The sequence below is a fragment of the Microbacterium sp. NPDC055910 genome, assembly GCF_042271185.1.
Lineage (GTDB): Bacteria > Actinomycetota > Actinomycetes > Actinomycetales > Microbacteriaceae > Microbacterium.
The window spans coordinates 113,002-225,118 of record NZ_JBHJZS010000001.1 but is presented as its reverse complement, the minus strand read 5'-3'; the positions used below and the strand labels follow the sequence as shown (position 1 = coordinate 225,118).

112 protein-coding genes and 1 tRNA gene (2 of these 113 running past the window's edge) are annotated in these 112,117 nt (G+C 69.4%); 45 read left to right on the top strand and 68 right to left on the bottom strand.

Annotation, left to right across the window (positions count from 1 at the left end; all coding sequences use genetic code 11):
• Nucleotides 1-156 carry the final stretch of a Zn-dependent alcohol dehydrogenase gene (locus tag ACFC3F_RS01120; protein WP_376125487.1) on the top strand. The gene continues 930 nt to the left of window position 1, outside the view, so only the last 156 of its 1,086 coding nucleotides appear in the window; the start codon falls outside the window, past its left edge; the stop codon is at nt 154-156.
• A gap of 55 nt (nt 157-211) precedes the next feature.
• Here ACFC3F_RS01120 and ACFC3F_RS01115 read toward each other — a convergent pair whose 3' ends face one another.
• Together ACFC3F_RS01115 and prpB are read right to left on the bottom strand one after the other, a co-directional pair.
• The gene (locus ACFC3F_RS01115) at nt 212-985 is read right to left on the bottom strand and encodes an IclR family transcriptional regulator (protein WP_376125485.1); all 774 of its coding nucleotides are present in this window, start codon (nt 983-985) and stop codon (nt 212-214) included.
• A gap of 57 nt (nt 986-1,042) precedes the next feature.
• Nucleotides 1,043-1,933 carry a methylisocitrate lyase gene (gene prpB, locus ACFC3F_RS01110; RefSeq protein WP_376125483.1) on the bottom strand — a complete coding sequence of 297 codons (891 nt, stop codon included), beginning with the start codon at nt 1,931-1,933 and terminating at the stop codon, nt 1,043-1,045.
• A 56-nt stretch (nt 1,934-1,989) separates the two neighbouring features.
• On the opposite strand from prpB, the gene ACFC3F_RS01105 reads away from it, so the two are divergent.
• Nucleotides 1,990-2,781, top strand: a complete 792-nt coding sequence (locus ACFC3F_RS01105) for an IclR family transcriptional regulator (RefSeq protein ID WP_376125480.1) — start codon at nt 1,990-1,992, stop codon at nt 2,779-2,781.
• 24 nt (nt 2,782-2,805) lie between these two features.
• Here the strand turns inward: ACFC3F_RS01105 and ACFC3F_RS01100 are convergent, their stop codons facing one another.
• From ACFC3F_RS01100 to ACFC3F_RS01020, 17 genes are all read right to left on the bottom strand, one after another.
• Nucleotides 2,806-3,507, bottom strand: a complete 702-nt coding sequence (locus tag ACFC3F_RS01100; RefSeq protein ID WP_376125477.1) for an SDR family NAD(P)-dependent oxidoreductase — start codon at nt 3,505-3,507, stop codon at nt 2,806-2,808.
• Nucleotides 3,504-4,136: an isochorismatase family protein gene (locus ACFC3F_RS01095; RefSeq protein ID WP_376125474.1), complete on the bottom strand. Its 633-nt coding sequence runs from the start codon at nt 4,134-4,136 to the stop codon at nt 3,504-3,506. The genes ACFC3F_RS01100 and ACFC3F_RS01095 overlap by 4 nt, the downstream gene beginning before the upstream one ends.
• Nucleotides 4,133-4,444 carry a Dabb family protein gene (locus tag ACFC3F_RS01090; RefSeq protein WP_376125472.1) on the bottom strand — a complete coding sequence of 104 codons (312 nt, stop codon included), beginning with the start codon at nt 4,442-4,444 and terminating at the stop codon, nt 4,133-4,135. The genes ACFC3F_RS01095 and ACFC3F_RS01090 overlap by 4 nt, the downstream gene beginning before the upstream one ends.
• A gap of 19 nt (nt 4,445-4,463) precedes the next feature.
• Entirely contained in the window at nt 4,464-5,210 is a 747-nt protein-coding gene (locus tag ACFC3F_RS01085; protein WP_376125471.1) for an arylmalonate decarboxylase, read from the bottom strand.
• A gap of 42 nt (nt 5,211-5,252) precedes the next feature.
• On the bottom strand, nt 5,253-7,037 hold the full coding sequence (locus tag ACFC3F_RS01080; protein WP_376125468.1) for an FAD-dependent monooxygenase: 1,785 nt from the start codon (nt 7,035-7,037) through the stop codon (nt 5,253-5,255).
• A 32-nt stretch (nt 7,038-7,069) separates the two neighbouring features.
• Nucleotides 7,070-7,861, bottom strand: coding sequence for an SDR family NAD(P)-dependent oxidoreductase (locus tag ACFC3F_RS01075; RefSeq protein ID WP_376125466.1), 792 nt, complete (start codon nt 7,859-7,861; stop codon nt 7,070-7,072).
• Complete coding sequence (locus tag ACFC3F_RS01070; protein WP_376125463.1) at nt 7,858-8,673, bottom strand: SDR family NAD(P)-dependent oxidoreductase; 816 nt, start codon at nt 8,671-8,673, stop codon at nt 7,858-7,860. Before ACFC3F_RS01070 ends, ACFC3F_RS01075 begins: the two co-directional genes overlap by 4 nt.
• Nucleotides 8,670-9,830, bottom strand: a complete 1,161-nt coding sequence (locus tag ACFC3F_RS01065) for an ABC transporter substrate-binding protein (protein WP_376125461.1) — start codon at nt 9,828-9,830, stop codon at nt 8,670-8,672. The genes ACFC3F_RS01070 and ACFC3F_RS01065 overlap by 4 nt, the downstream gene beginning before the upstream one ends.
• A 67-nt stretch (nt 9,831-9,897) precedes the next feature.
• A complete protein-coding gene (locus ACFC3F_RS01060; protein WP_376125460.1) occupies nt 9,898-10,617 on the bottom strand; it encodes an ABC transporter ATP-binding protein in 720 nt (239 codons plus the stop codon).
• Nucleotides 10,614-11,387 carry an ABC transporter ATP-binding protein gene (locus ACFC3F_RS01055; protein WP_376125458.1) on the bottom strand — a complete coding sequence of 258 codons (774 nt, stop codon included), beginning with the start codon at nt 11,385-11,387 and terminating at the stop codon, nt 10,614-10,616. The genes ACFC3F_RS01060 and ACFC3F_RS01055 overlap by 4 nt, the downstream gene beginning before the upstream one ends.
• On the bottom strand, nt 11,384-12,412 hold the full coding sequence (locus tag ACFC3F_RS01050; RefSeq protein WP_376125456.1) for a branched-chain amino acid ABC transporter permease: 1,029 nt from the start codon (nt 12,410-12,412) through the stop codon (nt 11,384-11,386). Before ACFC3F_RS01050 ends, ACFC3F_RS01055 begins: the two co-directional genes overlap by 4 nt.
• Complete coding sequence (locus ACFC3F_RS01045) at nt 12,409-13,278, bottom strand: branched-chain amino acid ABC transporter permease (RefSeq protein ID WP_376125453.1); 870 nt, start codon at nt 13,276-13,278, stop codon at nt 12,409-12,411. The genes ACFC3F_RS01050 and ACFC3F_RS01045 overlap by 4 nt, the downstream gene beginning before the upstream one ends.
• Entirely contained in the window at nt 13,275-14,999 is a 1,725-nt protein-coding gene (locus ACFC3F_RS01040) for a nitrilase-related carbon-nitrogen hydrolase (protein ID WP_376125451.1), read from the bottom strand. Before ACFC3F_RS01040 ends, ACFC3F_RS01045 begins: the two co-directional genes overlap by 4 nt.
• Before the next feature lie 219 nt (nt 15,000-15,218).
• Nucleotides 15,219-16,895, bottom strand: a complete 1,677-nt coding sequence (locus ACFC3F_RS01035) for an ABC1 kinase family protein (RefSeq protein WP_376125449.1) — start codon at nt 16,893-16,895, stop codon at nt 15,219-15,221.
• Between the two features lie 38 nt (nt 16,896-16,933).
• Nucleotides 16,934-17,497, bottom strand: a complete 564-nt coding sequence (locus tag ACFC3F_RS01030) for a PadR family transcriptional regulator (RefSeq protein WP_376125446.1) — start codon at nt 17,495-17,497, stop codon at nt 16,934-16,936.
• A 103-nt stretch (nt 17,498-17,600) separates the two neighbouring features.
• Entirely contained in the window at nt 17,601-18,203 is a 603-nt protein-coding gene (locus tag ACFC3F_RS01025) for a GyrI-like domain-containing protein (protein ID WP_376125443.1), read from the bottom strand.
• A 172-nt stretch (nt 18,204-18,375) separates the two neighbouring features.
• Nucleotides 18,376-19,038, bottom strand: coding sequence for a DUF1345 domain-containing protein (locus ACFC3F_RS01020; RefSeq protein WP_376125441.1), 663 nt, complete (start codon nt 19,036-19,038; stop codon nt 18,376-18,378).
• A gap of 112 nt (nt 19,039-19,150) precedes the next feature.
• On the opposite strand from ACFC3F_RS01020, the gene ACFC3F_RS01015 reads away from it, so the two are divergent.
• Complete coding sequence (locus tag ACFC3F_RS01015; RefSeq protein ID WP_376125439.1) at nt 19,151-19,753, top strand: flavodoxin family protein; 603 nt, start codon at nt 19,151-19,153, stop codon at nt 19,751-19,753.
• Here the strand turns inward: ACFC3F_RS01015 and ACFC3F_RS01010 are convergent.
• Nucleotides 19,738-21,168 (bottom strand): dihydrolipoyl dehydrogenase family protein, encoded by a 1,431-nt coding sequence (locus ACFC3F_RS01010; protein WP_376125436.1) that lies wholly within the window; start codon nt 21,166-21,168, stop codon nt 19,738-19,740. The two genes, ACFC3F_RS01015 and ACFC3F_RS01010, sit on opposite strands and share 16 nt — an antisense overlap.
• Before the next feature lie 151 nt (nt 21,169-21,319).
• Between ACFC3F_RS01010 and ACFC3F_RS01005 the strand changes: the two genes are divergently transcribed.
• The 8 genes from ACFC3F_RS01005 (at nt 21,320) to ACFC3F_RS00970 (ending at nt 26,989) form a co-directional block, all read left to right on the top strand.
• Nucleotides 21,320-22,159 carry an ABC transporter ATP-binding protein gene (locus ACFC3F_RS01005; RefSeq protein ID WP_376125434.1) on the top strand — a complete coding sequence of 280 codons (840 nt, stop codon included), beginning with the start codon at nt 21,320-21,322 and terminating at the stop codon, nt 22,157-22,159.
• Nucleotides 22,156-22,830, top strand: a complete 675-nt coding sequence (locus ACFC3F_RS01000; protein ID WP_376125431.1) for an ABC transporter permease — start codon at nt 22,156-22,158, stop codon at nt 22,828-22,830. Before ACFC3F_RS01005 ends, ACFC3F_RS01000 begins: the two co-directional genes overlap by 4 nt.
• The gene (locus tag ACFC3F_RS00995) at nt 22,827-23,543 is read left to right on the top strand and encodes an ABC transporter permease (protein ID WP_376125618.1); all 717 of its coding nucleotides are present in this window, start codon (nt 22,827-22,829) and stop codon (nt 23,541-23,543) included. Before ACFC3F_RS01000 ends, ACFC3F_RS00995 begins: the two co-directional genes overlap by 4 nt.
• 22 nt (nt 23,544-23,565) lie before the next feature.
• Nucleotides 23,566-24,480, top strand: coding sequence for an ABC transporter substrate-binding protein (locus ACFC3F_RS00990; RefSeq protein WP_376125429.1), 915 nt, complete (start codon nt 23,566-23,568; stop codon nt 24,478-24,480).
• 131 nt (nt 24,481-24,611) lie between these two features.
• Nucleotides 24,612-24,770, top strand: a complete 159-nt coding sequence (locus tag ACFC3F_RS00985) for a hypothetical protein (RefSeq protein WP_376125427.1) — start codon at nt 24,612-24,614, stop codon at nt 24,768-24,770.
• 31 nt (nt 24,771-24,801) lie between these two features.
• Nucleotides 24,802-25,554 carry a glycosyltransferase family A protein gene (locus ACFC3F_RS00980; RefSeq protein WP_376125615.1) on the top strand — a complete coding sequence of 251 codons (753 nt, stop codon included), beginning with the start codon at nt 24,802-24,804 and terminating at the stop codon, nt 25,552-25,554.
• Nucleotides 25,551-26,378, top strand: a complete 828-nt coding sequence (locus ACFC3F_RS00975) for an endonuclease/exonuclease/phosphatase family protein (protein WP_376125425.1) — start codon at nt 25,551-25,553, stop codon at nt 26,376-26,378. The genes ACFC3F_RS00980 and ACFC3F_RS00975 overlap by 4 nt, the downstream gene beginning before the upstream one ends.
• Nucleotides 26,375-26,989, top strand: coding sequence for a hypothetical protein (locus tag ACFC3F_RS00970; protein WP_376125423.1), 615 nt, complete (start codon nt 26,375-26,377; stop codon nt 26,987-26,989). The genes ACFC3F_RS00975 and ACFC3F_RS00970 overlap by 4 nt, the downstream gene beginning before the upstream one ends.
• Here ACFC3F_RS00970 and ACFC3F_RS00965 read toward each other — a convergent pair.
• A complete protein-coding gene (locus ACFC3F_RS00965) occupies nt 26,946-27,692 on the bottom strand; it encodes a sulfurtransferase (protein WP_376125420.1) in 747 nt (248 codons plus the stop codon). The genes ACFC3F_RS00970 and ACFC3F_RS00965 overlap by 44 nt on opposite strands.
• A gap of 147 nt (nt 27,693-27,839) precedes the next feature.
• On the opposite strand from ACFC3F_RS00965, the gene ACFC3F_RS00960 reads away from it, so the two are divergent.
• From ACFC3F_RS00960 to ACFC3F_RS00940, 5 genes are all read left to right on the top strand, one after another.
• Nucleotides 27,840-28,139: a DUF6412 domain-containing protein gene (locus ACFC3F_RS00960; protein WP_376125418.1), complete on the top strand. Its 300-nt coding sequence runs from the start codon at nt 27,840-27,842 to the stop codon at nt 28,137-28,139.
• A gap of 130 nt (nt 28,140-28,269) precedes the next feature.
• Nucleotides 28,270-29,019 (top strand): YidC/Oxa1 family membrane protein insertase, encoded by a 750-nt coding sequence (locus tag ACFC3F_RS00955; RefSeq protein WP_376125417.1) that lies wholly within the window; start codon nt 28,270-28,272, stop codon nt 29,017-29,019.
• A 105-nt stretch (nt 29,020-29,124) separates the two neighbouring features.
• Nucleotides 29,125-30,720: a hypothetical protein gene (locus tag ACFC3F_RS00950; RefSeq protein ID WP_376125414.1), complete on the top strand. Its 1,596-nt coding sequence runs from the start codon at nt 29,125-29,127 to the stop codon at nt 30,718-30,720.
• 38 nt (nt 30,721-30,758) lie between these two features.
• Nucleotides 30,759-32,174, top strand: a complete 1,416-nt coding sequence (locus tag ACFC3F_RS00945; RefSeq protein ID WP_376125411.1) for a plasmid pRiA4b ORF-3 family protein — start codon at nt 30,759-30,761, stop codon at nt 32,172-32,174.
• 152 nt (nt 32,175-32,326) lie between these two features.
• Entirely contained in the window at nt 32,327-33,841 is a 1,515-nt protein-coding gene (locus tag ACFC3F_RS00940; RefSeq protein ID WP_376125408.1) for a DUF222 domain-containing protein, read from the top strand.
• A 399-nt stretch (nt 33,842-34,240) separates the two neighbouring features.
• Here the strand turns inward: ACFC3F_RS00940 and ACFC3F_RS00935 are convergent, their stop codons facing one another.
• Nucleotides 34,241-34,657, bottom strand: a complete 417-nt coding sequence (locus ACFC3F_RS00935) for a hypothetical protein (RefSeq protein ID WP_376125406.1) — start codon at nt 34,655-34,657, stop codon at nt 34,241-34,243.
• A gap of 131 nt (nt 34,658-34,788) precedes the next feature.
• Here ACFC3F_RS00935 and ACFC3F_RS00930 point away from each other — a divergent pair, with 131 nt between their 5' ends.
• Entirely contained in the window at nt 34,789-35,391 is a 603-nt protein-coding gene (locus tag ACFC3F_RS00930; protein WP_376125403.1) for a helix-turn-helix transcriptional regulator, read from the top strand.
• A gap of 15 nt (nt 35,392-35,406) precedes the next feature.
• Here the strand turns inward: ACFC3F_RS00930 and ACFC3F_RS00925 are convergent, their stop codons facing one another.
• The 3 genes from ACFC3F_RS00925 to moaA form a co-directional block, all read right to left on the bottom strand.
• Nucleotides 35,407-37,743, bottom strand: a complete 2,337-nt coding sequence (locus tag ACFC3F_RS00925) for an FdhF/YdeP family oxidoreductase (protein WP_376125401.1) — start codon at nt 37,741-37,743, stop codon at nt 35,407-35,409.
• The gene (gene fdhD, locus ACFC3F_RS00920; RefSeq protein WP_376125399.1) at nt 37,740-38,627 is read right to left on the bottom strand and encodes a formate dehydrogenase accessory sulfurtransferase FdhD; all 888 of its coding nucleotides are present in this window, start codon (nt 38,625-38,627) and stop codon (nt 37,740-37,742) included. The genes ACFC3F_RS00925 and fdhD overlap by 4 nt, the downstream gene beginning before the upstream one ends.
• Nucleotides 38,628-38,691: 64 nt before the next feature.
• Nucleotides 38,692-39,810 (bottom strand): GTP 3',8-cyclase MoaA, encoded by a 1,119-nt coding sequence (gene moaA, locus ACFC3F_RS00915; RefSeq protein ID WP_376125396.1) that lies wholly within the window; start codon nt 39,808-39,810, stop codon nt 38,692-38,694.
• Between the two features lie 232 nt (nt 39,811-40,042).
• Between moaA and ACFC3F_RS00910 the strand changes: the two genes are divergently transcribed.
• The 4 genes from ACFC3F_RS00910 to cydC all read left to right on the top strand — a co-directional run bounded on the left by ACFC3F_RS00910 (nt 40,043) and on the right by cydC (nt 45,978).
• Entirely contained in the window at nt 40,043-41,488 is a 1,446-nt protein-coding gene (locus tag ACFC3F_RS00910) for a cytochrome ubiquinol oxidase subunit I (protein WP_376125393.1), read from the top strand.
• Between the two features lie 8 nt (nt 41,489-41,496).
• Nucleotides 41,497-42,531, top strand: coding sequence for a cytochrome d ubiquinol oxidase subunit II (cydB, locus tag ACFC3F_RS00905; RefSeq protein WP_376125390.1), 1,035 nt, complete (start codon nt 41,497-41,499; stop codon nt 42,529-42,531).
• Between the two features lie 70 nt (nt 42,532-42,601).
• A complete protein-coding gene (gene cydD, locus ACFC3F_RS00900; protein ID WP_376125388.1) occupies nt 42,602-44,305 on the top strand; it encodes a thiol reductant ABC exporter subunit CydD in 1,704 nt (567 codons plus the stop codon).
• Nucleotides 44,302-45,978 carry a thiol reductant ABC exporter subunit CydC gene (cydC, locus tag ACFC3F_RS00895; RefSeq protein WP_376125385.1) on the top strand — a complete coding sequence of 559 codons (1,677 nt, stop codon included), beginning with the start codon at nt 44,302-44,304 and terminating at the stop codon, nt 45,976-45,978. Before cydD ends, cydC begins: the two co-directional genes overlap by 4 nt.
• 231 nt (nt 45,979-46,209) lie before the next feature.
• Here the strand turns inward: cydC and ACFC3F_RS00890 are convergent, their stop codons facing one another.
• The 6 genes from ACFC3F_RS00890 to glsA are packed head-to-tail and all read right to left on the bottom strand — an operon-like array spanning nt 46,210 to nt 51,991.
• The gene (locus ACFC3F_RS00890; RefSeq protein ID WP_376125383.1) at nt 46,210-47,262 is read right to left on the bottom strand and encodes a sulfate/molybdate ABC transporter ATP-binding protein; all 1,053 of its coding nucleotides are present in this window, start codon (nt 47,260-47,262) and stop codon (nt 46,210-46,212) included.
• Nucleotides 47,259-48,068, bottom strand: coding sequence for an ABC transporter permease (locus ACFC3F_RS00885; RefSeq protein ID WP_376125381.1), 810 nt, complete (start codon nt 48,066-48,068; stop codon nt 47,259-47,261). Before ACFC3F_RS00885 ends, ACFC3F_RS00890 begins: the two co-directional genes overlap by 4 nt.
• Complete coding sequence (gene modA, locus ACFC3F_RS00880) at nt 48,065-48,874, bottom strand: molybdate ABC transporter substrate-binding protein (protein ID WP_376125378.1); 810 nt, start codon at nt 48,872-48,874, stop codon at nt 48,065-48,067. The genes ACFC3F_RS00885 and modA overlap by 4 nt, the downstream gene beginning before the upstream one ends.
• Before the next feature lies 1 nt (nt 48,875).
• Nucleotides 48,876-49,268 (bottom strand): molybdopterin-binding protein, encoded by a 393-nt coding sequence (locus ACFC3F_RS00875; protein ID WP_376125376.1) that lies wholly within the window; start codon nt 49,266-49,268, stop codon nt 48,876-48,878.
• Nucleotides 49,269-49,328: 60 nt separating this feature from the next.
• Nucleotides 49,329-50,963 carry an MFS transporter gene (locus ACFC3F_RS00870; protein ID WP_376125374.1) on the bottom strand — a complete coding sequence of 545 codons (1,635 nt, stop codon included), beginning with the start codon at nt 50,961-50,963 and terminating at the stop codon, nt 49,329-49,331.
• Nucleotides 50,960-51,991, bottom strand: a complete 1,032-nt coding sequence (gene glsA / locus ACFC3F_RS00865; RefSeq protein ID WP_376125372.1) for a glutaminase A — start codon at nt 51,989-51,991, stop codon at nt 50,960-50,962. The genes ACFC3F_RS00870 and glsA overlap by 4 nt, the downstream gene beginning before the upstream one ends.
• A 75-nt stretch (nt 51,992-52,066) precedes the next feature.
• Between glsA and ACFC3F_RS00860 the strand changes: the two genes are divergently transcribed.
• Genes ACFC3F_RS00860 through ACFC3F_RS00835 form a run of 6 tightly spaced genes read left to right on the top strand, consistent with a single transcriptional unit; the run spans nt 52,067 to nt 56,047 of the window.
• Nucleotides 52,067-53,182 (top strand): ThiF family adenylyltransferase, encoded by a 1,116-nt coding sequence (locus ACFC3F_RS00860; protein ID WP_376125369.1) that lies wholly within the window; start codon nt 52,067-52,069, stop codon nt 53,180-53,182.
• Complete coding sequence (gene glp / locus ACFC3F_RS00855) at nt 53,179-54,411, top strand: gephyrin-like molybdotransferase Glp (protein WP_376125366.1); 1,233 nt, start codon at nt 53,179-53,181, stop codon at nt 54,409-54,411. The genes ACFC3F_RS00860 and glp overlap by 4 nt, the downstream gene beginning before the upstream one ends.
• Entirely contained in the window at nt 54,408-54,884 is a 477-nt protein-coding gene (gene moaC / locus ACFC3F_RS00850) for a cyclic pyranopterin monophosphate synthase MoaC (protein ID WP_376125363.1), read from the top strand. The genes glp and moaC overlap by 4 nt, the downstream gene beginning before the upstream one ends.
• Before the next feature lie 55 nt (nt 54,885-54,939).
• Nucleotides 54,940-55,551 carry a molybdenum cofactor guanylyltransferase gene (locus tag ACFC3F_RS00845; protein ID WP_376125360.1) on the top strand — a complete coding sequence of 204 codons (612 nt, stop codon included), beginning with the start codon at nt 54,940-54,942 and terminating at the stop codon, nt 55,549-55,551.
• Nucleotides 55,548-55,814, top strand: coding sequence for a DUF6457 domain-containing protein (locus tag ACFC3F_RS00840; protein ID WP_376125357.1), 267 nt, complete (start codon nt 55,548-55,550; stop codon nt 55,812-55,814). The genes ACFC3F_RS00845 and ACFC3F_RS00840 overlap by 4 nt, the downstream gene beginning before the upstream one ends.
• Complete coding sequence (locus tag ACFC3F_RS00835; protein ID WP_376125355.1) at nt 55,814-56,047, top strand: MoaD/ThiS family protein; 234 nt, start codon at nt 55,814-55,816, stop codon at nt 56,045-56,047. Before ACFC3F_RS00840 ends, ACFC3F_RS00835 begins: the two co-directional genes overlap by 1 nt.
• A gap of 267 nt (nt 56,048-56,314) precedes the next feature.
• On the opposite strand, the gene ACFC3F_RS00830 is transcribed toward ACFC3F_RS00835, so the two are convergent.
• From ACFC3F_RS00830 to ACFC3F_RS00810, 5 genes are all read right to left on the bottom strand, one after another.
• A complete protein-coding gene (locus ACFC3F_RS00830; RefSeq protein ID WP_376125352.1) occupies nt 56,315-56,743 on the bottom strand; it encodes a molybdenum cofactor biosynthesis protein MoaE in 429 nt (142 codons plus the stop codon).
• Nucleotides 56,740-57,219, bottom strand: a complete 480-nt coding sequence (locus tag ACFC3F_RS00825; protein WP_376125351.1) for a molybdenum cofactor biosynthesis protein B — start codon at nt 57,217-57,219, stop codon at nt 56,740-56,742. The genes ACFC3F_RS00830 and ACFC3F_RS00825 overlap by 4 nt, the downstream gene beginning before the upstream one ends.
• A 9-nt stretch (nt 57,220-57,228) precedes the next feature.
• Nucleotides 57,229-59,583, bottom strand: coding sequence for an FdhF/YdeP family oxidoreductase (locus ACFC3F_RS00820; RefSeq protein ID WP_376125348.1), 2,355 nt, complete (start codon nt 59,581-59,583; stop codon nt 57,229-57,231).
• Nucleotides 59,584-59,680: 97 nt separating this feature from the next.
• The gene (locus tag ACFC3F_RS00815; RefSeq protein ID WP_376125345.1) at nt 59,681-61,582 is read right to left on the bottom strand and encodes a helicase HerA-like domain-containing protein; all 1,902 of its coding nucleotides are present in this window, start codon (nt 61,580-61,582) and stop codon (nt 59,681-59,683) included.
• 38 nt (nt 61,583-61,620) lie between these two features.
• Nucleotides 61,621-62,280: a phosphatase PAP2 family protein gene (locus ACFC3F_RS00810; RefSeq protein WP_376125342.1), complete on the bottom strand. Its 660-nt coding sequence runs from the start codon at nt 62,278-62,280 to the stop codon at nt 61,621-61,623.
• 37 nt (nt 62,281-62,317) lie between these two features.
• On the opposite strand from ACFC3F_RS00810, the gene ACFC3F_RS00805 reads away from it, so the two are divergent.
• Nucleotides 62,318-62,806, top strand: coding sequence for a nitroreductase family deazaflavin-dependent oxidoreductase (locus tag ACFC3F_RS00805; RefSeq protein ID WP_376125340.1), 489 nt, complete (start codon nt 62,318-62,320; stop codon nt 62,804-62,806).
• Here ACFC3F_RS00805 and ACFC3F_RS00800 read toward each other — a convergent pair whose 3' ends face one another.
• On the bottom strand, nt 62,807-64,135 hold the full coding sequence (locus ACFC3F_RS00800) for a multidrug effflux MFS transporter (protein WP_376125338.1): 1,329 nt from the start codon (nt 64,133-64,135) through the stop codon (nt 62,807-62,809). It abuts the gene before it with no gap.
• Nucleotides 64,136-64,406: 271 nt separating this feature from the next.
• On the opposite strand from ACFC3F_RS00800, the gene ACFC3F_RS00795 reads away from it, so the two are divergent.
• Together ACFC3F_RS00795 and ACFC3F_RS00790 are read left to right on the top strand one after the other, a co-directional pair.
• Nucleotides 64,407-65,123: a DUF3105 domain-containing protein gene (locus ACFC3F_RS00795; RefSeq protein ID WP_376125335.1), complete on the top strand. Its 717-nt coding sequence runs from the start codon at nt 64,407-64,409 to the stop codon at nt 65,121-65,123.
• Between the two features lie 2 nt (nt 65,124-65,125).
• On the top strand, nt 65,126-65,794 hold the full coding sequence (locus ACFC3F_RS00790; RefSeq protein WP_376125332.1) for a DUF305 domain-containing protein: 669 nt from the start codon (nt 65,126-65,128) through the stop codon (nt 65,792-65,794).
• A gap of 177 nt (nt 65,795-65,971) precedes the next feature.
• Here the strand turns inward: ACFC3F_RS00790 and ACFC3F_RS00785 are convergent, their stop codons facing one another.
• The 5 genes from ACFC3F_RS00785 to rplJ all read right to left on the bottom strand — a co-directional run bounded on the left by ACFC3F_RS00785 (nt 65,972) and on the right by rplJ (nt 70,831).
• A complete protein-coding gene (locus tag ACFC3F_RS00785) occupies nt 65,972-66,862 on the bottom strand; it encodes a carbohydrate ABC transporter permease (protein WP_376125329.1) in 891 nt (296 codons plus the stop codon).
• Nucleotides 66,859-68,223 carry an ABC transporter permease subunit gene (locus ACFC3F_RS00780; protein WP_376125327.1) on the bottom strand — a complete coding sequence of 455 codons (1,365 nt, stop codon included), beginning with the start codon at nt 68,221-68,223 and terminating at the stop codon, nt 66,859-66,861. Before ACFC3F_RS00780 ends, ACFC3F_RS00785 begins: the two co-directional genes overlap by 4 nt.
• A 28-nt stretch (nt 68,224-68,251) precedes the next feature.
• A complete protein-coding gene (locus ACFC3F_RS00775; RefSeq protein ID WP_376125324.1) occupies nt 68,252-69,559 on the bottom strand; it encodes an ABC transporter substrate-binding protein in 1,308 nt (435 codons plus the stop codon).
• A gap of 253 nt (nt 69,560-69,812) precedes the next feature.
• On the bottom strand, nt 69,813-70,199 hold the full coding sequence (rplL, locus tag ACFC3F_RS00770; RefSeq protein ID WP_376125322.1) for a 50S ribosomal protein L7/L12: 387 nt from the start codon (nt 70,197-70,199) through the stop codon (nt 69,813-69,815).
• A 116-nt stretch (nt 70,200-70,315) separates the two neighbouring features.
• Nucleotides 70,316-70,831 (bottom strand): 50S ribosomal protein L10, encoded by a 516-nt coding sequence (gene rplJ, locus ACFC3F_RS00765; protein ID WP_376125320.1) that lies wholly within the window; start codon nt 70,829-70,831, stop codon nt 70,316-70,318.
• A 351-nt stretch (nt 70,832-71,182) separates the two neighbouring features.
• Here rplJ and ACFC3F_RS00760 point away from each other — a divergent pair, with 351 nt between their 5' ends.
• Nucleotides 71,183-71,485: a hypothetical protein gene (locus tag ACFC3F_RS00760; RefSeq protein ID WP_376125317.1), complete on the top strand. Its 303-nt coding sequence runs from the start codon at nt 71,183-71,185 to the stop codon at nt 71,483-71,485.
• On the opposite strand, the gene ACFC3F_RS00755 is transcribed toward ACFC3F_RS00760, so the two are convergent.
• The gene (locus tag ACFC3F_RS00755) at nt 71,486-71,794 is read right to left on the bottom strand and encodes a helix-turn-helix domain-containing protein (RefSeq protein WP_376125314.1); all 309 of its coding nucleotides are present in this window, start codon (nt 71,792-71,794) and stop codon (nt 71,486-71,488) included. It lies immediately after the preceding gene.
• Nucleotides 71,795-71,894: 100 nt separating this feature from the next.
• Nucleotides 71,895-73,175: a LuxR C-terminal-related transcriptional regulator gene (locus ACFC3F_RS00750; RefSeq protein ID WP_376125312.1), complete on the bottom strand. Its 1,281-nt coding sequence runs from the start codon at nt 73,173-73,175 to the stop codon at nt 71,895-71,897.
• 128 nt (nt 73,176-73,303) lie between these two features.
• Between ACFC3F_RS00750 and fdhA the strand changes: the two genes are divergently transcribed.
• The 6 genes from fdhA (at nt 73,304) to ACFC3F_RS00720 (ending at nt 79,119) form a co-directional block, all read left to right on the top strand.
• A complete protein-coding gene (fdhA, locus tag ACFC3F_RS00745; protein WP_376125311.1) occupies nt 73,304-74,524 on the top strand; it encodes a formaldehyde dehydrogenase, glutathione-independent in 1,221 nt (406 codons plus the stop codon).
• Nucleotides 74,525-74,550: 26 nt separating this feature from the next.
• On the top strand, nt 74,551-74,952 hold the full coding sequence (locus tag ACFC3F_RS00740; RefSeq protein WP_376125308.1) for a heme-binding protein: 402 nt from the start codon (nt 74,551-74,553) through the stop codon (nt 74,950-74,952).
• A 133-nt stretch (nt 74,953-75,085) separates the two neighbouring features.
• Nucleotides 75,086-75,745: a YqaJ viral recombinase family protein gene (locus ACFC3F_RS00735; protein WP_376125306.1), complete on the top strand. Its 660-nt coding sequence runs from the start codon at nt 75,086-75,088 to the stop codon at nt 75,743-75,745.
• Between the two features lie 136 nt (nt 75,746-75,881).
• Nucleotides 75,882-77,567 (top strand): MDR family MFS transporter, encoded by a 1,686-nt coding sequence (locus ACFC3F_RS00730; protein WP_376125304.1) that lies wholly within the window; start codon nt 75,882-75,884, stop codon nt 77,565-77,567.
• An 11-nt stretch (nt 77,568-77,578) separates the two neighbouring features.
• Complete coding sequence (locus ACFC3F_RS00725; RefSeq protein ID WP_376125301.1) at nt 77,579-78,043, top strand: MarR family winged helix-turn-helix transcriptional regulator; 465 nt, start codon at nt 77,579-77,581, stop codon at nt 78,041-78,043.
• Nucleotides 78,044-78,120: 77 nt separating this feature from the next.
• Nucleotides 78,121-79,119 (top strand): NADP-dependent oxidoreductase, encoded by a 999-nt coding sequence (locus tag ACFC3F_RS00720; protein ID WP_376125298.1) that lies wholly within the window; start codon nt 78,121-78,123, stop codon nt 79,117-79,119.
• Between the two features lie 7 nt (nt 79,120-79,126).
• Here the strand turns inward: ACFC3F_RS00720 and ACFC3F_RS00715 are convergent, their stop codons facing one another.
• The 9 genes from ACFC3F_RS00715 to ACFC3F_RS00675 form a co-directional block, all read right to left on the bottom strand.
• Complete coding sequence (locus ACFC3F_RS00715) at nt 79,127-80,158, bottom strand: fatty acid desaturase family protein (protein ID WP_376125295.1); 1,032 nt, start codon at nt 80,156-80,158, stop codon at nt 79,127-79,129.
• A gap of 189 nt (nt 80,159-80,347) precedes the next feature.
• Entirely contained in the window at nt 80,348-82,273 is a 1,926-nt protein-coding gene (locus ACFC3F_RS00710) for an SDR family NAD(P)-dependent oxidoreductase (protein WP_376125293.1), read from the bottom strand.
• Nucleotides 82,270-83,760, bottom strand: a complete 1,491-nt coding sequence (locus tag ACFC3F_RS00705; protein WP_376125290.1) for an FGGY-family carbohydrate kinase — start codon at nt 83,758-83,760, stop codon at nt 82,270-82,272. Before ACFC3F_RS00705 ends, ACFC3F_RS00710 begins: the two co-directional genes overlap by 4 nt.
• Nucleotides 83,761-83,783: 23 nt before the next feature.
• Nucleotides 83,784-85,436, bottom strand: coding sequence for an FAD-dependent oxidoreductase (locus ACFC3F_RS00700; RefSeq protein ID WP_376125288.1), 1,653 nt, complete (start codon nt 85,434-85,436; stop codon nt 83,784-83,786).
• Between the two features lie 49 nt (nt 85,437-85,485).
• Entirely contained in the window at nt 85,486-86,358 is an 873-nt protein-coding gene (gene lsrF / locus ACFC3F_RS00695; RefSeq protein WP_376125286.1) for a 3-hydroxy-5-phosphonooxypentane-2,4-dione thiolase, read from the bottom strand.
• On the bottom strand, nt 86,351-87,403 hold the full coding sequence (locus ACFC3F_RS00690) for an ABC transporter permease (RefSeq protein WP_376125284.1): 1,053 nt from the start codon (nt 87,401-87,403) through the stop codon (nt 86,351-86,353). The genes lsrF and ACFC3F_RS00690 overlap by 8 nt, the downstream gene beginning before the upstream one ends.
• Entirely contained in the window at nt 87,400-88,371 is a 972-nt protein-coding gene (locus ACFC3F_RS00685) for an ABC transporter permease (RefSeq protein ID WP_376125282.1), read from the bottom strand. Before ACFC3F_RS00685 ends, ACFC3F_RS00690 begins: the two co-directional genes overlap by 4 nt.
• Entirely contained in the window at nt 88,368-89,867 is a 1,500-nt protein-coding gene (locus ACFC3F_RS00680; RefSeq protein ID WP_376125280.1) for a sugar ABC transporter ATP-binding protein, read from the bottom strand. The genes ACFC3F_RS00685 and ACFC3F_RS00680 overlap by 4 nt, the downstream gene beginning before the upstream one ends.
• Before the next feature lie 33 nt (nt 89,868-89,900).
• A complete protein-coding gene (locus tag ACFC3F_RS00675; protein ID WP_376125278.1) occupies nt 89,901-90,992 on the bottom strand; it encodes a substrate-binding domain-containing protein in 1,092 nt (363 codons plus the stop codon).
• A 193-nt stretch (nt 90,993-91,185) separates the two neighbouring features.
• On the opposite strand from ACFC3F_RS00675, the gene ACFC3F_RS00670 reads away from it, so the two are divergent.
• On the top strand, nt 91,186-91,935 hold the full coding sequence (locus ACFC3F_RS00670) for a GntR family transcriptional regulator (RefSeq protein ID WP_376125276.1): 750 nt from the start codon (nt 91,186-91,188) through the stop codon (nt 91,933-91,935).
• A gap of 4 nt (nt 91,936-91,939) precedes the next feature.
• Here ACFC3F_RS00670 and ACFC3F_RS00665 read toward each other — a convergent pair whose 3' ends face one another.
• Complete coding sequence (locus ACFC3F_RS00665; protein ID WP_376125273.1) at nt 91,940-92,836, bottom strand: LysR family transcriptional regulator ArgP; 897 nt, start codon at nt 92,834-92,836, stop codon at nt 91,940-91,942.
• Between the two features lie 27 nt (nt 92,837-92,863).
• Between ACFC3F_RS00665 and ACFC3F_RS00660 the strand changes: the two genes are divergently transcribed.
• Both ACFC3F_RS00660 and ACFC3F_RS00655 read left to right on the top strand, forming a co-directional pair.
• Nucleotides 92,864-93,544, top strand: coding sequence for a LysE/ArgO family amino acid transporter (locus tag ACFC3F_RS00660; protein ID WP_376125270.1), 681 nt, complete (start codon nt 92,864-92,866; stop codon nt 93,542-93,544).
• 44 nt (nt 93,545-93,588) lie between these two features.
• A complete protein-coding gene (locus ACFC3F_RS00655; protein WP_376125269.1) occupies nt 93,589-93,864 on the top strand; it encodes an acylphosphatase in 276 nt (91 codons plus the stop codon).
• Nucleotides 93,865-93,871: 7 nt separating this feature from the next.
• On the opposite strand, the gene ACFC3F_RS00650 is transcribed toward ACFC3F_RS00655, so the two are convergent.
• From ACFC3F_RS00650 to gabT, 10 genes are all read right to left on the bottom strand, one after another.
• On the bottom strand, nt 93,872-94,918 hold the full coding sequence (locus ACFC3F_RS00650) for an NAD(P)H-dependent flavin oxidoreductase (protein WP_376125266.1): 1,047 nt from the start codon (nt 94,916-94,918) through the stop codon (nt 93,872-93,874).
• 104 nt (nt 94,919-95,022) lie between these two features.
• Entirely contained in the window at nt 95,023-95,712 is a 690-nt protein-coding gene (gene rplA / locus ACFC3F_RS00645) for a 50S ribosomal protein L1 (RefSeq protein WP_376125264.1), read from the bottom strand.
• Nucleotides 95,713-95,723: 11 nt separating this feature from the next.
• Nucleotides 95,724-96,155, bottom strand: coding sequence for a 50S ribosomal protein L11 (rplK, locus tag ACFC3F_RS00640; RefSeq protein ID WP_376125262.1), 432 nt, complete (start codon nt 96,153-96,155; stop codon nt 95,724-95,726).
• A gap of 164 nt (nt 96,156-96,319) precedes the next feature.
• Nucleotides 96,320-97,456, bottom strand: coding sequence for a transcription termination/antitermination protein NusG (gene nusG, locus ACFC3F_RS00635; protein ID WP_376125259.1), 1,137 nt, complete (start codon nt 97,454-97,456; stop codon nt 96,320-96,322).
• Nucleotides 97,457-97,514: 58 nt separating this feature from the next.
• Nucleotides 97,515-97,778, bottom strand: coding sequence for a preprotein translocase subunit SecE (gene secE / locus ACFC3F_RS00630; RefSeq protein WP_376125258.1), 264 nt, complete (start codon nt 97,776-97,778; stop codon nt 97,515-97,517).
• A 67-nt stretch (nt 97,779-97,845) separates the two neighbouring features.
• A tRNA-Trp gene (locus ACFC3F_RS00625) sits at nt 97,846-97,918 on the bottom strand.
• A 145-nt stretch (nt 97,919-98,063) separates the two neighbouring features.
• Complete coding sequence (locus ACFC3F_RS00620; protein WP_376125256.1) at nt 98,064-98,501, bottom strand: pyridoxamine 5'-phosphate oxidase family protein; 438 nt, start codon at nt 98,499-98,501, stop codon at nt 98,064-98,066.
• A 218-nt stretch (nt 98,502-98,719) separates the two neighbouring features.
• Entirely contained in the window at nt 98,720-100,084 is a 1,365-nt protein-coding gene (locus ACFC3F_RS00615) for an NAD-dependent succinate-semialdehyde dehydrogenase (RefSeq protein ID WP_376125253.1), read from the bottom strand.
• 25 nt (nt 100,085-100,109) lie between these two features.
• Nucleotides 100,110-100,982 (bottom strand): universal stress protein, encoded by an 873-nt coding sequence (locus tag ACFC3F_RS00610; protein WP_376125251.1) that lies wholly within the window; start codon nt 100,980-100,982, stop codon nt 100,110-100,112.
• Between the two features lie 23 nt (nt 100,983-101,005).
• Complete coding sequence (gene gabT, locus ACFC3F_RS00605) at nt 101,006-102,352, bottom strand: 4-aminobutyrate--2-oxoglutarate transaminase (protein ID WP_376125249.1); 1,347 nt, start codon at nt 102,350-102,352, stop codon at nt 101,006-101,008.
• 93 nt (nt 102,353-102,445) lie between these two features.
• Between gabT and ACFC3F_RS00600 the strand changes: the two genes are divergently transcribed.
• Nucleotides 102,446-103,966: a PucR family transcriptional regulator gene (locus tag ACFC3F_RS00600; protein ID WP_376125246.1), complete on the top strand. Its 1,521-nt coding sequence runs from the start codon at nt 102,446-102,448 to the stop codon at nt 103,964-103,966.
• Nucleotides 103,967-103,999: 33 nt separating this feature from the next.
• Here the strand turns inward: ACFC3F_RS00600 and ACFC3F_RS00595 are convergent, their stop codons facing one another.
• Nucleotides 104,000-105,454, bottom strand: a complete 1,455-nt coding sequence (locus tag ACFC3F_RS00595) for a helix-turn-helix domain-containing protein (protein WP_376125243.1) — start codon at nt 105,452-105,454, stop codon at nt 104,000-104,002.
• A gap of 221 nt (nt 105,455-105,675) precedes the next feature.
• Here ACFC3F_RS00595 and aceB point away from each other — a divergent pair, with 221 nt between their 5' ends.
• Together aceB and ACFC3F_RS00585 are read left to right on the top strand one after the other, a co-directional pair.
• Nucleotides 105,676-107,316 carry a malate synthase A gene (aceB, locus tag ACFC3F_RS00590; RefSeq protein ID WP_376125240.1) on the top strand — a complete coding sequence of 547 codons (1,641 nt, stop codon included), beginning with the start codon at nt 105,676-105,678 and terminating at the stop codon, nt 107,314-107,316.
• A 54-nt stretch (nt 107,317-107,370) separates the two neighbouring features.
• The gene (locus tag ACFC3F_RS00585) at nt 107,371-108,966 is read left to right on the top strand and encodes an isocitrate lyase (RefSeq protein WP_376125238.1); all 1,596 of its coding nucleotides are present in this window, start codon (nt 107,371-107,373) and stop codon (nt 108,964-108,966) included.
• A gap of 99 nt (nt 108,967-109,065) precedes the next feature.
• On the opposite strand, the gene ACFC3F_RS00580 is transcribed toward ACFC3F_RS00585, so the two are convergent.
• Entirely contained in the window at nt 109,066-109,512 is a 447-nt protein-coding gene (locus ACFC3F_RS00580) for a type II toxin-antitoxin system VapC family toxin (protein ID WP_376125235.1), read from the bottom strand.
• Entirely contained in the window at nt 109,509-109,763 is a 255-nt protein-coding gene (locus ACFC3F_RS00575) for an antitoxin (RefSeq protein WP_376125233.1), read from the bottom strand. Before ACFC3F_RS00575 ends, ACFC3F_RS00580 begins: the two co-directional genes overlap by 4 nt.
• A gap of 152 nt (nt 109,764-109,915) precedes the next feature.
• On the opposite strand from ACFC3F_RS00575, the gene ACFC3F_RS00570 reads away from it, so the two are divergent.
• Complete coding sequence (locus ACFC3F_RS00570) at nt 109,916-111,118, top strand: pyridoxal phosphate-dependent aminotransferase (protein WP_376125230.1); 1,203 nt, start codon at nt 109,916-109,918, stop codon at nt 111,116-111,118.
• Between the two features lie 59 nt (nt 111,119-111,177).
• Complete coding sequence (locus tag ACFC3F_RS00565; RefSeq protein ID WP_376125228.1) at nt 111,178-111,930, top strand: hypothetical protein; 753 nt, start codon at nt 111,178-111,180, stop codon at nt 111,928-111,930.
• Between the two features lie 54 nt (nt 111,931-111,984).
• Here the strand turns inward: ACFC3F_RS00565 and ACFC3F_RS00560 are convergent, their stop codons facing one another.
• Nucleotides 111,985-112,117 carry the 3' end of a trypsin-like peptidase domain-containing protein gene (locus tag ACFC3F_RS00560; RefSeq protein ID WP_376125225.1) on the bottom strand. 1,343 nt of this gene lie beyond the right edge of the window, so the window shows 133 of its 1,476 coding nt (coding positions 1,344-1,476); the start codon falls outside the window, past its right edge; the stop codon is at nt 111,985-111,987.

The following is a 112,117-nucleotide window of genomic DNA, read 5'->3' as shown; positions in this document are numbered from 1 at the left end:
GTTGACATCCCGCGCTACCTGCAGATGTACCGCGACGGACGCCTCCTGCTGGACGAGCTGATCACCGCTCGCATCTCTCTCGAGGAGGCCGACGACGCGCTAGTCGCCCTCGAAGCCGGAGACGGAATCACTCGTTCCGTCGTCGTCTTCGATTGACCCGAACAGTCGAAGCAACGGTCCGTCGCGCACTCGCGCGGCGGACCGTTCGTCATCAGCGTACGTGTGACCCGAAGGCGACGAGCTCGGAGATCTCACGGGCGCCATCACGCACCGCGGCGATGATCCGCTCGCGCTGGCGCGCGTCGAGCCGGTACATCGGTGCCGCGACACCGAGCGCGGCACCGGTCGCTCCGCCAATGGAGATCGCGGCGGCAACGCCCCAAATCCCATCGTCGATCTCGCCGAAGCTCTGGGTGTAGCCGTTGGCGACGACCTCGCGCAGCGCTTCCTCGGTCAGCTCGCCGGGGCGAGGCGCGTCGCCGAAGACGCTGTTCAGATAATCGGCGCGCTCGGCTGCCGGCATCGCAGCCAAGAGCACACGCGGCATCGACCCGAGATGGAGGGGCATGGCCTGGCCGATGTCGAACTGCATCCTCACCTGGTGTCGCGATTCCACGCGCTCGATCGAGAAGGCGTGGGTGCCTGCGCGGCGTGCAAGCAGGACGGTCTCGTCGACCTCGTCGCGGATGCGATTCATGATCGGCATCGCGATGTTCTCCATCGTCGAACGCGCCGCTTCGGCCGCGGCGGTAAACGCCTGCACGCGCATCGACATGCGGTACGAGCCGTTGCCGTCGTCGTCGAGGACCCCCACGTCGCGCAGCAGCGCGAGATAGCGGTACATCGTGGCGGCTGAGACGTCGATCCGGGAGGCGAGTTCGGGCGCAGACCACACCGGCCGCGAAGCAGTGAAGCAGAACAGCACGTCCAAGACCTTCCGCGCGCTGCCCGCGCCCGGGATCGCCTCGGCATTCGTCCGCGCCATGACTCCTCCGTCGGTGTGATGCGTGTTCTACGGTAGTGGCGGAATGCCGCCGCGCGCTCAGCGCGCGACGAACACCGCGTCGTCGAACGCGCGGTAGCGGTCGTAGCCGAGGAGGTCGTACAGCTCGTCCTTGGTCTGCATGTCGGGCAGAAGCTCGTGCTGCGACCCGTCGGCGAGGATCGCGTCGATACCGCGCAGCGCAGCGTTCATCGCGAGGCGCAGGAGCGTCACAGGGTAGATCGCGAGTTCGTAGCCGAGATCACGCACCTCGGCTTGAGCGAGCGGCGTGCCGCGGCCAAACTCGTTGAGATTGATCATGAGGGGCACATCGATCGCGCGCCGGAACGCGGCGTACTCGTCGGGGGTGCGCAGCGCCTCGGGGAAAATAACGTCCGCTCCGGCGTCGACGAACGCGCGCGCGCGGTCGATCACGGCATCGAGCCCCTGTACGGCGCGGGCATCGGTACGCGCGATGACGACGAAGTCAGGATCGCGCCGGGCATCCACGGCCGCGCGCACGCGACGCACCGCGACGTTGGAGTCGACGACGGCGATGCCCTCCGAGTGTCCGCACTGCTTGGGGTTGACCTGGTCTTCGATGTGGCACCCGGCGACGCCGGCCTCTTCGAGACTCTGGATGCTGCGCGCGGCATTGAGCGGTTCACCGAAGCCCGTGTCGGCGTCGATCAGAACGGGCACATCCACCATGCGCGCGATCTGGCGGCCGCGCTCAGCTACCTCGGTGATCGTCGTCAAGCCGAGATCGGGGAGGCCAAGATCCGCCGCGATCATGTGGCCGGAGACGTAGACCCCGGCCGCTCCGCGGCGCGCGATGAGCTGGGCAGACACAGCGCTGAAGGCGCCCGGCAGCACGGTGAGCTCCCCTGCGGTGAGCCGCCGCCGAAGCTGCCGTCGCTTCTCGGAGGGCGGTACGGCGGAGTAAAGCACGTGCAACCTCACACAATCTGGGAATCAGAATCCCAGCATATGCTAATCTCGCGCGCATGGCCCGTGCTCAGGACGCTACACCCCCCAGCGGACGCGTGCCTGGAGCAGAGAGCGGGCGTCGACTCCTCAGCGTCCTGTTGAGCTTCTCGGAGAGCCGTCCGCTGTGGACGGTCGCCCAGCTGGCCGAAACGCTCGGCATGGGCGCTTCGATGGTTTATCGCTACATCGGACTGCTGCGCGAAGTGGGGCTCGTGGACGCGGCGCCAGACAACAAATATCGCGTGACCGACCTGGCCGCATCGCTCGCGGCTGCCGCGACGGCGGGCCGTGCGCCGATCGGCGAGGTCGCCGTGCCGATCATCAGCCGCATCCGCGACGCGATCGATGAAACAGTCCTGATCGCACGTCGATCGGGATGGCGGGTATACACGGTCGACCGCGTCGAATCGCGTCGGCCGGTGCGCCTTCAGTTCGAACCTGGGCAGGCGATGACGCTGCACACCGGATCGCTGTCTCGCGTGCTCCTCGCTTCCATGCCCGCACACGAGCGTGCGAGCTACCTCGACCACCTCTCCGAGGAGGATCGTGACCGTCCGCTCCTACGCCCCGAAGCGCTGGATCGCGTGGCCGTGGACGGTTGGGCGGAGAGCTTCGAAGAGATCGATGAGGGCATCTGGGGCGTCGCCGCCCCCATCACCGCGCGAGGGGTCATGTACGGCGCCATCGGGTGCGCCGCGCCGCTTTTTCGCACCGACGGCGAGAAGCGCATGCTGATCCGAAAGCTCATCGTCGACGGTGCCACCGCCATCGCCGAGACCTTGGAATACCGACTGTCGCACGCCCCGTAGCGAGCGTGTCGCTGTCTCGGCGCGTCAGTGCATGACCGTGCCACCATCAACGACGAGCGTCTGGCCGGTCACGACACGAGCTGCCCGCGAGGCGAGAAAGCGTACGGCTTGGACGACGTCATCGATCTCGACGTCGACGGGCAGGGCACGCGTCGCACGGAACGCGGCCTGCTGCTCCGGCGTCCAGACGGCGCGATTGCGTGCCGTCGAGACCAGACCAGGCGCCACAGCGTTAACCCGCACGCCATCCGGACCCAGCGCCAGCGCCAACGACTTCGTCATCCCCAGTACCCCGGCCTTCGCGGCCGCGTAGTGGACCATGTCGGCGTGGCCTTTCATCGCGATCGCCGAAGACAGACTCACGACGGCACCCGAGGCGGCACGCAGCGCGTTTCGCAGGGTCCAAGTCACGCTGTACGCCGAGGTCAGATTGATTTCGACGTATCGGGCAAACTCGCCAGGAGTCAGCTCGTCCACGTGGGTGGGCGGCCAATAGCCGACGCCGTTCACGAGAACATCGAGACGCTCGATCTCGCCGAGCCGGGCGACCTCGTCGGCCTGTGACAGGTCGATGCGCCACGCGACACCGTCGACATCGGCGGCAGCCTCGACCACCGCATCCGCCACGTCGACCAGATGTACCGTCGTGTTCTCATCGGCGTAGCCCCGCGCCAGGGCACGCCCAATCTCCCCGGCGCCGCCGGTGATCAGCACAGTGCGCGTCACGTGCCGATTCCCATGATGGTGCGCGCCTCGGCCACCGAGACGACCTCGCCGATCTTGGCCTGGATGTCGAACAGGTTCGCTTCGTGTGGTCCTTCCAGCCTGTCCCCCACAGCATCCCGCACGACGATTGGGATGAAGCCCGACTGCATGGCGTCGGTCGCGGTCGCCCGCACGCACCCGCTCGTGGACAGACCGGTGATGACGAGGGTGTCCACCCCTATCGACGCGAGCGTAGCCGCGAGGTGAGTCCCCGCGAAGGCGCTCGGATACTGCTTGACGATCTCGATGTCGCCGTCCTGGGGTTCGAGACCCTCGATGTATGCCGAGAACGGGCTGTCCAGCGCGAACCATCTCGTCGCGGGGACCTTGCGAGCGAACACGCCGCCGTCGCGACGCGAATGATCATGCTCGACGCGCGTCACGAACGTCGGGATCCCGACGGTTCTGGCCTCGCGGAGCAGTGTCCGCATGACTTCGCAAGGCTGCTCGACACCCGCGTACAGCGGGCAGTCGGGGTCGATGTACGCCCGGGCGGGGTCGATCACCACGAGGGCGGGCCGGCTACCGGGCTGCAGGACACCCTGAAGCCCGGCACCGGCGTAGTCCTCGCGCGAGAGATCGCTGGTCACGCCCGCGCCTCGGCGAAGCCTGCCACCTGGACGAACGACTTGCTCTTCAGCACGGGGGCAATGGACTCCGCGATGACCGCCTTGTGGGCGGGGTGGGCGCCGTACGAGCGCCAGGCATCTTCAGAGTCGAACTCGAGCTGGAACAGCACGTCCGCATTTCCCTCGGTCAGCCCGAGGTCGATGCCGACCCGGACGGCGACCAGTCCGTCGATCAGACCGGCAAGACCGGTGAGTCCGTCGGAGATAGCCTGACGGTGCTCCGGTGTCGCATCATCCGCCAGCGTGAGCATCCCGATGTGGGTGAACATGTGCATCCTCTCTTCGGACTCAGTGCTCGGCGAGCAGCGAGCCGAACCCTTCGATCTTGTCGTCGATGCCGTTCGTCCGGTAAGCGTGCCATACCGTCGCAGTGTTGATCGCGATGACCGGCTTGCCCAACTCCGCCTCGAGTTCGGCAGCGAACTTCGCGCAGGCCATGTTGGTGCCCGCCTGAACGAGGACGTCGACGTCGTCACCGTCCACCTCGGCGAACGCGGCGCGCAGCTGTTCGGGCGTCACGTCGGCGATCGAGGTCGCCGAATCACACTTGAGGCCGTGCACGCCCGAGACCTCGTATCCGGTCTGCTCGAAGAACTCACGCACCTGCTGGTCGCCGATCGGCTGGTAGGGCGTGATCACACCGATCTTCTTGGCCCCATAGATCTTGAGCGCCTCGTCGACCGCCACAGCACCGGTCGTGACCCCGAGCCCGTCGGATAGCTCGGCCATGTGTGCGGCGAACTCCGCCGCTCCGTTCTTGCCACCCCAGAACGTCTCGGCGCTCATACCCATGACGAGGTAGTCCACCTTGGCGGTGATTACATCGCGAACGGCGCGGCCGATCTCGGTGCGCAGCCCCTCGAGGAAGGTCACGAACGAAGCGTCGTCGTTGAGTTCGGGTTCGGGAATGTAGATGCGCCCCGTGTGCCACGAGACCCCTTCCGTGCACATCCAGGCGAATTCCGCCTCGACGGTCGTGTTCGTCGAGGGGAGGATGAGGCCGAACTGGGCCCGAGGCGCCGTCAAACTGGTCATGCGTTGACTCCTGATTCTCTATATATCTCTAGGCGGACGTGCTCAGACGAGAGCCGGTTCGACTCCGGCGAGCACGAGACCGACTCCGACGAGGTACAGCTCGTCGAGCGAGGCCAGGTCCGTGCGACGAGCGACGGCCAGCGGCACCTCGGGGAGCGCGCGGTGCACGCGCTCGAGCGCGCCGGTCTCGGATACCGGCATCACGAGTACATCGGCGCCGGCGGCGATGTACGCCCGCCCTCGACGGATGATCTCCTGCTCGTCGGCAGCGGCGATCGCCGCGAAAACGAGCACGTCGCGTCGGGCGGCCACGGCATCTGCCACGGCTGCGGCGACGGTAGCGGCTTCCTCGGATGCCGTTTCCGCGATGTAGACCGCCGCGATCCCCGAACGCTCGAAGGCTTCGACCGCGGCAGCGGTCCCCGCCCGGTCGGCGGCTTCGACGATCACCGGGACCGTCGCGGAATCAGCCAGGGCGACCAGGCCATCGAGCGAGGTGGGTGCGTCACCGCCCGTCACGAGCCGCACGCGGTCGGCATCGAGCGTCGTGTCGCGGAGCAGGTCAGACAGCTGTGCACCGGCCGGCGTCTGGCAGCCTGACAGCAACGGCGTAAGTCCGCGGCGCATGCGGCGGCGGGAAACCTCGAAGGAGTTCAGCATTGAGGTGCCGCGCAGGTAGGTGCGCAGCCGCACCGGGTCGGCGGCGATCTCGGCCATCTCGGCGCGGCGTCCCTGACGCGCGGTGTCGTCTTGCTCGCGCATCTCGTCGTAGTTTCGCTGCGTGTTCTTCTGCACATCGACGGCGGCCGCGTCGCGTCGGACCTTCGCGTAGGTCTGCACCGCGCGCTCGGGGTCACCTCCGGCCAGCGCGTAGTTCACGGCCTGCACAGCAGCGTGTGCATCGTGAATGCCGCTGTTCATACCCATCCCGCCGAGGGGGTTGTTGATGTGCGCGGCGTCGCCCGCCAGCAGCACGCGGCCCTGCGCGAAGACGCGGGCAAGACGCTGATGCACGCGATAGATCGTGCTGTGCAGCACAGGGTACGGCTCATCGAGGGCGATCACACCCTGCAGACGCTCTTCGATGCGCTGGGGATCGCGAGCCTGTTCGTCTGTCTCGTCATCCTGGATGGGGAAGAGCACGCGCCAGTGCTCGGGCGTGCGCAACAGCACTCCCCAGTCATCGGGATCGTAGACGTAGCTCACGTATGCGAGGTCATCGAAGTCGTCGACGAAGTCGTGGGTCGTCGAAGCGACGAGGAAGCGTTCGGGGTAGGTGACCCCCTCGAACGCGATCCCCAGCGAACGGCGGGCGGCAGAGTTGGCGCCGTCTGCCGCGATCAGCCAGTCGGCGCGGTAGGAGGGGTCGAACTGGTCACCCTCGAGGTAGATCAGCGCGGCGTCGGTGCCGTGTTCTACGCGGTCGATGCGCGCGCCGAAGCGGAGCGTCACATTAGGCATCTGCTCGAGGTGCCGACGGATGATGCGGGTGAGCTTGCTCTGCTCGCACTGCACTCGGAACGGGAAACGTGTGTCGCCCGCGAGCGCGGACATGTCCAGGTGTGCGATGAGCTCACGGCTGTGGCCCCGGTACTGGAAGCCCGGCGCACGCAGGCCGACCTCAAGCAGCTCATCGACGACGCCAAGGTCATCCAGGATCTCCAGGCTCGGCGGGTGGAACGTCGAGGCACGAGACTCTGTTGCGAGGTCATCGCCGGCCTCGAGGACAGTCACCTGGTGGCCCTGGCGCGACAGGCTCAGGGCTGCCGTCATGCCGACCGGCCCCATGCCGGCGACGACGATGGTGGGCGAGGAAGAAGTGGTCACGCGAAATACCTTTCTTGAAAGCGTGCGGGGTGTCAGAGCACCCGGGAAACGCGGGGTGTGAGAGGGGCGGGAAAGCCGCCGAGCGGCTGTCCTGCGACGGCGAGCTGCCCGGCGTCGGCCGACAAGTTGTGACCGGTGATCATGGAGGCACCGGGCGAGAGGAGGAACGCGATGGCCTCAGCCACCTCCCCCGGTTCGGCGATGTGACGCAGCGGCACCGACGCGCTTAGAGCGTCTTCGCCGTGACGCTCGCGCATCATTGCGGTGAGCGGCGTGCGCACGAGGCCGGGGACTACGGAGTTGACCCGGATGCCGTGGACACCCAGTTCGCTCGCGAGCGAACGCGTGAGTGCCGCGATCGCTCCCTTCGACGCGTGGTAGTGCGCACTCAGGCCGTTGACGTAGCCGAACGCGGCGGTGGAGGACACCGTGACGATGCTTCCCCCCCGACCGCCACACACCATGGCCCGAGCCGCCGACTGACATGCCAGAGCCGTTCCGATGATGTTGACGGCGATGGTGTCCTGCCAGGCCCCGAGCGAGCTGTCGAGGAAGGGTTCTTTGAGCGACACGCCCGCGCAGGCGACGAGACCGGTGACGCCGTGCCCGACGAGGCGGTCCATCGCAGCCGACAGTGCGGTCGAATCCGCTGCATCCGCAGACTCCCAGCCTCCGCGCTGGGCGGGAGCGAGCTCATCCCACCAGCCGGCGGATTCGGAGCCGGAACGGTCCAGGACCGAGACCCGGACGCCACGTGACGCCAGCAGGAGGGCGGTCGCGGCACCGATACCCGATGCGCCGCCCGTGATGATGACGTGACTCATGCGTACACCTCGGTGTCGGACATCGGGTGGGAGAGGTCGCGTGTGTCGACCTCGGGCGCCGGATAGCCGCCCGAGAGCGGCACGGCGAGCGAGGTCTGGCCTCCGTCCACGGGCAGGACGTGACCGGTGATGAGGGATGCCGCGGGCGAGAGCAGCCACGCGATCGCCGAGGCGATCTCTTCGGGCTCGGCCAGGCGCCCCGCCGGAGCGCGAGCCGCCAGCAACTCCTCGCCGAGGCTGTCCCGCTCCCGGGCGGACATCGGCGTGCGCACGAGTCCCGGAGCGACGCACGAGACGCGGATGCCGTGCGGTGCGAGGTCTCCGGCCATCGACCGAGTGACTCCCACGAGTGCCGCCTTGGACGCGTGATAGGCAACGCCGAGCCCGGCGACATAGCCCAGACCCGCCGTCGAGGAGACCGTGACGATCGCGCCGGGTCGACCGGCGCTGCAGAGCACCCGGGCGAACGCCTGGGCGGTGCCGAGCGCGCCCCAGACGTTGATGTCGATGGCGTCGGTGAACGCCTCGCGGCTGACATCGAGCGCGCTGTCATTCGTGACGATGCCCGCGCACGTGGCCAGCCCCGTGAGGGGGGCGATGGCCTCTGCTTCGGCGATGCTCGCCGTGACGGCATCCGTGTCCGTGACGTCCGCCATGACCCATACACCGCGCGAATCGGCGGCCAGTGCGAGCCACCAATCCGGCCCGGTGAGACGGTCGAGCACCGACACGCGGTGTCCGAGCGCCGCCAGGCGGTGCGCCAGGGATCGACCGATCCCCGACGCACCCCCGGTGATGAGGACGTGTGTCACTCGACGTCCACGCTCAGCGTCTCGTCGGCCACGTACGTGTCGTTCTCGTAGTGTCCGATCGTCACACCGAAGGACAGCTGGCCGGACTCGCTGCCGGAGTGCGCCCCGCAGATGCCCTCGCTCGCGGGCAGGTTGGTCAGCGCGTCGCGCACGGCCTCGGGGTCGGTCGATCCCGCCGCAGCGAGCGCGTCGCCCAGGAGCATCATGCCGTCGTAGGCGATCGCGGCGTACTCGGTCGGGGCAGCCCCGAACTCGCTCTCGTACGCGGCGGCCCAGTCGGCCAGTGCACCCTCGGTGGCAGCCGACGGGACACACTGGTTGCGGTTGTAGATGGTCTCGAAGCCGTCGTAGTTCAGTTCGGCGTACGTACCGGGCTGCAGGCCCGCCAGGAGGGTCGGGACCTTCACGCCCGCCGTGGCGAGGGCGTTCGCGGCGACGATGAAGTCGGCCTGCTGGCCGTAGACGAAGAGCATCTCGGCGCCCGAGGAGCGCAGGTTGTTGGCCTGGGTCGACATGTCGACGTCGCCGGTCTGGAAGATCTGGTCGGTGACGACCTCGTACCCGAACTCGTCGGCCGCATCCTTGACGACCTCGGCCGCCCCCGTGCCCAGTTCGCCGCTCTCGCGCAGCAGCGCGACCTTCTTCACGCCGAGCGTCTGCGAGGCGAACTCCACGGCGGCCGTCGACGTGATGCCATCGTGCGACGTCATCGAGAACGCCCAGTCGCTCGCGTCGGCGAGCTTCGAGTTCGTGCCACCCACGATGACCGGGATGCCGGTGCGGTCGACCTGCGTCATGACGGCGAAGCCCTGCGTCGAGACCGGGAATCCGATCACGGCGGCGGGGTCGGACGAAGTGATCCGGTTGAAGGCGTTGAGGGCGGTCGCGTCGTCGGCGCCGGTGTCCTCATGAACGACCTTGATCATGGCCCCGTCGACACCGCCGGCGTCGTTGATCGCCTGGACGGCCATCTCGATGCCGTGCTTCATGGGCTCGCCGAGGACAGCAGATCCGCCCGTCGTGGGCAGCGCGACGCCGACGACGATCTCCTCGCCGGCGGCGCCGGAGCCCGCGTCATCCGAACCGGCGCAGCCGGACAGCGCCAGCCCGCTCACCGCGAGGGCGGCGACGGCGGCGAAGGTGAACTTTCGAGTCATGGTGTTCCTTTGTGTGAGTGTCAGTGAAAGACGAAACCGCGCTGTGCACTCCTGCGTGCCAACCGGTTCAGGAGCCGAGGTAGGCCTTGCGCACCTCGGGGTCATGGATCAGCGACGCCGAGGGGCCCTCGGTCGCGATGCGTCCGTGCTCGATGACATAGCCCCGATCAGACGAGCCGAGCGCGAGCTGCGCGTTCTGCTCGACGAGCAGGACCGACAGTCCGTGATCGCGGCTGTAGCCGCTGATGAGCTTCACGACCTCGACAGCGAGCTTGGGCGAAAGACCCAGCGACGGCTCGTCAAGGAGCAGGAGCTTGGGCTGCGCGAGGATCGCGCGACCCATCGCGAGCATCTGCTGCTCGCCGCCTGAGAGCGTCCAGGCCAGGCTCTTGCGCCGTTCTTCGAGTCGCGGGAAGACCGACATGACCTCATCGATCGCGTCACGGAGCGCGGCGCCGCGGAGCCGGCTCGCCGTCGCCGCCACATCGAGGTTCTCCTCGACCGTAAGCCCCGCGAACACGCGACGGCCCTCGGGAACGAGGCTGAGCCCGTTGCGCGCGAACCAGTCCGTCCGTCGACCCGTAACGTTCCGGCCCTGGAAGCGGATACTGCCGGACTGCGGTTTGACCAGGCCCACGATGCCCTTGAGAGTCGTGGACTTGCCGGCGCCGTTCGCGCCGATGAGCGTGACCACTTCGCCTTCATCGACGGTGAGGCTCAGGCCGCGCACGGCGCGCGCGGCACCGTAGCTGAGGACGAGGTCTGTGACCTCGAGGATCGCGGTCACTGCTGCTCCTCACTCGCACCCAGGTAGGCGCGCAGAACTTCGGGGTCCGCACGTACCTGCGCGGGCGTTCCCTCTGCGATGACATGGCCGTTGTCGAGCACGGTCACCTGCCGTGCGACCGAGGCGACGAAGTCCATGTTGTGCTCGACGACGACGACCGACAGGTCGCCCTTCGCGATCTCGATCACCAGCTGCGCCAGACGCACCGTCTCGCTGTCGTTCATGCCGGCTGCGGGTTCGTCCAGCAGCAGCAGCGCGGGATCGCATGCCAGCGCACGGGCGATCTCGACGAGGCGACGGTGCCCGTAGGGCAGCGTGCCGGCGAGACGATGCGCGTCTTCTGCGACGCCCGCGAAGTCGAGGAGCTCCAGGGCGCGTCCGCGCATGCGCTTCTCGGCGTTGCCGTAGCGCGGCATCCCCGTGATCGCCGACAGCAGGCCGTACCCGCGCCGGTCATGCATCGCCACGAGCACGTTCTCGAGCACCGTCATGTCGTCGAACAGCCGCAGCGTCTGGAACGTGCGGGCGATCCCCCGGCGGGCGGCGACGGTGGATGCTGCCGGCTTGACCGGCACACCATCGAGCACGATCGTGCCCTCGTCCCACCGGTCGACGCCGGAGATGCAGTTGATCATCGTCGACTTGCCCGAGCCGTTGGGCCCGATGAGCGCTCGCACCTGGCCCGGCTCGACCGTCATGTCGACCCCGGCAACCGCGGTGACGCCGCCGAATCGGCGAACCAGCCCGGAGACCTCCAGTGCGCCCTTCATCGGACCCCTCCTTCGCTAGCGAGGCTGGGACCTCGGCGCAGCTTGTCGCGCAGGAAGCGGCCGATCCACTGCAGGACGCCCCAGATGCCCGACGGCACGAAGGCGACCATGACCAGCAGCAGGACGCCGTAGAAGAGCAGGTAGTACGCCTCGAACGAACGCAGCAGCTCGGGGAGGAACGTCAGCAGGATCGCGCCGAGCGCGGCTCCCCAGGGGCTGCGGGAGCCGCCGACGACGACCATCGCGAGGATCGACACCGACAGCGCGAGGTCGTACGTTCCGGGGCTGATGTAGGTCACGAAGCCGGCGTTGAGCGCTCCGGCGAGGCCGGCGAAGGCTGCACCCACGACGAACGCGAGCACCTTGACCTTCGGCAGCGAGACGCCCATCGCGGCAGCAGCGATGCCGCTGTCGCGCACGGCCTGCATGGCTCGTCCGTACGAGGACTGACGGATGCGCTGCACGACGTAGATCGCCAGGACGGCGATGACCCCGACGAAGATGGCCCAGTCCGAGACCTTCACGAGTTCGAAACCGAAGACGGGTGCGACGATCCCCCGAACGCCGAGTGCTCCCCCGGACAGCCAGGACCAGTTCACGAGGATGAGCATGACGACTTGGCCGAACCCGAGAGTGGCCAACGCCAGATAGTGGCCCTTGAGACGCAGAGCCGGGATGCCGATCGCCAGTCCGACGAGGATGCTCGCGATCATCGCGAGCACGAGGGCGATGCCGTAGTCCATGCTGAGTTTGGTCACGAGCAGTCCGGCGGTGTAGCCGCCGATCGCGTAGAACCCGGCCTGACCGAGCGAGACCTGACCGGACAGACCGAAGGTGACGTAGAGCCCCACCGCGGCGATGATCATGATCTCGGCGTTGACGGCGACCTGAAGCCAGTAGTTGCTGTCGATGAAGGTCGGCATGAGCACGGCGACGGCCAGCAGAACGGGCCACACCGCCCACGATGTGATCGAGACGAGCTTGGTCTGCCCGACCGGAGCCGGGGAGAGGATGGTCGTGGTCACAGCTTCTCACCGACTTTCGAACCGAAGATGCCCTGAGGACGGACGAGGAGGAACACGATCATGAGGGCGAAGGCGAGGAGGTCTTTGTTCTCGGTGCCGATGAAGGTGCCGGCGAGGCTCTCGACGATGCCCAGCCCGAAAGCGGCGATGGCGGCTCCCGTGAGGTTGCCGAAGCCGCCGATGACGCACGCCGCGAAAGCCTTGAGGGCGATGAGCATGCCCACGTGGATCGTGACCGAGAACATCGGGGCGACCAGCACACCAGCGGCTCCCGTGAGCGCCGTGCTGATCATGAAGGCCACGATGACGATGCCGCCGGTGCGGATGCCCATGAGCTTGGCGGTGTCGGAGTCGACGGACGTCGCCTGCATCTGCAGACCCAGCCGGGTCTTGGCCAGCAGCAGGTTGAGCCCGATGATCAGGATGATCGACACGGCGACGATGAACAGCGACACCGTGCTGATGCGGCTCCCGAACAGCTCCAGCGAGATGTTCGGCACGAGCGACGGCAGCGAGCGCGGGTCGGGACCCCATATGAGGTGGGCGGCCTGCTGCAGGATGATGCCCACCGCGACGGTGGAGATGATCATCGACGCGGGGGGGCCGTTGCGCAGCGGGGCGTAGGTGACGCGCTCCATGAGCGCGCCGATGCCGGCGGAGGCCGCGATGCCCAGGAGCGCCGCGGCGAACAGGGGCACGCCGCCGGCGCCGGCCAGTGTCGCGGCGACGAAGGCCGCGATCATGACGAACTCGGCCTGCGCGAAGTTGAGCACGCCCGCCACGCGATAGGTGAGGAGGAACGCGACGGCGAGCAACGCGTAGATGCCGCCGATCGCGAGGCCGCTGACGACCGATTGCAGGATCACGACGTGGTGTCCTTCAGGAATGCACCGTAGAGGTGGGGCTGGCGTGTGGCGAGCGGGTCGAGATGGTGACCCTGCACCTTGCTGTGCGCGTCGGTGAGGTCGAGGTCGACGAAGAGGTCTTCTTCGAAGCCGGTGCGCGACCACACCGCGGTGGGATAACGCATGACGGCGACAGGCTGGCCGGGGATGAACCGGTCGGCGATGACGACCTGGCTCCCGAACTGCGCGGCGTTGTCGGTGCGGGCCACCGAGACGAGGTGGGTGCGGTTCTCCTCCGTGCGCTCGGTCGCCGCCATCGTCGCCGCCTCGAGGCGGTCCCAATCGGCGGGGTGGGCGATGACCTCTGCGCCGCGGAGGGTCAGGATGCGAGCGACCTCGGGCAGCCACACCTCATCGCCGATCATCAGCCCGATGCTGCCGATGGGCGTGCGGGCGACGACGAAGTCCTCCCCCGGTGTCGCCCACGCGCGCTCGGATTCGGTGAGATGGAGCTTGCGGTAGCGCGCGGCGATCTCGCCGTCGTCGCCGATGAGGAACGCCGTCAGGTGATAGCGGTCACCGGCGCGCTCGATCAGGTTGACGACGATCCAGACGCCGTGACGGCCTGCCGCATCGCGCACGATCTGCAGCGCGCGCTCGGACAGGTCGGCTGCTGCGGCGACGTCGGCCTCGATCGATCCGCGTTCGTGGATGAACAGCTCGGGGAAGACACCGAGCTGCGCTCCGCGCCGCGCGGCGTACTCCACCTGCATTGCGGCGCGCGTGAGCGTCCATTCCGTGGAGTGGTACCACGACGTCTGCAGCGTCGCGACGCGCAGGGGCCGCGCGGGCGCATCGTCGGGAACAGGGCCGTACATGGCGGCCGCGACATGAGTGTCGTTGTCGGCGAGCAGCTCCTGGTAGTGGTCGGGACGGCGGAACGCATCGAGCGAGCCGATCGCGCCAAGACGCTTGGGGTGACTCGTGGCGGGCGTGATGTCGGCCCACACCATCCCCTCTTCGGTCTCACCGGCATTGGCGAGGATCTCGCCGGTGGGCGAGATGATCTGGGATCCGCCCGTCCAGGGGTACCCGTCGGCCGGGCCGCCGACGGTGTTCGCCGCGACGTGCCAGACGTGGTTCTCGATCGCGCGCAGGGGCTCGTGGACGCGCATCTCGTCGGGTCCGCGCGAGTTGAGCGAGTTGGTGAGGATCTGGGCACCCTTGAGCGCCAGGACGCGCGGCACCTCGGGGACGATGCCGTCGGCGCACAGCAGCATCCCGATGCGTCCGATCGGGGTCTCGATGACCTCGAGCTCTTTCGTACCCGGGGTGAAGAGGGTGTACTCGTAGTCCCAGAACACCGTCTTGTGGTGCACGTGCAGGATCTCGCCGTCCGCGGCGATGAGGATCTGCGTGATGTAGACGTCGGGCGCATTCTCGCCGCGCAGGTCCACGCCGAGCGCGACCATGATGCCGAGCTCGCGCGCTGCGGCGCGCACCCCGCTCACGAAAGCGCCGTCCAGCGTCTCGCTGCGCTCGAAGCACTCCGCTCGGTCGGCGAAATCGCGCACCCGGTTGGAGTTCTCCGGGGTGACCAGCAGCTGAGCGCCGACGGCGGCCGCTTCGCGCATGTATCCGACGACGGTCGCGAGGTTTGCGGCGACGTCGGTGCCCGAGAAGAACTGTGCCGTGGCCACTCGTACGGTGGCGCCCCGCTCATCTTTGATGGAGACCGTCACATTCGATCCATTCTCATATAATAGGAACTGTAATCCTGTAACGTGGAATAAAGTCATCCAACGGCTTTCCCGAGCTGTTGTCAAGCTGGGATAGCGCGCGCATCAGCGCTCGCCCGATTCGAAACGCCAGCGCGCCCCGAAGATCACCGACGGCGGCAGGCCGGACGGCAGCAACCGCCGCCTGACCTAAGAACCCGCCGTCACCAGGCGCGGTGCCGGTCAGCGCCGGTCGGTCACGCCCGCGAGCAGGGCGTGCAGCAGCGGCAGCGCGGACGCCACCATCAGCACGGTGCCGACCACTGGAGCGACCGGAAGCAGGATCGCGCCGCCGATCAGCAGTCCCACGAACAGGATCGCCGAGACGGCCCGTCGCCCGACCTTCTCGATGCGCCGGAGGCGCTGCTCGAGTTTCGAGGTGTCGACGGTGAGCCTGCCGCTCTCGAGCCGCGTCGTGAGCGTGTCCAGGCGGCGCGGGAGCCCTGCCGCCACCGACAGCGTCGACACGGTTTCTTGGGCGAACGCCTGCACGACGTTGCCGCTCTCGTCGCGGACGATCCGGTCAGCGTAGGGCTCGACGGCATCCCAGATGTTGAAGGCGGGATCGAGCGAGCTGCACATGCCCGATGTGAGGGACATCGCTCGGATGATGAGCAGGAAATTCTCGGGCAGCTGGAACGGCAGCGAGCGCACGACATCACCGAATTCGGTGGCGAACTCGCGGAATTCGCGAGGGTCGACCTCTTGCAGCTGTGCGAAGCCCATCCCGCCGAAACGCGCGAAGAGCTTGGTCATCGCCCGTTCGAGCTCTGCGGTGTCGGCCGTCGGCAGAAGCACCCCCACGTCGCGGATCCCATCGACCAGACCCGCTCCGTCTCTTGACGCGGCTGCGACGAGGATCCGACGCAGGCCCCGGCGCAGATCCTGGGGAACCTCGCCCATCATTCCGAAATCGATGAAGGTGAAGCGCCACGAACGCCTCCCCCCAGGCGTCGGCGTGACGAAGACGTTGCCGGGATGCGGATCGGCGTGGAAGTACCCGTTGACGAAGAGCTGGTCGAACATCACGGCCGCGAACTCGGCCGCCACCTCGGCCGGGTCGATTCCCGCCGCCCGAAGCGCAGCGACGTCGTTGACCTTGATCGCCGTGACGTCCTCAAGAGTCAGCACGCGCCGCGTCGTGCGCTCCCACACGATCTCGGGCGAGCTCACACGATCATCGCCCGAGAAGTCGTTTGCGAACCGCTCCGCTCCGGCGGCCTCGTGGACGTAGTCGATCTCCTCGAGGCTCGTGTGCGCGAACTCCTCCACGAGGGCGGGCGCATCCACGCGGTTCGCCACGACGCGCACACGGCTCAGCCACTGCGCGACGCGCCGCAGCGCGGTCAGGTCGACGTCGACCACCTGGTCGATGCCGGGGCGTTGGACCTTCACGACGACGTCGCGGATCCCCGCTTGGACGGCATCCGCGTCAGAGAGCACGGCGCGATGGGCCTGCCCGAGGGATGCGGCCGCGAGCGGAACCTCGTCCACGAACGCGAAAGCCGTGCCGAGCGGCACGCCCAGCTCCGCCTCGGCGAGCGCTCGGATCGCCGGGAACGGCACGGCAGGAACCTCGTCCTGCAGTCCTTCGAGCACCTTCGTGATCTCGGGCGGCAGCACATCCAGGCGCGACGACATGAACTGCCCGACCTTGATCATGAGGCCGCCGAGCTCGACCGCCAGCACGTGGAACCGCTGTGCGATGCGTGTCATGCGCGCGGCGCGCGTGCGTTCCGCGATCCTGCCGAGCCCCACCCGGGGAAGCAGCAACTCGAACCACCACGTCTGCACGAGGTAGCGCGCCGCGAACCGCAGGATCCTCCCCCGCCGCGAACGCAGATCACCGGCGGCGGTCATCGAGCCTCCCCGGAGCCGACGTGCCGAGCCGCATCCGGTCAGTCCTGAGCGAGGATGGCGTAGAGCTTGCGGCGCGCCTCGTCGAGCACGGCGACCGCCTGCTGCACCTGCTCGGACGATCCGGTCCGCCCCACCTGGGCGGTCACCTGCGCGAGCTCGATGCCCGCCTTCGGCAGCGCCATGATCCGTGCGCTGTCCGCAGCGCCGGGGGTCTCCCACGGCGCCGTGCGCTCACCCGCGGCATCCGCGGCCTCTCGGCCCTCCTCGGTGAGCGAATAGGTCTTGCGACCGCTGGACTCCTCGGCGCTCACGAGGCCTTCGTCGGTGAGCAGCTGCAGGGTCGGATACACCGAGCCCGGACTCGGCTTCCACGTTCCACCGCTGCGCTCGCTGATCTCCTGAATGATCTGGTAGCCGTGCATCGGCTGCTCGGCGAGCAACGCCAGAACCGCCGCGCGGACGTCGCCGCGGCCCATCCGCGGGCCCGCCTTCTGCTCGAAAGCACCGCGCAGCTGCTCCATCGCCTCCCAGATGCCGGCCGTCGGCCAGCCCTGGCCTCGTCCGCGACCGCCGACCCCGTCGCCCATGAATGATCCGCTCATGACACTCCTCCTCGCGATTGCCCTACCGATACATGACGATATATCGCTGAACATCGGATGCCCGTCGATTCGGTCATCGCACGGTGGCATCCATGGCAAAGACTCAGGAGCGCTCGACGGGCTGGCGCAGGATCGTCCGCAGCTTGGCGGGGGCGACGCGACGCGGGTCGCTGAGATAGATCTCGTGGTGGCGGCCTGTCATCCGCAGGCCTTCGTCGGGGATGAACTCGTCGTGCATCGCGGCGAGGACAGGAGCCTCGTCGTCGTACGACCCGACGTGCAGCGTCTGGACGCACAGCCCCTCATCGAGCACGGCGAAACGCAGCCGCTCACCGAGGGGCGCGTCGGCGGCCTCGCGGGCCCGATCGACGAGGCCGGGCTCCACCCAGTCGGGCACGAGGTTCAGCAGGGTCCAGTGCCACCGCGACTTGTCGCGCGTCGCGGTGAAGCTGTCCATGTCGTCGGCCCACCACAGGGCCTCGAGCGGTGGCACGACGTAATCGCGATCGAGTTCGCGTTTGCTGAGGAACTTCAGCTTGTAGGCGACGCTGTAGATCGAGCGGACGGCATCCGCGTATTCGGGTGCGCTGTTCGGGTCGCCCTCCCCGTCGATCATGAGGTACGACATCGGGGGCACCTCGATGATCGCGAACGCGCCCGCGCGCGCCGAGTAGGTGGGCACCGTCTTCTTCAGGTCGATCTTCATGCTCTCGCCATCGTGGCCGATGCCGGCCCGCGGCGCCAGACCGGGGGGTCGCGCCGCCCTCCCGCCCGCCCCCTCGCCCGCCCTACCCCTGACCGCGAGACTGCACGTGCGTGCCGAGACTGCGGGTGTCACCCGCTGTCTCGGCGCGCCGTTGCAGTCTCGCGGTCAAAGGTCAGGCGTTGATGATCGTGCTGAAGGCGAGGACGATGATGAGCGCGTTGAGGAAGAAGCTCAGCGTCGTGTGCCAGACGACCGTCCAGCGCATGCGGCTCGAGGTCACCTGCACGTCCGAGACCGAGAAGGCGGTCGCGTTCGTGAACGAGAAATACACGAAGTCGACCAGGCGCGGAGACGGCGTGCCCGGGAACACGAGCGGCGGATCGGCGGCACGTCGGTACCGGCGGTCGTAGATGCGCGCGAACCCCCAGTGGAACAGCGCCCACGAGACGAGCATCGCCCAGACGGCCACCGGCTCGACCCACCCGGCCCATTCGGGGTCGTTGCGCAGCAGCAGGATCGTCGCGACGGCGACGAGACCCACGACGCTCGTGAGGAACGTGGCCGTGGTCGAGATCGCCGCGACGACCGGGTGCAGTTCCAGCCGGCGGAACCGATCGGATGCCGCCGGCCTGAGCCGCACGCTGATCCCGACCGCGATGGCCGAGGCGGCCCAGTACGCCGTCCCGAGCAGACACCACAGCAGGAGCAGAACGACCGTGAGCCCGTCGTCGCTCGGGTCGATGAGAAGCACCCCGATGGCGATGAGCGCCAGCTGCACGATGAGATCGACGACACGGACGATCACGCCTCCGACCACGCGCACCCCTTTCGACACGCGACCACGCTATCGCCGCGACGTCGGATGCCGCGTGCACGGCGCCGTGTCAAGCCCTGGGACCGACGCCGATCGCACCCGTAACGTGCCAGGCAGACAGGAAGGATGCACCATGCTTCGCGCCCTCGCGCTCAACTGCACTCTCAAACCCTCCCCCGCAGCCTCGAGCTGCGACCTGCTCGCCCAGCAGATGCTCGATGCGCTCGCGGGGCACGACGTGCACGGCGAACAGCTGCGTGTCGTGGACTTCTCCGTGGCGCCGGGGGTCGACAAGGACATGGGGGAAGGCGACGAGTGGCCGCGCATCCGCGAGAAGGTGCTCGCTGCCGACATCCTCGTGTTCACCACGCCCACCTGGATGGGGCACATGTCGAGCGTCGCGCAGCGCGTGCTGGAGCGCCTGGACGCCGAGCTGTCCGAGACCGACGCGCAGGGCCGCCCGATCCTCTCGGACAAGGTCGCGCTCACGGTCGTGCTCGGCAACGAGGACGGCGCGCACGCCATCATGGCCGACGCGCACCAGGCGCTGGCCGACCTGAGCTTCACGATCCCGCCGCTCGGCGGCGTGTACTGGAACGGCGAGGCGATGCACACGACGGACTACAAGGATCTCGCCGAGACGCCCGAGAAGGTCGCGCAGACGACCGCGGACGCCGCGCGCAACGCGGCGCACCTCGCGACGCTGCTGAAGGAACGCCCCTACCCTGCCGGCTGAGGCCGCCCGTACTGCTCGAGCCAGCGCAACCACACTTCGCTCACGGTCGGGAACGCCGGCACGGCATGCCACAGACGGTCGAGGGGCACCTCGCCGACGACCGCGATCGTCGCGGCGTGCAGCAGCTCGGCGATGTCGGGTCCCGTGAAGGTCGCGCCGACGATCGTTCCGCGATCGAGATCGACGATCGCCCGCGCGTGCCCCGCGAAGTGGTCGGCGTGCGCCGTCGCGCCCGCGATCGCCGCGAGGTCCTGATCGAGCACCCGGATGCGCAGGCCCCCCTCGATCGCGGAGGCCTCGGTGTGGCCGACCGATGCGACCTCGGGGTCGGCGAAGACGACCTGGGGCACGGCCGAGTGGTCGGCCGTCGCGACGTGGCGCCCCCACGGGCCGTCATCGAGCGTCTCGCCGCGGGCCCGCGCCGCGATCGCGTCGCCCGCCGCGCGCGCCTGGTACTTGCCCTGGTGGGTGAGGAGCGCGCGGTGGGTGACGTCGCCGACGGCATAGAGCCCGTCGCGGTCGACGACCCGCATCGTGTCGTCGACCTTGATCCATTCGCCGGGCTCGAGGCCGACCGTCTCGAGGCCGATGTCGTCGGTGCGCGGCACGCGGCCCGTCGCGACGAGGATCTCCGCCGCCCGCACCTCGGCGCCGTCGGACAGCGTCAGTACGACGTCGTCGCCGACGCGGGCGACGCGCTCGAGCTCGACCTGCGTGCGCACGTCGACCCCCGCGTCCTCGAGTGCCTTCTGCACCGTCTCGCCGACGAACGGCTCCCACGCGCCGAGCAGCCCGGATCGGGCGACGAGCGTGACGGCGCACCCGAGCGACGCGAAGGCCGTCGCCATCTCGGCCCCGACGACTCCCCCGCCGAGGATCGCGAGCGACGTCGGCACGTCGCGGACGGCCGTCGCCTCCCGGCTCGTCCAGGGCGCCGCATCGGCGAGTCCCGGGATGTCGGGAAGCAGCGCCGCCGAGCCCGTGCAGACGGCGACGGCGTGCCGAGCGACGAGCGTCGTGCTCTCGCCCGCGGCATCCGTCACGATCACCTCGCGCGCGCCGCCCAGCCGACCGTGCCCGCGCACGAGGTCGATCCCGGCGCTCTCGAGCCATTCGACCTGCGACGCGTCGTCCCAGTGACTCGCCATCTCGTCGCGCCGGCGAAGCACGCCCGGGACGTCGACGGAGCCCGACACGGCCTGCCGCGCGCCGTCGACATCGCGCGCCGCGCGCAGCGCGCTGCCGGCGCGCAGGAGGGCCTTGGACGGCATGCACGCCCAGTACGAGCACTCCCCGCCGACGAGCTCGCGCTCGACGATCGCCACCGACAATCCTCCTTGCGCGGCTCGATCGGCGACGTTCTCACCGACGGGCCCTGCCCCGATCACGACGAGGTCGTATTCGCTTGTTCGCATGGCCGCCACGGTAGCCCCCGTCACCGACAGGGGCGAGGTCTTGACAGGCGGCGCGATCGCCCAGCACACGGAGCGCATCGCGTCAACCCCGCGCCCGGTACCACGCGATGTCCGAGGCGTGTGGTTTTCTGGAACCGGCCGAAAGGATCCCATGGCGATCGAGTTCCGCTCCGTCACGAAACGGTTCGCCGACGGCACGCTCGCCGTCGACGATTTCAGTCTCGTGATCCCCGCGCACCGCACGACCGTGCTCGTCGGCTCGTCGGGGTGCGGCAAGACGACCCTGCTGCGCATGATCAACCGCCTCGTCGAGCCCACGAGCGGTGAGATCACGATCGACGACGAGCCGATCAGAGACAGGGATGCCGTCACCCTGCGCCGCGGAATCGGCTATGTCCTGCAGAACGCGGGCCTGCTGCCCCATTTCTCGGTCCTCGACAACATCGCGACGGTCCCCGTGCTGACCGGCGTGCGCCGTCGGCGCGCGCACGAACGGGCCCTCGAGCTGATGGACGTGGTCGGCCTCGACCGCGCCCTCGCCGAGCGCTACCCGAGTCAGCTGTCCGGCGGTCAGCAGCAGCGCGTCGGCGTCGCGCGCGCTCTCGCGGTCGACCCCAACATCCTGCTGATGGACGAGCCGTTCGGCGCGGTCGACCCGATCGTGCGTCGCGAGCTGCAGAGCGAGACGTCCCGGCTGCAGCGCGAACTCGACAAGACGATCGTCTTCGTGACGCACGACATCGACGAGGCGTTCCTGCTGGGCGATCAGGTCGTGATCCTCGAGAAAGGAGCCCGGATCGCGCAGCAGGGCAGCCCGAGCGAGATCATCGAGAACCCCGCGAGCGACTTCGTCGCCGACTTCATCGGCGTCGAGCGCGGCGCCCGTGCCCTGCGCGCCAAGCGCACACCGCGCGGCATCGTGCTCGTCGACGGCGCGGGGCGCACGCAGGGCGTCCTCGTCGATGACCCCTCCGCAGAGGACCCGCCGTGAACTGGGTGATCGACAACCTCGACCTCATCGGACGGCTGACGATCGACCACCTGCGGCAGAGCGTCATCGCGATCGTCGCCGGCAGCATCCTGTCGCTCCCGCTCGGGTGGGCGGCGTTCCGCTACTCGCGCCTGCGGGGCGCCGTGCTCACGGCGGTGTCGCTGCTGTACACCATCCCCTCGTTCGCCCTGTTCGCGGTTCTGGCCGCCGTCTTCGGCGTACCCATGCTGTCCGAGATCAACCTCGTCGTCGCCCTCACGATCTATGCCGTCGCAATAATGACGCGCTCGGTGGCCGACGGGCTGGCGTCGGTCGATCCGATCACACGCAACGCAGCGGTCGCCGTCGGCTTCGGCTCCTGGCGGCGGTTCTGGACGGTCGACGTGCCGCTCGCCGGCCCCGTGTTCCTCGCGGGCCTGCGGGTGACGTCGGTCTCGACGATCTCGCTCGCGACCGTCGGAATCCTGATCGGCGTCACCAACCTCGGCTACCTGTTCACGAACGGCGCGCAGCGGCGCATCATCGCCGAGGTCGTCGCGGGGGTCGTCGCCGTCGTCCTGATCGCGCTCGTCATCGACATGCTGCTCCTGCTGCTGGGCCGCCTGCTCATGCCGTGGTCACGACGCACGACGGTCAGGCCCATGGCGACGGGACGGGCGGTCGCGGCATGAACCTCTTCTTCGACGCGTTCGCGTGGATCTTCTCCCCCGACCGGCTGACCGGCTCGCTCCCCCTTCCGACGGCGATCGCGCAGCACCTGGGGTTCACCTTCATCTCGGTGCTCATCGCGGCGGCTATCGCGATCCCCGCCGGCTGGGCGATCGGTCACACGGGCAGGGGGCGTGAGATCGCCGTCTTCCTGTCCGGCGGTGCACGCGCCCTGCCCTCCCTCGGGCTCGTGGTGCTGCTGTGGCTCGTGCTCGGCGTCGCGTTCAAGACCGAGGCCGCGATCGTGGCGTTCGTCGTGCTCGCGATCCCCTCGATCCTCGCGGGCGCCTATGCCGGCATCGAGGCGATCGACAGATCCGTCATCGACGCCGGGCGTGCCATGGGGATGACGCCGTGGCAGGTGCTGTGGAAGATCGAGGTGCCCCTCGGTCTCGCCCTGCTCATCGGCGGTCTGCGCTCGGCGACGCTCCAGGTCGTCGCGACCGTCACGATCGCGACCTACATCGGCCTCGGCGGTCTCGGGTTCTACATCCTGCAGGGCATCCCCCTGCAGCGCTTCGATCAGATCCTGGGCGCTTCGCTCGTCGTCGTGGCCCTCGCGCTCGTGCTCGACGCGGTCTTCGCCCTGCTCGCCCGATTCGCCGTACCGCGCACAGCCCTGCCCGTGCGCGCCGCGTCGAGACCCCGCACACCTGCATTCACCCCCTCACCCTGAGCCCCCACACAGGAGGAATCCCATGCTCACTTCACGAACTCGCGCCGCGCTCGCCCTCGGCAGCGCTGTGCTGGCCACCGTCGCGTTCGTCGGTTGCGCCTCGAGCGACCCGCTCGGCGGCGACACGGGCGATCCCGGCGGGTCCGGTGACACGTCGACGATCGTGATCGGCTCGCAGGCGTACTACTCGAACGAGATCATCGCAGAGATCTACGCGCAGGCCCTCGAGAACGCCGGCTTCGAGGTCGACCGCCAGTTCAGCATCGGCCAGCGCGACGCGTACATGCCGTCGCTCGAGAGCGGTTCGATCGATCTGTTCCCCGAGTACACCGGAAACCTGCTGCAGTACTACGACGACACCGCGACCGCGACGGCCACCGACGAGGTCTATGCGGCTCTGCAGGATGCGCTGCCCGAAAGCCTCACGGTTCTCGATCAGTCCCCCGCGACCGATCAGGACTCGTACAACGTCACGGCCGCGTTCGCCGCCGACAACGGTCTCACCTCGATCGCCGACCTCGCCGGTGTCGAGGGTCTCGTGCTCGGCGGGGCGCCCGAGCTCGAAGAGCGCCCGTACGGCCCGAGCGGCCTGTCCGAGATCTACGACGTCGACGTGCAGTTCCAGGCGACGGGCGACACGACCGTCGACGAACTGGTTGCGGGCAACATCCAGGTGGCCAACGTGTACAGCGCCGACCCGCGCATCGAGACCGAGGATCTCGTGACGCTCGAAGACCCCGAGGGGCTGTTCCTCGCGTCGCACGTCGTGCCTGTCGCGGGCGCCGAGATCGCCGACGAGATCGCCGACATCATCAACGCCGTGAGCGCCGCCCTCACTCCCGAGGCCCTCGTCGCACTGAACGTCGAATCGACCGTCGATCAGCGCTCCACCGCGGACATCGCCGCCGACTGGCTCGCCGCCGAGGGACTCGTCTGAGATCCGTCCACCTCGTGCGCGGCGGTCTAACGGGCGCCGCGCACGAGGTCAAGGGGCTGTCGGCCCGGCGGTGCCGGCACCACTCTGGAAAGGATCGACCGCCACGCCGATCCGTACCCCGAGGAGCAGCCATGAGCATGTCCACCCCACCCCCTCCCGGCGACCCGACGAGCCCCGAGCCCATGCCGCCGCACCCCGAGGAGCCGCTCGCCCCGACTCCGGAGGAGCCCCTCGCGCCCACGCCCGACGAGCCGGGCTTTCCGACGCAGCCGCGCGCCGGGGGCGCCTGAGGCGGCCAGAGAGCGGACCGTCTCGGTCGTCATTCCCGTGAAGGACGACGACCGCGAACTCGCCCGCTGTCTGCGGGCACTCGCGGCACAGACCCGCCGGCCGGACGAGATCATCGTCGTCGACAACGGCTCCTCGGATGCTTCGGCTGATGTCGCCCGGGCGGCGGGGGCGCAGGTCGTGCGCTGCATCCAACCGGGCATCCCCGCCGCCGCCGCCCACGGCTACGACCACGCGACGGGTGACCTCGTGCTGCGACTCGACGCGGATTGTCTCCCCACCGAGGGCTGGGTCGAAGCGATGATCGACGCCTTCGCGGCCCGACCCCACGTCGACCTCATCACCGGCGGGGCGCGCTTCGACGACGGCCCCCGGATGCTGCGGGTTCCGCTCGCCGCGGTGTACCTCGGCGCCTACGTCGCGGTGCTCACGCCGACGCTCGGCCACCTGCCCCTCTTCGGGTCGAACCTCGGCTTCCGGCGCAGGGTGTGGCGCGGCATCCGCTCATCGGTGCATCGCGACGACCCTGACCTGCACGACGATCTGGACCTCGCCTTCCACGTCGGCGAACGGCACCGCATCCGCTACCTGCGCGACACGGGGATGGGCATGTCGATGAGGCCGTTCGCGAGTCGGCGCGCCTTCGCCCGGCGGCTGTGGCGCGGGGCCCGCACCGTCGTGGTCCACTGGCCGGCCGACTTCCCGCCCGTTCGCTGGGTCAAGCTCGCGCTGCGCCGTCTCGGCGTCGGCCAGCGGCCTCGACGGCCCCGGAGCGCCGCCGCATGACCGATCCGCTCATCGGCCCCGCCGCTCCTCCCGACCTGCACGTCATGACGTTCAACGTGCGCCGGCGGATCGACGCTCCGCTCGTGCGGCGCGCAGACCGGTGGGCGGCGCGTCAGCCTCGTCTGGCGGCGCTGCTCGCTGCGGAGCAGCCGACGCTCGTGGGAGCGCAAGAGGCCCTTCCCGATCAGGCGGCCGCGATCCGTGCGGCGCTCGGCGCGAACTACCGGTTCGTCGGCCGCGGACGACGAGCGGACGGCCGGGGCGAAGGCTGCCCCCTCTTCTACGACGCCACGCGGCTCGAGCTGCTCGAGCACTCGCAAGAGGCCTTGTCGACCACGCCCGCGCGGGCGGGATCCCGATCGTGGGGCGCGCCCCTGCCCCGCGTGCTCGTGCGCGCGACGCTGCGCGACCGCGCGACCGGCGCGTGCTTCGTCGCCGTCAACACGCACCTCGACCCCTTCTCACCCTGGGCGCGGATCCGATCGGCACACCGCATCCGTCGGATCGTCGCGGGCGGCGCTCTTCCGGCGATCGTGACGGGCGATTTCAACGCGGCGCCCGGCTCCGCGGCCGTGCGCGAGCTCCTCGCGGGCGGCGCGCTGCGCGACACGTGGCCCGCTGCCGAGGAGCGCCTGACGCCGGCATGGGGGACGTTCGCCGACTACCGGCGGCCTCGTTCCGGCGGCGCGCGCATCGATATCGTCGCGGTGACGCCCGACGTGCAGGTCGTGGCAGCGGGCATCAACGCCCGTCCCATCGAGGGCGGCTGGCCCTCGGACCACCTCCCCGTGCAGACCCGCGTGCGCATCGGGGTGATGTCGTGATCGAGAGCTTCCTGCGCGTGCCGAGGACTCCCGGCGAGATCGCGGCCGACGCCGTGCGCGTCGCCGGCGCCCTCAGCATCGTCGTCGCCGCGATCTGGTTCTCGGCGACGGATGCCGGCATCCTCGCGCTCGCTCTGCCCGGGCTCCTCCTGCCGAGGTTCGTCGGCGTGCGGGCGTGGTTCGACATCACGTACGGTCTCACCGTGCTGCTGGCGACATGGAGCAACGTGCTCGACCTGTACCGCTCCGTCCCATGGTGGGACATCCCCGCCCACGCCATCTGCACGGCGGTGATGGCCGCCGTCGCATACCTCGCGCTCGCGCGGCTGCGCGTCGTGCCGGAGCCGCGTAGCCCCGCCTTCTCGCGCCGCGTGCCGATCGTGCTCGTCACGGTCATCGGCCTCGCGCTGAGCGCGCTGTGGGAGATGGTCGAGTGGGCCGGCTACGCGTTCATCACCGATGAGATCTACGTGACCTACGTCGACACGATCGGCGACATGGCCGCGGGCGGTCTCGGCGCGCTGGCCGCCGGCATCCTGCTCGCGTACGTGCGCCTCGACCGCGATCTCAGCGCGGCGAACCCTGCAGGGCGGGTGCGAGCTCGGGCGTGAGCGATTCCCGCTCATCGAACACGAAGCACTCCCCCGCCCAGTGCTCCGCGCCGACGTGCTCGAAATAGCCGAGGATGCCACCCTCGAGCTGCCGCGCGTCGACACCCTGCTCGCGCAGATAGAGCGCCGCCTTCTCGCAGCGGATGCCGCCCGTGCAGAAGCTCACGACCGTCTTGCCCTCGAGGTCGGCGCGGGCTCGGGCAGCGGCATCCGGGAATTGCGTGAACCGTTCGATGCGCCAATCCAGGGCGCCGCGGAACGTCCCGTAGTCGACCTCGAACGCGTTGCGGGTGTCGAGCAGGACGACCTCCCGGCCGTCGTCGTCGTGACCGTCGTCGAGCCAGCGCTGCAGCGTCTGCGGGGACACCGCGGGGGCGCGACCGTGCTCCGGGCGGATCGTGGGGTGGTCCATGCGGATGATCTCGCGCTTGACCTTGACGAGCATCCTGCGGAACGGCTGATCGGCGGACCAGCTCTCCTTCGTCGTGAGCGCGGCGAAGCGCTCATCGGCGCGCAGGTCGGCGACGAAGCCCCGCACGGCGTCCGCGTCTCCAGCGAGGAAGAGGTTGATCCCCTCTTCGGCGAGGAGGATCGTGCCGGCGAGCCCGGCAGCGACGGCACGCTCACGCAGGGGTGCGCGCAGAGCCGTCGCGTCGTCGATCCTCGTGAAGAGGTACGCGGAGATGTTGAGAACGGATGCCACGGCCTCCAGCCTACGAGTTCGCGCCCGCAGCGGTGGGAGTCGTCGGTGTGAGAACGGGTGATCCGGCGCGGCCTCTCTCCGGGTTCCTGTCCACGCGAGCCCAAGCCGCGCAGCTGTTAGCGTGAAACCGAGACGAGGAGGAGGCGCATGTTCGACACGCTGCTGTCCTCCGTGCAGATTCTGCTCTCGGTCCTGGGGTTCGCGGGCGGAGTCGACCTCGCTTCCCTCGGCGGCATGACGGGCGCCCTCGCGCTCACCGTCGCGGTGCTCGCAGCGGCGGCGGTGCTGCTCACCGTCGTCGCGATGACGCACCCCGCAGCGGGCGGTGCCTCTCCGCCGCATCCGCTCCGCGCGATCGACATCTCCTCCCCGCTCCTGCAGAGCGATCCGGATGCCCCGGGGCACCCTCGCCCACGAGCACCACAGGTCGCGGCCTCGGCCGCGTAGCAGTCGACGCCCGCGCACCGCGCACCGGCATCCCCTCGCGGCCGATCCTCTCCTGATCGGCCAACAGTGGCGGCATCCGCCGATGGCCGATCGATGACCCCGATCGACCTCTGCAGAACGGATACCGCCCGTGGACCTCTTCGCATTCCCGCCCCTCGCCGCCCTCCTCGACCTCGCCTCCTCCGGGCTCACGGGACTGTCGTCCCTGCTCGAACCCCTCGCCGGCGTCTCCGCCGCCGCGACCGCCGTCGTCGTCGTGACGCTCCTCGTTCGCGCGATCCTCATCCCCACCGGCATCGCGCAGGCGAAGGCCGAGCAGACCCGCGCACGCCTTGGGCCCAAGCTGCGTGACCTGCACAAGCGCTGGGCGAAGAACCCGGAGCGGCTCCAGCGCGAGACGATGCAGCTGTACCGCGACGAACGCACATCGCCCTTCGCGGGATGCCTTCCGGTTCTCGCGCAGGCACCGGTCGTGGGGATCCTCTACGCCGTCTTCCTGCATCCGGTCATCGCCGGGCATCCGAATGCGCTTCTCGACGAGACGCTGCTCGGCGTGCCGCTGGGCACGAGCCTCGCCGGCACGGCGGCGTCCGGCTCGCTCGACGTCGGGACGGCTCTCGTCTTCGGCGTCCTCGTCCTCCTCATCGCGATCGTCGGCGAGGTGACCAGACGCGTATTCCGGATGCCGCAGCCCTCGCGCGACGCGGAATCGCCCGTCCCGGCGATACCGAGCTGGCTCGTCGGCGGCCTGCAGTTCGTGACCGCGATCGTCGCGCTCTTCGTCCCGCTCGCCGCGGGGCTGTATCTGCTCACGACGGTCACCTGGACGCTCGCGCAGCGGGCCGTGCTGCGGCGCATCTATCCGCTCCCCGTCTCGTAGGCGCCCGGGAACGTGGATTCCTCCCCAGCCAGGCGTTCGGTCCCGGGTTCCACTGAACTGCCGTGGCCGTGACCGCCGTGTCGTGTGCACCCCTAGCGTCGTCGCATGCGCTCATCCGCCGTCCGCCATGTCACTCATCTGCGTCTGACCCTCGTCGGTCCGGTACCCGAGATCCGGCGTGATGTCGCCGTGGATCGCAGCCTCTCTCTGGCCGATCTGCATCGCATCGTGCTCGCCGTCTTCGACCGGCCGCAGTGCAGACATCACCTCTTCACCGACACGCTCGACAGACGCAGCTGGTCGCGCGGACGACGACGATGGGGCGACCGCTGGACGATGATCGACTTGCGCGATCCGAACGTCATCGACGAGGCGACCGCGCGCATCGGCAGTGTGCTGCACGAATCGCACACCATTTACCACGGTCACACGTGCCCCTCCGGCTGGCTCATCGAGATCGAAGCGGGCGTCGATGACATCGTCCCCTCCTCCGATCCGCCCGCCCGCGTTCTCGACGGTGCGCGACGCGCACCTCTCCCGTGCTGCCGTAGGCCGTACGAGCACGATGTCCTCGTTGGGGTGCTCGCCGATACCGACCACCCGGACCACGACGCCATGCGAGCATGCCTGGCGTCGACGGTCGGCCCATGGGCGCGCTTCGATCCAGAGGAGTTCGACCTCGGTGCGGTCCAGCGCGCGCTCGACGGTCTGTTCACAGGAGCGGGCGGCAGAGGACCGCTGACGCGGCTCGTCGACAGGTTTCCGGCGGCGACGCGACCGGGCCTGCGCGCCCATCTCGCCGCGGCAGGTCTCGAACTGCCCGCGGTCGTGACGGCGGACGAAGCCGACGACACGGTGCGGGACTTCCGGTGGCTCATCGAGTGCGCCGGTGCCGCCGGCATCCCGCTCATCGACGGCGCCCCGGACCCGTCGGTCATCGCGAAGGGGATCCGGGAGCTGGGCGGCGACGAAGCGAGGATGCTCCAGCTCGTCGCATGGGCACGGCGGCTGCGACTGCTGTACCTGCGCGGCGGGCGTCTCATCGCGAAGAAGAGTGTCCTCGCGGCCGCACGCTCGTCGTTCGATCTGTGGATGCTCCTGGCCGAAGCGACGATGTCCGGCGCTGTGTCGAGATCATCGTCGACGGCGCAGGCACTCTTCCTGCTCGCGATCGCAGATGGGAGCCTCATCGACCCTGAGATCGGCGTCGAGCACGCGGCACAGGCTCTGCAACCGATGCAGACCCGCTTTCCCCCACCCTGGGACATGTACGAGTACAGCGACCGCGATGATGACTGCGACTCACGCTGCGACTGCTCCGACGCTCTCGGTGCGACGTGGCATGCCCTCGTCACGAAGGCGATCCGGGATGCTGCGACGGCCGAATCGCGCGACGGTGCCAGCACCGTGGCATCCGCGCTCGAGCCAGACGCCATGCACGAACTCGGTGTGCCCCGCGAGTGGGTAGCAGGCGACATCAGTGCGGCGGCATCTGTTGCGACGAGGATTCGCGGGAAGGCCGAGACAGACTCGCGCAAGGATGCCTTCATGAGCGAGGTCGGCGACGTCACCGATCTGCTCTCGCTGTTCGGACTCGCGCGTACCGATGACGGCGGGTGGCTCGTCCCGTCCACCCTCCGCGAGTTCGCCCGCGCCGCCCTCCAGAGCCGATACGGGACCGGGCGGTCCCAGCCCTTCTGAGACGCACGAACATGCTGAGCAATACATACGATCGGGACGTGACGAAGCAGACCGAAACACGGACCTTCACTCGACTCCGCATCACGCTCGAAGGCAGCGATCCTGAGATCTGGCGCACTTTCGACATCGACGCGTCGCTGAGCCTGCGCGACCTGCACGACGCGATCCAGCTCGCGATGGGCTGGCGCATGTCGCACCTGTACGCGTTCACCGACGTGGATCCGACGGAGGCGAGTCGCGGTCTTCCTCGAATCGGCCGCGCCGCGCGCCGGTGGAGCGAACCCGACCCGTTCGACGATGGTCCACCCAGCGAGTCCGATGAGGCGACGACGATCCTCGAGGCCTTCGCGTTCGATGGGCCGCTCTTCTACGAATACGACTTCGGTGACGGCTGGACGCATCGCATCGACCTCATCGAGCGCGGTGCCATGGATCCGCACGAACCTTCCGTCACTCTCGTGCGGGGCGAGAATCGTGGGCCGTTCGAGGATTCGGGCGGGCCGCACGGGTTCTACGAGAAGCTCGACGCACTCGGCGACCCGACGCATCCGGAGCACGATGACACGGCTCGCTGGGTGCGCCTCACGGTCGGCCCGTGGACGCCCCTCGACCCCGCGCACTTCGATGCGGACGTCGTGCAGGCCGAGCTCAATCTGCGCTTCAGTCCCGCATCGACGGGGGCTGCCGTCTCCGACATGTCCGGGCTCGTCCCGGCGCATCCGACGGCAGACTCGCTCGATGAGTCGTCGCCGATCGTCGAACTCGCTTCGAATCTTCCTGTGCCCTATCGCGTCGAGCTCCGCGCGCATCTGGAGCGAGCGGGCGTCTTCGACGAGGCGCCGCCGGACGCTGAGTCGATGGATCGCATGATGGCCCCGTTCCGCTGGCTGATCGAGAGCGTCGGCGGCGATGGCCTCGTCCTCACGAAGGCCGGATGGATGCCGCCGGCCACCGTCCTGGACGGAATGACGCGCCTCGGCTGGCGCGACGAATGGATCGGCGAAGCGAACCGCGAGGACATGACGTGGCCTATGCGTCACTTCCGCGCGGCCGCGCAGCGGATGGGGATCGTGCGTGTCTACAAGGGCCGCCTCATGCTCGGCGCCGAGGCAAAGAAGGCACTCACTCAGCCGGAGCTCACATGGCGGCTGGTCACGTCACGCCTTCTGCGGGGGCTCGATGACGCGGAGCGCGATGCCTCGACTCTGTGGCTGCTGACGATCGCCGACGGCACGCACTCTGTGCCGGGGGCAGCGCTCGCCGCGATCGGCTTCGGCCTCGAGGCGATCGGCTGGAGACCGCGCGACGCGGACGAGTTCACGGCTCGCACGATCGACGCGCTCACCGCCCGCGTGAACCATGTCCTCGAGGACGTCGGTGCATACACCGGGCAGAGGCGCCGGTCGGGTCTGACCGACGACGGACGCGCGTTCGCGCGTGCGGCGCTGCGCTGAGCTTCCGGGTCGGGTTGCGCTGAGTTCCCGGTGCTGCACTTCGGCGCGTTGCACCGAGTTCCCGGCACGTCGCACTCAGTTTCCCGTGCTGAGTTATCCACAATCCATAGTTTCTTTGTTCGAATGTCGGTGGCGAATGTCACACTGTACATATGAATCTCCTGGCGAACATCGAAGGTCGGCTTACCCGCCTGTCGACGTTCGCTGAGCTGACAGCTCCGGCGGGCGATCTCCCGACCACCGTGCTCGAATTGGGCGACAGCTCCGTCATCGAGATCGCGAAAGATCTCGCGGGCATCGCCAACGACATCGCACGGCTGCAGGCACTCGTCGCCGGGGTCGCCGCGCACCGATCGCAGCGCACCGCCGGTCACAGCGGACTCGCCGCGACGCAGGGCCATGCCACCCCGGCATCCCTCATCCAGGCGATCACCGGTGGTACGAAGGCCGATGCGACCCGCCAGGTGCGGGTGGGGATCTCGCTGCTCGAAGACACCATCGGATCGGGATCGGAGGCGGGTTCGGGGGCGGGTGGTAGCACTGAGACCGACGCCGTCAATGCCGCACCGCCACCGGTCGCGTGGCATGCACCCCTGCGTGAAGCACTCATGGACCGACGTCTGACCTCCGCGCAGCATGACGCGATCCGCCGCGGTCTCGGTCAGCCGCTCGACGAGTCCGCGGATGCGAACGAAGTGTGGAGCGTCGCCGCGTGCCAGTTGATCGACGAGGCCGGCGCGATGACCGTCGAAGACCTCGGCACGAGAGCACGAGCCATGCGCGATGCGCTCGACACCGTCGGCGCCGAAGAGCGCTACGCACGCCGGTACGCCAACCGGGCGTTCCGCACCTGGGTCGACACCGACGGCCAGCACCACGGTCGCATCACGTTCGACGATGAGATGGGCTTGTGGGTGCAAGCCATGAGGGATGCCGCGCTCCGCCCGCGCCGTGGCGGACCGCGATTCCTCACCGAAGAGGAGCGCGCAGCGGCCACACAGCTCTTGGATGACCCGCGCACCAATGATCAGCTTCAGTACGACCTGTTCATGGCGGTTCTCCGCGCAGGATCGCTCGCGGAGGCGAAGGACGTCTTCGGTGCGCGGCAGCCCGGTGTCCGGATGATCGTCGTGAAAGACCCGAGCTCCGGTGTCGATGTCGGCAGACGAGACGCTTTCGGCCGACTGCTGGCCGTGGGATACGCCGAAGACGGCGGCCAGGCCCTCCCGGGATCGATCATCGACCGCAACCTCTGCATGAACGGCTCGACCGCGATCACCGTCGACGCGTGCGGCAATCCTCTCGACGTCGGGCACGAGCAACGACTGTTCACCCCGGCCCAGCGGATCGCCCTCACTGCTCGCGACGGCGGATGCATGTGGCCGGCGTGCGCGATGCCGGCGTCCTACTGCGAATCGCACCACATCGACCATGTCGCCGACGGCGGCAGGACCGACATCGACCGCGGCATCCTGCTCTGTCGGTATCACCATCTCCTCCTCCACAACCGCGGATGGCGAATCCGTCGTGTCGAGAAGGGACGATTCGTGCTGCATCCGCCGCCTGATGTGGGCGAGGAGCCGATCATCCTCGCGTCGAAGGCCTCGTGGAAGTGGGCGTGGGATCCGCCCCCACCTCCGACACGCTCGGGCTGGCGCGCCGCTTGAGCGGTGCCGGTCTCCTTGGCCTGCGGCCCGCGGTTTGCCGTTCGCGGCCGGTAATTCACGATTCGCAGTTCGCGGCTCGCGGCTCACAGCCCGTAGCTCACAGCCCGTAGCTCACAGCCCGTAGCTCGCGATTCGCAGTTCGCGGATCACGACTCGCGACTCACAGCCCGTAGCTCACAGCCGGCGATTCGCGGCTCGTAGCTCGCGGCGCACGACTCACAGCCCGCAAGCCCACAGCCCGCAGCCCGCCACTCCCTGGCTCGTGATCCGCGATCCGTGACCCGTGACCCGTGACCCGCCGGCCACGACCCGCGCCCGAGCCATCCGCCGCAGACCACCGACGTGACATGCCGCACGGGTACCGGCATACCGCACCAGCTATTCGACGGTCCACCACGCCTATTCGACGGTCCACCACGCGACGTCGACGAGACACAGCGCGTCGCCCGTCTCCCGGTAGAAGACGTCCCCCGGGTACTCCACGCCCGAGGCAACCCGATCGACAGGCAACGACAGGTTGATGCTCCACGCCGGCTCCAGCGAGGCCTGATCCGGCCAGTAGTCTGCGACGAACCGCTCGGGTTCCTCCGCCGACAGCCCCACCCAATCGTCGGGATCGCGCAGCTCCGGATCATGTCCCGCGCACACGAACGAGGCGCCGTCACCGGCTGCGGCCGCATCGATCAGCTCCTCCGTCGTCTCGATCACACCGGCGCCTTCGACACCCCAGATCAGCGTGTCGACCGAACATCCCGCGAGCGCCACGACGAGCGATCCCACCGCGCCGACGGCGAGAGCCCGGTGCATTCGTCTCATGACGCCGACACTATGGCATCGGCTCACGGGTCGACGACCTGCGCCACGACGCTCCCGACCATCGCTGCCATCCCGCAGCCACGTCGGTGACGAAGGCCACGTCGTCACCCGGTCGGTGGGAGGATCGAGGCATGAGCCGAACGTCGTACAGCGCGATCTCGAGCTATTCGCGGGTCGAGATCCTGCACCTCCTGCAGGAGCAGCCCGGACGCACGATCCAGGACCTCTGCGACCGCACGGGACTGCACGCCAACACGGTGCGCGAGCACATCCAGCGGCTCATCGACGCAGGCCACGTCGTGCAGGAGCGCGAGCACCGAACGACACGCGGCCGTCCGCGCATGCTGTACAGCGCCGCGACCGGCGAGCCCGACGCCTCGAGCCCCGTCGCGCGCAAGAAGGTGCAGGATGCCGCCAGACGCGGCGACCTCATGCGACGCGTGATCCCCGAATCAGCCGGACCGCTCGAGGGCGAAGCACTCCATCAGCTCGACGCGATCGTCGATGACCTCGTCGACGCCGGCTTCGACCCCGTCGTCGATCAGGAAGCCCTGACGATCGACCTCACTCCGTGTCCGCACGCAACGGCCCAAGGCGAACATCTCGAGACACTCTGCCGTGTGCACGTCGGACTCATGCGCAGCGTCCTCTCCGAAGCGGGAGGCCCGCTCCGCGTCGAGGCCGTCGAGGACGGCTGCGACCCGGCCACGTGCGTCGTGCTGCTGAGCCGCTGACCACACTCGCGACGCCTACACGGCGACGGGGCGACCGCCTGCTGCCGGCTGGGTGCCCTTCTCGATCCGCACGATGATCTGCTTCGACGTCGGCGTGTTGCAGATGTCCGCGACCGCACCACGCGGCACGAGGACGTTCGCCTCGGGGAAGTACGCCGCGACGCACCCCTTGACCGTCGGATATGACACGGCGCGATAGCCGCGCAGAACTCGATCGGACTCCCCCGGCCATTCGCTGAAGATGTCGACGGTGTCTCCGTCGACGAGTCCACGCGCCGCGAGGTCGTCGGGATGGACGAAGAGGACGAAGCGCCCCTTGTGGATGCCGCGATACCGATCGTTCAGGGAGTAGATCGTGGTGTTGTGTTGGTCGTGCGCACGCATCGACTGCATCATCAAGCGCCCCTCGGGAACCGTGACGTGCTCGACCTCCTGGATCGTGAACTCGGCCTTGCCGGACGGGGTCGGGAAGGTGCGCGAGTCCCGCGGCGGATGCGGCAGCACGAATGTCAGGTCCTTGCGGATCCGCTCGTCGAAGTCGTCGAAGCCCGGCACGACGCGCGAGATCGACCCGCGGATCCGGGCATAGTCTCGCTGGAAATCACCCCAGGGGATGCCGGGACGCGACTCGGCGAACAGCCGCTTGCCGAGCTCGCACAGGATCCACACGTCCGACCGCACATCATCGGACACGGGAGCGAGCTCACCATGACTCATGTTGATGCGGCACACGGTGTCTTCACTTGTGACGAACTGCAGGCCGTTCTCGGTCACGTCGCGCTCGGCACGCACGAGTGCCGGCAGCAGCAGCGACTCCTCGCCCGTCACGACGTGCGATCGGTTGAGCTTCGTCGCGATCTGCACCGTCAAGCCGACCTTGCGCACGCCCTCTTCGGCGCGACCCGAGTCGCTCATCGCCGCGACGAGATTGCCGGCGAGTGAGACGAAGACCCCGACCGTGCCGGCATCCATCGCGTTCATGGCATCGACGGAGTCGAGGCCGTCGGCCGTCGGCACCGTGAAGCCGAACTCCTTCTCGAGCTGCGACGCGAAGGCGGGACTGATCTTCTCCCAGATCCCCATCGTGCGATCGCCCTGCACATTGCTGTGCCCACGAATCGGAGACGCCCCCGCACCACGCTTGCCGATGTTGCCGCGCAGCAGCAGGAGGTTCATGATCTCGGCGATCGTCGCGACGGCCTTCTTGTGCTGCGTGATTCCGAGCGCCCACGTGATGATCGTGCCGTTGCTGGCGATGTAGCGCTCCGCGAGCTCGTCGAGCTCGGCGCTCGTGAGCCCCGTCGCCGTGAGCACCTCCGCCTCATCGATCTGCATGATGTGCTCGCGGTACGCCTCGAACCCGTGGCAGTGCGTCTGGATGAAGTCGTGGTCGAGCACGGTTCCGGGCGCCTTGGCCTCGGCCTCGAACACTCGCTTGGCGACGGCCTGCAGCATGTGCTGGTCGCCGCCGATCTTGATCTGCACGAACTGGTCGGCCATCTTCGTGCCCGAGCCCAGCTCGCCCGAGACCTTCTGCGGGTTCTTGTACCGCTGGAGCGACGCCTCCGGCAGCGTGTTGACCGCCACGATCTTGCCGCCGCGGGTCTTCGTGTCCTCGAGCGCGTTGAGCATGCGCGGGTGATTCGTGCCGGGGTTCTGCCCCATGACGATGACGAGATCCGCCCACGCGAAATCGTCGTAGTGCACCGTCGACTTGCCGATCCCGATCGCGGGAGTCATGCCCGACCCCGTCGCCTCGTGGCACATGTTGGAGCAGTCCGGCAGGTTGTTCGTGCCGAGGGCACGCGCGAACAGCTGGAACAGGAACGCCGGCTCGTTCATGATCCGGCCCGACGTGTAGAAGACCGCCTCGTCGGGGCTGTCGAGCCCGCGCAGCCGGTCGGCGAGCAGGTCGAGCGCAGCCTCCCACGAGATCGGCTCGTAGTGATCGGAGCCCTTCGCCTTGTACATCGGCTTCGTGATCCGACCCTGCAGTCCCAGCCAGTACTCGCTCTTGTCGAGCATGCTCGTGAGGCTGTTCTCCCGCCAGAACGAGTCCTCGATGACGACGGGCGTGGCATCCCAGACGATGTTCTTGATGCCGTTCTCGCAGAACTCGATCGCCTTCGAGTGATCGGGGTTGGCCCACGCGCACGACGGACAGTCGAAGCCCTTCTTGTGATTGATCGTGAGCGAGAGCTTCGCGGTGCGCAGCGTTCCGAGATGCTCTTCGAGCGGCAGCATCGCCTTCTCGACGGCCTCGATGCCCACGGCGTAGCCCATGGGTTTCTTCACCTCGAGGTCGGCGTCGGTGAAGTCCTCCGCGAGCGGGTGATCGAAGGGGTTGATCATGCGCGTGCTCCTTCCGCCCTTCCGGCGGGAAGAGCGTTCGTCAGACGTTCGGGGTGGGCATAGACGTTCATGGTGTCGCCCCGGACGAATCCGAGGAGAGTGAGCCCGGATGCCGCGGCCAGTTCGACGGCGAGAGACGACGGCGCCGACACGGCGGACAAGACAGGGATGCCGGCCATGACGGCCTTCTGCACGAGCTCGAAGCTCGCCCGCCCCGACACCTGCAGGACCGTGCCGCGCAACGGCAGCCGGTCGTTCAGGAGCGCCCACCCGACGACCTTGTCGACGGCGTTGTGCCGCCCGACGTCTTCGCGGAGCACGAGCATCTCGCCGGATGCCGCGTCGAAGAGCGCCGCGGCGTGCAGGCCACCGGTCTTCTCGAAGACCGCCTGCTGTTCGCGGAGTCGATCGGGGAACGTCGCGATCATGGCGGGTGCGACATCGGCGTGATCGCTTGTGAGGTCGTACGAGGACACCGTCTCGACGGCGTCGATCGACGCTTTGCCGCAGATGCCGCACGAACTGGTCGTGTAGAAGGCGCGCGCGATGTCCGGCGACGGCGGCGCGACCCCTGGAGCGAGGGTGACATCGAGCACGTTGTAGGTGTTCTCCGCCGTCACGCCGCCCGTGCCGGGACCGCCGCAGTGGATGGCGGAGTGGAACTCCTCCCCGCGGGAGAGGACGCCTTCGGACACGAGGAACCCGGCCGCGAGCTCGATGTCGCTCCCGGGCGTGCGCATCGTGACGGCCAGCGGCGTGCCCGCGACGCGGATCTCGAGCGGCTCTTCGACCGCGAGCGTGTCAGGACGCCGACGCACGATCGGCTCCTGGTCCGCGGAGACCGTGATCCGCGTGACCGGTCGCAGCGCCGTGATCCGACCCATGGCGCCCATGCTAGCCCGGGCGATCTCGCCGGCGTCAGATCTCAGCGCCGGATCCGTGCCATCCTCAGCCGCCGATCGCGTTCATGCCGCGCGCCGGCTGCAGGAAGGACGGATCGTTGATCGCGTGGCCGGGGAGCTTGCCGTGCACGCAGGCGCGCAGCATCCGGTCGATCCCGTCGTCGATCGACCGTTCGGCAAGCTCAGCGACCGGTGTCCGCGGAGGAACCGATCCCTGAGCCTGCCGAAGGGTCGGAACCAGGTCGTACTCGGTCGTCGAGAACAGGCAGTTGCGCAACTGGCCGTCGGCCGTGAGCCTCAGCCGGTCGCAGTCCCCGCAGAACGGCGCCGTGACCGACGCGATGACGCCGACCGAGTGCGCGGAGCCGTCGAGCATCCACCGCTCGGCCGGAGCGCCGCCGCGACCGGGCAACGGTGTGAGCGTCCAGCGCTCGGCGAGCCGGTCGAGGATCTCCTCCCGCGTCACCATGCGCGCACGATCCCACGTGTGTCCCGCGTCGAGCGGCATCTGCTCGATGAAGCGCATCTGCGCGTCGTGTGCGATCGCGAACTCGACGAGATCGACGAGTTCGTCGTCGTTGACGTCGCGCATCGCGACGGCGTTGATCTTGAGCGGCCGCAGACCCGACCTCTGCACCGCAGCGATACCGGCGAGCACGTCGTCGAGCCGGTCCCGCCGCGTGAGGGCATGGAACCGGTCGCGGCGCAGCGTGTCGAGCGAGATGTTGAGCCGTGCAAGGCCCGCCGCCTGCAGCGCCGGAAGGAAATCGGGCAGCCGGATCCCGTTCGTCGTCATCGCGATGTGGGCGGGATCTCCCCCGGGCGTGCGCAGCTCCGCGAGTCGCCGCACGATCTCGACGACGTCGGTCCGCAGCAGCGGCTCGCCGCCCGTGAGGCGGAAGGTCGAGATCCCCGCGGCGGCCGCGACCCGCGCCACCTGGACGATCTCGTCGGTGCTGAGGATGCTGGACCGCGCGAGCCACTCGTTCCCCTGCTCGGGCATGCAGTACGTGCAGCGCAGCGAGCAGCGGTCGGTGAGGGAGATGCGCAGATCCCGGTGCACGCGCCCGTGCGTGTCGATGAGCGGTGCGCCGGGGCGGACCTCATCGACGGATGCCGCGGCCTGCGGCATCCGGATCCCGATCGTCACGGGCACGGCCGTCATGAGCGCACCCTCGCCCGCCCTCGCCTCATACGCCGAGGGTAGCCCGGTTGTGCGGGCCGGCGGCAGCGAGCGACGCTTCCGTGCCTTTTTCACGGCCTGCGTCTCGCCCGCCTGGGAGATTCCTGTGTACCGTGGCGGACACGCGGGCTTCCCGCCTGTGACTATGTGGTCAGACCACATGTTAGCTTTGGTCAGACCACATGAACCGTGTGAGCGATCGGAGAACGCGACCGTGGATCTGCTGGACCCTCTGCTGCTGGCGCGATGGCAGTTCGGCCTGACGACGCTGTACCACTTCATCTTCGTTCCGCTGACGCTCGGCATGGCCGTCACGGTGGCGATCTTCCAGACCGCGTGGGTGCGCACAGGGAACCTGAAGTGGCTTCACCTGACGCGGTTCTTCGGGAAGATCTTCCTGATCAACTTCGCGATGGGCGTCGTGACGGGCATCGTGCAGGAGTTCCAGTTCGGTATGAACTGGTCTTCCTACTCGCGCTTCGTCGGTGACGTCTTCGGCGCCCCGCTCGCCTTCGAAGGCCTCATGGCGTTCTTCTTCGAAGCGACCTTCATCGGCCTGTGGATCTTCGGCTGGGACAAGCTGCCCCGCAAGGTCCATCTCGCGACGATCTGGATCGCCGCGGCGGGCGCCTGGATCTCGGCGTACTTCATCCTCGCGGCGAACGCCTTCATGCAGAACCCCGTCGGCTACCAGATGGCCGAAGACGGCGGTCGCGCCGAGATGGTGGACTTCTTCGCGGTCCTGTTCAATCCGGTCGCGCTCGCGGCGTTCCCGCACACGATCGCCTCGGCGTGCATGTTCAGCGCCGGCGTCATCATCGCGATCGCCGCGTGGCACCTCATGCGCCACCAGCACCAGGAGCTCATGCGACCCGCGCTGAAGTACGGCGGGTGGATGATGATCGTCTCCTTCGCCGCGACAGCGCTCTCGGGCGACCAGCTGGGGCTCGTCATGGTCGACACGCAGCCCATGAAGATGGCTGCGGCCGAAGCACTGTTCAACACGGCGTGCGGCGCGGATGCGTCCTTCTCGATCTTCACGCTCGGCACGCCAGACGGACAGACCGAGCTGTTCTCGATCCGTGTCCCGTACCTTCTCGCGTTCCTGTCGACCCACACCCTGACCGGATGCGTCGAGGGGATCAACGACCTCAACGCGGCGTACACGACCGAGCTCTTCCCGCAGTTCGCCGATCAGGTCGGCGGCAGCTTCGCCCCCATCCTGTGGGTCACGTACTGGTCGTTCCGCTGGATGATGGGCTTCGGCTTCCTCGCGACCGCCGTCGCGGTCGTGGGTCTGTGGGTGACCCGGAAGAAGGCCAAGAAGCCGCCGGCGATGTGGATGTGGCGCGTCGCCGTGTGGTCGGCGCCGCTGGCCCTGTTCGGCATCCTCGTCGGCTGGATCTTCACCGAGATGGGCCGCCAGCCCTGGATCGTGTTCAGCCTCATGCTGACGGAGGACGGCGTCTCGCCGAATGTGCCGGGCTGGAACGTCCTGATCTCGCTCGTGTCGTTCACGCTCATCTATCTCATCCTCGCGATCGTCGAGTTCGGACTGATTGTGAAGACGGTCAAGAAGGGCCCCGAGCCCGTTCCCGAACCGGGCTCGGAGGCCGCCGGGCCGACAGCAGTCGAAGACACGCCCACCACGGTGTACTAGGAGCTGACATGGATCTCGCCTACCTCTGGTTCTTCATCGTCGGATTCCTCTTCGTCGGCTACTTCGTGCTCGACGGGTTCGACTTCGGCGTCGGCATGTCCCTGCCGTTCCTCGGCAAGAACGACGTCTCCCGCCGGCAGGTCATCAACACGATCGGTCCCGTGTGGGACCTCAACGAGACGTGGGTCATCGTCGCGGGGGCCTGCCTGTTCGCGGCGTTCCCGGAGTGGTACGCGACGTTGTTCAGCGGCTTCTACCTGGCGCTGCTGGTCATCCTGCTCGCCCTCATCGTGCGCGGCGTCTCGTTCGAGTACCGGCACCAGCGCGACAGCCTGCGGTGGAAGCGCAACTTCGACCGCATGATCGTCATCGGCTCGGCACTGCCCGCGTTCCTGTGGGGCGTCGCCGTCGCCAACATCGTGCAGGGCGTCCCCCTCGACGCCGACCACGAGTTCATGGGAAGCCTGCTGACCCTGCTGAACCCGTACGGCCTGCTCGGCGGCTTGACCACGCTCCTGCTGTTCTTCACGCACGGCGTGTACTTCGTCGCGCTCAAGACCGACGGGCAGGTGTCGGCCGACGCCCGAAAGCTCGCCGTGCGCTCGGGCCTGGTGACGATCGTCGTCGCGGCGGGCTTCCTGCTGTGGACGATCGCCATGGCCTTCGACCAGGACCGTGACCTCGCCTGGCTCACGGTGCTGTGTTCGGCCGTCGCGGCGGTGCTGCTGATCTCGTCATGGGTGTCGAACCTCCGCGGTCGCGAGGGATGGGCGTTCGGCTTCGGAGCGTTCACGATCGTCAGCGCCGTGCTGGCCCTGTGGTTCGCGCTGTTCCCGTACGTCATGCCGTCGACGGTCGACCTCGCCACCAACAGCCTCACGATCGAGAACGCCTCGAGCACCGACTACACCCTGACGATCATGTCGTGGGCCGCGCTCGTCTTCCTGCCGCTCGTGCTGCTCTACCAGGGCTGGACGTACTGGGTGTTCCGCAAGCGCGTGCGCCGCTCGACGATCGAGAAGGCCGCCGCCGAGGTGCACTGAGCCCCGGCCCCGACCGGACCCGCTGCGGCGGCGGTCGACCACACGCGGACTGGATTAGGGTCGAGAAGGCATGAACGAGACGGACACGGCTCCTCCGCCCGGCCGGGCTCGCCCGATCGATCCTCGCCTTCTGCGGTACGCCTCGGCATCGCGCGCGTTCTTCGTCGCGATCGGCGCGATCGCCCTCGCCCAGACCGCCGTCATCGTCGCCTTCGCGTGGCTGCTGACGCGGGCCGTCGTCGGAGCGGTCGAGGGGATGCCGCCGGCCGAGCTCACGACGACGCTCGCGGGCCTCGCCGGCGCGGCCGCGGCGCGCGCACTGCTCGTGTGGGCCCGCGACGCCGTCGCGGCGCGGGCCGCCGCGCGGGTGCAGACGCAGCTGCGGACGGCACTGGTCGCGGCGGTCGGCGCGCTCGGACCCGAGTGGCTCGCGACGCGCAACTCCGCCGCGCTCGCGGTGACGGCCGGCCGCGGACTCGATGCCCTCGAGGCGTATTTCGGCCGCTACCTGCCTCAGCTCGTGCAGACCGTCGTCGCGACGCCGCTCATCGTCGCCGTCATGTGGTGGCAGGACTGGATCTCGGGCCTGACGGTCGTGCTCACGATCCCCCTCATCCCGATCTTCATGGTGCTCATCGGCCTCGCGACGCGTGCTGTCCAGCAGCGCCAATGGGCGACGCTGCAGCAGCTCGCGGCACGCTTCTCGGACACCGTGCAGGGATTGTCGACGCTCAAGATCTTCGGGCGCCAGCACCGGGCCGCGGCATCCATCGAACGCGTCACCGACGACTATCGCCGCGAGACGATGCGCGTGCTGCGGATCTCGTTCCTGTCGGGGTTCGCGCTGGAGTTCCTCGCGAGCATCTCGGTCGCGATCATCGCCGTGTCCATCGGGTTCCGCCTCATCGACGGCTCGCTCACGCTCGCGATCGGTCTGTTCGTGCTGCTGCTCGCACCCGACGCGTACCTGCCGCTGCGCCAGGTCGGAGTGCAGTTCCACGCTGCGGCCGAGGGCGTCGCGGCGACCGACGACGTCTTCGGTGTCCTGGATGCCGCGCACTCGCTCCGGGACGACGCGCCCGCGCGTCCGGCGACGGGGTCCGCAGCGCCGGCCCCCGCGGCCGCCGGGCCCGCCGGAGGGGCGCTGCTCACCCTGAGCGGTCTGCGCGTCCGGCGCGGCGACCGCATGCTGCCGCCGGTCGACCTGTCGGCCGCCCCCGGAACGGTCACGCTGATCGAGGGTCCGAGCGGTGCGGGCAAGTCGAGTCTGTTCGCCGCCCTGCGAGGAGCGGCCTCGTTCGACGGCGACGCCGCGTTCCGCGGCGTCGATGTGCGATCGCTCGCGCCGTCGCAGTGGCTGGCCTGGGCGGGGCAGAGTCCGGGCCTGGTGTCGGGCACGGTCGCCGACAACGTCACGCTCGGCGACGATGCACCCCTGACCGATCTCGTGTCGCGGTCGCTCGCGCTCGCCTGCGCCGACGACATCGATCCCGCCCTCGAGCTCGGCGTGCAGGGCGTGGGACTCTCCGGCGGCCAGACGCAGCGCGTCGCCGTCGCGCGGGCGCTGTACCGCCACCTGCGCGGCCGGGCCGACGTGATCGCCCTCGATGAGCCGAGTGCGGCGCTGGATGCTGCGACCGAGGCGCGCCTGTGGAACGGCATCCGCCGCGTGGCCGACGGCGGTGCCGCCGTGCTGCTCGTGTCGCACCGCGAGAGCGCGCGCACGATCGCCGACGCCGTCGTGCGGATGCACGCGAGCGAGGTGATCGCGTGAGACGCGCGTCGACGGACCCCGGCACGGCGGCGGTGCTGCGCGGCGCGCTGCCTCCCGCGCGACGGCTGTGGCCCGCGCTCGCGGCCGGTTTCGCCTCGGAAGCCTCGGCAGTGGCGCTCCTCGCGACGAGCGCGTGGCTCATCGTGCGGGCGAGCGAGATGCCGCCCGTCCTGTACCTGTCGGTCGCCGTCGTCGGCGTGCGCTTCTTCGCGCTCACCCGCGCCGTCTTCCGCTACCTCGAGCGCCTCACGGGCCACGACGCCGCACTGCGCCAGCTGGCATCGACGCGCGGCGCCCTCGTTCGTCGACTCGTGCCGCTGGCTCCCGATGGCCTCACCCGCGCGAAGCGCGGCAGCATCCTCGGCGCCCTCGTCGACGACGTCGACGAGCTGCAGAACCTTCCGCTGCGGGTCGTGCAGCCGCTCGTCTCGTCGGCGCTCGTCGCGATCGGCGCGGTCGTGCTCGTCGCGTTCGTGTGGTGGCCGGCCGCCCTGACCCTGCTCGCGTGCCTGATCGCTGCGGGACTCGTCGCGACGCTGTGGGGATGGGCGTCCGGAGCGAGGGCCGATCGCGCGATCGCCCCGCTGCGGGCGCAGCTCGCCGATGCCGTGCTCGACCACATCGGCAGCCTCGACGTGCTCGCCGCCTACGGTGCGGAGCCGGCCAGCCGCGCCCGCATCGCGAAGGCCGACGCGGCCGTGCGCAGAGCCGTCGTGCGCCGCGCCGGGGCACAGGCGGCGACAGCCGGGCTCGTCTCTCTTCTCGCCGGCGCCGCCTCGATCGCGGCCGTGATCGTCACGGCCCCGGCCATCGGCGACCTCGACGGCCCCTGGCTCGCGGTCGCCGTGCTCGTGCCGATGGCGACCTTCGAGGTGTTCACCTCGGTGCCCCTCGCGGCATCGGCGTGGCGTCAGGTGCGCGCTTCGGCGGAGCGCGTCGCCACGGCGGTGCCCGTCCAGGCTCCCGAGGGCATCGTGCGCGAGCATGTCGCCCCCACCGGCAGCGCGCCGCCGCTCGGCTCGGGTGTGCGTCTCAGCGGCGCGACGGTGCGCTGGCCCGGTGCCGCCGAGCCCGCGCTGCACGACGTCGATCTGGCGGTGCGACCCGGTGAGCGGGTGCTGGTGGTGGGCTCGAGCGGGTCGGGCAAGTCGACGCTCGCGCACGCGCTCGTCCGCTTCCTCGAGACCGACGGCGGCTACGACATCGGCGGACGCTCGGTGCACGACCTGGCCGGCGACGACGTGCGGCAGACGATCGGCCTGTGCGAGCAGCATCCGATGCTCTTCGACGAGGACATCCGCCAGAACCTGCTGTTCGCGCGCGAGGGCGCCTCCGACGCAGAGCTCCAGAACGCGCTCGAGCGTGTCGGGCTGGGTGCGTGGCTGCGCGAGCGCGGGGGCCTCGATGCGCGGGTCGGTGAGCGCGGCGGCCTGGTCTCGGGCGGGCAGGCGCAGCGCATCGCCCTCGCGCGGGCGCTGCTGCGCGGTTTTCCCGTGCTCGTGCTCGACGAGCCGACCGCGGGAGTGGACCCCGCGGCATCCGATGCCCTGCTGACGGATCTGCTGAAGGCCATCGGCGATGACCGTGCGGTCGTGCTCATCTCGCACGTGACGGTCCCCGCCGGCCTGGTCGACCGGGTGGTGCGCATCGAGCGCGGGCGAATCGTCGCCTGACGCACAAGAAGTGCGGTTCTTTCACACGAAGCCAGAAGGCGGAGGGTTTATCGCCGCGATCGCGGCGGGCCGGTGGAAAGATGAGCGACAGTGGAGGGAACTTCGCCCTAGAGGAGATCCCCATGCACACCACTGACACGCACGATTCGGACGCCTCCGACTTTCTCGCTGTGCCGGTCTGGTACGACCGTCACCCTTCGCAGGCCGAAGGCGAAGACTACTGACGCGCCCCTAGGACAGGCGCACATCCTCGGCAGCGACCCGCAGAACGACGTCGCGGCCTGACGCCAGGCCCAGATCGATCGCGCGATCGGTGGACACATCGATCGCGACATCCGGACCGACCACCCGCACGCGCACGCCACCGGGCGTCTGCTCGAGCCGCGCCACCCGCGCGAGCCACTCCCCCGTCTTCGCCGGCGACCCGTCGGTGCGCGCGATCTGCACGCGCGACGGTGCGAAGACGGCCGCCGCCGGTCCGTCGGCGATTCCGGATGCCGCGAACTCGAGGCCTCCCGCGACGAACCGCCCGTCGCGCACCCGGCCGGAGACGCGGTTGACCCCGGCGACCGCGGCGGCGAACCGGGTCGCCGGCACGGCGAAGACGTCCCGCACGGCACCGGCCTGCGTCACCGCACCGGCCTCGAGGATGACGAGGCGTGTCGCGAGGGCGACGGCGTCGACCGCGTCGTGCGTCGCGATGATCGCCGTCGTGCCGGTCGCGGCGAGCTGATCGTGCAGCACCGTGCGGATGTCGCCCGCCGTCTCGGGGTCGAGCGAGGTGAGCGGCTCGTCGAGCAGGAGCGCCGCGGGAGCCGTGGCGAGCGCCCGGGCCAGGGCGACCCGTTGCTGCTGGCCGCCCGACAGCTGCGCGGGCCGACGGGCGCCCATGCCCTCGAGACCGACGCGCGCCAGCCATTCGTCGGCCTCGACGCCCGCCGCGGCGGCGGAGACGCCCCTCACCCGACGACCGAACGCGATGTTGGCGCGGGCGCTCAGGTGCGGGAAGAGCCGTGGGTCCTGCCCCAGCAGCACGACGCGCCGCTGCGCGGGTGTCACGTGCGTCCGTGGCCGAGGCGCGGCATCCAGCACCCGATCGTCGAGCGTGATCCGTCCCTCATCGAGCCCCACGAGCCCCGCGAGAGCACCGAGCAGGGTCGATTTGCCCGCCCCGCTCGGTCCCATGAGGGCGATGACCTCACCCGCCGCCGCGCGCACGTGCGCCTCCAGACGGAACCCCGCCCGCTCGACCACGACGCGCGCGTCGAGCGCCTCACCCGTCATCCGGGGGCCTCCGCACGCCACGCGCGGACGAGGAACAGCACCGCGACCGCCGTCACGAGCAGCAGCAGCGACAGCGCGACCGCCGTGCCCTGCGAGACGCCCGCGCCGTTGAACGCCGTGTAGATCGCGAGCGGCATCGTCTGCGTGACCCCCGGCGCGTTCCCGGCGAACAGCGCCGTCGCGCCGAACTCTCCGATCGCGCGCGCGAAGCACAGCACGATTCCGGCGACCAGCCCGGGCGCCGCCAGCGGCAGCGTCACGCGAGCGAGGATCGTCCACCGGTTCGCACCGAGCGCGGCGGCCGTCTGCTCGTACCCGACACCCGTCGTGCGCAGCGACCCCTCGAGCGCGAGCACGAGGAACGGCAGCGCGACGAAGGTCTGCGCCAGCACGACGGCGCCGGTCGTGAAGGGCACGCGCACGCCCCACTCGCCGAGCAGCCCGCCGAGCCAGCTCGTGCGACCGAAGAGGAACAGCAGCGCGACGCCGCCGACCATCGGCGGCAGGACGAGCGGCACCGTGACGACGGCGCGCAGCAGCGCCGCCGTGCGCCGGCCCGCCCGCGCGATGACGAGCGCGAGCGGAACCCCCAGCACGACGCACACGACCGTCGCGATGAGGCCCGTGAGCACCGACAGCCCGAGCGCCGACAGCGCTTCGATCGAGGTGATGTCGCTCCACAGCGTCGACCACTCGACGCGCAGCACGAGGGCGCTGAGGGGCAGGACGAGCAGCCCGGCCCCGATGACCGCGGGGACGGCGAGCACACGCGGAACGAACCCTCGCGCGTCGCGACGATGGGTCACGGCGATCCGAAGCCGAGCGCCGAGAGGACGGCGCGGCCGTCATGGCTCAGCACGAACGCGACGAACGCGGCCGCGGCGGCGGGGTTCGCGGCATCCGTCATCACGGCGATCGGATAGCGGTTGACGACGTCGTGCGCGCCCTCTGCGTCGACGACCTCGACGCCGGCGACATCGCGCACATCGCTCGCGTAGACGAGTCCCGCGTCGGCCTCGCCGATCCTGACCTTGGCGAGCACAGCGGTGACGTTCTGCTCGAGGCTCCCCGCGGACACCGTGACACCGGCGTTGCCGAGCAGCGTGCCGGATGCCGCACCGCACGGCACTTCGGCAGCGCACAGCACAACGGTGAGATCCGGGTCGGCCAAGCTCTGCAGCCCCGTGACGCCGCCGGGGTTGCCCACCGGGACCGCGATGACGAGGGTGTTCGTCGCGAAGAGGGCGGGCGCCGCGGCGAGATCGCCGATCCTGTCCATCGTGACCTCGTCGGCCGAGGCGAAGACGTCGGCCGGCGCTCCCTCGATGATCTGCCTCGCGAGAGTGCTGGATCCGTCGTAGACGACCGGGCGCACATCCACGGACGGATGCCGCTCCTCGAAGAGCGCCGCGAGCTCGTCGAACGCCGTGCCGAGCGACGCCGCCGCGTAGATCGAGAGCTCACCGGTCAGCTCGGGGCCGACGCCCTCGACCGGCGCCGAGGGGGCACGGGGGTCCTCGTCGGCGGGGCGGGCGCCCCCGCTCGCCGCGCAGCCGGTGAGCGCCACGAGTGCCGCGACGGCGAGGACGACGGCGAAGCGGGAGCGCGCCACGTCAGACCTTCGGGGTTTCGACGATGACGTTCGTGGCCTTGACGACGGCGACCGCGAGGGAGCCGGGCTGCAACGCGAGGTCGCGCACCGCCTCGGCCGAGAGCAGCGAGACGACCCGATGCGGCCCCGCCTGGATGTCGACTTGCGCCATGACGCCGTCGACCTGCACGCGCGTGACGAGCCCGACGAAGCGATTGCGCGCACTGGAGAGCACATCAGTGGGGTCGGATGCCGCATGGGCGAGCTCGACCGCGAGCGCCGCGAGCTTGTCACCCGGCACGCGGGTGGGGGTGTCCCCCGTGGTGGGAAGAGTGCCCGCGTCGATCCACCGGCGAACCGTGTCGTCACTCACCCCCACCAGACGAGCGGCTTCAGAGACACGATAGCTGTCCACGCGGTGAGACTATCACCGCATCTGCGGATGAATACCCCTGAATCATCCGCACTTGCGTGATCAGAGGCCTTCCGTGGCCTCGCCCGTCGCGACCGACTCCGGGATCTCACCCGGCCGGAACCGCGGCAGCCTGCTGGCGGGCAGGATCGCCACGGCGCTGACGCCCGCGAGCACGAGCAGACCGAGCTTGAGCGCGCGCAGGCGCGCCTCCTCGTTCACGACGATCGCGGCGTCGACCTGGGCGGGCGTCGCATCTGTGGTCTCGAGCACGTCGCGCAGCCGATCGTTGCTCACGAAGTTGGTGCGATCGAGATCGACCTGCTCGACGAGCTGCGGCGGCAGCTCGGGATGCTCCGCGAGCGCCGAGACGACGTTGACGCTCAGGATGCCGACCAGCAGGGCGCCCGCGACGGCCGTGCCGACAGCGGACGCGAGATTCTGCGTCGTGCCGCGCACCGACCCGACATCGCCCGCGAGCTCCTTCGGCGACGCCGTCACCAGGACGTTGAAGACGAGGGTCACGAGGGCGCCCTGACCGACGCCGAAGACGAACAGCCCGAGGATCGTGGGCAGCGTCTCCCAGTTGTTGGTGACGACCACGGCGAGCCACACGAGCGCGATCGTGGTGAGGCCGAATGAGAACATGCCGATCGTCCGCGGCGGGAACCGGCGATAGAACCGCACGACGAGCATCGCCGTGACGAACACCGTGAGGTTGAACGGCAGCATCGCGAGCGACGTGTCGAAGGGCGTGCGACCCTGCACGATCTGGATATACAGCGGGATCGCGAAGTTCAGCGCCGCCTCGAGTCCGACCACGACGAACATCGCAGCCACGGCCGCGCGCTCACGCGACGAGGCGAACACCGACAGGCTCACGAGCGGGACCTTTCCGGCCTTCGTCCGGCGGCGCGTCCACACGAAGAACAGCTGCACGAGCACGATGCCGACGACGACCAGCACGGGTGCCGGTGACAGACCGACGACGTCGAACGGGGCGTCCGCCTCGGCCGTCACGAGGCCCCAGGCGTTGAGGTTGTTGACCCCGAGCGTGAGGGCGACGATGCCCAGGCCGATCAGCAGCGCCCCGACGACGTCGATCGTGATGTCCCGGTTGCCCCGTGCGCTGCGCAGGCGGAAGCTGAGCGCGAACACCGCCACGGCGAGCACGAGCACGACGACGAACACCTGCCGCCAGCCCACGAACGTCGCGAGCGCTCCTCCGATGAGGAACGCGCTGACGCCGGCGAGCGCGCGTGCCGACCCGAGGGACCCGATCGCGGTCTCCTGCTGCCCGCCGCGGTAGTTCTCGGCGATGAGCGCGACGAGCGAGGGGACGATGATCGCCGCCGATGCGCCCGCGAGCGCCTGCGCGAGGATGACCCACTCGACGGAGGGCGCGAACACCATGAGCGTCGCCGAAATCGCGAAAAGCGCGACGACGACGCGGAACATGACGACCCAGCCCACGCGCTGCCCGATCTTCGCCCCGACCATGACGAGCGCCGCGACGACGAGTCCGTACGTGACGATGGCGGTGCTGACGTCGGTGGGTGGGACGCCGAAGGTGTCGACCATGCCGCCCAGCGACACCGGGAGCGCCGAGACGTTGTACGACATCAGGATCTGCGCGAGGAAGAGGCCGATCATGGGCACCCACGATGCGCGGGTCTCGTTCGCGGCATCCGTCTTCATCGTGCGCTTCCCTCCGCGCTGCGTGCGGACCGGTGCGGGTCGGACGCGAAGACGTTCAGGCCCAGCGCGCGGGACAGGTACGCCGTCGCGATCTGCCCCCGTACGCTGTTGCCCGCGCTGTCGAGGGGCGGTGAGAACGCGCCGATGCCGACCTTGCCCGGTGCGATCGTCACGAGACCGCCCGAGACGCCCGACTTGCCCGGCAGGCCGATCTCGAACAGCCACTCGCCCGATCGCTCGTACAGGCCGCTCGCCGCGAGCACCGCGAGGGTGTCGCGGCAGACGTCGGCGGCCACGACGCGTTCGCCCGTGATCGGGTTCACGCCGCCGTCGGCGAGAGTCGCGCCCATGACGGCCAGGTCTCGCGCGTCGATCAGGACGGAGCATTGCCGCGTGTACACGTCGACGACCTCGAAGGGGTCCTCTGTGATCCGGCCGTAGCTTTCGAGGAGCTGCGCGATCGCGCGGTTGCGGTGGTTCGTCGCCGTCTCGGACCGGTAGACCTCCTCGTCGACCTCGAGAGGCCGGCCGGCGAAGCGCGACAGGCCTGTGAGGATGCCGGCCCACTTCTGGTCGGCGCTCTCCCCCGGCATGAGCGCCGTCGTCGCGATCGCGCCGGCGTTGACCATGGGGTTGCCGGGGTGTCCGTCGCCGAGCTCGATCGCGAGCAGGGAGTCGAAGGCGGCGCCGGTGTTGTTGACGCCGACGACGTCGAGCACCTTCTCGTGACCGAGCTCGTCGCACAGCAGCGCGTAGACGAAGGCCTTCGAGATCGACTGGATCGAGAAGAGCGCGCGGGTGTCGCCCGCCTCGTGCGTGCCGCCGTCGACATCGACGACGCACACTCCGAAACGGCGCGGATCGGCAGCCGCGAGCGCGGGGATGTAGTCGGCGACGTGCCCCTCATCGTGGCCGGCGGCCCGCTCGTGCGCGGCAGCGAGCACATCGTCGATGCGGCGCCCCGCGGGCACCTCGCCGGTGTCGACGACCTGCTCGACGTCGGCGACATCCAGTTCGCTCTCGCGCACGATCCCGAGACTAGCGGCGCTGTTCGCGCGCCGGAACGGCCTTCGTCGCAGCGGATGAGCCGTACCCTGGCTGCTATGGCGATTCCTCCCCTCGTCGAGCCCGTCGACGTCCTCGACGATGCCGAGGCCCTTCGCACCGCACGTCACCGCGTGCTCGCGGGATTCGGCGACATCGCACAGCGGCGGCTCGCCGCGGCGCACGTCGCCGTGGTCGGCGCCGGAGGCCTGGGCTCTCCCGTCGTGCTCGCCCTCGCCGGCGCCGGGGTGGGCACCATCTCGATCGTCGACGACGACCTCGTCGAGGCATCCAATCTGCAGCGTCAGGTCATGCACCGGGTCGCCGACATCGGGGCGCGCAAGGTCGACTCGGCCGTGCGCATCGCCGCAGATCTGTCCCCCACGACGCGCGTGCGTCCGATCCACGAGCATCTGACCCTCGCCAACGCCGCGGAGCTGCTCGCGGGCGCCGATGTCGTGATCGACGGAACGGACACGTTCGAGACACGCGAAGCCGTCGCCGCCGGATGCGACGCGCTCGGCGTGCCGCTCGTGTGGGGCGTCGTGCAGGAGTTCCACGCTCAGGTCACGGTGTTCTGGTCGCGTCCGCCCGAGGGCGTGCCGACCGTCGGCCTGGCGGACCTGTACCCGCCGGGCTCCATGGGCGGCGTCCCCAGCTGTGCGGCCGTCGGTGTGCTCGGCACCCTGTGTCTGCAGACGGGCAGTCTGCTCGCCACCGAGGCGATCAAGCTCCTCACCGGCGTCGGCGAGCCGGCCCTCGGGCGCGTGCTCGTCGTCGATGCCCTCCGCGGCCGCGTCGACGACGTGCCGCTGCGGCCCGCGCGGTCGACCGCCGCACCGGTCGCCGCCGATCCGGCGCACCCGGGCCGCGTCCCGCCCGCGATCCCCCAGCTCGATCCCGAGCAGACGCGCGCCGCGCGGGCCGCGGGGGCCACGCTGGTCGACGTGCGCGAACCGCACGAGACGGCGCTGGGCACGATCGACGGCAGCATCGAGGTGCCCTTGGCGACGCTCCTGTCCGAACCGGCGCTCGCGGGCGCCGGTCCCGTCGTCGTCGTGTGCCAGGTCGGGGCGCGCGCGCAACGCGCCGCGCACACCCTCGTCGCCGCCGGCATCCCCGCGTCGGTCCTCGCGGGCGGCATCGAGGCGTGGCAGCGCGAGGAGCCGGTGTGAGCGCGCTGCGGTCGATCGCCGACCACCTCGCCGCCGTCCTGACCGCGGTCACGCCCGTCGACGCCGGGATCCACCCGGTGAGCCGGGCTCACGGGCGGATCCTGCGCGAGCCGGTGCGAGCGGCCGTCGACATCCCGGTGTTCGACAACTCGGCGATGGACGGGTTCGCCGTGCGCCACGAGGACGTCGCCGCCGCATCCCCGGAGTCTCCGATCACCCTGAGCGTCGTCGCCGATGTCCCCGCCGGAACCGCCCTGGATCCGCCTCTCGCACGCGGCGAGGCGGCGCGGATCATGACGGGCGCTCCCCTGCCCGCCGATGCCACGGCGATCGTGCCCTTCGAAGACACCCGCGGCGGGCTGGCCGACTCCCTGGGCGAGATCACCGTCCTGAAGGCTCCGAAGGCGATCGGCGCGCACATCCGGCGTCGCGGCGAAGACGCCCTCGCCGGCGACGAGCTGATGCCCGCCGGAGTGCGGGTGGATGCCCTGCAGGCCGCGGCGGCGGCCGCCGCCGGGGTCGCCATGGTCGCCGTGAGCCGGCGTCCGCGCGTGGCTGTCGTCTCGACGGGTTCCGAACTCGTCGCGCCGGGCTCCGTCCTCTCGCGCGGGCAGATCCCCGAGTCCAACAGCGAACTGCTCGCCGGCCTCACCGCCGAAGCCGGCGCCGACGTCGTGCTGCGAACGAGCGTGTCCGACGACGGCGACGGACCGCGTCACGCGATCGCCGAGGCCGAACGGCTCGGCGCCGACGTCGTCGTCTTCTCGGGCGGAGTGAGCGCGGGAGCATACGAGGTCGTCAAGAATACGCTGGGCGACGTCATGACCTTCACGAAGATCGCGATGCAGCCCGGCAAACCGCAGGGTTTCGGCCGCACACCGTCGGGAATCCTGCTGTTCGGGCTGCCCGGCAATCCCGTGAGCGCCGCCGTGTCGTTCGAGGTGTTCGTCAGGCCCGCCCTGCTGGCCCTGCAGGGTGCCGCCGCTCTCGCGCGCCCCGTCCTCACGATCGCCGCCGCGAACGGATGGCGCACGCCACCGGGCCGAACCCAGTACCTGCCCGTCGCGATCGATCGCACCGACCCGCGAGCCTGGCGCGCCGTGCCCGTCACCCGTGGCGGCTCGCACCTGGCGGGTGGTCTCGGGCGCGCCGACGCGTACGCGGTCGTGCCCGCGCACGTCGGGGCAGTCGAGGCGGGAGACCTCGTCGATGTCATGCTGATCTCATGAGCTTCACGCACCTCGATGCCGCGGGCCACGCCCGCATGGTGGACGTCACCGAGAAGCAGCCGACCATCCGCTCCGCGACGGCGCGCGGGCTGGTGCGGTGTGCGCCCGAAGTCGTCGCGGCCCTGCGCGACGGCTCGGTCCCGAAAGGCGACGTGCTCGCCGTCGCCCGGATCTCGGGCATCCAGGCGGCCAAGCGCACGCCCGACCTGCTGCCGCTCGCGCACGTCATCGGCGTGCACGGCGCGACCGTGGACCTCGCCATCACCGATGAGGGCGTCGCGATCGAGGCCAGCGTGCGCACCGCCGACCGCACCGGCGTCGAGATGGAAGCGCTCACGGCCGTGACGGTCGCGGCACTGGCCGTCGTGGACATGGTGAAGGCGCTCGACAAGGGCACGTCGATCGAAGCCGTGCGCATCGTGCGCAAGACGGGCGGGAAGAGCGGCGACTGGGTGCGGCCGGGCGAAGAATGACCCGTCCGGCGGTGCGCCGAGCACAACGGCGTCGCCGACGAATGGTCCCTACACGATGACCACGTTCGGCGCCATCCTCGTCGCGGGCGGACGCGCCTCACGCGTCGGCGGCGCGACCAAGCCGCTCTTCGAGGTCGGCGGACGCACACTCCTCACGACGGCCGTCGAGGCCGTGCACGCGATCGACGCCGACCCCGTCATCGTCGTCGCCCCCGTGCTCGACACGGCTCTGGCCGTCACGTGGGTGCGCGAGGACCCGCCCTTCGGCGGACCCGCCGCGGGCATCGTCGCGGCGCTCGAGACGTGGCCGGAGGGGAGCGACCCCGACTGGACGGTGCTGCTCGCATGCGACCTCCCCTCGGCCGACGCCGCCGTGCAGCGGCTCGTGACGGACATGATGCTCCTCCCCGCCGACATCGACGGCGTGTGCCTCGCCGACGCGTCGGCGCGTCCGCAGTGGCTCATCGGCGTCTACCGCACGGCGAAGCTGCGCGCGGCGGCATCCGCTCTTGCGGACCGCGGGCGGGACGCCCCCGTGCGCGCCCTGGTCGACGATCTCGCGCTCGCGGTGATCAGCGTCGCTGACGCGCTCACCCGCGACGTGGATACGTGGGAGGATCTTGCCCGAGCCCGATCCGAGCGCACACCGACCGAGGAGGCACCGTGAGCGAGTCCCGCACCCTTCCCCCCGAAGCCCTCGACGACTGGGCGACGGCGCTGCGTGCGCAGTTCGATCTCGCGCCCGAGGATCTGCCGATCGCGCTCATCCTCGACCTCGCGCGGGATGTCGCGGTCGGTGTCGCGCGCCCCGCCGCTCCGTTCAGCGCGTTCGTCGCGGGCCTCGTCGCGGGACGCGCGGGCGGTTCCCCCGCCGACACGCGCGCGGCCGTCGAGACCATCACGGCCCTCGCCGCGGACTGGGAGGCATGATGTCGCGCGTGCGCTACTTCGCCGCCGCCGAGGAGATGGCAGGCGTAGCGGAAGAGACCCGTGGCGAAGCGACCCTCGGCGACCTGCGCGCCGCCCTCGCGACCGAACGGCCCGGGCTCGGCGGCATCCTTCCCCGCTGCGCCGTGCTCGTCGGCGGCTCCCGCGTCGACGACGACACGCCACTCGGCGCCGACGACCTCATCGACGTGCTGCCGCCCTTCGCGGGCGGCTGACCGGCGACCGGCGCGCGTCGCCCGTCGCCCCTGACGTCGAGCCGTACCGTTTCCGCCGAACCCGACGTCGACGACGTTCGGTTCGACGGGAAGGGTCAGGTTCGATGAAGCGACCGAGCGCCCGAGCGACCGAGCGACCGAGCGACCCAGCGTCCGAGCGCCCGACCGACCGAACGCCCGCACGACCCAGCGACCGAGCGCCCGAACGACCCAGCGCCGAGCGCCCAGCGCCCAGCGGCAGAGACGCCGCCCGGAGCGCACCGACGGTCAGCCGCCGATGCCCTTCCACGCGGTCGTGCCGTCGGACTCGACCTGGCGCTTCCACACCGGCAGCTCGCGCTTGATCGCCTCGATGACGTCGCGGCAGACGGCGAACGCCTCGGCCCGGTGGGGCGATGCGACAGCGATGACGACCGCGAGGTCTCCGACCTCGAGCCGGCCCACCCGATGCGACACGGCGACGATCGCCTGCGTCGAGCCGATGCACGATGAAGCGATGCCGTCCAGCGTCGCCTCGGCGTCGGGATGCGCGCTGTATTCGAGGGCGACGACGGCGGTTGCGGCATCCGGATCATGATCGCGCACGCGGCCGATGAAGGTCGTCACGGCACCCGCGGTCGGGTCCTCGACAGCGTCGAGGTGCGCGGCGATGTCGAGAGGATCGGCGCTGATGCGCGCGAGACGGACAGCGCTCATGCGTGGTCTCCTCCGGCGAGCTGGTCGATGACGTGCCGCGCGACGGAGAGCACGACGGGGATTCCGGATGCCACGGCCCCCGGCGACCCGGGAAGGTTCACCACGAGCGCCCCGGCCGACACCCCCGCCCGGCCGCGCGAGAGCATTCCGGCCGGCTTCTCGAGGACGCCGATGCGGCGGATCTCCTCGGCGATCCCCGGCACGTCGCGCTCGATGACGCGCGCCGTGCCCTCGGGAGTCTCGTCGCGGGGCGAGAGGCCCGTGCCGCCCGTCGTGACGACGAGTGCGGCGCCGTCGGCGAGCGCTGCGCGCAGCGCCGCCTCGACGGTGTCGGCGCCGTCCGCCACGACGACGGCGTCGCCGCACGCGAACCCGGCGTCGCGCAGCGCCGCGACGGCGATCGGTCCGCTCGCGTCGTCCCGGACGCCGGCCGCCGAACGATCCGAGACGGTCACGACGACGGCGAGGTGCGGCATCCCCTCAGCCTACGATCCACGTCGCTGAAGTCGCACGACGACCGACTTCGAGGTCGGCGTGCCACTGACGTCGGCGACCGAGTCGAGCGGCACGAGGACGTTCGTCTCGGGATAGTACGCCGCCGCGTTGCCGCGCGGCGTCGGATACGCCACGATGCGGAAGGCCTCGGCCGTGCGCTCCTCGGTCCGCCCCGCGGCATCCGTCCACTCGGACACCAGATCGACGATCTCACCGTCGGCGAAGCCGAGGTTGCGGATGTCGTCGGCGTGCACGAGCACGACGCGGCGGCCGCCGTGGATGCCCCGGTAGCGGTCGTCCTTGCCGTAGATCGTGGTGTTGTACTGGTCGTGCGAGCGCAGCGTCTGCAGCAGCAGGCGCCCCGGCGGGATGCGGGGATACTCCAGCGGATTGACGGTGAACCGGGCGCGCCCATCGGCCGTGTCGAACCGGCGGGCATCGCGCGGACCGTTCGGCAGCCGCAGCGTCGCCCCCTTCGCGATGCGCGCCTCGTAGTCGTCGAACCCGGGCACGACGCGCTCGATATGCGTGCGGATGCGCGCGTAGTCCGTCTCGAGCGCGGCCCAGTCCGCTCGGGGCGCGTTGGCTCGCACCGGCCGGCTCCCCTGCGCCCGTGGCGCCTCATCGCGCGCGCCGAACAGCAGCTCGCACAGCCGCGCGACGATCGCGACCTCGCTCAGCATGTCGTCGGCGGGCGGCGCGAGGCGCCCGCGCGAGGCGTGCACGGCGCCCATCGAGTCCTCGACCGTGACCCGCTGCTCGCGCCCCGCCCGCCGGTCGCGGTCGGTGCGGCCCAGCGTCGGCAGGATGATCGCCCGTCGACCGGTCACGACGTGGGAGCGGTTGAGCTTCGTCGACACCTGCACGGTGAGGTCCACCCGCGCCATCGCCTCCTCCACGACCGCCGTGTCGGGCGTCGCCGAGATGAAGTTGCCGCCCATCGCCATGAAGAACCGCACGCGTCCGTCGCGCATCGCGCGGATCGCCTCGACCGTGTCGTAGCCGTGCTCGCGCGGGGCGCTGAAGCCGAACTCCGCGTCGAGGGCGTCGAGGAAGGACGCCGAGGGCTTCTCGTAGATGCCCACCGTGCGATCGCCCTGCACGTTGGAGTGACCGCGCACGGGGCACACTCCCGCGCCCGGGCGCCCGATGTTGCCCTGCAGCAGCAGGACGTTCACGACGTCGCGCAGCATCGGCACGGAGTGCTTGTGCTGCGTGAGCCCCATCGCCCAGCACACGATCGTCGCCTTCGAGGCCCGTACGGCCTCGCCGACGCGGCGCAGCTCGGCTTCGGACAGGCCCGTCGCGGCGACGAGGTCGGGCCACGCGGCATCCGTCATCGCCTGTCGGTACGCGTCGAAGCCGCTCGTGTGCTGCGCGATGAAGTCGTGGTCCAGCGCATCGGTCGCCGGGTCCGCCGAAGCCTCGAGCAGGTGCTTGCCGATCGCCTGGAAGAGCGCCTGATCACCGCCGAGCCGGATCTGCACGAACTCGTCGGCGAGCTTCGTGCCGCCGAGGATCATCCCCTGCACGGTCTGCGGATTCTCGAACCGGACGAGACCTGCCTCGGGCAGCGGGTTGACGGCGATGATCGTCGCGCCGCGCTTCTTGGCCTTCTCGAGCGCCGACAGCATGCGCGGATGGTTGGTGCCGGGATTCTGGCCCGCGATGATGAGCAGATCGGCCTCGTGGACGTCTTCGATCGAGACGGTGCCCTTGCCGATCCCGATCGTCTCGGTGAGCGCCGAGCCGCTCGACTCGTGGCACATGTTCGAGCAGTCCGGCAGGTTGTTCGTGCCGATCCCGCGCACGAGCAGCTGGTACAGGAACGCCGCCTCGTTCGAGGTGCGACCCGACGTGTAGAACGCCGCCTCGTCCGGGTCGTCCAGCGCCGCAATCGCGTCGGCGATCTCGCGCAACGCGTCATCCCACTCGATCGGCCGATAGTGCGTCGCACCCTCGTCGAGGATCATCGGATGCGTCAGTCGCCCCTGCTGCCCCAGCCACCAGTCGTCGTGCCCGGCGAGCTCGTCGATCGAGTGCGCCGCGAAGAACTCCGGCCCCACGCGGCGCAGCGTCGCCTCCTCGGCGACGGCCTTCGCGCCGTTCTCGCAGAACTCGGCGAGATGGCGCTTGTCCTCTTCGGGCCATGCGCACCCCGGACAGTCGAACCCGTCCTTCTGATTCACCCGCAGGAGCGTCTGCGCCGAGCGCACGACACCCATCTGCTCGGCGGAGATCTGCAGCGCGTGCAGGACGCCGGGTATGCCGACGGCCACGCGCTTGGGCTTCGAGACGCGCACGCGCGATTCGTCGATGTCGGACACCGGGGGCTTCTTCACCATGCCCCCAGGCTAGGACCTCCCGGGAGCGTCGGGCTCGCGCTCAGCCGGCGGGTGCCCGCGCGGGAGCGCGCCCCGGGATCGGCACGGTTCGGGGCCGTCAGCGGCGGCCCGTGCCGAAGATCCCGCGGATGACACCGTCGAGGACAGTCCGCGTCGACCGCGATCCGAGGATCTGCTCGAGCCCGGATTTCGGCGCCCGGCTCGAGGTGCGGGCCGAGCCGCTCGTCTTCTTGAGGAGCCGCTCGTACTCCTTCTGGGCCCTGCGGTCGGCATCCGCCTGCGCTTTGTCGATCGCCGCCCGCTGCCTGGCGAGCTCGGCGTCGATCTTCGCCTTCTCCAGCTCAGCCTCGGCTGCGGCGGCCGCGTCGTCGGCGGCGCGCATCTTGGCGGCGAGGATCTCGCGCGCCGATTCCCGGTCGATCGGTGTGCCGTAGGCCGCGAGCAGCGGCGACGCCTTCACGGCCGCCTCGATCGCGGGATCCGGCGTGGGCGACATGAGGCCCTGCGGTGCGCGCAACCGGGTCCAGGCGACGGGCGTCGGTGCGCCCTTCTCGCTCATCACCGTCACGATGGCCTCGCCCGTGCCGAGCTCCTGCAGCACGCGCTCGAGGTCGTAGCCGGACTTCGGGTAGGTGCCGACCGCCGCGCGAAGCGCTTTGGCGTCGTCGGGCGTGAACGCGCGCAGCGCGTGCTGGATGCGCGACCCCAGCTGCGCGAGCACGTCGGCCGGCACGTCCTTCGGGGTCTGCGTCACGAAGAAGACGCCGACGCCCTTCGAACGGATGAGCCGGACGGTCTGCGTGATTGCGGCGATGAAGTCCTTCGAGGCATCCGTGAACAGCAGGTGCGCCTCGTCGAAGAAGAAGACGAGCTTCGGCTTGTCGAGATCGCCGACCTCGGGGAGGATCTCGAAGAGCTCGGCGAGCAGGTACATCAAAAACGTGGAGAACAGCGCGGGCTTGTCGATGACACCGGGCACTTCGAGCAGGCTGATGACACCGCGGCCGTCGGGCGCCGTGCGCAGGAAGTCGCGCACGTCGAACTCGGGTTCGCCGAAGAAGACGTCCGCGCCGTCGTCGGCGAACGTGATGAGCTGGCGCAGGATGACACCCGCCGTCGCCGCCGAGAGGCCCCCGAGCCCCTTGAGCTCAGCCTTGCCGTCGTCGCTCGTGAGATAGCTGAGCACGGCCCGCAGATCGGACAGGTCGACGAGGGCGAGCCCGTTCTGATCGGCGTAGTGGAAGACGAGGCCGAGGCTCGACTCCTGCGTCTGATTGAGCCCGAGCACCTTGCTCAGCAGCAGGGGGCCGAATCCGCTCACGGTCGCGCGCACCGGAACGCCCTTGCCGACACCGCCGAGGGCGAAGTACTCCGTGACGGATGCCGCGGGGGTCCAGTCCTGGCCGATGGCCCGGGTGCGCGCGAGGAGCTTGTCGCTGGCCTCGCCCGGCGTCGCGACACCGGACAGATCCCCCTTGATGTCGGCGGCGAACACGGGGACGCCCTTCGCCGCGAGCTGCTCGGCGAGGCCCTGGAGCGTGCGCGTCTTTCCTGTCCCGGTCGCGCCCGCGACGAGGCCGTGACGGTTCGTCATGGCGATCGGGATGCGGATCTGCGCCGATGCGACGGGGTCGGTGTTGACGAGGGCGCCGAGCTCGAGCGTCTCGGCGTCGAACGTGTATCCCTGGACGATGGCAGCGACGGCTGCGTCATCGAGCGGGCCGGTCGCCGCCGGTTGCGGTGGGGCGCCCTCGGCGACCGTCGACAACTCAGGAGAATCCGGCGGTTTCGGCGCCCGCGGCTCGTGGGCGGTCGATTCATCCGGAGCACCGCGCACCGGCGACTCGGCGGGAACCCCCGCCCGGGCCTTCGCGGCCTCGGCCTCGGCCGCGGCGAGCGCGGCCCTCGCCTGGGCGACCTTGAGCTGGGCCTCGGCGGCTTCCGCCTCGGCCCGCAGGCGTGCGAGTTCGGCTTCGGCGACGGCGTCCGGCTCGGTCATGCGCACAGCCTAGCGACGCGCCGCATGCGTCCCCCGGCCTACCGCCCGACCGCGAGGCTCGGCCGCGGTTCTTCGCGTGCGAGGAGCCGCCACATCGCGGCAGCGACGATGAGCGCCGCCCCCGTCCCGAGGAGCGCGCCGCCGGCGGTGTCGCTGAGCCAGTGCGCGTGCAGCACCGTCCGGCTGAGCGCCATGAGCAGCACCCACGCCACTCCCAGAATCAGGACAGCCACGCGCGGGAAGAGCACGACGAGCGCCGTCGCGAGCGTCGCGGCACCGGCCACGTGCCCCGACGGGAACGAGCCGAAATCGGTGATGATGATGATGTCCTCGGGCCGGTCCCGGCCGAACACGCGCTTGAGCACCTGCACGAGCGCCGCCGACGCCGCCTGCGCCAGGATGAAGTACGCGGCCGACCAGGGGCGTCGCACCAGAAGCAGCACGAGGGCGCCGCCGAGCGGCACGACGAGGACGGCGAACCATCCCCCGCCGAGAAACGCCATGACGAGCGAGAAGCTCGACAGCGCTGAGCCTTCGGCACCCGCGAGGACGCCGTTCCACCACGCGTCGACGGCGAAGGGTCCGTTGCCCTGCGCGAGCACCCACGCGCCGAGCGCGCACGAGAGCGACACGAGCACGAGTCCCCACACGAGGAACGGCACCGTGGGCGAGGCGACGTTGCGTTGCTCAGCCGGCATTACCCCATTGTGCCGGGCCGGATGCGAGGATGCTGCCATGATCCGCGTGCTCGACATCGTCCGCGCCATGATCGCCCCGCTCACACGCACACGTGCGTTCCGCGCCGCCGGGCCGCGGCTCATGCCCCGGCTCGAGCGCGCCTTCGCCCGGATCACGGGGGGCCGCGTCCCGATCAGCGGGCTGCTCGTCCCGTCGCTCGTGCTGCACACGACGGGCGCGCGTTCGGGCGAGCCCCGCGACGCGGCGCTCATGTACACGCCCGACGGCGAGGGCCGTGCGATCGTCGCGGGCACCAACTTCGCCGGCGGACGCCACCCGGCCTGGACGACGAATCTCCTCGCCCACCCCGACGCGGCCATCACCGTGCGCGGCAGACGGATGCCCGTTCGAGCCGCGCCGATCCCCGATCACGAGAAGGATGCCGCGTGGGCGCGGATCGAAGCGCAATGGCCCGGATACCGCTCGTACGAGCGCAGCTCGGGTCGCGTCGTGCGACTGTTCCGGCTGCAGCCCGTCCGCCGCTGACTACGGAGCGAGCTGCCCGACGGTGCGGGGACGCACGATGAGCCACAGCGCCAGAACGGCGATCGCCGAGCAGCCGACCATGACGGCGGCCATCGTCGTGGCCGTGATTCCGGCGTCGTTCGCGATCCACCCCACGAGCGGCGAGACGAGACCCGCAACGCCGAAGTTGGTCGCTCCGATGATCGACTGCGCCGTGCCCGCGGCTTTCCCGTGCCGGTCGAGCGCGAGCACCTGCACGCACGGGAACGTGAAGCCGCACGCCGTCATGAAGACGAACAGCGGCACGACCGTGCCCCACAGTCCGAGCCCGAGCTGATCGGTGACGACGATGGCGGATGCCGCGGCCAGGAGCACGACGGTGGACCACGCCATGACCCACTGCGGGCCGAAGCGTGCCGCGAGGCGCGACGCCGTCTGCACGCCGATCACGACGCCGACGGAGTTGGCGGCGAAGAGGAGCCCGTACTGCTGGGGGTCGAAGCCGTACGTCCCCTGGAACAGGAACGACGATGCCGACAGGTACGAGAACAGCCCGCTGAAGGTCATGCCCCCGATGACGAGGACGCCGAGGAACACCCGGTCGCCCAGCACGCTGCGATACCGCTGCCACACGGTCGTCGTCCCCTTCTCGCTGCGCCGCGCGGGCGGCAGCGTCTCGGGGATGAACACGACGGCCGAGATCAGCATGAGCGCGCCGTAGGCGGCCAGCACGATGAAGATGCCGCGCCACGGCATGACGAGCAGCAGCGCAGACCCGGCGAGGGGCGCGAGCACGGGGGCGACACCCGACACGAGCGCGAGCCGCGACAGCATCACGACCAGCCGCCGTCCGCCGAACAGGTCGCGCACGACAGCGGCTGCCACGACGCCGCCCGCGGCAGCCCCGGCTCCCATCAGCACGCGCGTGACGGAGAGCAGCTCCAAAGTCGGTGCGAAGGCGGCCGCGGCGCTCGCCACGACGTGCAATGCCGTGACGGCCAGCAGCGGGATGCGCCGGCCGACCTTGTCGCTGAGGGGCCCGACGATGAGCTGGCCGAGGGCGAAGCCGATCATCGTGCCCGTGAGGGTCAGCTGGATGGCGGCCGATGTCGTCTGGAAGTCGGCCTCGAGCACGGGGAAGGCGGGCAGGTACAGGTCGATCGTGAACGGCCCGAGAGCCGTGAGCGCGCCCAGCAGGATGATGTAGAGCACGCGGCGACGCGTCGAGATCGCGTCGCCGGGATGCAGGACGACCGGCGCGGTAGCAGGATTCGACCCGAGGGTGCGGATCGCGCCGGTCGTGGGTGGCGGCGTCGAAGGGACGACGGGAACGGACGCGGTATCGAGCAAAGTTCTTCGTTTCAGAGGCAGCGGCGCGGCGTCCGGGATCCGGCAGGGGCGCGAGGGCATCGTCGGTCGGCTGTCACAGCGATGGCGACAACGTCGATCGAATCGATTCGAGCTTTCATGATATCGGATGCCCACCGGCCGACCGTGCATACCCCGCGATCGGACTCAGACGATCTGCGGCCGGTTCCCAGGACTTCCATCACATGCACCCGCATAGGATTGACCCGTCCGCATCCCGCGCCAGACCCGGCGCCGAGCCGAGAGCACTCGCATGTCCCCGACTCCCCCGTCCCCGTCCGAGAAGCGCACGAGCGGGAACCCCGCGACTCAGGCGAAGATCGACCTGACCGTCAAGCAGCAGCGTGAGCAGAAGCGGCAGGAGAAGCTCGCCGAGTACCAGAAGCAGCTCGCGAAGCGCAAGCGCGGCAAGGTCGTGTGGTGGACCGTGGGATCTGTCGGAGCCATCGCCGTGATCGGCGCGATCGTGGCGTCCTTCGTCTTCGCTCCGCCCCCGCCTGCGTCTTACACCGCAGGCAGTGAGGGCGCCGAGATCGAGGGCGTCGAGACCTTCACCAACACGACGACGCACGTCGAGGGCGTGGTGGAGTACGAGCAGAACCCGCCGGCCGGCGGCCCGCACAACGCCGTCTGGCTCAACTGCGGCATCTATGACGAGCCGCAGCAGAACGAGAACGCCGTGCACTCGCTCGAGCACGGTGCGGTGTGGATCACGTACGACGCCGACCTCGTGCAGGGCGAGGACCTCGACCTGCTCAAGAGCAAGCTGCCCTCGAGCTACGTCGTCCTGTCCCCCTACGAAGGTCTCGACACCCCCATCGCGCTCAGCGCGTGGAACCACCAGCTCAAGGTCGACGAGGCCGCCGATCCCCGCATCGAGGAGTTCCTCGAGGAGTACTGGCGCTCCGACCTCGTCCCCGAGCCCGGAGCACTGTGCTCGGGCGCGATCGACGGCCCCGGCAAGCAGTAGCCGTGACCGGCACGGCGGAGCCCGCGAGGGGAGCGAGACGCTGGGTGCTCATCGCCCTGGCGGTCATCGCGATCGCGGCCGTCGCCTTCGCGATCGGTCGATTCTCGACCTTCGGGCAGGCGGCATCCGTCGCCCTTCCCGATACCAACTCGCCCGAGGCGGGATTCTCTCGCGACATGCAGGCGCATCACACTCAGGCGATCGAGATGGCGATGGAGATCTACCGCAAGACCGACGACGACGAGTTGCGCATCCTGTCGTACGACATCGCGACGGCGCAATCGGCGCAGCGCGGGGAGATGTACGACTGGCTCGTGAAGTGGGGGCTGTCGCAGTCCGACGGCGCCATGATGGTGTGGATGGCGCCGCTCGGCGACGGCCACGTGCACGGCGACGGGTCGCCGCTGAGTCCTCAGGAAGCGGATGCCGCGATGGGGATGGCGACCCCCGAGCAGCTGACCGCCCTGCGCGATGCGACAGGGACCGAGGCCGACTGCCTGTTCCTCGAGCTCATGATCCGACACCACGAGGGTGCCGTGCCGATGGCGCAGGCCCTGCTCGACCTCGGCTCCGAGCCGCGCGCGCTCGCCGTCGCGCAGAGCATGAAAGATGGCCAGACGGCCGAGCTCGACGCCATGCGGTCGATGCAGGCCCGCCTCGGCTGCTCCTGACCAACCGGCGACCGGTCATCGAGTAGCGCGGAGCGCGTATCGAGATGTGGGGGAGAGCATTGACGCTGCTGCGCAGCGTCAATGGCTTGCTTGCATCTCGATACGGCCGCTGCGCGGCCTACTCGATGATGAGTCACCGCGCATCAACGCTGCTTCGCAGCATTGATCCGCGGTGACTCATTTCTGCGAGCCGGCGAGGAGCGCCTGCACGAAGTAGCGCTGGAACGCGAAGAAGACGATGAGCGGCACGATCATCGACAGGAACGCCCCCGAACTCAGCACGTCGATGTTCGATCCGAACTGGCGCAGCTGAGACTGGATCGCGACCGTCAGCGGCTGCGACTGGGAGTTGGTGAAGATGAGGGCGACGAGCATGTCGTTCCACGTCCACAGGAACTGGAAGATCGCCAGTGAGGCGATCGCCGGCAGTCCCAGCGGCAGGATGAGCTGGAAGAAGATCCGCCAGTCCCCCGCGCCGTCGATACGCGCGGCTTCGAGCAGTTCGGCGGGCACCTGCGTGAAGAAGTTCCGCAGCAGGAAGATCGCGAACGGCAGCCCGAAGGCGACGTGGAAGAGGATCACCCCGAGCACGCTGCCGAAGATCCCGAGCGTGCCGAACAGGCGCGCGAGCGGGATCAGCGCCACCTGCACGGGAACGGCGAGCAGGATGATGACGACGATGAGCAGCCAGTCGCGACCGGGGAACTGCATCCACGCGAACGCGTAGGCGGCGCACGCCCCCAGCAGCACGACGAGCAGCGTCGAGGGCACGGCGATCACGATCGTGTTCCAGAACGAGCCCGTGATGGTGGGGTTCGAGAGCAGGTTCGCGTAGTTCTCGAGCGTCAGCTCGGCGGGCTTGGTGAAGACGGTCCACCACCCCGAGGAGGCGTTGTCTCCCGAGCTGCGCAGCGACGTGAGGAACAGGCCGATCGTCGGAACGAGCCAGAACAGCGCCACGATGATGAGCACGACGTTGACGATGCTCGAGGTGAACACACCGACGATCTTCTGCGCGGTGGTCTTCTTGCCGCGGACGATGCCGAGATCCGCTGAGGCCGCGCTCATCGGCTGCGCTCCTCACGGAAGCGGCGCACGTTGATGATCATCGACGGCAGCACGAGGATCAGCAGCAGGATCGCCAGCGCCGATCCGAGACCCTGGTTGCTGCCGCCGCCGAACGAGACGGTCCACATCTCGACGGCGATGACGTTCGCCGCCGGTTTGGAGACGCCGGGCGGTATGACGTAGACGAGGTCGAAGATCTTCAGGACGTTGATGATGAGCGTCACGATCACGACGACGAGCACGGGAGCGAGCAGAGGTGCGGTGATCTTCGTGAACACCTGCCATTCGTTCGCACCGTCCATGCGCGACGCCTCCTGCAGCGACCGGTCCATGGCAGACAGACCCGACGCGATCATGACCATCGCGAAGCCCGCCCAGATCCAGATGTACGACAGGATGATGACCGCGTTGATGAGCGAGGGACCGAGCCAGGAGACGCCCTGGAAGCCCTCGTCGAAGTTCGTCGCCGGCAGCGCGACACGGTAGGTCTCCCCCGCCGTGAGTCCTTCGATGAGGAAGGTCCCGTCGGCTCCCGTCGTCGCGTAGCCGTGGATCGAGCCGTCGGGTGCCACGGCGTCCACGCGCACACCCGGAAGGCCGCTCTTGCCGTCGCCGATCTCGCCGTTGACGCCCCCTCCGCCCGAGACGACGTCCAGGAACACCGTTCCGGCGAGTTCGGTGTCGCCCGGCGCCGCCGCCGCGACCGCTTGCGTCGCGTCGGGCGGGATGTTCGACTGACGGATGCCGGTGAGCGGGAAGTCCTGCACGCTCCCCGGCGACAGCTCCTCTTCGGAGGCGATCGTCCCGCGGTCGGCGATGACGCCGAACCCGTCGCGCGGGGTCGCTCCCGGATAGCCCGCCTCGTTCGAGAACGCCCTGTCGACGCCGACGACGACGGCGTTGACGACGCCGAGGTTCGGGTCCTCCTGGAACATGCCGCGGAAGATGACACCCGCTGCGAGCATCGAGATCGCCATCGGCATGAAGATGATGAGCTTGAACGCCGTCTTCCACTTCAGCTTCTCCAGCAGCACGGCGAAGATGAGCCCCAGGATCGTGCACGCCAAGGGCGCCACGATCACCCACATGACGTTGTTGCGGATCGCGGTGAAGGTGCTCTCGTTCGTGAACATCGTCACGTAGTTCTCCCAGCCCACGAACGCGTCACCGCGCTGGCTGTAGAAGGACCGGATGACGGTGTAGACGATGGGATACACCACAAGCGCGCCGAGCACGACGAGCGCGGGCCCGAGGAACGACGCGAGGATGAGGGTGCGCCGCAGACGCCCCTTGCCCGGGTCACGAGCAGTCTGCTCGCTCCCCGGGCCCGGGTCCGCCGCGGTCTCGACGAGAGCGGTCACGGTAGGTCCGATTCCCAGTGGCGGGGCGTCAGTATGCCGCGACGGCCGCCGCTTCCAAGGCTTCCATCGTGCCCTGGATGTCAGAGGGATCGGCGTAGAAATCGATCATGATCTGCCAGAACCCGGCACCGACCGTGCCTCCGAAGGCGCTCGGCGTGAGATCGGACATGTCGAATCGGAACGTCTCGGCACCGGTCAGGGCCTCGGCGATCTGGCGCGCCGTGTCGTCGGGATACAGCGACGTGTCGACGTTGTTGTTGGGCGAGGTGAGACCACCGTTGGGCACCCAGATCTCGGCCGCCCCGGGCGACGCCAGGTACTGCATGAGTGCGTCGGTCGCTTCGTCGTCGACGAACTGGATGGCGACATCGCCGCCGCCCACGACGGCCGGAGTCGAACCGTTGATCGACGGGAAGTCGTAGAAGAGCGCGTTCTCGCCGACGACCGAGTTCCCGTCATCGGTGATGTTGCCCGCGACGAAGTCACCCTCGTAGACGGTGCCGGCCTGCGGGTCTGCGCCGAAGACGGCCGTGACGCTCTCGGGGAAGGTCCGCTGGGCGCCGCCGGGCTGCAGCACATCGCTCGACCACAGCGTCGCCATGACCTCGAGGGCCTCCGCGACCGACGGATCGGTCCACGGGATCTCGTGGTTCGTGAGCTGGTCGTACTTCTCGGCACCGGCCGTGCGCAGGTAGACGTTCTCGAACCAGTCGGTCAGCGGCCAGCCCACGTCGGCGCCGACCGAGATGCCCGAGTATCCGGAATCCTGCACGAGCTGGAGCTGCTCGAGGAAGCCGTCCCAGTCCTCGGGCTCGGATGCTCCCGCTTCGTCGTAGATGTCGGCGTTGTACCAGACGGTCGACTTGTTGGCAGCCTTGAACCACACCCCGTACAGCTCGCCGTCGACCGATCCGAGGTCGATCCAGCTGTCGGAGTAGTTCTCTTCGACGGCGCTGCGGGCTGCGTCGCTCAGCGGGATGAGATCACCGGCGGACGCGAGCGACTGCATGAGCGCCGGCTGCCCGATGACCGCCACATTGGGCGGCGAGCCGCCCTCGAGCTGGCCCTGCAGATACGTCGGTCCGTTGTCCCCGAAGCTCGTGTAGTCGACCTGGGCGCCCGTATCCTCCGAGAACTTCTGCAGCACCGCTTCGAAGTTGGACTGTTCAGCTCCCGACCACGCTGCGGCGACCGTGAGGGTCTGCCCCGAGAAATCTCCCTCGACGGTTTCTCCGCCACCGTCCCCTCCACCGCCGGCGCATCCGGCGACGAGAAGACCGGCGGCTCCGAGTGCGACGACGGAAACGGCACTGCGAGTACGGCTGCGTGCGTTCATCTGCGATCCCCTTCGGTGTTGCGGTGTGCGTGCTGTGTCGCGGGAGCGATGCGAATCCCTCCCACGTGGGTCACCGTAGGACTCCACGTCGCGCGCGGCAAGCCCCCCGCCGCCAGCGCGATCACATCGATATACTCCCGCACACGCACGAAGACCCCCGGGCGAACCCGGGGGTCTTCGATGTCGCATCAGACGACGGGGAGATCTCGACTCGGCCGCTGCGCGGCATCCGGGATCTCTTCGTCGGTCGTGATTACTTGAGGGTGACGCTCGCGCCGGCCTCTTCGAGCGAAGCCTTCGCCTTCTCAGCGGCTTCCTTGGTCGCGCCCTCGAGCACGGCCTTGGGAGCGCCGTCGACGACGGCCTTGGCCTCGCCGAGACCGAGCGAGGTGAGCTCGCGAACGACCTTGATGACCTGGATCTTCTTGTCACCGGCGGCCTCGAGGACGACGTCGAACGAGTCCTTCTCTTCGGCCTCTTCGGCGGGTGCGCCACCGGCCGGTGCGCCAGCGGCGACGGCGACGGGAGCGGCAGCGGTGACGTCGAAGGTCTCCTCGAAGGCCTTGACGAACTCGCTGAGCTCGATGAGCGTGAGCTCCTTGAACGCGTCGAGCAGCTCGTCAGTGCTGAGCTTTGCCATGATGTGTCTCCTTGTATCTCGATACGGCCGCTTCGCGGCCTACTCGATAACCGATTGATACGGCCGCTTCGCGGCCTACTCGATAACCGATTGTTTGTTTATGCCGAAGCCCGATGTCAGGCCGCGGACTCCTGCTTCTCGCGCAGCGCGTCGACCGTGCGAACGGCCTTCGACGGGAGCGCGTTGAAGACGTATGCCGCCTTGGTCATCGTGGCCTTCATCGCGCCGGCGAGCTTCGCCAGCAGGACTTCACGGCTCTCGAGCTCGGCGAGCTTGTTGACCTCATCCGCGGTCAGAGGGTTTCCGTCGAAGAAACCGCCCTTGATCACGAGAAGAGGGTGTGCCTTGGCGAAGGCGCGCAGACCCTTCGCGACGGCGACCGGGTCACCGTGCACGAACGCGATGGCCGACGGACCCTTGAGGTCGTCGTCCAGCGACGTGATCCCCGCGTTGTTCGCGGCGATCTTGGTCAGCGTGTTCTTCACCACGGCGTATTCCGCGTCCTGACGAATGCTGTTGCGCAGCTCCTTGAGCTGGGCAACCGTCAGACCGCGGTACTCGGTCAGCAGAACGGCGGTCGAGTCCTCGAAATTCTTCGTGAGCTCGGCGACCGATGCATCCTTCTGCGCCATGGCCACTCCTTGTGTGTACGAGACGCTCCGCGATGACGGTGCGCCGGCCGCAGACATCTGGTTCTTCCCGCAGGGAAATGAAAAGAGCTCCGGCGCAAGCGCACGGAGCTCTGGAAGAAGTTCGTGTCACCTGCGCGGGCCCCTGCATTTCGCAGAGCTTCGATCGATGTGCGCTCACACGCACGCCGATGACCGGCGGTCTTTGGCTTCGACCAGAGTACGTGAGGACGCGTCGCTCACCAAATCGGAGCTTCCTCCCCACCGCGGTGCCGCGACGCCCTGTCCACCGACGTTGCTCTCACACACGGTGGACACGCGCCGCACGTCGGATGCCCGCCGTACCGTCCCGGCATGCTCCGACTCATCGGCCCAGACGAACATCCCGCAGATCCCGCGTATCGCGTGCCCTGGCGGGTCGATCGATCGAATCCGCCGTGGTGCCGCGTCGTCAACGAGGGACCCGACGAGCTCACGCACGTCTCGACGCAATTCTTCGGCGACGGGTGGATGGAGCCCGCCATTCCGCGCGCGTCGATCCGACCCGGGCAGAGCCTGCGGATCGCCCTGTGGCCGAACACCGTCGACTCTGCACGCATCACGGTGCACTGGCGGGTGGGGCCCACTGCCGAGTACGCTTGGACCTTCGTGATGTAGTCAGGCGATCCGGTCGCGCGGCCGCCAGAAGCGCGCGTCGACCTCGGACACGCGCGTGGGCCGGTCCTCCCCCGTGAGGGCGTACGGATCGATGCCGCGGAACAGCTCCCCCAGGTCGACCTCGAGGACACCCGCGATCTTGAGCACCGTGAGCAGTCGCGGATTCGACCCCCTCTCGATCTTGCGGATGTTCGACACGTCGAGGTCGGCGACGGCAGCGAGGCCCTCGGCCGTGAGCTTGCGTGCCATCCGGTGGGCCGTGAGGCGACGACCGAGCTCGACACGAGGGTCGATGTTCTTCGAGGGCACTCTTCAGTGGTACCGAGCGTCGAGTGTAAAGGCGAAGGCTCACAGACAAGGGGTTATAAACCTCCGCGGGTTCCGCCCTCCGGGATCGCCGGCGGAGCACTCACCCCGACTCGGTCGCGAGCCCGGTTTCGAGATACAGCGCCGTCGCCTCGGCCCGACTGCCCACGCCGAGCTTGCGGTAGATCTTCGCGACGTGGAACTTGACGGTGTTCTCGCTGATGGCCAGCGCTGTGGCGATCGCACGGTTGCGACGGCCGGTCGCGAGGTGCGCGAGCACTTCGACCTCCCGCGGGCGCAGGCCCCACTGGGTCACCGCCGCCACGGCGCGCGGAGGATCGAGCGGAAGGACGATCGCGATCTCCGTCCCCCATCCCGGTGTCGCCTCGACCGACAGCCGGCCGTCGAGCGCATGCACGCGGTGCCGGATGAGCTTCAGCTGCGACGAGGCGTCCGACAGATCCCCCGGTCCGTCGTCGCGCATGTCGATGAGCAGGTTGGTCCCGTCGCAATCCCACTGGACGCGCACGCGGCCCACCCGCGGACGATCGATGAGCGCGAGGATCGACCCCCGCACAACGGCACGGGCTCCCTGCGCGACTTCGCTCGGCAGGGGCCGCCCATCGGCAGGCGGCTCGACGAACTGCACGTCGATCTCGCGATACCGCACGAGCGGCCGCAGATCGTCGCGGAGGCGCTCGAACGCCGTCGTCACGGGCTCCTCGGTGGCGGTCCTGACGCGATCGCTCGCGGTGCGCAACTGCACGAGCCCGGATGCCGCGATCCCCGTCGCCGTCTGCCGCGCCGATCGATCGTCGAGCGATGCCGACCGAAGCGCCGCGAGGACCGATTCCAGCGTCGTGGAGTACTCGTCCGCGAGCTCTGTCAGCGCTTCCATCCGCTCGCCCGCGCTCGCCCGCGCGAGCGTGAGGTAGTCAGGGGTCGCCGCATCAGCGAGCTCCTGCACGCGCAGCGCGACGACGTTCCACAGCTGGAGGACCGTCGCGGCGCGGTCGTCGGCGGAGCCGGCCCCGTTCTGCGGGTTCGCCATGACCATCAGCGCACCGTTTCGCGAGACGACCTGCAGCACCGGGACCGCTGTGCCGGCGGCATCCATCTCACCCACCGCGACGGTGTCGGGGTGCTGGGTCCGGCGCAGATCGTCGAGGGCGAGGAAGGACACGCGCTCGACGAAGGCGGGGTCTCCCACGCCCCGTCGATGCCCTCCCCCGGCGTCGGCGGCGAGGATGATGAGCCCGTCGTGCGGCACGAAGGCGGCGAGCAGTTCGGACAGCCGCGCGGGGAGCGCCGTGGCGGGTACCCCCACGACATCGGCGAGATCTCGCAACGTGTGCTCTGTGCAGGCGTGTCCTCCGTCGGGCATGACCTCACGGTACGCGCCGCCCACCCGTTCGGGTAGTCCTGACAGTTCGCCCGGCGGATCGCGCCACCCGTCCCGATGGGCGAATCTGGACACACAGCGGGTGATACCGAAGAAGAAGGAGGACGACGATGTCAGCCAACAGAGCAGTGGCCTACAAGGGTCCCGGCATGGTCGAGGTCATCGACACCGATTTCCCCGAGTTCGAGCTCAAGGACGGGCCGGGGGTCAACCCCGCGAACGTCGGGCGCAAGGTTCCGCACGGCGCGATCCTGCGTACGGTCGCGACGAACATCTGCGGCTCGGACCAGCACATGGTGCGCGGTCGCACGACGGCACCGGCGGGACTCGTCCTGGGGCACGAGATCACGGGCGAGGTCGTCGAAGTCGGTCCCGACGTCGAATTCATCAGCGTCGGCGACATCGTCTCGGTCCCCTTCAACATCGCGTGCGGGCGGTGCCGCAACTGCAAAGAGGGCAAGACGGGCATCTGCCTCAACGTCAACCCGGACCGTCCGGGCAGCGCATACGGCTACGTCGACATGGGCGGGTGGGTCGGCGGACAGGCGGAGTACGTGCTCGTACCGTACGCGGACTGGAACCTGCTGCGCTTTCCCGATCGCGACCAGGCTCTCGAGAAGATCCTCGACCTGACGATGCTGTCCGACATCTTCCCGACCGGCTTCCACGGCGCTTACACGGCGGGAGTGGGCCCGGGCTCCACCGTCTACATCGCGGGTGCGGGTCCCGTCGGCCTCGCCGCCGCCGTCGGCGCGCAGCTGCTCGGTGCGGCCGTCGTCATCGTCGGAGACCTCAACGCCGATCGGCTCGCCCAGGCGCGCTCCTTCGGCTGCGAGACGGTCGACGTGTCGCAGGGCGACCCCGCCGCGCAGATCGAGCAGATCCTCGGCGTGCCCGAGGTGGACTGCGGCGTGGACGCGGTCGGATTCGAAGCACGAGGACACGGATCGGATGCCGCGCACGAGGCGCCGGCGACGGTGCTCAACTCGCTCATGGACATCACCGCGGCGGGCGGCGCGCTGGGCATCCCGGGCCTGTATGTCACGGGGGATCCGGGTGGGATCGACGAGGCCGCGAAGGTCGGGTCGCTCTCGATCAACCTCGGTACCGGCTGGGCGAAGTCGCTGTCGTTCACGACCGGGCAGTGCCCCGTCATGAGATACAACCGGCAGCTGATGATGGCGATCCTCCACGACAAGGTGCAGATCGCGAAGGCCGTGAATGCCACGCCGATCTCGCTCGAGGACGCACCGAAAGGCTACGCCGAGTTCGACCAGGGCGCCGCGAAGAAGTACGTCCTCGATCCCAACGGCTACATCAAGACCACCTGAACGCACACCAACGAAAGGACCACCCCATGACGAACGTCACTCTCGCCGACGCGCGCCGCGTGATCGAGGCCGCCGAGAAGCGGGCCGTCGAGATCGGTCAGCCCATGAACATCGCCGTCGTCGATTCCGGCGGCAACCTCGTCGCCCACGTCCGCCAGGACGGCGCCTGGATCGGCAGCGTCAACATCTCGATCAACAAGGCCTGGACCTCGAAGGCCTTCGACATCTCGACGAAGGACCTCGGCGACAACTCTCAGCCGACCCAGCAGTTCTTCGGCATCCAGAACACCAACGGCGGCAAGGTGGCGATCTTCGCCGGCGGCATCCCGCTCTCCAAGGACGGCGTCGTCGTCGGCGCGGTGGGAGTCTCGGGCGGCTCGGGAGAGCAGGACCACTCGGTCGCCGAAGCGGGCGCTGCAGCGTTCTGACGCCGCGGCACCGGCCTCATGCGCCGCGGACGTGACGTCGGCGCATGAGGCCGTGCTCCGCGCCGACGGCGGAATGCGGCCGTCAGCGCGTGCCGGGTCATGCCCGTCGCCGGGTCGGCGTAGGGTCGAAGCCGTGACCCCCGAACTCGCCGCGCGCATCGTCGCGGACTCCCGTGACCGGGTGGCGTGGGTGCGGGCTCGCTCGCGGGGGATCACGGCGACGGACGTCGCCGCACTCACGTCAGAGCGTGCGATCCCTCGCGCGGCAGACGCGAAGCTGCTCGGCTCCGGCTTCTCGGGCAACGCCTACACGGCGCATGGTCGTCGGCGCGAACCCGAGATCGCCGCGTGGGTCGCCGCGACGCACGGCATCCAGCCCTCTTCCGCGCTGTTCCACGCCGCCGTCGAGAAGCGCCATCTGGCCACACCCGACGGCGTCGCGGTGGACGGCCGTGGGCGCGTGACCCTCGCCGAGATCAAGACGACGAACAAGCCGTGGCGCAGCATCCCGCGCACGTATCTGCGTCAGATCTTCTGGCAGCAGCACGTCCTCGGCGCCGAGCGCACTCTCGTCGCCTGGGAGCAGCACGACGATTTCGTGCCCGTCGCCGATGAGCCCCGCTGCGCGTGGGTCGATCGCGACGAAGACGAGATCGCCAAGCTCGTGCAGCTGGCGACGTCGCTCATCGACGAATTGCACCGGCGTCACCTGCGCGGACGGCCCGAGAGCGATCGGATGCCGCAGCCCGCTGCCCCGCGTCACCCGTTCCGCGCGCTCGCCCTCGCCGACTGACCGCCGCCATACGCCTACCCCGTGAGGTCGGCGTCAGCGTGATCAATAGTTGACAGAAGTCAACGACATGCATATCGTTGACCTTTGTCAACTTTCGCGCCAGTGCTGCCGCGGTTCTCCTCGACGAAGGACGCCCATGGCAGCCAAGACCCCCGCGCTCACCGAATCCGGCATGACGCACCGCCAAGTGCTCCAGGCCCTTTCCGGCCTGCTGCTGGGCATGTTCGTGTCGATGCTCGCCTCGACCGTCGTCTCGACCTCGCTCCCCGTGATCGTCCACGATCTCGGCGGGGATCAGGCCGCCTTCACCTGGGTCGTGACGGCGACCCTGTTGACCACGGCGATCTCGACCCCGATCTGGGGCAAGCTCGCCGACCTGTTCAACCGCAAGCTCCTCATCCAGCTCGCGATCGCACTCTTCGTCCTCGCGACCGCGGCGGCGGGATTCGCCCAGGATCCCGGCACGCTCATCGCGTTCCGGGCCGTGCAGGGCCTGGGTGCCGGCGGTCTCGCGGCGCTCAGCCAGATCATCATGGCCGACATCATCAGCCCGCGCGAGCGCGGCCGGTACATGGGACTCTTCGGCGCCGTCATGGCCCTCGCGACGATCGGCGGCCCGCTCCTGGGCGGCGTCGTCACCGACTCGCTCGGCTGGCGCTGGAACTTCTACATCGCGATCCCCTTCGCGATCGTCGCGCTGATCCTGCTGCAGGTGACCCTGAACGTGCAGCAGACGAAGCGGAAGGCGCACATCGACTATCTCGGCATCGTCCTGCTCTCGGCGGCCGTCTCGCTCCTGCTCATCTGGATCACGAACGCCGGCACGGACTACGAGTGGTGGAGCCTGACGACGATCCTCATGGTCGGCGGTGCGCTGATCTCGACGGTGGTGTTCGTCGTGGTCGAGCTGCGGTCGCGCGAGCCGCTCATTCCGCTGCGCATGTTCCGCAACCGCACCTTCACGCTCTCGGTCCTCGCCTCGATCGCGACCGGCATCGCGATGTTCGGCGCGTCGGTGTTCCTCAGCCAGTACATGCAGATGGCACGCGGCGCGACGCCGACCGAAGCCGGGCTCATGACGATCCCCATGATCGGCGGACTCCTCGTCTCATCGGTCGTCGTCGGCCAGCTGATCAGCCGTTTCGGCAGGTGGAAGAGCTACCTCGTCGTCGGATCGATCCTGCTCATCGCGGGTCTGTGGCTGCTCACGACGATCGAGTACGACACGAACTTCGTCCTCGTCTCGATCTACATGTTCCTCATGGGCGCCGGCGTCGGCATGACGATGCAGAACCTCGTGCTCGTCGTTCAGAACACCGCCCGACCCGAAGAGATCGGCGTCGCCTCATCCGGCGTCACCTTCTTCCGCAGCCTCGGCGGCACGGTCGGCGTGTCGGTCATGGGTGCGGCTCTGGCCACGACCGTCGCCGACCTCTTCACATCGAGCAAGGAGGCCCTGGCCACGGCCATCGAGAGTCTCGGTCCCGAGGGGGCCGCCGTCGCGGAGCAGCTGCAGTCCGGCGCACTCCCCGCCGTCCACTCGCTCCCCGCGAGCGTGCAGGTCATCGTCGAGGACATCTACGCGCAGGGGATCTCGAACTCGTTCCTGATCGCCGTGCCGTTCGCTCTCCTGAGCCTCATCGCTGTCATCTTCCTGCCGAACACGCCCCTCACCCGCATGACGACGAAGGAGCGCCTGGAAGCCGGCGAGGCCGATCTGGCGACGGTGTCGGCAGCCGAAGGAATGAGCTCGATCACAGCGACAGGTCCGATCCCGACGACGGATGCCACGGCTCGCCGCTCGCGCCGCGGCCGTCGCTGATGTCGACCCCGATGACCGGGCCCGACGCGCCTGACACCCGCGCAGACGCCGTGCGGGCGCTCGAGGCCGAGTTCGGCGAGCTGTTCACCCACGTGCGCCGACTCCTCGCCGGCAACGCCGACCGGATGAGCCCCGGCATGCTGCCCGGCGAGTACAAGGTGTTCACGACGATCGTGCGGCGCGAGCAGGTCACGCTGTCGGCCCTCGCCGACGCCCTCATGGCGGACAAGGGCCAGATCAGCCGCACCGTGCGCGGACTCGAGAAGCAGGGCTTCATCCAGCGCACACCCGATCCCGCCGACGGCCGCTCGAGCCTCCTCTCGCCGACATCGCTCGGCCTCGAACGACTCGCCATCGCCCGCGCGCCGCAGGAGGGCGGCATCCTCACGGCGCTCGAGGCCTGGTCGGTGGACGACATCCAGGATCTGACGCGCCTGCTGCACGCCCTCACGCAGGGAGGACCGGCGGCTCGGTGACGCGCACGGGCCGCCCGACGGCCCGGGAATCCGATTGACTGGATGCTGCGCATCGCGCGCGCACGAAAGGACCCGTCATGACCTCGGCCTCAGCCACCGCCCCCCGCCTTCCGGAGCGCATGCGGGCGATCGTGTTCGACGCGCCGGGCGATCCGTCGGTGCTGCGCGAGACGACGCTCCCCGTCCCCGCTCCCGCGCTCAGCGAGCTGCTCGTGCGTGTCGTCGCCGCCGGCATCAATCCGATCGACGCGAAGACGCGCGGCGGCACGGGCGTCTCGGGACTCATCGAGTCGTTCCCGTCGACGCTCGGCTACGACGTGAGCGGCGTCGTCGTGCGAGCGCCGTACGAATCCCACCCGATGCAGCCGGGCACGCCCGTCTTCGGCATGGTGCCCTTCCCCCGCTCGGGCGGCACATACGCCGAGTACGTCGTACTCCCCTCGCTCTCTGCGGCGCTCAAGCCCGAATCGCTGTCGCACGCCGAGGCGGCCGGGGTGCCGCTCGCGGCGCTCACCGCGTGGGGTCTCGTCGTCGACACCGCCCGGGCGCACGCGGGTCAGCGCATCTTCATCCACGCCGGGGCGGGCGGCGTGGGCCACGTCGCCGTGCAGCTCGCGGCGCATTTCGGAGCGCACGTGACGGCGACCGGATCGGAGCGCAATCTCTCATGGTTGCGCGAGCTCGGTGCATCCGAGGTCGTCGACTACCGCACGACGCGCTTCGAAGACGTCGTGAGCGACGTCGATGTCGTGATCGATCTCATCGGCAACGTGCGCGACGACACCGGCACGCGCTCGCTGGGCGTCCTGCGTCCCGGCGGCCTCTACATCCCCGTCGCGACGGGGTCCTGGCCGGACTACGCCGCCGCGGCGCATGCGGCGGGGGTTCGTGCGACCTCGTACAAGGTCATCCCCGACGGGCGCGCCCTCGCGACGATCGCCGGGCTCATCGACAGCGGCAGCCTGCGGATCCACGTCGACGACGTCTTCGATCTGTCGGATGCCGCCGCGGCCCACGCGCTCCTGGAGCAGGGTCACGCGCGCGGGAAGATCGTCCTTCGCGTCAGCGACGACTGATCACGCGTCAGGCGGGGCGGTAGGTCGAGACCATCGGGCAGTCGAACGGGTCGCGCGCGGCCAGCCCCACGCGGTTGAGGTACTCGATCACGATGCCGTAGGACTGCAGGATCGTCGTCTCGGTGTAGGGCACGTTGAGCGTGCGGCACTGCTCCATGACGATCTCGCGCGTCTTGGCGAGGTGCGTGCGCGGCATGCTCGGGAACAGGTGGTGCTCGATCTGGTAGTTGAGTCCGCCCATGAGCCACGTCGCCCACCAGCCGCCCGAGACGTTGCGCGAGGTGCGGACCTGCTTCGTGAAGAAGTCGAGCTTCGCATCGGGCGCGATGACGGGCATCCCCTTGTGGTTCGGAGCGAACGACGCCCCCATGTAGACGCCGAAGACGGCGAGCTGCACGCCGAGGAACGCGAACGCCATTCCGAGCGGGAGGAAGAAGAAGACGGGACCGACGAAGACGGTGAACCGCAACGCGATGAGGCCGAGCTCGCGCCAGCGGTCCTTGACGGGACCGCGGCTCAGCAGGTGCTTCAGGCCCAGGTAGTGCAGGTTGAGTCCCTCGAGCGTGAGGAGCGGGAAGAACAGCCACCCCTGCTTGCGCGTGATCATGCGGCGCAGGCCGCGTGCCGTCGCCGCATCCTCGTCGAGGAACGAGATCGTGTCGATCTCGATGTCGGGGTCCTTGCCGACGCGGTTCGGGTTGGCATGGTGGCGCGTGTGCTTGGTCGTCCACCACGACAGGCTGATGCCGACGATGCCGTTCGCGAGCAACCGGGCGAGCCGGTCGTTGGCGGGCCCGGCCGTCAGGATCTGTCGGTGGGCGGCTTCGTGCGCGAGGAAGGCGACCTGGGTGAACAGAATGCCGAGGGCACCCGCGATCAGCAGCTGGAACCAGCTGTCTCCGAGCAGCACGAAACCGGTGATGGCGCCGCCGAAGCCCAGAGCGATCAGGACACCGACGAAGGCGTAGAACCAGGGCGCACGACGCAGCAGACCGCTCTCGCGCACCACCTGAGCCACATCCGTGTATGCCCGCGCCATCGGCGGGAAGTCAGCGGTGCCGGCGTAGGTCTGCCGAACAGGACCGAGCCGAGGCTCGAGGGTGGTGGCGGAGATGAACGCACCTGCTCTTTCGATCGGGACCAGTCGGCCGCAAAAGCCAAAGGCAGTCGCCGATCGCTGAGGTCTACGCTACGCGGCCCACATGTCGCGGACGGCATGTTGAGCGGGTCAGATCACGCGGTCGTTGCCGCCGTCGACGCTCAGGTGCGCGCCCGTCGTCGCGGGGAACGATTCGCAGAACGCCACGACCGCCTCGGCCACCGTCGCACTGCGCACCTCGACGCGCAGCAGGTTGCGCGTGCGGTACTGGTCGACCGTCAGGCCGTAGTGCGCGGCTCGCGCCTCGAGCAGCTCGGGGCTCCAGATGGCGGTGTCGAACACCGCATCCGGTTCGACCTGGTTGACGCGAATGCCGTCCTCTGCCCACTCCAGTGCGGCGACCCGCGCCAGCTGTGCCGCGGCGGTCTTGCTCGCCGAGTAGGCCGCGACGCCCGGGCCGGGCGCTGCGACGTTCTTCGTCGACACGAGGACGACGCGACCGCCGCGCGGCGAGCGCGCGAGGAGCGGATGCACCGCCCTCAGCAGTCGCGCCGGGGCGGTGACGTTGACCCGGAAGGCCCGGTCCCACACGTCGTCGTCGAGCTCGGCGATGGGCTGCGAGGGCGGGAAGATGCCCGCCGCGATCACGACGATGTCGACTCCGCCGAACTCGCGCACGGCGAGATCGAGCGCTTCGTCGATGACCGCGGAATCGCTCACGTCTCCGACGACGCCGCGCCATGCGTCACCGGCCACGACCGAGGTCACGTCGGGCGAGAGGTCGATGCCGACGACGGCGGCGCCCTCGGCCGACAGCTGCTCGGCGACGGCGCGGCCGATGCCCGACGCGGCGCCCGTCACGATGGCGACTTCGCCCGTGAGCGGCTTGCGTGTGCGCCCGGCGAGCTTGGCCTGCTCGAGGCTCCAGTACTCGATGTCGAACGAATCCGCTTCGTCGAGCGAGCGGTACCCACCCAGCCGGTCGGCGGCGTCGATGACGTCAATCGTGTGCAGCGCGACATCGGCGGTGACACGAAGCGCCGCGACGGACTCCCCCGCGAAGAGGCAGCCGAGGGCGGGGTCCATGATGACGCGCGGCGCCGGATCCAGCGGCGTGATCCCGGTCGTCGCGCGGGCGCGATTGCGGTCGACGTACGCACGGTAGGCCGCCGCATACGCGTCGACATCGCGCCCCACGAGGGGGCTGCGCTTCGTATACAGAACGTGCTCGGGCGTCGCCGTGCCGCGACCGGTGAGCTCGGTGAGATCGGCTCGGCGCGCGAACGCGTCGGCGCGCGCCGAGGCGGACTGCCGCAGCAGCATCGGACGCCCGGCCGCCTCGGACACCGCCTGACGCAGCGACGCGATCTCCGCGGAGTCGCCGGTTCGGGCGACCGTCGCGCCCGGGTCGCCCCAGTTCGCCACTCCGACGGCGGCCGACGCACGGTCGACGAGCTCGCGGTGCCGCGCGAGAACGGCGTCGGCGTCGTCACCGAAGGTGAAGAGTCCGTGGTTGGACAGCACGACGGCGTCGGCTCCACTCACATCCGTGTTCGCGATGAGGCGGGCGAGCGGGAATCCGGGCATGACGTACGGCAGCACGAGGACACCGTCGCCGAGAGCTTCGGCGATGTCCGCGGCCGCGACGTCGCGGTTGGTGAGCGACACGATCGCGTCGGCGTGCGAGTGCAGAACCACCCTGCCCGGCAGATACGCGTGCAGCAGCGCCTCGATGGAGGCCGTCGGCGCCGACGCGTCGAGCGAGGCCTGGCGCAGCTCGTTGACCATCGTCGCGTCATCGAGCTCGTCGAGCTGCAGGATCTCGTCCAGTCGCGCGCGACGCAACGGCGCGAACCCGGCCGCCTCGATCGTGCCGAGGTTCCAGCCGCTGCCCTTGACGAGCACGAGATCGACGGGCGCGCCCGTCACATCCATGCCGACCGTCTTGATCGAGGTGTTCCCCCCGCCGTGGAGCACGTACGAAGGGTCACCGCCGAGGTCGCGACTGACGCGCACGATGTCGTCGAGGGCGGTCCGGTGGTCGATCGAAGTCATGCTGAGGCCTCCCAGACCGCATCCATCGCCGCGAGCACGCGGTCGAACGTCGCCGCCTGCCGCTCGTAGTCGACCGCGCACTCGCCGGGGACGACGACGAGCGCGGGGTCGGGTTCGGTGTTCCACGCGCCGGTGTCCATGCCGACGCCACGCGCTGCCAGCCAGGCGACGCCACGCGCGCCGAGCTCGGTGCCGAGCTGTCGCCGCATGGGGTGGCCCACGACATCGGCGAACATCTGCGCCCACAGCGCGTTCTTCGCGCCGCCTCCGGCCAGTGTCCACGGACCGTCCGAGACGGCGGCACCGCTCGAGCGCACCTTGTCGAGCTGGACACGGTGGTATTGGGTGATGCCCTCGGCCACGGCGCGCGCGACGTGCGCGTACCCGTGACTGCCCTTGATGCCGATGAACGTGCCCGAAGCGCCGAGGTGCTCGGGAGCGCCGTGGATGAACGGCAGGAAGAGCAGCCCGTCGGCGAGCGGCGGCGCCTTGTGGCCCGCGTCGAGCAGGTCGCGGGGAGTGACGGGAATAGTCGCGCTCGCGCCGAGCAGCCCGGCGGCCCACTCGATGCTGGCAGCCGATGTCGGGGCGACCTCCATCGCGAGCATCGCGGTCGGATCGGGCAGGAGGGCGTTGATCGTCACGCGCGGCGGCTCGGTGTCGGCGGGCACGACGACGCTGTTGATCGCCCAGGTGCCCACGATGACCGTGACGTCGCCGAGTGTCGTCGAGCCTGCTCCGAGCGGGCTGGCGACGCAGTCCATGCAGCCGGCGACGACGGGCGTGCCGGCGGGGACACCCGTGCGAACCGATGCCGCCTCGGTGACCGCGCCCGCGATGTCGTCCGAGCTTCGCAGCTCGGGGAACAGGCGCGCCGTGTCGGCGGGAAGGCCCAGCAGATCGAGCACGGCCGGCTCGTAATCGCGGGTCTTCAGGTTGACCAGGCCGCATCCCGACGAATCGGACAGGTCAGCGCTCGCCGTTCCCGTCAGACATGCCGTGAGCCAGTCCTTGCACGTGAGAGCCCAGCGGGCGCGAGCGAGCGTCTCCGGCTCGTTGTCGTGCAGCCAGCGCAACACGACGGCAGGCTGCGCGGCCCAGGGCATCGATCCCGTCAGCAGGCGCACCCGCTCGACCTCGTCGGCATCGAGCGCCGCCACGACGCCCTCGGCTCGGTGGTCGGTCGACGCGATCGCGGCGCGCACGGGACGAAGATCCTCGTCTGCCAAGTACAGTCCGTTGCCGTGACCGGTCGCGCCGATCCCGGCGATGGTCCAACCCTCGCGTTCCAGCTCCGCCGTGAGATCGCGCAGCACGTCGGCGACGACGTCCCACAGCGCGTCCATGTCGACTTCCTGGCGTTCGCGCGACACCGCGACACGCGGATTGGGGGCCGACACGGTGCGGATCTCACGCCCGGACTCGTCGAAGGCGGCGGCCTTCGCCGAGGTCAGCCCGACATCGATGCCGATGACACAGGTGCTCATGATGGTTGTCGTCCTCTCCGCGCTCAGGGCGTTCCGGCCACGGCGGGCCGCGTTCGCAGCGCCCTCGGCACGAAGCGGCGAGCCGATTCACGGTAGCGCGCGATCTCGGACTCGGCGTGCTCCGGCGTCCACCCGGCGTAGGCGACGAGCACGGCGGCGGCTCGCGGCGCGCACGCGAGGCCGACGTCGCCGTTCAAGGCGATCACCGTTCGGCGCAGCAGGACGTCTTCGAGGCTCAGAGCCCCCTCCTCGCGCACGGCGTGCACGATCTCGGCGGCGATCGCGCCCGTTTCGTCGTCGATGACCTCTGCGAGGGTGGGATCGGATGCCGCGAGCATCTCGATGTCGCGAGCGAGCGCTCCGTAGACGTCGGCCAGTCGCGCGGCGCTGCGTGCGGGAAGCGCACTGCGCGCGACGAACGAGGCACGGAAGCGGGCGACGCTCTCGGCGGGAGCACCGGGGAAGCGCGCCTCGCGTGTCGGCGACGCTTCGCGCGGCATCCCGAGCTGCTTCTCGATCTTGCGCAACACCTGCTCACCGAGGGCACGGTGCGTCGTGTACTTGCCGCCGATGACAGTCAGAAGCCCCGCGGAGTCGCCGTCGTGGGTGACGATCTCGCTGTCGCGGCTGACCGACGAAGGGTCGGTGAGGTCGGCGACATAGGGCAGCGGGCGGACACCCGAATACGACCAGAGCACGTCGTCGGGGGTGAGTCCCGCGTCGGGGATGATCGTGTTCACCGACTCCAGCAGGTACGCCACTTCGTCGTCGTCGATCGCGATGTCCTCGATCGATCCGTCGTACGGCAGGTCGGTCGTGCCGATCATGAACCGACCGTCCCACCAGGGCAGCACGAACATGGGCCGGCCGTCCTTCGGGGAGTCGAAGAAGACGCACGTGTCGGGAACGCCGGGGAAGGCGTCCACGATGAGGTGACTGCCCTTGGTCGGACCGATCCGGCGAGCGTGGGAACCGGCGAGGTCCAGCACGGAGTCGACCCAGGGTCCGGCCGAGTTGACGACGACGGGCGCACGCAGTTCGAGGTGCTCCCCCGTCTCGCGGTCGCGGTAGACGACACCGGCGATGCGGCCGCGTTCGCGCAGGAGCGCGGTGACGGGCGTGTGCGTGAGGATCGTCGCGCCGCGCCGGTCGGCGTCGATCGCGAGCTCGAGCGCGAACCGCTCCGTGACGGGGACGTGTGCGTCCTGGAAGAGCCCACCCCAGCGCACGCCCGCACGTGCGACCGACGGCCAGTCGCGCTTGAGTCGACCCGGCAGCACGATGCGGTTGAGCGGCAGGCGCTTGCCGATCGCGAGCACGTCGTGCAGGATCAGCCCGCACGACATGAGCCACCCGGGGGTCTTGTTCCACTTCGCGAACGGGATGAGCATGGGGTACGGCAGCACGAGGTGCGGCGCCGTCTTCAGCAGGATGTTGCGCTCGCGGATCGACTCGAACACGAGCGGGATCTCCAAGCGCGGCAGGTACTTGAGCCCCCCGTGGATGAGCCGGGTCGAGATGGCCGAGGTGCGGGCGGCGATGTCGTCGCGATCGATCATGACGACGTGCAGGCCGCGCGCGGCGGCTTCCCGGGCGATGGCCAGGCCGTTGATCCCCGCGCCGATGACGACGACGTCCGCCGTCCGGGGCGCGCTGTGGGTGCGCAGAGTGGGCATGTGGATCCTTCGACGCTGCGGGCGCCCCGAGGGGCGCCCGCAGACCGGTTCAGTGGGAGAGGGACTGGAAGAGGTCGAACGCCTCGGCGGGGGTGAGCCCGTCGTGCACGACCCCGCGCACGGCCGAGAGCATCGCGGCGGGGTGCTCGGACTGGAACACGTTGCGGCCCATGTCCACACCTGCGGCGCCCTCCTGGATCGCCTGGTACGCGACGCGCAGTGCCTCTTGCTCTTCGACCTTCTTGCCGCCGGCGATGACGATCGGCACGGGGCACGCGCTCGTGATCGTCTCGAAGCCCTCTTCGACGTAGTAGGTCTTCACGAAGGCCGCGCCGAGCTCGGCGCTGATGCGGGTCGCGAGACGGAAGTAGCGCGCGTCGCGCACCATGTCGCGCCCGACCGCCGTGACGGCCAGGACGGGGATGCCGGCAGCCTGGCCCTGGTCCACGAGAGTCGTCATGTTCTTGACCGACTTCGTCTCGTTCTCACCGCCGATGAACACCTGTACGGCCAGCGCGGCGGCATCCAGACGCACGGCGTCGTCGATCGAGACCGCGATCTCTTCGTTCGAGAGGTCGTTCAGCACGCTCGGCCCACCCGAGGCGCGCAGCACGATGCCCTTGCCGTTGTCGGCGGGGATCGTCGTGCGCAGCGCGCCGCGCGTGCACATGAGGGCGTCGGCCTGCGGGACGAGCGGCAGGATGGAGCGATCGAGTCGTTCCAGTCCCGACGTCGGGCCCTGGAAGTACCCGTGGTCGAAGGCGAGCATGACGGTCTTGCCGTCGGCGGGGTCGAAGACACGCGAAAGCCGTGCGCGCATGCCCCAGTCCTGGCCCGCCTGCCCCTTGAGGTGGAAGCCGTCGTGCGTCGCGATCGCGCCCGAGAAGTCGGTTCCGTCGCGGAGGTCGTCGAGGTCAGCCATGAATGGGCTCCTTCTCTGTTGTGGTGGTGGGCGTCGCGGTGCGCGAGCCCGGGGTCATCGATGCACGCAGGCGTCGGATGCTGCTTCTGCCTGTGCCGGTCGCGGTTGACGCGACGACGACGACGAGCACGACCAGGACGCCCTTGAGGACGTTCTGGGCCCCGACGGACCACCCGACGAGGTTGAGCAGGCCCGAGAGCAGCACGAAGAACAGCGCACCCGTCCACGCGCCGACGGGCACGGGCCGGCCGCCCGAGATGAGCGTGCCGCCGATCACGACGACGGCGATCGAGTCGAGCATGTAGGAGGTGCCGAGAACGGTGCTCGGTGAGATGAAGGCAGCGAGGAGACCGCCGACGAGGCCCGCGAAGCCCGCGCTCAGCAGGTACGCCGTCGCCGTGACGGCGGCGACCTTGAGGCCCGCGCGCTCCGCCGCGCGCTCGCTCTGACCGACGGCGACGATGGACAGGCCGAGACGCGTGTGGCGCAGCACGAACCAGATGACGATCGTGACGAGCACGACGAGGATCGCGATGAGCGGGACGCCGAGGACCTTGGCGTTGACGAACGCGCGCAGCGCCGGATCGGCCGAGCTTCGTGCCGAGTCGGCGAGCAGCAGCGTCGCGCTGGTCACGACGAGACTCGTCGCGAGCGTCGCGATGATGGGCGGGACGCGCAGCAGAAGGATCGCCGCGACGCTCACGAGCCCCGCGACGACCCCCGCGCCGGCCGCCGCGACGAGTCCGACGAGGGGGCCCGCCGTGGCTCCGACGGCGACCGAGACGTACGACGACATCGAGACGATCGTGCCGACCGAGACGTCGATGTTGCCGGGCCCGAGCGTGATGACGAGCATCTGCCCGAGCGCGACGAGCACGAGGAAGGGCGCGAGCGAGAGCGCCTGCGTCAGCGGGTCGAAGGGCGCGCCCGGGCGCACGGCGACGATGAGCGCCCATACCGCGAGCACGCCGATGAGCGACCAGCCCCACGCCGGCCAGCTGAATCCGCGACGAGCGCGCGGGGCGGAGTTGTCGATCGCGGTCATCGTACGAACCTCTCGGTGATGATGCGGCCGGCCAGCACGGCGATGACGATGAGTCCCTGTGCGGCGGACTGCAGGCTGGAGGGCAGGTTGATGAGACTGAGCAGCACGGTGATGAGGCCCAGCGTGACGGCGCCCAGCGTCGTGCCGATCGGCATCGCGCGGCCTCCGGCGAAGGTGCCTCCGCCGAGGATGACCGCGGCGATCGTCATGAGCGTGTACTCGCTCGCGGCGTTGATGTCGCCGGACCAGGTCTGCGAAGCGAGCAGGAGACCCGCGACGATCATGAAGGCGGCGGCGATCACGTAGGCCGTGACCCGGGTGCCGATGAGGGAGACACCGGCTTTCTCGAGCGTCGGCGCCTGCGAGCCGAGCGCCCGCATCCTGGTGCCCACCTGGGCCCGGCGCGTCACATACCAGGCCACGAGCGTCGCGATCACGATGAAGATGATCGGCGCGGGGAACCATGTCGGACGCCACGTCGAGATGACGGAGAGCCATTCCGGCGTCGCACCGCCGGGCGTCGGCCGGATCTGCAGGCCCACCCCCAGCCATACGAAGGACATCCCGAGGGTGATGATGATCGACGGCACACCGCGGCGCTGCACGACGTAGGCGATCAGGGCGTACGCGACGAAGATGCCGACGATCGACAGCACCGCCATGACGGGCGCTTCCAGGAAGAGCGTTGCGGCGATCACCGTCACGAGACCGACGAGATAGCCGACGCTCAGGTCGATGTCGCCGACGCTCATGATGATCATCTGGGCGTGCGCGGCGAGCACGAGCGGCACCGACGACATGAGCATGAGCGTCAGGCCGGGAACGCTCAGGATGCCGGGCTGGAGTGTCGCCGTCACGATGAAGATGGCGATGAGGGCGACGAGCGACAGCAGGGCCGGCGAGCCGTTGACAGCGCCGACGCGCAAGCGCTGCGCGGTCGTGGGGAAAGAAGCGGTGGCGGTGCTCATCGTGCGTGCTCCTGAGTGCGATCGTCGCTGCCGAACGAATCGGCGATGATGCGGTCCTCCGTGATGTCCTCGCCGGCCAGCTCGCTCACGATGCGGCCGGAGCGGAAGACATAGACGCGGTCGCAGTGAGCCATCTCGCCGTTCTCGGTCGAATACCAGACGATCGAGCGTCCCCGCGACGCTTCGACGCGCATCAGGGCGTAGAGCTCGTTCTTGGTCGAGACGTCGACGCCGCGGAACGGGTCGTCCAGCAGCACGAGCGTCGCGTCGGTCGCGAAAGCGCGGGCGACGAGCACCTTCTGCTGGTTCCCGCCCGACAGCGACATGATCGGGGCGGGTGCCCCGCCCTTGATCTTGAGCCGCTGCACCCACTCGCCGGCGAGTGCGCGTTTCGCGCCGGATCGGATGACGCCGGCCACCGCGAGGTCGCGCGAGGCCGAGACGGTCAGGTTGTCGGCGACGCTCCACAGGGGGAAGACGCCGCTGGTCTGACGATCGCCGGGCACATAGGCGCGGCGTTTGGCGACGGTGACTCCGCGGGCCCGCGTCCACAGGCGCCGCAGGAGCGCATCCTGTCCGTGGCCGGCGAGACCCGCGAGGCCGACGATCTCGCCGGGCTGGACGACGAACGGGACCGAGCCGTCGTCGCGCAGTCGCGCGACGGTTCCTTCGTGGGCGATGTCGGTGGGCTCACTCGTCGTGACGCGCCGCATCGTGGCGGTGTCGGCGTGGACCTCGCCGCCCATCGTCGTGAGGAGGCCTTCCTCAGTGGCATCCGCTGCCGGAAGCGTCTCGACGATGCGGCCGTCCTTCATGACGGCGATTCGGTCGGCGTTGGCGAGGACCTCCTGCATGCGGTGCGAGATGAGCACCATGCTGACGCCGGATGCGGTCAGCTCGCGCAGGTGCGCATAGAGCTGTCGCGTCGCATCGACGCTCAGCGACTCGGTCGGCTCATCGAGGATCAGCATCGCGAGTTTCGGCGTGCACAGCGCGCGGGCGATCTCGACCATCTGGCGCTGCGCCATCGTGAGATCGCTCGTACGGCGCAGAATCGCGACGCCGTGACCGGGGAAGACGTCGTCGAGCTTCTCGGCGACGCGGTGCTCGGCGGTGCGCTTCCAGGAGAGGCCGCGCGCTGCGCCATCGGACAGCGCGATGTTCTCGGCGACCGTCAGGTCGGGGCACAGCGCCAGCTCCTGATAGATCATGCGCACCCCCGCCCGGGCGGCGGCGCGCTGATCCCACGCACCGCCGCCGCGCCAGGAGACGAGGCCGGTGTTCGGCTGCTCGCGGCCGGCGAGCACGCGCATGAGGGTGCTCTTTCCGGCGCCGTTGTGGCCGACCAGACCGAGGATCTCTCCCGCGTTGACGGTGACGTCGATCCCCGTGAGGGCCGTCGTGCTGCCGTACCGCTTGGACACGTCCGTCGCGGTGAGGACGATGCCGGCCGCTCGGGGCGGTGCGGCGCTGTCGCGCCGTGTCGCGGATGTCATCGAGTGTGCTCCTTCGGACTGGTCGGCCGTCGACTACTTCTGCAGCGCCGGGGCTTCGACGCTCTCCCCGGCCGCGAGGGCTGCGAGGGCCGCTTCGATCGAGGCGTCGTCCCAGGCGTTGGCGGCGTACTCGTCGGTGCTGAGCTCGGCGACCCAGTAGTCCAGGTCCTCCTGCGCGATCTTCACGAGCGGCAGCACGACCTCGGCCGGAACCTCTTCGCCGCGCTCCTTCGCGAGGGCGACGTAGATCGCGGCGACGACCTGACCGGGATCGGTCAGCGCGGCGAACGAGCCGTTGTCGAGGCCGCTCTCCTGCCAGAAGGCCAGCGACTTGCCGTCGGTGTCGAAGACGACGACCGGCGCCTCACGGCCCGCCGACTCGAAGGCCTGCACGATGCCCATGCCGCCGATGCAGCCCGGGACGGCGGCGATCTCGGGCAGCGAGCCGATGATCCCGACGATCTCCTTCTGAGCCGTCGCCGAGTCGCAGAAGCCGTTGATCTCGGCAGCGACGGTCACATCGGGGTAGTCCGCGAGGATCTCCTGCTGGCGAGCGTGGAACGCCTCTTCGGGCTGAGAGCCCACGACACCGCGGTTGATGACGATGTTGCCGGTGCCGCCGATGGCCTCCAGCGCCGGCTCCAGCGAGTCGGCACCCCACTGGCCGTACTCGTTGCGCACGACGGTGCCGCAGCTGGTGTCCATGTCGGCGTCGAGGATGATGACGTTGATGCCTGCGCTGCAGGCTTCTTCGATGACCGGCACGAGCGCACTGGAGCTCGCCGGGATGACCATGAGCACATCCGGGTTCTGCAGCATGAGGCTGCGGATCTGCGAGGCCTGCTCGGTGGCGCTGTTTTCGCCCGGGGCGTTGACGACGGAGTACTCCGACACGACACCCTCGGCCTTGAGCTCTTCGGCGACGGTCTCGAACTTGTCAATGAGCGTCAGACGCCATCCGTTGACGAAGCCGTTCGACAGGGCGATCTTCAGCCCTTCGGGCTCGCCGCCGGCCGTCGTGTCGCCCGCGTCGCCCGTGCCGCCGGCGCAGCCGGCGATCAGCAGGGCAGCGGCTGCCGCTGCGGTCACCGCGGTGGCCGCGCGGCGGATTCCGGTGAACTTCATTGTCATTGCCTCCTGGTTTCGCTTCGTCGCGATATGACGAGCGCTCTGTATCTTGGCGCCAGGTCTGTCAACCTGTTACAACCAACCTGTCATGATGAGTTGGTGATGACTAACATAGGCATGAGCGAGGAAGCTGTCAATCGCGCGCGATACGCTCTCATCACTGCGCGTGCCGGATCGAAGGAGCCCCGCTATGCCGACACCTGCCACCTATGTCGCCCTCGACCGCGAAGCCGATATCCCGCTGTGGCAGCAGCTCGCTCGCGTCCTGCGCGAAGAGATCGAGCAGGGTCTGCTGCGGGCTGACCAGGCCCTCCCCTCCGAATCGGAGCTCATCGACCGCTACGCCGTGTCGCGAACGGTCGTGCGCGAGGCGCTCGCGGATCTCGTGCGCGGCGGGCTCATCTACAAGGTCCGCGCGCGCGGCTCCTTCGTCTCACCCCGGCGGCCCGACCTGAAGTTCATCGGGTCGATGACCGGGTCCTCCGATGACCTGTCCTCCACCGGACGCAGCGTCACGACCCGGGTCATCGACTTCGAGGTCGGGACCGCCGATGCGAGCGACGCCGAAGCACTCCGGATCACCGAAGGCTCTTCCGTCGTGCGCCTGCGACGACTGCGCAGCGTCGACGGCACCCCCTGGCTGCTCGTGGACACCGTGCTGCCATACGACCGCTTCCCCACTCTCGGTCGGGCGAACCTCGAGAACCGCTCGCTGTACGAGCACCTGCGGCGGCACTTCGGCGTGCAGCCGAGCGGTGCCGACCGATGGATCAGCGCCGTCATGCCCTCACCCGAAGACGCCGACCTGCTGCAGCTGGGGACGGGCCAGCCCGTGCTGTCGATCGAGTCGGTCGCGTGGGATGCCGACGGCGTGCCGTTCGAGAGGTACAGCGCCCTGCACCGCAGCGACGAGTCCCGGTTCTACGTCGGCATCCGGTAGCCGCTCACACGGTCGCGAGCACCCGCCGCCCCTCGGCCACGATCTCATCGGCGATCGCGCCGAGCAGCGGTGAGCGCAGGTTCCACTGCTGCCAGTGCAGCGTCACGTCGACGGGCGGGCCGCCGAGCGGCACGAGGTCGCCCGCGGCCAGCGGTCCGCGCGACTGGAACGTGGGCAGCAGCGCCCATCCGAGCCCGAGCAGCGTCGCCGCGGCGAAGTCGCTCGATGCCGGGACGTAATGCCGCGGCGGGGCGGCCGGAGCGACGCCCCGCGCCGCGAGCCACTGCGCCTGCAGGTCGTCTCGGCGGTCGAAGTCGATGAGGGGTGCGGCGGCCAGGGCCGCGGCATCCGGTCCGTCCGGAAACCACCGCTCGACGTACGCGGGGGTCGCGACGGCCTCGTAGCGCATGGCACCCAGCGTCGAGACGCGGCACCCCGCGACGGGCTCGGCGCGCGACGTGACAGCACCCATGACGGTGCCGGATTCGAGCAGGGCGGCCGTGAAGTCCTGATCGTCGCGGTGCAGATCGAACACGACGGGATGCCGCTGGGCCAGCCGCGCGAGCGGTTCGAGGAACCACGTCGCGAGCGAATCGGCGTTGACCGCGAGCGGCACCGAGGTGCGCACGTCGCCGTCGGGGTCGGCGCCCAGTGCGGCGATGGTGTCGTGCTCGAGCAGGGCGGCTTGACGTGCGAGCCGCACGACGGCGACGCCCGCCTCGGTCGGCCGCGCCGGCTTGGAGCGGATCAGCACCGTGCGCCCGAGCATCTCCTCGAGCGCCTTGATGCGCTGGCTGACGGCGGAGGGGCTGACGTGCAGTCGCCGCGCCGCGGCATCCAGCGTGCCTTCGTCGAGCACGACAGCGACGGTCTCGGCGAGCTCGAAGGGAATCCTCATCATCAGTCACACTAATGCTCCTGAAGAATCATGAGCTGGACTGAGCCGCGCGTCGGCCATAGCGTCGAAGACGTGCTCACCTCGATCCTCGCCGGCCTCGGCCTCGGTCTCTCCCTGATCATGGCGATCGGGGCGCAGAACCTCTTCGTGCTGCGGCAGGGGCTGCGTCGTGAGCATGTCTTCGTCGTCGCCGCGATCTGCGCCGTGTCGGATGCGACGCTCATCGTGCTCGGAGTCTCAGGTGTCGGCCTCGTGCTGCAGGCGGTTCCCTGGCTCGTCGACGTCGTGCGCTGGGCGGGCGCCGTCTTCCTCGTCGCCTATGGCCTCCTCGCGGCCAAGCGCGCCTGGCGCCCGAGCGGCGAAGCGTTCGTCGCGGCCGAGACCGAACGGCGCGACGGCCCGGGCACGATCACGACGCGCACGCGCCTGGCGCCCGTCGTGCTCACGACGCTCGCACTGACGTGGCTCAACCCGCACGTCTACCTCGACACGGTCTTCCTCCTCGGCTCGATCGCCAGCACCCACGGCGACGGCCGCTGGTGGTTCGCGTTCGGCGCCGTGCTCGCGAGCATCGTCTGGTTCTTCGGGCTCGCGTACGGCGCTCGCTTCCTCGGCCGCTGGCTGTCGACGCCCCGCGCCTGGCGCGTCGTCGATGCCGTCATCGCGGTCGTCATGATCGCGCTGGGCATCTCGCTCGTCCTCCCCCGCTGACCCACCCGCTGCGCGGATTCGAGGGCGTCCGGCACGATAGGGGGATGAAGCGTGTGCAGGTCGTTGTCCGCGGCACGGTCCAGGGGGTCGGCTACCGGTACACGATGCGCATGATCGCGAGGGACGCCGGCGTCTCGGGCTGGGTTCGCAATCGTCGCGACGGAAGCGTCGAGGCCGAGGTCGAGGGCGAGGACGCGCAGGTCGACGACGTGCTCGAGTGGATGGCGGAGGGACCGCCCGGCTCGCGCGTCGAGTCGGCCACCGTGACGGAGTCCGCACCCACGGGCGCGACCGGTTTCGAGGTGCGCGCGACCGCGTGAGCGGACGTCATCCCGGCACGCCGGCCGCGAGCTCGGCGAAGACCTCGTCGGCGCGCTCGCGCGTCGCCAGCGGCGCCCCCTGCCCCGCCCACAGCGACAGCAGGTCGCCGCCGTCGCGGCGTGCCGCCTCGGCGCGGAAGACGCCCGTGAGCCAGTTCTGCGCCGGGAATGGTGCGATGGCCCCCGAGGCTTCGATGTCGCGCATCGCACGATTGGGGATGCCGCGGGCGAGTCGGCCGCTCATCGCCCGGGTCAGCACGGTGTCCTCGGCCGCGGCTCGCGCGATCGCGCGCCGGTGCGCCTCGGTCGCGGCGGATTCGCGCGTGCGCAGGAACGCCGTGCCCACCTGCACCCCCGACGCGCCGAGCGCGAAGGCCGCCGCCACGCCGCGCCGGTCGGCGACGCCCCCGGCCGCGATGACGGGCACGCCCACCGCGTCGACGACCTGCGGCACGAGGGCGAACGTTCCCACGAGCGAGTTCTCGGCCGCACGCAGGAACGACACGCGGTGCCCCGCAGCCTCGGCCCCCGTCGCGACCACCGCATCGACGCCCGCCTCGTCGAGCGCGACGGCCTCGGCGACCGTCGTCGCCGTGCCGACGATTCGGATGCCGCGGCGATGCGCGGCACCCACGAGCTCCCGGCTCGGGGCGCCGTAGACGACGCTCACGACCGCGGGTGCGGCATCCATCACCGCCTGCACCTGGTCGGCGATGTCGGGCAGGAACCTCTCCGGGAGCGTCGGCGGCGCGACGCCGACGGCGTCGTAGAGCGGAGCGAGCGCAGCCAGCGCCGATGTGAGTTCGACATCGGCGGGCGTCACCTCGTCACCGGTGGGCAGCCACAGGTTGACCGCGAACGGCTTCGGGGTCGCGGCCTTCACCGCGGCGATCGTCTCGGTGATGCGGTCGGGCGCGTACCCGTAGAGACCGTAGGAGCCCAGGCCTCCCGCTTCGCTCACGGCGCCCGTGAGCGAGACCGACGACAGTCCGCCGAACGGGCCGAGCACGATCGGCACGTCGATTCCGAACAGGTCCTGCAGGCGGCGCGGCATGCCCTCGACGGTACTCCCCCACCGACGACGAAGGACCCCACCCACGGGTGAGGTCCTTCGTTCGGTTCCTGAGCCTGTGCTCGGTTCCTGAGCCTGTCGAAGGATCAGATGACGTTGACGTCCAGCGGGATGCCGGGGCCGAACGTGGTCGACACCGCACCCTTCTGGATGTAACGGCCCTTCGCGCTCGACGGCTTCAGACGCACGATCTCTTCGAGAGCGGCGTTGAGGTTCTCGTCGAGCTGCTCGGCCGTGAACGACGCCTTGCCGACGATGAAGTGCACGTTGGCGTGCTTGTCGACGCGGAACTCGATCTTGCCGCCCTTGATCTCCTCGACGGCCTTGGCCGCGTTGGGGGTCACGGTGCCGGTCTTCGGGTTCGGCATGAGGCCACGGGGACCGAGGACCTTTCCGAGGCGTCCGACCTGACCCATGAGCTCAGGGGTCGAGACGGCCGCATCGAAGTCGGTCCATCCGTCGGCGACCTTCGCGATGAGCTCGGCGCCGCCGACCTCATCAGCGCCCGCCGCGATCGCGGCCTCGGCGGCCGGACCCGTCGCGAAGACGATGACGCGGGCGGTCTTGCCCGTGCCGTGCGGCAGCATGACGGTGCCGCGCACCATCTGGTCGGCCTTGCGCGGGTCGACCGAGAGCTTGAGGGCGACCTCGACGGTGGAGTCGAACTTCGACGAGCCGGTCTCCTTCGCGAGAGCGACGGCCTCGGTCGGCGTGTAGAACGTGTCGGCGGCGATCTTCGCCGCGGCGGCCTTGTAGGCCTTGGACTTGTGTGCCATGTCTATTCCCCTCAGCCCTCGACCGTGATGCCCATGGAGCGAGCCGTGCCGGCGATGATCTTCATCGCGGCGTCGACATCGTTCGCGTTGAGGTCGGGCTGCTTGGTCTCGGCGATCTGGCGCACCTGATCCTTCGTGAGCTTGCCCACCTTGGCGGTGTGCGGCGTCGCCGATCCCTTGCCCACGCTGGCGGCCTTCTTGATGAGCTCTGCCGCGGGCGGGGTCTTCAGGATGAACGTGAAGCTGCGGTCCTCGTAGACGGTGATCTCCACGGGGATGACGTTGCCGCGCTGCGACTCGGTCGCGGCGTTGTACGCCTTGCAGAACTCCATGATGTTGACGCCGTGCTGACCGAGCGCGGGCCCGATCGGCGGCGCCGGGTTGGCTGCACCGGCGTTGATCTGAAGCTTGATCAGGCCGGTCACCTTCTTCTTCGGTGCCATTCTTCTTCCTTTCGATCGAATCGGATGCTGCTGCATCCGGTTCTCCCGCACATCCGGCCTTTCCGGAGTGCGGTGTCTTGTGGGTCTCGATACGGCGGCTGCGCCGCCTACTCGACCTTGCGCCGAGTCGCATCAACGCTGCTGCGCAGCATTGATCCGCCTCGCTACAACTTTGTGACCTGGTCGAACGAGAGCTCGACGGGGGTCTCACGCTCGAAGAGCGAGACGAGGACCGTGAGCTTGCCGCTCTCGGGCTTGATCTCGCTGATCGTGCCGGGAAGACCCGCGAACGAGCCCTCCTTGATCGTGATGGTTTCGCCGACCTCGAAGTCGACCTCGGCGGGGATGACGCGCGCCGCGGCGCCGCCGGCCTGCTTCGTGGCGGCCCCGCCCTTGGCGGGAGCGACGTCCTTGATCTCGACGAGGCTCTTCAGCATGTTGAAGGCTTCTTCGAAGCGCAGCGGGGTGGGGTTGTGCGCGTTGCCCACGAACCCGGTCACGCCCGGCGTGTGACGCACGACCGACCAGGTGTCCTCGTTGAGCTCCATGCGCACGAGCACGTAGCCGGGGATCCGGACGCGCGTGACCATCTTGCGCTGTCCGTTCTTGATCTCGACGACGTCCTCCATCGGGACCTCGATCTGGTAGATGTCTTCCTCGACCTCGAGCGTCGACTTGCGCTGCTCGATGTTGGCCTTCACCTTGCGCTCGAATCCGGCGTAGGAGTGGATGACGTACCACTTGCCCGGCAGGCTCCGCAGATCGGCGCGGAAGGCCTCGTACGGGTCCTCTTCCTCGGACTCGTCAGCGTCTTCGGACGCATCGGCGACCTCTGCGGCGTCAGCGGGCGAGACGCTCGCTTCGACCTCGTCGACGACCTCGGCCGCGGCGGCGACCTCGTCGACGACCGCGGGGTCGAGCACGGGCGCGTCTTCATCGCCGTTGACGTCGGGGCCGTCGTACGGCGCCACGTCGTCGGCGTGGTCGGCCTGGTACTCGGCCACCTCGTCGGCGATGGATTCGTTGAGGGCCTCTGCGGCGGCCTCGGCCTCTGCGGCCTCGTCGATGTTCAGGGCGTCGTTCACGATCGCGTCAGCCTCCGGGTCGTCGATGTCGATGTCGTCGTTGTCGGAGAGGTCTTCGCTGTTCGAGTCGTCCACGATGTGCAGTGCGACGTGCTCCGCGGGCTCGACCGAGCGCTCCTCTTCCGCGAGGACGTTGCCCTCCTGGGCTTCGTCGTCTTCAGAGGACTGCTCTGCGGCCGTAGCCCAGTCCACGTCGTCGTTAAATCTTTCAGACACTTCGTTAACTTCCATTCCGTGGGCGGATGCTGCGATCCTGCCCGCGTCGTGAATCAGCTCAGGCGGGGATGCCGAAGACGACCGTCGTGACCCAGACGAACAGCAGGTCGAGGCCGTAGACGAACGCCATCATGACGACGACGAACCCCAGCACCACCAGCGTGTACTTCAGCAGCTCCTGGCGAGTCGGCGTGACGACCTTGCGCAGTTCTGCGAACACCTGACGGATGAACAGCACGATGCGCGCGAAGGGGTTGAGCCTCTTCTCGCGTGATCCGCCGCTCGAAGCGACGATCTCGCCGCCCGGCTCGTCCTGCATCATCGATGTCACCTGATTTACCTTCCGTGTGTCAGAGCGTGTCGGCGCGACTGCCGACAGCGCTGACGCGCAGGGCGGACAGGAATCGAACCTGCAACCTGCGGTTTTGGAGACCGCTGCTCTGCCAATTGAGCTACCGCCCTAGAGACCCTGGGGATCTCAGGTTGCCTGCATGCGGTCGCCGCGACCATGTTCCGGGAAGCACCCGAAGCGCGGGCACGGCGAAAAAATGCAGACTTCAACTGCACCATCCAGTGTACGGCATGCCTTCCACGCCCGCGAACCGGATCAGTACTGCTGAACGCCGTATCGATCGGGCTCCTCGGCGCGTTCGAAGGCGCGCCCCGTGAGCGATGTCGCCGTGACGCGCACGTAGGTGTATTTCAGCGTCGGGATCCAGGGCGTCAGGCCGAGCCCGTCGGCGCGTTCGACCTCTGCCGACGTGTCGAGCACGTGCGCCCGGCCGCGCAGCACGACGCTCCAGGCATCCGTGTCGGTGTGATCGTCGACCTCGAAGAGCACTTCGTCGTTGGCGGTCAGCTCGAACAGCTTGCTGCCCTGCGCGGTGCGGAACAGCACGGCGTCGCCGTCGACGACGTAGTTGACCGGGAAGATGTCGATGACCTCACCCACGCGAGTGACGAGCCGCCCGAGCTCCTGCCCGCGCAGACGCTCCCAGCATTCGTCGTCGTTCAGGCGGACGACGGGATCTTTGCGTGCATCCATGACTCCATCCTGCCCCTTCCTCGCACCCCGCGATACCTCTCCCCCGCCCGGTTCGCCGCGGTGCTCGCCCCGCCCGCCCTGCCCGCCCCGCCGCCCTCGCCGCGATGTCGAGCCCGACCATTTCCGTCGAACCCGACATCGTCGACGTACGGCTCGACGGGATCGGTACGGTTCGGCGGGGTGCGGTGCTCCGGGGGCGAACGACCGGGACGCGACGGTCAGGGGCCGACGCGGATGAGCTTCTTGTTGACGAACTCGTCGGCGGCGAGCAGACCCATCTCGCGCGACGTTCCCGAGCGCTTGACGCCGCCGAAGGGCAGGCCGGCCTCGTCGGCGAGCACGAGGTTGACGTAGACCATGCCCGCCTCGATCCGGTCGGCGATGCGCGCCGCCTGCTCGCTGTCGGTCGTGAAGACGTAGGAGCCCAGCCCGTACGGGGTGTCGTTCGCGACGGCGACCGCCTCGTCCTCGCCCGAGACCTTGTAAACGACGCCGACCGGCCCGAAGAACTCTTCGCGGTAGGCATCCATGTCGCTCGTGACGCCGGTCAGGACGGTGCCGGGATAGTACGCGCCGTCGCGCGTGCCCCCTGTGACGAGCGTCGCACCCTGCGCGACGGCCCGCTCCACCTGCTCGGCGAGCCGCTCGGCCGCCGTGAGCGACGAGAGCGGACCGAGCACGGTGTCCTCGGCGAACGGGTCGCCGACCTGCGCGCCGCTCATCCGCTCGACGAACTTCTCGAGGAACCCGTCGTAGAGCTCCTGGTCGACGATGAAGCGCTTGGCGGCGTTGCAGGACTGGCCGTTGTTGTCGAGGCGCGCTTCGACCGCGGCATCCACCGTCGCGTCGAGGTCGTCGGTGGACAGCAGGATGAAGGGGTCCGAACCGCCGAGCTCGAGAGCGACCTTCTTCAGGTTGCGCCCCGCGATCTCGGCGACGGCGGAGCCGGCGCGCTCCGAGCCGGTCACCGAGACGCCCTGCACCCGGCGGTCGGCGATGACGGTGGCCGCCTGGTCGTTCGTCGCGTAGATGTTCGTATAGACGCCCTCGCCCATACCGGCATCCGCATAGATCTGCGCAATCGCGGCGGCCGACTCGGGGCACTGCGACGCGTGCTTGAGGAGGATCGTGTTTCCGACGACGATGTTCGGCGCCGCGAAGCGCGCGACCTGGTAGTACGGGAAGTTCCACGGCATGATGCCCAGCAGCACTCCGAGGGGCGTCCGACGGATGACGGCGGTGCCCTCCCCCTCGATGTCGACAGGCTGGTCACCCGTGATCTTGTCGACGTGGTCGGCGTAGTACTCGGTGATGTCGGCGGCGAAGTCGACCTCGCCCTCGGCGGCGGCGAGCGGCTTGCCCATCTCGCGCACGATGATCGCGGCGAGCTCGTCACGGCGCTCGCGGTGCAGCTCGGCGACCCGACGGATCCGCGCCGCACGCTCGGAGGCGGGAACATCGCGCCACGAACGATAGGCGGTGTCGGCCTGTGCGATGGCGGCATCCAGCGCATCATCGGTGATCGTCGGGTACGAGGCGAGGGTCTCACCGGTTGCGGGATTGACGACGGCGTAGTCGGTCATGGCATCTCTCCGATCGGGTGCGGGGTCACGGTCTGCTCTTCTTGCGGGTTCGGGGAACGACGATCATCGGCACCGGCAGCTCGCGCAGCATCTTCGCCGCCGTCGATCCGAGAAAGAGCCGTCGCGGTCGGGCGAGGCGACTGGAACCGACGACGGCGAGCTCGCCGGGCTCCCAGCTGAGGTGTTCGACGGCTTCTTCGATGCTGTCGCCGAGTCCCACGACGGCTTCGGCCTCGACGCCCCGGGGCAGCGTGCCGCGGGCGTGCACGAGCACCTCGTCGGCGTGATAGGCGGCGGATTCGAGGCTCGCGACACCGGCGGGGAGGTCGAGGGCGACGAGCGAGACGAGCCGCAGCTCCGCCTGCGTCGTGGCGGTGAGCGCGAGGCTCTCTTCGAGCAGCACGTCGGCGCCGGGCCGCAGGCCGATCGCCGCTGTGATCCGAGAGACGCCGAGCGCGGGGTCGATGCGGCGCGCCCCCTCGGGCGCCAGCATGACCGGCACGTCGGCCGAGTGCAGCAGCTCGGTCGCGACGGTGCCGAGGCGGTGACGCCCTCGCCGTCCGCCCGAGGCGGCACCGACGACGATGTGGGATGCCTCGAGTTCGTGCGCGGCCTCGAGCAATCCGGCCGCGAACGACTCCCCGTAGCGCACGTGCGTGTCGTGTTCGACGGCGCCGGCGAGTTTGTCGGGCACGGCGGCCAGCCACTCCTCGACCTGCTCCTCGAGGTGTCGGCGGTAGTTCGCAGCCGGCAGCGCGACGATGTGGCGGCTCTCATCGGGCAGCACGACGACGACATCGAGGGTCGCGCCGGTCGCCGCGGCGAAGCGCGTCCCCAGCGCGAGGGCGTCGGCCCCCGCATTCGTCGCCGCGTAGCCCACGACGACATGTCCGCTCACACCCGCACCTCCCCGATGATCGGTCACACGGCGCCGAGCGCCTCCGCCACGACGTCCAGCCCCTCGCGCAGAAGCGTATCGGGGATGGACAGCGGCGGAAGGAAGCGGATGACGTTGCCGTAGGTGCCGCACGTGAGCACGATGACACCGGCGGCGATGCAGGCTTTCGCGACGGCGGCCGTGAGCGCAGCATCCGGCTCGGCCGTGGCGGGGTCGACGAACTCGGCCGCGACCATCGCGCCGTGACCGCGCACGTCGCCGATCCGCGGATCGGCGGCCTGCAGTTCGGTCAGCCTGCCCTTCAGGATCTGCTCGACCTCACGGGCACGCGCGGGCAGATCATCCGACTCGAACACCTCGATCGCGGCGAGGGCCGCCGCGCACGCGACCGGGTTGCCGCCGTAGGTGCCGCCGAGGCCGCCCGAGTGCGCGGCATCCATGATGTCGGCCCGGCCCGTCACGGCGGCGAGAGGGAGTCCCCCCGCGATCCCCTTCGCCGTCGTGATCAGGTCGGGCACGATTCCGAACCGGGTGCTCGCGAACATCTCCCCCGTGCGGGCGAACCCGGTCTGGATCTCGTCGGCGATGAAGACGACGCCGTTCGCGCGGCACCAGTCCACGATCGCCGGAAGGAATCCGTCGGCGGGGACGATGAAGCCGCCTTCCCCCTGGATGGGCTCGATGATGACGGCGGCGAGATCACCGGCACCGACCTGCTTCTCGATGATCGAGATCGCCCGCTTCGCGGCATCCGCCCCGGAAAGACCGTCGCGATACGGATACGACAGCGGGGCGCGGTAGATCTCGCTCGCGAAAGGACCGAACCCGCTCTTGTAGGGCATCGCCTTCGCCGTGAGCGCCATCGTCAGGTTGGTGCGGCCGTGGTAGCCGTGGTCGAACGCGACGACGGCGTGCCTGCCGGTGAACTTGCGCGCGATCTTGACGGCGTTCTCGACCGCCTCCGCGCCGGAGTTGAACAGCGCGCTCTTCTTCGCGTGGTCGCCGGGGGTCACGCGGTTGAGCGCTTCGGCGACGGCGACGTACGACTCGTACGGCGAGATCATGAAGCACGTGTGACTGAACTGCGCGATCTGCGCCTGCACGGCCTCCACGACCTTCGGATGCGCGTTGCCGAGCGTCGTGACAGCGATGCCCGAGCCGAGGTCGATGAGCGAGTTGCCGTCGGCGTCGACGACGACGCCGCCGCCGGCCGCGACGGCTGAGATCGGCACCGTGTGCGCGACCCCCGCTGCGACCGCGGCGGACTTCCGCTCGAGCAGGCGCTGCGACTTCGGACCCGGGATGCTGGTGATCAGTCGGCGCTCCTGGACGAGGCCGGGTCCACCGAGCGGCGTAGGCGTGGGGATCATGCTCGCGAGCGTACGGGTGCCCCCGGGCAAAGACACGTGCCTACGTGTACTTTTTGGAAGGACAGCTATACGTCCCGTACAGGAGGAGTCGCCATGCCCGCCGTCGCGCCAGCGCCCACTGTGCGTGCGCTTCTCGCCCGCGGCGACCTGCAGCTCACGCTCATCACCGAAGCGGATTCCCCCGCGGCGCTGGACCGCGAAGTGCGCTGGGTGCACTCGAGTGATCTCGCCGACCCGACGCCGTTCCTCTCGGAGGGGCTCGTGCTGCTCACGACGGGCACCCAGTTCCAGGGCGAGGACGCGACCACCCCCGGCGCGTACGTCCAGCGCCTCGCGTCACGCAGCGTCGCGGGGCTCGGGTTCGGCACGGCGGTCGTGCGCGACGGCATCCCGCCCGATCTCTCCGACGCGTGTCGTGCGGCGGGGATCCCCCTCTTCGAAGTCCCCTACCGCACGCCGTTCATCGCCATCGCGCGCGCCAACGCCGAGGCGATCGCAGCGCAGACGTTCGAACGGCGCAGCTGGGCGCTCGCCGCCCAGCGTGCGATCTCGCTCGCGGCCCTGCGCCCGGACGGACTCGACCGGACGCTCGCGGAGCTCGCGCGGCAACTCGAGACGTGGGTCGGGCTGTTCGACGCGGCGGGCGAGCTCGTCCGCGAGCATCCCGCCGCCCTCGACGCCGAGACGGCAGCCTCGCTGCGCGACGAGGTCGACATCGTGCTGCGGCGTGCTGCCCGCGCGGGCTCCGCGCTCCAGATCGGGGCCACGGCGTTCACCCTGCAGACGCTCGGCCGCGGCGGAAGCCTGCGCGGCGTCATCGCGATCGCGGCGGGCGGGCTCGATCACGAGGGGCGCGGCGTCGTGACAGCGGTCATCGCGATGGCCGGCCTCGCGCTCGAGCAGCACGACGGCCTCGCGCGTGCGCGCAATGCGCTGCGCGCCGGACTCATCCAGATCCTGCTCACCGGCGACCCCGCCCTCGCGCGACGCATCGCGCACGAGCTGTGGGGTCCACTGCCGACGGCGCCCGTGCTGGTGGCGATCGCGGACGCCGTGGACAGCGGCGCGGCCGGGCTCACCGACTTCCTCGAGCTGCGCATCGACGAACGGCGCGGGTCGGTCTTCTTCGGCGGCAGTGACGACGGCCTCGTGATCGTGGTGCCCGCCGACGACCGTCGCATCCTCGACGATGTCGTGGCACGCTTCGACACGCAGCTGGGGGTGTCCGACCCCGTGGGCTACGACGCCTTTCACAGCGCGCTCGAACAGGCGCGCGTCGCCCGCGCGCGCGGGCGGGGACCGCTCACCGATTTCGCCGACGTCGCCCCGGCGGGGGTCTTGTCGGCGCTGTCCGCGGACGCGCACGTGCTCGCGGCCGCCGAGCTTGCGCCGCTCACGGATCATGACACAGAAGAGGGCACGCGCCTCGTCGAGACTCTCGCCGCGTGGCTGGACAACGACTGCTCCCACGAGGCATCCGCGCGGGCACTCGGGGTGCACCGGCACACGATCCGCACGCGGCTGGGCGTCATCGAGCAGATCCTCGGGCGCGATCTGACCTCGTTCGCGACCCGCGCCGAGCTGTGGGCTGCGCTGCGGGTGCGCGGCGGCTGACTCACGGCGTTCGCGAGCCTGTCCGCCGCCCGGTCAGCGCGGCGCGTGCGCCTCGAGGAACTCGTACACGTCGGTCGTGTCCACCCCCGGGAAGGCGCCGGTCGGCAGCGTCGCGAGCAGGGTCCGCGGTGTTCGCACGTTCGGCCACGAATGCTCGCGCCACGCCGACTCGAGCTCGGCGGGAGCGCGTCGGCAGCACGCCTCGACCGAGTGCGTCGACGTGCCGCGGTTCACGGTGTCGCGTCCGAGGAACCACTTCGTGTCATCGAACCGCACGCCCACCGACACGGAGTGCGCCCCCTCGCTCGACAGTTCGACGCGCGCCGTGCACCAGTAGGTGCCGTTGCCGGTATCGGTGTACTGGTAGTACGGATTGAAATGGTCGTCCTCGTCGAAGACGACGCGCGACGTCCACTTGCGGCAGCACATCTGCCCCTCGATCGAGCCGAGACGGTCGGTCGGGAAGTTGACGTCGTCGTTCTCGTACGCCTTCGTGATGGTGCCCGATTCGTGCACCTTGAGGAAGTGCACCGCGATGTCGAGGTGCATCGTCGCGAGGTTCGTGAACCGGTGCGCCGCCGTCTCGTACGACACCGAGTAGGCGTCGCGCAGATCCTCGATCGAGATCGCCCGGTCCTTCTTCGCCTCGCGCAGCGCGGGCACGACGTGCGCCTCGGGAATCAGCAGCGCTCCGGTCAGGTAGTTCGTCTCGACGCGCTGGCGCAGGAACTCGGCATACGAGGTGGGCTCGCGATGCCCGAGGATGCGGCTGGACAGCGCCTGCAGCACAGCGGTGCGCGGGTCGCCCTTCGCCGCGAGCCGGCTCGACAGATAGAGCCGCCCGTTCTTGATATCGGCGACGCTGCGGGTCGTCTGCGGCAGATCGGCGACGTAGTGCAGCGTGAACCCGAGGTGCGCCGCGATGTCCGACGCGGTGCGCTGCGTGAGGGGGCCGCCGGGGTGATCGACGGCATCCAGGATCCGCCGCGCATGCCCCTCGAGGTCGGCGAAGTAGTTGTTCTGCGTGCGCATGAGCTTGCGCAGCGCGACATTGGCGCGCCGAGCCTCTTCGGGGGTCGCGGCACGCTCGTCGCGCAGTCGTTCGATCTCGCCCTGCAGCGCGATCATCGCGGCGAGCGCCTCGGTGGGGATCGTCTTTCCGATGCGGAACGGCTCGATGCCGAGCGCCTGGAACGTGGACCCGCGCATGGCGCGCTCGAGGGAGATCTCGAGCGTCGCGCGCTCATCGAGAGGCTCTGACTCCAGGAGCGCGTCCAGCGTCGAGCCGAGCGCTCGGGCGATCGCGCGCAGCAGTGTGAGCTTGGGTTCACGACGACCGTTCTCGATCATCGACAGCTGACTGGGAGCACGGTCGACGGCCGTCGCGAGCTCGTCCAGCGTCATCCCGCGCTGCGTGCGCAGCTGCCGGATACGGCGGCCGATCGTGAGTGCATCCACATCCTCAGTCATATCGAGGATCGCATCCATATCGGCTCCTTCTGCCCGTGACGATGACCGGATTCTGTCACGAAAGCAGAAGTATGCGCAAAGTTCACAGCGGTATCCGTGGGTTCAGCCCCAGAAGTTCACCCAGAGTGGATGCCACGACCCACCGCCCGGCTTTCGCACAACGAAGCGCCATCCGTTCCCCACCTTCCACGTTCCGCACAGAGAGGCCAGGACCCATGACACCTGCGACCGCGACGCCGATGCGTACACACACCGCTTCGATCCCCGCCCAGACCCACGAACCCCAGATCGAGATCCTCGGCGCGATCCGCCCCCGCTACGACGAGATCCTCACCCCCGAGGCCATCGCCTTCCTCACCGAGCTGCACCTCCGCTTCTGCGGACGCCGCCACGACCGACTCGCCGACCGCATGCGCCGCCGGTTCGAGATCGGCAACGGGCACGACCCGCAGTTCCGCGACGACACCCGGCACATCCGCGAGGACGCGCAATGGCAGGTGGCCGGCGCGGGACCCGGCCTCGAGGACCGCCGCGTCGAGATCACCGGTCCGACCGACCCGAAGATGACGATCAATGCGCTGAACTCCGGCGCGAAGGTGTGGCTCGCCGACCAGGAGGATGCCACGAGCCCGACCTGGCGCAACGTCATCGAGGGTCAGCTGTCGCTGCGCGACGCGATTCGCGGCGACCTGTCGTTCACGAGCCCCGAGGGCAAGGTCTACGAGGTGACCGCCGAGCAGACGCCCACGATCGTGATGCGCCCGCGAGGCTGGCACCTGACCGAGAAGCACATCTCCTTCACCGACCGCGGCGGCCGGACACTGGCGGCCTCGGGGTCGCTCGTCGACTTCGGGCTGTACTTCTTCCACAACGCCCAGGCACTCATCGACGGCGGTCGTGGCCCCTACTTCTACATCGCGAAGCTCGAGTCGAGCGAAGAGGCGAAGCTGTGGGACGACGTCTTCACGTTCAGTGAGCAGTACGTGGGGCTTCCCCACGGCACGATTCGCGCCACGGTGCTCATCGAGACGCTGCCGGCCGCCTTCGAGATGGAGGAGATCCTCTTCGAGCTGCGCGACCACTGCGCGGGCCTCAACGCCGGCCGGTGGGACTACATCTTCTCGATCATCAAGAACTACCGCGGCCGCGGGGCGCGATTCGTCCTCCCCGACCGCAGCGAGGTCACGATGACCGTGCCGTTCATGCGGGCCTACACCGAGCTGCTGGTCAAGACGTGCCACAAGCGCGGGGCCTTCGCGATCGGCGGCATGAGCGCGTTCATCCCGAACCGGCGTGACCCCGAGGTGACAGCGCGCGCGTTCGAGAAGGTGGCCGCCGACAAGAAGCGCGAGGCCGGAGACGGCTTCGACGGCACGTGGGTGGCCCACCCCGATCTGATTCCCGTCGCGAGGGCCGAGTTCGACGCCGTGCTGGGCGATCGCCCCAACCAGATCGACCGTCAGCGCGACGACGTCGAGGTGCGAGCGGCCGACCTGATCGATGTGCACATCGGCCGGCCGGTGACGGCGGCGGGTGTGTACGGCAACGTCTCGGTCGCCATCCGCTACCTCGAGGCGTGGCTGCGCGGCCTCGGCGCCGTCGCGATCGACAACCTGATGGAGGATGCCGCGACCGCCGAGATCTCACGCTCGCAGGTGTGGCAGTGGATCCACCAGGACCGCACGACCGACGACGGCACGCCGATCACGCGCGACTACATCGAGGGGCTCATCACGCAGGTGCTGAGCGAGGTCGACAGGACCGGCGGGGACCGTTTCGACGATGCCGCCGCGATCTTCCGCGAGGTCGCGCTCGGCATCGACTTCCCGGCGTTCCTCACGCTCCCCGCGTACGCGAAGTACCTCAACGACAGCGAGTGAACCGCTTCCCCCACGGCTCCTTCGAGCCGACCGGCACACAGACCAAGGATTGACATGACCGCTTATCAGAACGACATCGCCGCCATTCAGGCACTGAAGGAACAGAACGGTTCCCGCTGGGATGCCGTGAACCCCGAGTACGTCGCCCGCATGCGGGCGCAGAACCGCTTCCGGACCGGCCTCGAGATCGCTCAGTACACGGCCGACATCATGCGCACGGACATGGCCGAGTACGACGCCGATTCGTCGCTCTACACTCAGTCCCTCGGCGTCTGGCACGGCTTCATCGGGCAGCAGAAGCTCATCTCGATCAAGAAGCACCTGAAGACCACGAACAAGCGCTACCTCTACCTGTCGGGCTGGATGGTCGCAGCGCTCCGGTCGGAGTTCGGCCCCCTTCCCGACCAGTCGATGCACGAGAAGACCTCGGTGCCGGCGCTCATCGAGGAGCTGTACACCTTCCTCCGGCAGGCGGACGCCCGTGAGCTCGACCTGCTCTTCACGAAGCTCGACGACGCCCGCGTCGCCGGCGACGAGACGGCGGTGGAGTTCATCCAGTCGCAGATCGACAACTACGAGACACACGTCGTGCCGATCATCGCCGACATCGATGCCGGCTTCGGCAACCCCGAGGCGACCTACCTGCTGGCGAAGAAGATGATCGAGGCGGGAGCCTGCGCCATCCAGATCGAGAATCAGGTCTCGGACGAGAAGCAGTGCGGCCACCAGGACGGCAAGGTCACGGTGCCGCACGACGACTTCATCGCGAAGCTCAACGCCGTGCGCTACGCGTTCCTCGAGCTCGGGATCGACAACGGCGTCATCGTCGCGCGCACCGACTCGCTCGGCGCCGGCCTCACGCAGAAGCTGGCCGTCTCGCACGCGCCGGGTGATCTCGGTGACCAGTACAACGCGTTCCTCGATGTCGAGCAGATCGACGCCGCGGACCTCGGCGACGGCGACGTCGTCATCAAGCGCGACGGCATGCTGCTGCGCCCCAAGCGCCTCGCCAGCAACCTGTACCAGTTCCGCGCCGGCACGGGCGAGGCCCGGTGCGTGCTCGACGGCATCACGTCGCTGCGCAACGGCGCCGACCTGCTGTGGATCGAGACCGAGAAGCCGCATGTCGAGCAGATCGCGGGCATGGTCGACGAGATCCGCAAGGAGATCCCGAACGCGAAGCTCGTCTACAACAACAGCCCGTCGTTCAACTGGACGCTCAACTTCCGCCAGCAGGCCTACGACCAGCTCGCGGAGCAGGGCGCGGACGTCTCGACCTACGACCGTGCCGACCTCATGAACGTGGTGTACGACGACACCGAGCTCGCCGGGCTCGCCGACGAGAAGATCCGCACCTTCCAGAAGGACGGCGCGGCGCGCGCCGGGATCTTCCACCACCTCATCACGCTGCCGACCTACCACACGGCCGCCCTGTCGACCGATGACCTGGCCAAGGGCTACTTCGGCGACGACGGCATGCTCGCCTACGTCCGGGGTGTGCAGCGCCGCGAGATCCGCGAGGGCATCGCCACCGTCAAGCACCAGAACATGGCGGGCAGCGACATCGGCGACAACCACAAGGAGTACTTCGCCGGGGATGCCGCTCTCAAGGCGGGCGGCACGAACAACACGATGAACCAGTTCGGCTGAGTCCATCCCCTGACAAGGCCCGGGTCTGGGAGATCCGGGCCTTCGTCGTGCCAGGAGGCCGCGCGCCACGGTGACGCAAGACGGTGCGACCGTCCTGCGTCAGCTGTCGCGCAGCGTCAGATCGTCGGGGCTGATCGCCCGGACGCCGTCGAAGCGAGTGAGATCGGTGTCGTACGTGACGACGCTCGCGCGGTTCTCGATGGCGAGTGCCGCCAGATGCGCATCATCGACGAGGTTCGCCGCGGTTCCGCGCGCAACGAGCAGACGCTCGAGGATCTCGGCGTGACGCGCGCCGGGATGGAGCACGTGAGCACTGGGAGCGGCCAGCCAGTCGTGAACCTGCGCCATCGCCTCCGACGCCGTCAGCGGAGACGGGAACACCCGAGGGTTCGTGGTCAGGCGCACGAACCCCAGCAGCGCGTTCCAGCTGAACCCGACATCGTCCGCACCGTCGAGTGCCGCATCGAGCCACGCAACGGATGCCCGGTGCTGCGCGCTGCGAGTGTCGACCGCGTACACGAGGACGTTGGTGTCGACGACCCTCATCGTCCGACCTGCAGGCGCCGCACCAGCTCGTCGTCTTCCATCTCTCCCAGCACGCGGTTCGCATGGACGAGATCGATCGCCGCTGCCCCGAGGTCGCGCGGCTTCGTGTACCCGCCCGCCCGCTTGGCTGCCGGTGTCGTCCCGACGCGAATCGCGTCATTGAGAGCACGCTTGAACGAGATGCCCCGCTGCGCCATGAGCCGGCGGATCGCGGCTTCTGTGTCGGCATCCAGGGTGACGGTCGTACGCACGATTGACAGCATAGCATCAGCAAGTCTGATGACAGGCTGCCATCTCGCACGCAGCCACGCCGCGCGAGGCGCCTGCGACACCGGGCGAATCTTCCCGATGATGCTGGATGTTCATCTCCCCAGAGGAATACCGGCCGACTACGCTCGTTGTCGTGACCGAACGCGCCCCCCTGTCCCGCAAGCTCAGTGCCATCGCCGAGTCCGCGACCCTCAAGGTCGACGCCAAGGCGAAGGCCCTCCAGGCCGCCGGCCGGCCCGTCATCTCGTACGCCGCCGGTGAGCCCGACTTCTCGACGCCGCCGTTCGTCGTCGAGGCCGCCGCCCACGCACTGCAGGATCCCGCGAACTACCGGTACACACCGGCGGTCGGGCTGCCCGTGCTGCGCGAGGCGATCGCGGCGAAGACGCTGCGCGACTCGGGCCTCGAGGTCGCCCCGTCGCAGGTCATCGTCACCAACGGCGGCAAGCAGGCGGTCTACCAGGCGTTCCAGGCGGTCGTGAATCCGGGCGACGAAGTCCTGCTGCCGGCGCCCTACTGGACGACGTACCCCGAGGTCATCGCGCTGGCCGGGGGCACCCCGGTCGAGGTCTTCGCCGGCGCCGATCAGGAGTACAAGGTCACCGTCGCGCAGCTCGAGGCGGCCCGCACCGACAAGACGACGGCGCTCGTGTTCGTCTCTCCGTCGAACCCGACCGGCTCGGTCTACACGGCGGAAGAGACCAAGGCGATCGGCGAGTGGGCGCTCGAGCACGGCATCTGGATCATCTCGGACGAGATCTACCAGAACCTCGTCTACGAAGGCGTTCGCGCGGTGTCGGTCGTCGAGGCCGTGCCAGAGGTCGCCGGTCAGACGATCCTCGTCAACGGCGTCGCGAAGACCTACGCCATGACCGGCTGGCGGGTGGGCTGGATGGTCGGTCCCGCCGATGCGATCAAGCTCGCCGCGAACCTGCAGTCGCACCTGTCGTCGAACGTGAACAACATCGCGCAGCGCGCGGCGCTCGCCGCCCTCACGGGCCCGCAGACCGAGGCGGAGGACTTCCGTCTCGCGTTCGACCGCCGCCGGAAGCTCATCGTGTCCGAACTCGCCGCGATCGACGGCGTCGAGGTGCCGACGCCGCTCGGCGCGTTCTACGTCTATCCCGACGTGCGCGGCCTGCTGGGCCGCGAGTGGCGTGGCACCCGCATCGACACGACGCTCGAGCTCGCTGATTTCATCCTCGACCAGGCCGAGGTCGCCGTCGTGCCCGGCGAGGCCTTCGGCCCCTCGGGCTACTTGCGCCTCTCGTATGCGCTCGGCGACGACGCGCTCCTCGAGGGAGTGCGGCGCCTGCAGGACCTGTTCGCCCAGTGATGAGCGCGGAGCCTCACCCGCGCTCCACCCTGATCCGCGCACGCCGAGCGGCCCTGCTCATGAGTGCAGGTCTGCTGTTGACGGGCTGCGGCGTCCTGACTTCCGGGCCCTCTCCCACATCGACCTACACGGACGCCGCGGGGGCGACGATCGTCGTCGACTGGACCGACTACCCCGCTCACGCCGGACAGGGCGGCGAAGCCATGCTCGGCGCGCCGGACCAGGACGGACTCGAGGAGCCCGCCAGAGAGCTCATCGAACAGCTCCGCACCGCCGTCGAGCAGGAATCCGGCCTCGCCCTCGTCCCGAGCGAGGCCGAGCAGTCATGGTTCGGCGATGATGACTGGCATCCGCAGACGGGCAACGGCTACGGCGGCGAATCGATGCTGACCACGGTCAACTGCTGCGAACTGCAGTCCGACGGCGTGCCTGCGCCTGCCCGCTGGGACGCCGTGATCGACGCCGCGAGTCGCGTGACGACCGACGCGGGCCTGGGGGCGTTCGTCCTGGACAGCGAGACGATGGACGCCGAGTATCGCGACCGATACTGCACCATCCCCGACGGCGGATGCTGGCACGTCTCAGCCAGCGTCTTCGACGGCTACCAGTGGGTGTATCTCACCATCCAGGACACGTCGCTCGATCCTTCGGGGGATGCCGCGGCGGAGGCGGAAGAGTTCGGCTGGCCGCTCGCGAGCATCGCCCTCGGGTACGGCGCGACGGTCGTGCGCGCGGGCGAGTCGGCGGATTTCGCCCGGGCGATGGAGCCTTTCCTCGGCCTCGAGCGCCCCGAACAAACGATGTCGGACTGACGCACGCACCGACGTCACCGCGACGTCCGGACCGACAGCGCCGCGGCCGCGACGCTACCGGATGAGCCGGTCCGTGACGGGAGACTCGTTGCCTGCCATGTCGAATCCGACGGCGCAGAACCGCAGCGGCAGGTCGGCCTCCGCCAGGAAGTACGACTGTCGCCGGTACGGCTGGTAGGCCTCGCGG

What these genes read in the sequence shown, in the direction of transcription:
- ACFC3F_RS00715 (WP_376125295.1), bottom strand. Translation starts at nt 80,158, where the DNA reads ATGGCGCGGGCATACACGGATGTGGCTCAGGTGGTGCGCGAGAGCGGT.
- fdhD (WP_376125399.1), bottom strand. Translation starts at nt 38,627, where the DNA reads ATGGGTCGGATCACGGCGCTGCGACCGGTCACGCGGATCACGGTCTCC.
- ACFC3F_RS00595 (WP_376125243.1), bottom strand. Translation starts at nt 105,454, where the DNA reads ATGGATGCGATCCTCGATATGACTGAGGATGTGGATGCACTCACGATC.
- ACFC3F_RS00990 (WP_376125429.1), top strand. Translation starts at nt 23,566, where the DNA reads ATGCTCACTTCACGAACTCGCGCCGCGCTCGCCCTCGGCAGCGCTGTG.
- ACFC3F_RS00655 (WP_376125269.1), top strand. Translation starts at nt 93,589, where the DNA reads ATGAAGCGTGTGCAGGTCGTTGTCCGCGGCACGGTCCAGGGGGTCGGC.
- ACFC3F_RS00775 (WP_376125324.1), bottom strand. Translation starts at nt 69,559, where the DNA reads ATGAACGCACGCAGCCGTACTCGCAGTGCCGTTTCCGTCGTCGCACTC.
- ACFC3F_RS00600 (WP_376125246.1), top strand. Translation starts at nt 102,446, where the DNA reads ATGCCCGCCGTCGCGCCAGCGCCCACTGTGCGTGCGCTTCTCGCCCGC.
- moaC (WP_376125363.1), top strand. Translation starts at nt 54,408, where the DNA reads ATGAGCTTCACGCACCTCGATGCCGCGGGCCACGCCCGCATGGTGGAC.
- ACFC3F_RS00615 (WP_376125253.1), bottom strand. Translation starts at nt 100,084, where the DNA reads ATGACCGACTACGCCGTCGTCAATCCCGCAACCGGTGAGACCCTCGCC.
- ACFC3F_RS01115 (WP_376125485.1), bottom strand. Translation starts at nt 985, where the DNA reads ATGGCGCGGACGAATGCCGAGGCGATCCCGGGCGCGGGCAGCGCGCGG.
- ACFC3F_RS00650 (WP_376125266.1), bottom strand. Translation starts at nt 94,918, where the DNA reads ATGCCGCGCCGCCTGCAGGACCTGTTCGGAATCGACGTGCCGATCGTG.
- ACFC3F_RS00975 (WP_376125425.1), top strand. Translation starts at nt 25,551, where the DNA reads ATGACCGATCCGCTCATCGGCCCCGCCGCTCCTCCCGACCTGCACGTC.
- ACFC3F_RS00795 (WP_376125335.1), top strand. Translation starts at nt 64,407, where the DNA reads ATGTCCCCGACTCCCCCGTCCCCGTCCGAGAAGCGCACGAGCGGGAAC.
- ACFC3F_RS00705 (WP_376125290.1), bottom strand. Translation starts at nt 83,760, where the DNA reads ATGAGCACCTGTGTCATCGGCATCGATGTCGGGCTGACCTCGGCGAAG.
- ACFC3F_RS00580 (WP_376125235.1), bottom strand. Translation starts at nt 109,512, where the DNA reads ATGAGGGTCGTCGACACCAACGTCCTCGTGTACGCGGTCGACACTCGC.
- ACFC3F_RS00710 (WP_376125293.1), bottom strand. Translation starts at nt 82,273, where the DNA reads ATGACTTCGATCGACCACCGGACCGCCCTCGACGACATCGTGCGCGTC.
- ACFC3F_RS00730 (WP_376125304.1), top strand. Translation starts at nt 75,882, where the DNA reads ATGGCAGCCAAGACCCCCGCGCTCACCGAATCCGGCATGACGCACCGC.
- ACFC3F_RS00815 (WP_376125345.1), bottom strand. Translation starts at nt 61,582, where the DNA reads ATGACCGAGCCGGACGCCGTCGCCGAAGCCGAACTCGCACGCCTGCGG.
- aceB (WP_376125240.1), top strand. Translation starts at nt 105,676, where the DNA reads ATGCGTACACACACCGCTTCGATCCCCGCCCAGACCCACGAACCCCAG.
- ACFC3F_RS00860 (WP_376125369.1), top strand. Translation starts at nt 52,067, where the DNA reads ATGGCGATTCCTCCCCTCGTCGAGCCCGTCGACGTCCTCGACGATGCC.
- ACFC3F_RS00660 (WP_376125270.1), top strand. Translation starts at nt 92,864, where the DNA reads ATGAGCTGGACTGAGCCGCGCGTCGGCCATAGCGTCGAAGACGTGCTC.
- ACFC3F_RS00670 (WP_376125276.1), top strand. Translation starts at nt 91,186, where the DNA reads ATGCCGACACCTGCCACCTATGTCGCCCTCGACCGCGAAGCCGATATC.
- ACFC3F_RS00940 (WP_376125408.1), top strand. Translation starts at nt 32,327, where the DNA reads ATGAATCTCCTGGCGAACATCGAAGGTCGGCTTACCCGCCTGTCGACG.
- ACFC3F_RS01010 (WP_376125436.1), bottom strand. Translation starts at nt 21,168, where the DNA reads ATGCGAACAAGCGAATACGACCTCGTCGTGATCGGGGCAGGGCCCGTC.
- ACFC3F_RS00685 (WP_376125282.1), bottom strand. Translation starts at nt 88,371, where the DNA reads ATGAGCACCGCCACCGCTTCTTTCCCCACGACCGCGCAGCGCTTGCGC.
- ACFC3F_RS00930 (WP_376125403.1), top strand. Translation starts at nt 34,789, where the DNA reads ATGAGCCGAACGTCGTACAGCGCGATCTCGAGCTATTCGCGGGTCGAG.
- ACFC3F_RS00985 (WP_376125427.1), top strand. Translation starts at nt 24,612, where the DNA reads ATGAGCATGTCCACCCCACCCCCTCCCGGCGACCCGACGAGCCCCGAG.
- ACFC3F_RS00680 (WP_376125280.1), bottom strand. Translation starts at nt 89,867, where the DNA reads ATGACATCCGCGACACGGCGCGACAGCGCCGCACCGCCCCGAGCGGCC.
- ACFC3F_RS00960 (WP_376125418.1), top strand. Translation starts at nt 27,840, where the DNA reads ATGTTCGACACGCTGCTGTCCTCCGTGCAGATTCTGCTCTCGGTCCTG.
- gabT (WP_376125249.1), bottom strand. Translation starts at nt 102,352, where the DNA reads ATGATCCCCACGCCTACGCCGCTCGGTGGACCCGGCCTCGTCCAGGAG.
- rplJ (WP_376125320.1), bottom strand. Translation starts at nt 70,831, where the DNA reads ATGGCGCAGAAGGATGCATCGGTCGCCGAGCTCACGAAGAATTTCGAG.
- ACFC3F_RS01025 (WP_376125443.1), bottom strand. Translation starts at nt 18,203, where the DNA reads ATGAAGATCGACCTGAAGAAGACGGTGCCCACCTACTCGGCGCGCGCG.
- secE (WP_376125258.1), bottom strand. Translation starts at nt 97,778, where the DNA reads ATGATGCAGGACGAGCCGGGCGGCGAGATCGTCGCTTCGAGCGGCGGA.
- fdhA (WP_376125311.1), top strand. Translation starts at nt 73,304, where the DNA reads ATGTCAGCCAACAGAGCAGTGGCCTACAAGGGTCCCGGCATGGTCGAG.
- ACFC3F_RS00825 (WP_376125351.1), bottom strand. Translation starts at nt 57,219, where the DNA reads ATGCCGCACCTCGCCGTCGTCGTGACCGTCTCGGATCGTTCGGCGGCC.
- ACFC3F_RS01085 (WP_376125471.1), bottom strand. Translation starts at nt 5,210, where the DNA reads ATGACCAGTTTGACGGCGCCTCGGGCCCAGTTCGGCCTCATCCTCCCC.
- ACFC3F_RS00620 (WP_376125256.1), bottom strand. Translation starts at nt 98,501, where the DNA reads ATGGATGCACGCAAAGATCCCGTCGTCCGCCTGAACGACGACGAATGC.
- rplL (WP_376125322.1), bottom strand. Translation starts at nt 70,199, where the DNA reads ATGGCAAAGCTCAGCACTGACGAGCTGCTCGACGCGTTCAAGGAGCTC.
- ACFC3F_RS00830 (WP_376125352.1), bottom strand. Translation starts at nt 56,743, where the DNA reads ATGAGCGCTGTCCGTCTCGCGCGCATCAGCGCCGATCCTCTCGACATC.
- ACFC3F_RS01005 (WP_376125434.1), top strand. Translation starts at nt 21,320, where the DNA reads ATGGCGATCGAGTTCCGCTCCGTCACGAAACGGTTCGCCGACGGCACG.
- rplK (WP_376125262.1), bottom strand. Translation starts at nt 96,155, where the DNA reads ATGGCACCGAAGAAGAAGGTGACCGGCCTGATCAAGCTTCAGATCAAC.
- ACFC3F_RS01030 (WP_376125446.1), bottom strand. Translation starts at nt 17,497, where the DNA reads ATGAGCGGATCATTCATGGGCGACGGGGTCGGCGGTCGCGGACGAGGC.
- ACFC3F_RS01035 (WP_376125449.1), bottom strand. Translation starts at nt 16,895, where the DNA reads ATGACCGCCGCCGGTGATCTGCGTTCGCGGCGGGGGAGGATCCTGCGG.
- ACFC3F_RS01105 (WP_376125480.1), top strand. Translation starts at nt 1,990, where the DNA reads ATGGCCCGTGCTCAGGACGCTACACCCCCCAGCGGACGCGTGCCTGGA.
- ACFC3F_RS00925 (WP_376125401.1), bottom strand. Translation starts at nt 37,743, where the DNA reads ATGATCAACCCCTTCGATCACCCGCTCGCGGAGGACTTCACCGACGCC.
- ACFC3F_RS00950 (WP_376125414.1), top strand. Translation starts at nt 29,125, where the DNA reads ATGCGCTCATCCGCCGTCCGCCATGTCACTCATCTGCGTCTGACCCTC.
- cydB (WP_376125390.1), top strand. Translation starts at nt 41,497, where the DNA reads ATGGATCTCGCCTACCTCTGGTTCTTCATCGTCGGATTCCTCTTCGTC.
- ACFC3F_RS00820 (WP_376125348.1), bottom strand. Translation starts at nt 59,583, where the DNA reads ATGGTGAAGAAGCCCCCGGTGTCCGACATCGACGAATCGCGCGTGCGC.
- ACFC3F_RS00870 (WP_376125374.1), bottom strand. Translation starts at nt 50,963, where the DNA reads ATGAAGACGGATGCCGCGAACGAGACCCGCGCATCGTGGGTGCCCATG.
- ACFC3F_RS01065 (WP_376125461.1), bottom strand. Translation starts at nt 9,830, where the DNA reads ATGACTCGAAAGTTCACCTTCGCCGCCGTCGCCGCCCTCGCGGTGAGC.
- ACFC3F_RS00760 (WP_376125317.1), top strand. Translation starts at nt 71,183, where the DNA reads ATGCTCCGACTCATCGGCCCAGACGAACATCCCGCAGATCCCGCGTAT.
- ACFC3F_RS01075 (WP_376125466.1), bottom strand. Translation starts at nt 7,861, where the DNA reads ATGAGTCACGTCATCATCACGGGCGGCGCATCGGGTATCGGTGCCGCG.
- ACFC3F_RS01090 (WP_376125472.1), bottom strand. Translation starts at nt 4,444, where the DNA reads ATGTTCACCCACATCGGGATGCTCACGCTGGCGGATGATGCGACACCG.
- ACFC3F_RS00585 (WP_376125238.1), top strand. Translation starts at nt 107,371, where the DNA reads ATGACCGCTTATCAGAACGACATCGCCGCCATTCAGGCACTGAAGGAA.
- rplA (WP_376125264.1), bottom strand. Translation starts at nt 95,712, where the DNA reads ATGGCACACAAGTCCAAGGCCTACAAGGCCGCCGCGGCGAAGATCGCC.
- ACFC3F_RS00835 (WP_376125355.1), top strand. Translation starts at nt 55,814, where the DNA reads ATGTCGCGCGTGCGCTACTTCGCCGCCGCCGAGGAGATGGCAGGCGTA.
- ACFC3F_RS00675 (WP_376125278.1), bottom strand. Translation starts at nt 90,992, where the DNA reads ATGAAGTTCACCGGAATCCGCCGCGCGGCCACCGCGGTGACCGCAGCG.
- ACFC3F_RS00740 (WP_376125308.1), top strand. Translation starts at nt 74,551, where the DNA reads ATGACGAACGTCACTCTCGCCGACGCGCGCCGCGTGATCGAGGCCGCC.
- ACFC3F_RS00805 (WP_376125340.1), top strand. Translation starts at nt 62,318, where the DNA reads ATGATCCGCGTGCTCGACATCGTCCGCGCCATGATCGCCCCGCTCACA.
- ACFC3F_RS00750 (WP_376125312.1), bottom strand. Translation starts at nt 73,175, where the DNA reads ATGCCCGACGGAGGACACGCCTGCACAGAGCACACGTTGCGAGATCTC.
- ACFC3F_RS00890 (WP_376125383.1), bottom strand. Translation starts at nt 47,262, where the DNA reads ATGACGGGTGAGGCGCTCGACGCGCGCGTCGTGGTCGAGCGGGCGGGG.
- ACFC3F_RS00725 (WP_376125301.1), top strand. Translation starts at nt 77,579, where the DNA reads ATGACCGGGCCCGACGCGCCTGACACCCGCGCAGACGCCGTGCGGGCG.
- ACFC3F_RS01055 (WP_376125458.1), bottom strand. Translation starts at nt 11,387, where the DNA reads ATGAAGGGCGCACTGGAGGTCTCCGGGCTGGTTCGCCGATTCGGCGGC.
- ACFC3F_RS00720 (WP_376125298.1), top strand. Translation starts at nt 78,121, where the DNA reads ATGACCTCGGCCTCAGCCACCGCCCCCCGCCTTCCGGAGCGCATGCGG.
- cydD (WP_376125388.1), top strand. Translation starts at nt 42,602, where the DNA reads ATGAACGAGACGGACACGGCTCCTCCGCCCGGCCGGGCTCGCCCGATC.
- ACFC3F_RS00995 (WP_376125618.1), top strand. Translation starts at nt 22,827, where the DNA reads ATGAACCTCTTCTTCGACGCGTTCGCGTGGATCTTCTCCCCCGACCGG.
- ACFC3F_RS00665 (WP_376125273.1), bottom strand. Translation starts at nt 92,836, where the DNA reads ATGATGAGGATTCCCTTCGAGCTCGCCGAGACCGTCGCTGTCGTGCTC.
- ACFC3F_RS00700 (WP_376125288.1), bottom strand. Translation starts at nt 85,436, where the DNA reads ATGCCCACTCTGCGCACCCACAGCGCGCCCCGGACGGCGGACGTCGTC.
- ACFC3F_RS00690 (WP_376125284.1), bottom strand. Translation starts at nt 87,403, where the DNA reads ATGACCGCGATCGACAACTCCGCCCCGCGCGCTCGTCGCGGATTCAGC.
- moaA (WP_376125396.1), bottom strand. Translation starts at nt 39,810, where the DNA reads ATGACGGCCGTGCCCGTGACGATCGGGATCCGGATGCCGCAGGCCGCG.
- ACFC3F_RS00810 (WP_376125342.1), bottom strand. Translation starts at nt 62,280, where the DNA reads ATGCCGGCTGAGCAACGCAACGTCGCCTCGCCCACGGTGCCGTTCCTC.
- ACFC3F_RS00565 (WP_376125228.1), top strand. Translation starts at nt 111,178, where the DNA reads ATGAGTGCAGGTCTGCTGTTGACGGGCTGCGGCGTCCTGACTTCCGGG.
- lsrF (WP_376125286.1), bottom strand. Translation starts at nt 86,358, where the DNA reads ATGGCTGACCTCGACGACCTCCGCGACGGAACCGACTTCTCGGGCGCG.
- ACFC3F_RS01015 (WP_376125439.1), top strand. Translation starts at nt 19,151, where the DNA reads ATGCTTCGCGCCCTCGCGCTCAACTGCACTCTCAAACCCTCCCCCGCA.
- ACFC3F_RS00785 (WP_376125329.1), bottom strand. Translation starts at nt 66,862, where the DNA reads ATGAGCGCGGCCTCAGCGGATCTCGGCATCGTCCGCGGCAAGAAGACC.
- ACFC3F_RS00935 (WP_376125406.1), bottom strand. Translation starts at nt 34,657, where the DNA reads ATGAGACGAATGCACCGGGCTCTCGCCGTCGGCGCGGTGGGATCGCTC.
- ACFC3F_RS00845 (WP_376125360.1), top strand. Translation starts at nt 54,940, where the DNA reads ATGACCACGTTCGGCGCCATCCTCGTCGCGGGCGGACGCGCCTCACGC.